The sequence below is a fragment of the Burkholderia sp. BCC1640 genome (assembly GCF_902833125.1).
GTDB classification, from domain to species: Bacteria; Pseudomonadota; Gammaproteobacteria; order Burkholderiales; family Burkholderiaceae; genus Burkholderia; species Burkholderia diffusa.
This window is the reverse complement of the sequence record NZ_CADFEF010000021.1, coordinates 1-111,343: the sequence shown is the minus strand read 5'-3', so window position 1 is coordinate 111,343 and position 111,343 is coordinate 1. Positions and strand designations below refer to the sequence as shown.

The 111,343-nt window shown below is 68.3% G+C and carries 108 protein-coding genes (1 of these 108 cut by a window edge); 53 read left to right on the top strand and 55 right to left on the bottom strand.

From position 1 onward, the window contains the following. A protein-coding gene (locus HWX25_RS22455; RefSeq protein WP_059523896.1) for an Lrp/AsnC family transcriptional regulator crosses the window boundary here: on the top strand, window positions 1-57 show its 3' portion. It extends 438 nt beyond the left edge of the window; only the last 57 of its 495 coding nucleotides appear in the window; its start codon lies beyond the left edge, outside the window; it ends in the stop codon at window positions 55-57. Between the two features lie 48 nt (window positions 58-105). Here the strand turns inward: HWX25_RS22455 and HWX25_RS22450 are convergent, their stop codons facing one another. Beyond that, window positions 106-1,002: an alpha/beta hydrolase gene (locus HWX25_RS22450; protein WP_059523894.1), complete on the bottom strand. Its 897-nt coding sequence runs from the start codon at window positions 1,000-1,002 to the stop codon at window positions 106-108. Between the two features lie 279 nt (window positions 1,003-1,281). On the opposite strand from HWX25_RS22450, the gene HWX25_RS22445 reads away from it, so the two are divergent. Continuing rightward, a complete protein-coding gene (locus HWX25_RS22445) occupies window positions 1,282-2,241 on the top strand; it encodes a nitronate monooxygenase family protein (protein ID WP_175910580.1) in 960 nt (319 codons plus the stop codon). 108 nt (window positions 2,242-2,349) lie between these two features. Here HWX25_RS22445 and HWX25_RS22440 read toward each other — a convergent pair whose 3' ends face one another. The 3 genes from HWX25_RS22440 to HWX25_RS22430 all read right to left on the bottom strand — a co-directional run bounded on the left by HWX25_RS22440 (window position 2,350) and on the right by HWX25_RS22430 (window position 5,418). After that, window positions 2,350-3,312 carry a LysR family transcriptional regulator gene (locus HWX25_RS22440; RefSeq protein ID WP_059523890.1) on the bottom strand — a complete coding sequence of 321 codons (963 nt, stop codon included), beginning with the start codon at window positions 3,310-3,312 and terminating at the stop codon, window positions 2,350-2,352. Between the two features lie 173 nt (window positions 3,313-3,485). Next, window positions 3,486-4,562 carry a porin gene (locus HWX25_RS22435; RefSeq protein WP_059523888.1) on the bottom strand — a complete coding sequence of 359 codons (1,077 nt, stop codon included), beginning with the start codon at window positions 4,560-4,562 and terminating at the stop codon, window positions 3,486-3,488. 346 nt (window positions 4,563-4,908) lie between these two features. Then, a complete protein-coding gene (locus HWX25_RS22430; RefSeq protein WP_175910601.1) occupies window positions 4,909-5,418 on the bottom strand; it encodes a peptide-binding protein in 510 nt (169 codons plus the stop codon). Between the two features lie 346 nt (window positions 5,419-5,764). Here HWX25_RS22430 and HWX25_RS22425 point away from each other — a divergent pair, with 346 nt between their 5' ends. The 6 genes from HWX25_RS22425 (at window position 5,765) to HWX25_RS22400 (ending at window position 12,828) form a co-directional block, all read left to right on the top strand. Further along, the gene (locus HWX25_RS22425; protein WP_175910579.1) at window positions 5,765-6,808 is read left to right on the top strand and encodes a bile acid:sodium symporter family protein; all 1,044 of its coding nucleotides are present in this window, start codon (window positions 5,765-5,767) and stop codon (window positions 6,806-6,808) included. Window positions 6,809-7,132: 324 nt separating this feature from the next. Then, the gene (locus tag HWX25_RS22420; protein ID WP_175910577.1) at window positions 7,133-8,971 is read left to right on the top strand and encodes a phosphodiesterase; all 1,839 of its coding nucleotides are present in this window, start codon (window positions 7,133-7,135) and stop codon (window positions 8,969-8,971) included. Window positions 8,972-9,306: 335 nt separating this feature from the next. After that, complete coding sequence (locus HWX25_RS22415) at window positions 9,307-10,326, top strand: LacI family DNA-binding transcriptional regulator (protein ID WP_059691382.1); 1,020 nt, start codon at window positions 9,307-9,309, stop codon at window positions 10,324-10,326. Continuing rightward, on the top strand, window positions 10,323-11,603 hold the full coding sequence (locus HWX25_RS22410) for an AGE family epimerase/isomerase (protein WP_059691381.1): 1,281 nt from the start codon (window positions 10,323-10,325) through the stop codon (window positions 11,601-11,603). Before HWX25_RS22415 ends, HWX25_RS22410 begins: the two co-directional genes overlap by 4 nt. Next, the gene (locus HWX25_RS22405; RefSeq protein WP_175910575.1) at window positions 11,600-12,508 is read left to right on the top strand and encodes a carbohydrate kinase; all 909 of its coding nucleotides are present in this window, start codon (window positions 11,600-11,602) and stop codon (window positions 12,506-12,508) included. Before HWX25_RS22410 ends, HWX25_RS22405 begins: the two co-directional genes overlap by 4 nt. A gap of 98 nt (window positions 12,509-12,606) precedes the next feature. Further along, window positions 12,607-12,828 carry a hypothetical protein gene (locus HWX25_RS22400; protein ID WP_059523876.1) on the top strand — a complete coding sequence of 74 codons (222 nt, stop codon included), beginning with the start codon at window positions 12,607-12,609 and terminating at the stop codon, window positions 12,826-12,828. Window positions 12,829-12,905: 77 nt separating this feature from the next. Here the strand turns inward: HWX25_RS22400 and HWX25_RS22395 are convergent, their stop codons facing one another. Beyond that, the gene (locus HWX25_RS22395) at window positions 12,906-13,100 is read right to left on the bottom strand and encodes a DUF2905 domain-containing protein (RefSeq protein ID WP_059523874.1); all 195 of its coding nucleotides are present in this window, start codon (window positions 13,098-13,100) and stop codon (window positions 12,906-12,908) included. Window positions 13,101-13,113: 13 nt separating this feature from the next. After that, window positions 13,114-14,304, bottom strand: a complete 1,191-nt coding sequence (locus tag HWX25_RS22390; RefSeq protein WP_175910573.1) for a class I SAM-dependent methyltransferase — start codon at window positions 14,302-14,304, stop codon at window positions 13,114-13,116. 13 nt (window positions 14,305-14,317) lie between these two features. Between HWX25_RS22390 and HWX25_RS22385 the strand changes: the two genes are divergently transcribed. The 9 genes from HWX25_RS22385 to HWX25_RS22345 all read left to right on the top strand — a co-directional run bounded on the left by HWX25_RS22385 (window position 14,318) and on the right by HWX25_RS22345 (window position 21,490). Beyond that, on the top strand, window positions 14,318-15,061 hold the full coding sequence (locus HWX25_RS22385; RefSeq protein ID WP_175910571.1) for an SDR family oxidoreductase: 744 nt from the start codon (window positions 14,318-14,320) through the stop codon (window positions 15,059-15,061). A gap of 78 nt (window positions 15,062-15,139) precedes the next feature. After that, window positions 15,140-15,544 carry a dihydroneopterin aldolase gene (locus HWX25_RS22380; RefSeq protein WP_059450683.1) on the top strand — a complete coding sequence of 135 codons (405 nt, stop codon included), beginning with the start codon at window positions 15,140-15,142 and terminating at the stop codon, window positions 15,542-15,544. Next, a complete protein-coding gene (gene ttcA / locus HWX25_RS22375; protein WP_175910569.1) occupies window positions 15,541-16,536 on the top strand; it encodes a tRNA 2-thiocytidine(32) synthetase TtcA in 996 nt (331 codons plus the stop codon). The genes HWX25_RS22380 and ttcA overlap by 4 nt, the downstream gene beginning before the upstream one ends. Before the next feature lie 134 nt (window positions 16,537-16,670). Continuing rightward, entirely contained in the window at window positions 16,671-18,032 is a 1,362-nt protein-coding gene (gene glmU / locus HWX25_RS22370; RefSeq protein ID WP_175910567.1) for a bifunctional UDP-N-acetylglucosamine diphosphorylase/glucosamine-1-phosphate N-acetyltransferase GlmU, read from the top strand. A gap of 54 nt (window positions 18,033-18,086) precedes the next feature. Beyond that, a complete protein-coding gene (glmS, locus tag HWX25_RS22365) occupies window positions 18,087-19,904 on the top strand; it encodes a glutamine--fructose-6-phosphate transaminase (isomerizing) (RefSeq protein WP_059819891.1) in 1,818 nt (605 codons plus the stop codon). A 130-nt stretch (window positions 19,905-20,034) separates the two neighbouring features. Then, window positions 20,035-20,400, top strand: coding sequence for a type II toxin-antitoxin system RelE/ParE family toxin (locus HWX25_RS22360; protein ID WP_175910565.1), 366 nt, complete (start codon window positions 20,035-20,037; stop codon window positions 20,398-20,400). Further along, window positions 20,393-20,713 carry a DNA-binding transcriptional regulator gene (locus HWX25_RS22355; RefSeq protein WP_175910563.1) on the top strand — a complete coding sequence of 107 codons (321 nt, stop codon included), beginning with the start codon at window positions 20,393-20,395 and terminating at the stop codon, window positions 20,711-20,713. Before HWX25_RS22360 ends, HWX25_RS22355 begins: the two co-directional genes overlap by 8 nt. Before the next feature lie 88 nt (window positions 20,714-20,801). After that, window positions 20,802-21,272 (top strand): hypothetical protein, encoded by a 471-nt coding sequence (locus tag HWX25_RS22350; protein ID WP_175910561.1) that lies wholly within the window; start codon window positions 20,802-20,804, stop codon window positions 21,270-21,272. Beyond that, window positions 21,272-21,490: a hypothetical protein gene (locus tag HWX25_RS22345; protein ID WP_059450688.1), complete on the top strand. Its 219-nt coding sequence runs from the start codon at window positions 21,272-21,274 to the stop codon at window positions 21,488-21,490. Before HWX25_RS22350 ends, HWX25_RS22345 begins: the two co-directional genes overlap by 1 nt. 89 nt (window positions 21,491-21,579) lie before the next feature. On the opposite strand, the gene HWX25_RS22340 is transcribed toward HWX25_RS22345, so the two are convergent. Next, window positions 21,580-22,416: an FTR1 family protein gene (locus tag HWX25_RS22340; protein ID WP_059523855.1), complete on the bottom strand. Its 837-nt coding sequence runs from the start codon at window positions 22,414-22,416 to the stop codon at window positions 21,580-21,582. A gap of 12 nt (window positions 22,417-22,428) precedes the next feature. Then, window positions 22,429-22,761: a cupredoxin domain-containing protein gene (locus HWX25_RS22335; protein ID WP_059819894.1), complete on the bottom strand. Its 333-nt coding sequence runs from the start codon at window positions 22,759-22,761 to the stop codon at window positions 22,429-22,431. 333 nt (window positions 22,762-23,094) lie between these two features. On the opposite strand from HWX25_RS22335, the gene HWX25_RS22325 reads away from it, so the two are divergent. Continuing rightward, window positions 23,095-23,295, top strand: coding sequence for a heavy-metal-associated domain-containing protein (locus tag HWX25_RS22325; RefSeq protein ID WP_006754615.1), 201 nt, complete (start codon window positions 23,095-23,097; stop codon window positions 23,293-23,295). 50 nt (window positions 23,296-23,345) lie between these two features. On the opposite strand, the gene HWX25_RS22320 is transcribed toward HWX25_RS22325, so the two are convergent. Together HWX25_RS22320 and HWX25_RS22315 are read right to left on the bottom strand one after the other, a co-directional pair. After that, a complete protein-coding gene (locus HWX25_RS22320) occupies window positions 23,346-24,836 on the bottom strand; it encodes an aldehyde dehydrogenase (RefSeq protein WP_175910559.1) in 1,491 nt (496 codons plus the stop codon). A gap of 85 nt (window positions 24,837-24,921) precedes the next feature. Continuing rightward, a complete protein-coding gene (locus tag HWX25_RS22315; protein WP_014895828.1) occupies window positions 24,922-25,473 on the bottom strand; it encodes a cupin domain-containing protein in 552 nt (183 codons plus the stop codon). Window positions 25,474-25,941: 468 nt separating this feature from the next. Between HWX25_RS22315 and HWX25_RS33500 the strand changes: the two genes are divergently transcribed. The 11 genes from HWX25_RS33500 (at window position 25,942) to HWX25_RS22265 (ending at window position 38,806) form a co-directional block, all read left to right on the top strand. Further along, window positions 25,942-26,124, top strand: a complete 183-nt coding sequence (locus tag HWX25_RS33500; RefSeq protein WP_006402789.1) for a hypothetical protein — start codon at window positions 25,942-25,944, stop codon at window positions 26,122-26,124. Window positions 26,125-26,409: 285 nt separating this feature from the next. Continuing rightward, on the top strand, window positions 26,410-27,195 hold the full coding sequence (locus HWX25_RS22310) for a gamma-glutamyl-gamma-aminobutyrate hydrolase family protein (protein ID WP_175910556.1): 786 nt from the start codon (window positions 26,410-26,412) through the stop codon (window positions 27,193-27,195). Window positions 27,196-27,224: 29 nt separating this feature from the next. Then, window positions 27,225-28,562, top strand: coding sequence for a glutamine synthetase family protein (locus HWX25_RS22305; RefSeq protein WP_059819897.1), 1,338 nt, complete (start codon window positions 27,225-27,227; stop codon window positions 28,560-28,562). Between the two features lie 37 nt (window positions 28,563-28,599). Then, window positions 28,600-30,033: an aspartate aminotransferase family protein gene (locus HWX25_RS22300; protein WP_175910554.1), complete on the top strand. Its 1,434-nt coding sequence runs from the start codon at window positions 28,600-28,602 to the stop codon at window positions 30,031-30,033. A 62-nt stretch (window positions 30,034-30,095) separates the two neighbouring features. Further along, window positions 30,096-31,211, top strand: a complete 1,116-nt coding sequence (locus tag HWX25_RS22295; protein ID WP_059819899.1) for a polyamine ABC transporter substrate-binding protein — start codon at window positions 30,096-30,098, stop codon at window positions 31,209-31,211. Between the two features lie 188 nt (window positions 31,212-31,399). Next, complete coding sequence (gene potA / locus HWX25_RS22290) at window positions 31,400-32,554, top strand: polyamine ABC transporter ATP-binding protein (protein ID WP_175910552.1); 1,155 nt, start codon at window positions 31,400-31,402, stop codon at window positions 32,552-32,554. Window positions 32,555-32,564: 10 nt separating this feature from the next. After that, on the top strand, window positions 32,565-33,551 hold the full coding sequence (locus HWX25_RS22285; RefSeq protein ID WP_175910599.1) for an ABC transporter permease subunit: 987 nt from the start codon (window positions 32,565-32,567) through the stop codon (window positions 33,549-33,551). Then, window positions 33,548-34,387 carry an ABC transporter permease subunit gene (locus tag HWX25_RS22280; RefSeq protein WP_059819900.1) on the top strand — a complete coding sequence of 280 codons (840 nt, stop codon included), beginning with the start codon at window positions 33,548-33,550 and terminating at the stop codon, window positions 34,385-34,387. The genes HWX25_RS22285 and HWX25_RS22280 overlap by 4 nt, the downstream gene beginning before the upstream one ends. A 100-nt stretch (window positions 34,388-34,487) precedes the next feature. Further along, the gene (locus HWX25_RS22275; RefSeq protein WP_059819901.1) at window positions 34,488-36,062 is read left to right on the top strand and encodes a DUF3138 family protein; all 1,575 of its coding nucleotides are present in this window, start codon (window positions 34,488-34,490) and stop codon (window positions 36,060-36,062) included. A gap of 112 nt (window positions 36,063-36,174) precedes the next feature. Continuing rightward, window positions 36,175-37,479, top strand: coding sequence for an FAD-binding oxidoreductase (locus HWX25_RS22270; RefSeq protein WP_175910550.1), 1,305 nt, complete (start codon window positions 36,175-36,177; stop codon window positions 37,477-37,479). Between the two features lie 25 nt (window positions 37,480-37,504). After that, window positions 37,505-38,806, top strand: a complete 1,302-nt coding sequence (locus HWX25_RS22265) for an FAD-binding oxidoreductase (protein ID WP_175910548.1) — start codon at window positions 37,505-37,507, stop codon at window positions 38,804-38,806. 123 nt (window positions 38,807-38,929) lie between these two features. Here HWX25_RS22265 and HWX25_RS22260 read toward each other — a convergent pair whose 3' ends face one another. The 9 genes from HWX25_RS22260 to HWX25_RS22220 all read right to left on the bottom strand — a co-directional run bounded on the left by HWX25_RS22260 (window position 38,930) and on the right by HWX25_RS22220 (window position 46,867). Further along, window positions 38,930-39,595, bottom strand: a complete 666-nt coding sequence (locus HWX25_RS22260; RefSeq protein ID WP_059535116.1) for a DUF799 domain-containing protein — start codon at window positions 39,593-39,595, stop codon at window positions 38,930-38,932. A gap of 10 nt (window positions 39,596-39,605) precedes the next feature. Continuing rightward, window positions 39,606-40,034, bottom strand: coding sequence for a DUF4810 domain-containing protein (locus HWX25_RS22255; RefSeq protein WP_175910546.1), 429 nt, complete (start codon window positions 40,032-40,034; stop codon window positions 39,606-39,608). Window positions 40,035-40,116: 82 nt separating this feature from the next. After that, complete coding sequence (locus HWX25_RS22250) at window positions 40,117-40,788, bottom strand: CsgG/HfaB family protein (protein WP_185500359.1); 672 nt, start codon at window positions 40,786-40,788, stop codon at window positions 40,117-40,119. 447 nt (window positions 40,789-41,235) lie between these two features. Beyond that, the gene (gor, locus tag HWX25_RS22245; RefSeq protein WP_175910544.1) at window positions 41,236-42,591 is read right to left on the bottom strand and encodes a glutathione-disulfide reductase; all 1,356 of its coding nucleotides are present in this window, start codon (window positions 42,589-42,591) and stop codon (window positions 41,236-41,238) included. Window positions 42,592-42,835: 244 nt separating this feature from the next. Beyond that, window positions 42,836-43,060: a hypothetical protein gene (locus HWX25_RS22240; protein WP_014895816.1), complete on the bottom strand. Its 225-nt coding sequence runs from the start codon at window positions 43,058-43,060 to the stop codon at window positions 42,836-42,838. A 372-nt stretch (window positions 43,061-43,432) separates the two neighbouring features. Beyond that, a complete protein-coding gene (locus tag HWX25_RS22235) occupies window positions 43,433-44,554 on the bottom strand; it encodes a porin (RefSeq protein ID WP_059535109.1) in 1,122 nt (373 codons plus the stop codon). Between the two features lie 363 nt (window positions 44,555-44,917). Beyond that, window positions 44,918-45,670, bottom strand: coding sequence for a YoaK family protein (locus HWX25_RS22230; protein ID WP_059535108.1), 753 nt, complete (start codon window positions 45,668-45,670; stop codon window positions 44,918-44,920). A gap of 58 nt (window positions 45,671-45,728) precedes the next feature. Then, window positions 45,729-46,256 (bottom strand): chromate transporter, encoded by a 528-nt coding sequence (locus HWX25_RS22225; RefSeq protein ID WP_059535107.1) that lies wholly within the window; start codon window positions 46,254-46,256, stop codon window positions 45,729-45,731. After that, window positions 46,253-46,867: a chromate transporter gene (locus tag HWX25_RS22220; protein ID WP_059819906.1), complete on the bottom strand. Its 615-nt coding sequence runs from the start codon at window positions 46,865-46,867 to the stop codon at window positions 46,253-46,255. Before HWX25_RS22220 ends, HWX25_RS22225 begins: the two co-directional genes overlap by 4 nt. A 96-nt stretch (window positions 46,868-46,963) precedes the next feature. On the opposite strand from HWX25_RS22220, the gene HWX25_RS22215 reads away from it, so the two are divergent. Further along, window positions 46,964-47,848, top strand: a complete 885-nt coding sequence (locus HWX25_RS22215; protein ID WP_059535104.1) for a transcriptional regulator GcvA — start codon at window positions 46,964-46,966, stop codon at window positions 47,846-47,848. A 40-nt stretch (window positions 47,849-47,888) separates the two neighbouring features. On the opposite strand, the gene HWX25_RS22210 is transcribed toward HWX25_RS22215, so the two are convergent. From HWX25_RS22210 to flgB, 13 genes are all read right to left on the bottom strand, one after another. Next, on the bottom strand, window positions 47,889-49,196 hold the full coding sequence (locus tag HWX25_RS22210) for a solute carrier family 23 protein (RefSeq protein ID WP_175910542.1): 1,308 nt from the start codon (window positions 49,194-49,196) through the stop codon (window positions 47,889-47,891). A gap of 246 nt (window positions 49,197-49,442) precedes the next feature. Continuing rightward, entirely contained in the window at window positions 49,443-50,681 is a 1,239-nt protein-coding gene (flgL, locus tag HWX25_RS22205; RefSeq protein WP_175910540.1) for a flagellar hook-associated protein FlgL, read from the bottom strand. 23 nt (window positions 50,682-50,704) lie between these two features. Beyond that, window positions 50,705-52,687 carry a flagellar hook-associated protein FlgK gene (gene flgK / locus HWX25_RS22200; protein ID WP_175910538.1) on the bottom strand — a complete coding sequence of 661 codons (1,983 nt, stop codon included), beginning with the start codon at window positions 52,685-52,687 and terminating at the stop codon, window positions 50,705-50,707. A gap of 194 nt (window positions 52,688-52,881) precedes the next feature. After that, window positions 52,882-53,637: a flagellar brake protein gene (locus HWX25_RS22195; RefSeq protein ID WP_059535097.1), complete on the bottom strand. Its 756-nt coding sequence runs from the start codon at window positions 53,635-53,637 to the stop codon at window positions 52,882-52,884. Window positions 53,638-53,874: 237 nt separating this feature from the next. Further along, window positions 53,875-54,873 (bottom strand): flagellar assembly peptidoglycan hydrolase FlgJ, encoded by a 999-nt coding sequence (gene flgJ / locus HWX25_RS22190; protein ID WP_059535095.1) that lies wholly within the window; start codon window positions 54,871-54,873, stop codon window positions 53,875-53,877. Further along, on the bottom strand, window positions 54,874-56,070 hold the full coding sequence (locus HWX25_RS22185) for a flagellar basal body P-ring protein FlgI (RefSeq protein ID WP_244138788.1): 1,197 nt from the start codon (window positions 56,068-56,070) through the stop codon (window positions 54,874-54,876). Window positions 56,071-56,075: 5 nt separating this feature from the next. Next, window positions 56,076-56,765, bottom strand: coding sequence for a flagellar basal body L-ring protein FlgH (gene flgH, locus HWX25_RS22180; protein WP_175910536.1), 690 nt, complete (start codon window positions 56,763-56,765; stop codon window positions 56,076-56,078). A gap of 21 nt (window positions 56,766-56,786) precedes the next feature. Continuing rightward, complete coding sequence (gene flgG, locus HWX25_RS22175) at window positions 56,787-57,575, bottom strand: flagellar basal-body rod protein FlgG (protein ID WP_014895799.1); 789 nt, start codon at window positions 57,573-57,575, stop codon at window positions 56,787-56,789. 35 nt (window positions 57,576-57,610) lie between these two features. Further along, a complete protein-coding gene (flgF, locus tag HWX25_RS22170) occupies window positions 57,611-58,369 on the bottom strand; it encodes a flagellar basal-body rod protein FlgF (RefSeq protein WP_059691964.1) in 759 nt (252 codons plus the stop codon). Window positions 58,370-58,389: 20 nt separating this feature from the next. After that, window positions 58,390-59,631, bottom strand: a complete 1,242-nt coding sequence (flgE, locus tag HWX25_RS22165) for a flagellar hook protein FlgE (protein WP_175910534.1) — start codon at window positions 59,629-59,631, stop codon at window positions 58,390-58,392. A gap of 28 nt (window positions 59,632-59,659) precedes the next feature. Then, the gene (locus HWX25_RS22160) at window positions 59,660-60,406 is read right to left on the bottom strand and encodes a flagellar hook assembly protein FlgD (RefSeq protein ID WP_059535087.1); all 747 of its coding nucleotides are present in this window, start codon (window positions 60,404-60,406) and stop codon (window positions 59,660-59,662) included. Between the two features lie 67 nt (window positions 60,407-60,473). Continuing rightward, on the bottom strand, window positions 60,474-60,899 hold the full coding sequence (flgC, locus tag HWX25_RS22155) for a flagellar basal body rod protein FlgC (RefSeq protein WP_059535085.1): 426 nt from the start codon (window positions 60,897-60,899) through the stop codon (window positions 60,474-60,476). Between the two features lie 35 nt (window positions 60,900-60,934). After that, entirely contained in the window at window positions 60,935-61,423 is a 489-nt protein-coding gene (flgB, locus tag HWX25_RS22150) for a flagellar basal body rod protein FlgB (RefSeq protein WP_059448497.1), read from the bottom strand. A gap of 206 nt (window positions 61,424-61,629) precedes the next feature. Here flgB and flgA point away from each other — a divergent pair, with 206 nt between their 5' ends. The 4 genes from flgA to HWX25_RS22130 all read left to right on the top strand — a co-directional run bounded on the left by flgA (window position 61,630) and on the right by HWX25_RS22130 (window position 65,377). Further along, the gene (flgA, locus tag HWX25_RS22145) at window positions 61,630-62,880 is read left to right on the top strand and encodes a flagellar basal body P-ring formation chaperone FlgA (protein ID WP_175910532.1); all 1,251 of its coding nucleotides are present in this window, start codon (window positions 61,630-61,632) and stop codon (window positions 62,878-62,880) included. Window positions 62,881-62,998: 118 nt separating this feature from the next. After that, window positions 62,999-63,331, top strand: coding sequence for a flagellar biosynthesis anti-sigma factor FlgM (gene flgM, locus HWX25_RS22140; protein WP_059448495.1), 333 nt, complete (start codon window positions 62,999-63,001; stop codon window positions 63,329-63,331). 85 nt (window positions 63,332-63,416) lie between these two features. Beyond that, complete coding sequence (locus HWX25_RS22135; RefSeq protein ID WP_006762551.1) at window positions 63,417-63,857, top strand: flagellar protein FlgN; 441 nt, start codon at window positions 63,417-63,419, stop codon at window positions 63,855-63,857. A 173-nt stretch (window positions 63,858-64,030) separates the two neighbouring features. Then, window positions 64,031-65,377: an SGNH/GDSL hydrolase family protein gene (locus tag HWX25_RS22130; protein ID WP_175910530.1), complete on the top strand. Its 1,347-nt coding sequence runs from the start codon at window positions 64,031-64,033 to the stop codon at window positions 65,375-65,377. Between the two features lie 83 nt (window positions 65,378-65,460). On the opposite strand, the gene HWX25_RS22125 is transcribed toward HWX25_RS22130, so the two are convergent. Continuing rightward, window positions 65,461-67,311, bottom strand: coding sequence for a M24 family metallopeptidase (locus HWX25_RS22125; protein ID WP_175910528.1), 1,851 nt, complete (start codon window positions 67,309-67,311; stop codon window positions 65,461-65,463). Window positions 67,312-67,703: 392 nt separating this feature from the next. Here HWX25_RS22125 and HWX25_RS22120 point away from each other — a divergent pair, with 392 nt between their 5' ends. After that, window positions 67,704-68,522: an XRE family transcriptional regulator gene (locus tag HWX25_RS22120; protein WP_175910526.1), complete on the top strand. Its 819-nt coding sequence runs from the start codon at window positions 67,704-67,706 to the stop codon at window positions 68,520-68,522. A gap of 48 nt (window positions 68,523-68,570) precedes the next feature. Here the strand turns inward: HWX25_RS22120 and HWX25_RS22115 are convergent, their stop codons facing one another. The 4 genes from HWX25_RS22115 to HWX25_RS22100 all read right to left on the bottom strand — a co-directional run bounded on the left by HWX25_RS22115 (window position 68,571) and on the right by HWX25_RS22100 (window position 73,580). Next, complete coding sequence (locus tag HWX25_RS22115) at window positions 68,571-69,812, bottom strand: multifunctional CCA addition/repair protein (protein WP_059535071.1); 1,242 nt, start codon at window positions 69,810-69,812, stop codon at window positions 68,571-68,573. Beyond that, window positions 69,809-70,456 carry a glutathione S-transferase family protein gene (locus tag HWX25_RS22110; RefSeq protein ID WP_059535069.1) on the bottom strand — a complete coding sequence of 216 codons (648 nt, stop codon included), beginning with the start codon at window positions 70,454-70,456 and terminating at the stop codon, window positions 69,809-69,811. The genes HWX25_RS22115 and HWX25_RS22110 overlap by 4 nt, the downstream gene beginning before the upstream one ends. Before the next feature lie 54 nt (window positions 70,457-70,510). Continuing rightward, window positions 70,511-71,470, bottom strand: coding sequence for a complex I NDUFA9 subunit family protein (locus HWX25_RS22105; protein WP_059819916.1), 960 nt, complete (start codon window positions 71,468-71,470; stop codon window positions 70,511-70,513). 157 nt (window positions 71,471-71,627) lie between these two features. After that, window positions 71,628-73,580, bottom strand: coding sequence for a lytic transglycosylase domain-containing protein (locus HWX25_RS22100; RefSeq protein ID WP_175910524.1), 1,953 nt, complete (start codon window positions 73,578-73,580; stop codon window positions 71,628-71,630). An 8-nt stretch (window positions 73,581-73,588) separates the two neighbouring features. Here HWX25_RS22100 and HWX25_RS22095 point away from each other — a divergent pair, with 8 nt between their 5' ends. Beyond that, window positions 73,589-74,197: a 5-formyltetrahydrofolate cyclo-ligase gene (locus HWX25_RS22095; RefSeq protein WP_059819918.1), complete on the top strand. Its 609-nt coding sequence runs from the start codon at window positions 73,589-73,591 to the stop codon at window positions 74,195-74,197. A gap of 68 nt (window positions 74,198-74,265) precedes the next feature. On the opposite strand, the gene HWX25_RS22090 is transcribed toward HWX25_RS22095, so the two are convergent. After that, the gene (locus HWX25_RS22090; protein ID WP_059535061.1) at window positions 74,266-74,778 is read right to left on the bottom strand and encodes a winged helix DNA-binding protein; all 513 of its coding nucleotides are present in this window, start codon (window positions 74,776-74,778) and stop codon (window positions 74,266-74,268) included. A 148-nt stretch (window positions 74,779-74,926) separates the two neighbouring features. On the opposite strand from HWX25_RS22090, the gene pxpB reads away from it, so the two are divergent. From pxpB to pxpA, 3 genes are read left to right on the top strand one after another with little or no spacing between them, the layout of a single operon-like run. Then, window positions 74,927-75,583: a 5-oxoprolinase subunit PxpB gene (gene pxpB, locus HWX25_RS22085; protein WP_059535059.1), complete on the top strand. Its 657-nt coding sequence runs from the start codon at window positions 74,927-74,929 to the stop codon at window positions 75,581-75,583. Beyond that, complete coding sequence (locus HWX25_RS22080; protein WP_175910522.1) at window positions 75,580-76,647, top strand: biotin-dependent carboxyltransferase family protein; 1,068 nt, start codon at window positions 75,580-75,582, stop codon at window positions 76,645-76,647. The genes pxpB and HWX25_RS22080 overlap by 4 nt, the downstream gene beginning before the upstream one ends. 55 nt (window positions 76,648-76,702) lie before the next feature. After that, on the top strand, window positions 76,703-77,467 hold the full coding sequence (gene pxpA, locus HWX25_RS22075; RefSeq protein ID WP_059535055.1) for a 5-oxoprolinase subunit PxpA: 765 nt from the start codon (window positions 76,703-76,705) through the stop codon (window positions 77,465-77,467). A 559-nt stretch (window positions 77,468-78,026) separates the two neighbouring features. Here the strand turns inward: pxpA and HWX25_RS22070 are convergent. From HWX25_RS22070 to HWX25_RS22025, 10 genes are all read right to left on the bottom strand, one after another. Further along, a complete protein-coding gene (locus HWX25_RS22070; RefSeq protein WP_175910520.1) occupies window positions 78,027-79,172 on the bottom strand; it encodes a TraB/GumN family protein in 1,146 nt (381 codons plus the stop codon). Next, the gene (locus tag HWX25_RS22065) at window positions 79,165-80,181 is read right to left on the bottom strand and encodes a peptide ABC transporter ATP-binding protein (protein WP_059819921.1); all 1,017 of its coding nucleotides are present in this window, start codon (window positions 80,179-80,181) and stop codon (window positions 79,165-79,167) included. Before HWX25_RS22065 ends, HWX25_RS22070 begins: the two co-directional genes overlap by 8 nt. Next, complete coding sequence (locus HWX25_RS22060) at window positions 80,178-81,176, bottom strand: ABC transporter ATP-binding protein (RefSeq protein WP_059535050.1); 999 nt, start codon at window positions 81,174-81,176, stop codon at window positions 80,178-80,180. The genes HWX25_RS22065 and HWX25_RS22060 overlap by 4 nt, the downstream gene beginning before the upstream one ends. A gap of 1 nt (window position 81,177) precedes the next feature. Further along, window positions 81,178-82,095, bottom strand: coding sequence for an ABC transporter permease subunit (locus tag HWX25_RS22055; RefSeq protein ID WP_175910518.1), 918 nt, complete (start codon window positions 82,093-82,095; stop codon window positions 81,178-81,180). A gap of 4 nt (window positions 82,096-82,099) precedes the next feature. Continuing rightward, window positions 82,100-83,110, bottom strand: coding sequence for an ABC transporter permease subunit (locus tag HWX25_RS22050; RefSeq protein ID WP_059691952.1), 1,011 nt, complete (start codon window positions 83,108-83,110; stop codon window positions 82,100-82,102). A 118-nt stretch (window positions 83,111-83,228) separates the two neighbouring features. Beyond that, the gene (locus tag HWX25_RS22045) at window positions 83,229-84,857 is read right to left on the bottom strand and encodes an ABC transporter substrate-binding protein (protein ID WP_059535044.1); all 1,629 of its coding nucleotides are present in this window, start codon (window positions 84,855-84,857) and stop codon (window positions 83,229-83,231) included. 311 nt (window positions 84,858-85,168) lie between these two features. After that, entirely contained in the window at window positions 85,169-86,476 is a 1,308-nt protein-coding gene (locus HWX25_RS22040; RefSeq protein WP_059703177.1) for an MFS transporter, read from the bottom strand. 188 nt (window positions 86,477-86,664) lie between these two features. Next, complete coding sequence (locus HWX25_RS22035; RefSeq protein ID WP_059535040.1) at window positions 86,665-86,976, bottom strand: high-potential iron-sulfur protein; 312 nt, start codon at window positions 86,974-86,976, stop codon at window positions 86,665-86,667. A 149-nt stretch (window positions 86,977-87,125) separates the two neighbouring features. Continuing rightward, complete coding sequence (locus HWX25_RS22030; RefSeq protein ID WP_059691950.1) at window positions 87,126-88,235, bottom strand: NAD(P)/FAD-dependent oxidoreductase; 1,110 nt, start codon at window positions 88,233-88,235, stop codon at window positions 87,126-87,128. 153 nt (window positions 88,236-88,388) lie between these two features. Beyond that, window positions 88,389-89,369, bottom strand: coding sequence for an AAA family ATPase (locus HWX25_RS22025; RefSeq protein ID WP_057924566.1), 981 nt, complete (start codon window positions 89,367-89,369; stop codon window positions 88,389-88,391). A gap of 227 nt (window positions 89,370-89,596) precedes the next feature. Between HWX25_RS22025 and HWX25_RS22020 the strand changes: the two genes are divergently transcribed. The 8 genes from HWX25_RS22020 to HWX25_RS21985 all read left to right on the top strand — a co-directional run bounded on the left by HWX25_RS22020 (window position 89,597) and on the right by HWX25_RS21985 (window position 97,664). After that, on the top strand, window positions 89,597-90,316 hold the full coding sequence (locus HWX25_RS22020; RefSeq protein ID WP_175910516.1) for a nitroreductase: 720 nt from the start codon (window positions 89,597-89,599) through the stop codon (window positions 90,314-90,316). 146 nt (window positions 90,317-90,462) lie between these two features. After that, window positions 90,463-90,951 carry a hypothetical protein gene (locus tag HWX25_RS22015; protein ID WP_175910514.1) on the top strand — a complete coding sequence of 163 codons (489 nt, stop codon included), beginning with the start codon at window positions 90,463-90,465 and terminating at the stop codon, window positions 90,949-90,951. A gap of 5 nt (window positions 90,952-90,956) precedes the next feature. Then, entirely contained in the window at window positions 90,957-91,772 is an 816-nt protein-coding gene (locus HWX25_RS22010; protein ID WP_175910512.1) for an endonuclease/exonuclease/phosphatase family protein, read from the top strand. 300 nt (window positions 91,773-92,072) lie between these two features. Then, window positions 92,073-92,843 (top strand): ferredoxin--NADP reductase, encoded by a 771-nt coding sequence (locus tag HWX25_RS22005; protein WP_059535031.1) that lies wholly within the window; start codon window positions 92,073-92,075, stop codon window positions 92,841-92,843. A 414-nt stretch (window positions 92,844-93,257) separates the two neighbouring features. Further along, window positions 93,258-94,073, top strand: coding sequence for a quorum system sensor histidine kinase RqpS (rqpS, locus tag HWX25_RS22000; RefSeq protein WP_059819926.1), 816 nt, complete (start codon window positions 93,258-93,260; stop codon window positions 94,071-94,073). 7 nt (window positions 94,074-94,080) lie between these two features. Further along, entirely contained in the window at window positions 94,081-94,737 is a 657-nt protein-coding gene (rqpR, locus tag HWX25_RS21995; protein ID WP_059468587.1) for a response regulator transcription factor RqpR, read from the top strand. 198 nt (window positions 94,738-94,935) lie between these two features. Next, window positions 94,936-96,342 carry an amino acid permease gene (locus HWX25_RS21990; RefSeq protein WP_175910510.1) on the top strand — a complete coding sequence of 469 codons (1,407 nt, stop codon included), beginning with the start codon at window positions 94,936-94,938 and terminating at the stop codon, window positions 96,340-96,342. Between the two features lie 296 nt (window positions 96,343-96,638). Continuing rightward, window positions 96,639-97,664: an XdhC family protein gene (locus HWX25_RS21985; RefSeq protein ID WP_059607548.1), complete on the top strand. Its 1,026-nt coding sequence runs from the start codon at window positions 96,639-96,641 to the stop codon at window positions 97,662-97,664. A gap of 63 nt (window positions 97,665-97,727) precedes the next feature. Here HWX25_RS21985 and HWX25_RS21980 read toward each other — a convergent pair whose 3' ends face one another. From HWX25_RS21980 to fliE, 6 genes are all read right to left on the bottom strand, one after another. Continuing rightward, complete coding sequence (locus HWX25_RS21980) at window positions 97,728-98,462, bottom strand: PepSY-associated TM helix domain-containing protein (protein WP_175910508.1); 735 nt, start codon at window positions 98,460-98,462, stop codon at window positions 97,728-97,730. Between the two features lie 266 nt (window positions 98,463-98,728). After that, window positions 98,729-99,049, bottom strand: coding sequence for an EscU/YscU/HrcU family type III secretion system export apparatus switch protein (locus HWX25_RS21975; RefSeq protein ID WP_059535017.1), 321 nt, complete (start codon window positions 99,047-99,049; stop codon window positions 98,729-98,731). Further along, on the bottom strand, window positions 99,046-100,401 hold the full coding sequence (locus HWX25_RS21970; protein WP_175910506.1) for a flagellar hook-length control protein FliK: 1,356 nt from the start codon (window positions 100,399-100,401) through the stop codon (window positions 99,046-99,048). Before HWX25_RS21970 ends, HWX25_RS21975 begins: the two co-directional genes overlap by 4 nt. A 75-nt stretch (window positions 100,402-100,476) precedes the next feature. Next, window positions 100,477-100,809: a flagellar protein FliT gene (locus tag HWX25_RS21965; RefSeq protein WP_175910504.1), complete on the bottom strand. Its 333-nt coding sequence runs from the start codon at window positions 100,807-100,809 to the stop codon at window positions 100,477-100,479. Then, window positions 100,806-101,240: a flagellar export chaperone FliS gene (gene fliS, locus HWX25_RS21960; RefSeq protein ID WP_059819931.1), complete on the bottom strand. Its 435-nt coding sequence runs from the start codon at window positions 101,238-101,240 to the stop codon at window positions 100,806-100,808. The genes HWX25_RS21965 and fliS overlap by 4 nt, the downstream gene beginning before the upstream one ends. Window positions 101,241-101,415: 175 nt before the next feature. Further along, entirely contained in the window at window positions 101,416-101,760 is a 345-nt protein-coding gene (fliE, locus tag HWX25_RS21955; RefSeq protein WP_059448462.1) for a flagellar hook-basal body complex protein FliE, read from the bottom strand. A 250-nt stretch (window positions 101,761-102,010) separates the two neighbouring features. On the opposite strand from fliE, the gene fliF reads away from it, so the two are divergent. From fliF to HWX25_RS21925, 6 genes are read left to right on the top strand one after another with little or no spacing between them, the layout of a single operon-like run. Further along, window positions 102,011-103,774, top strand: coding sequence for a flagellar basal-body MS-ring/collar protein FliF (gene fliF, locus HWX25_RS21950; RefSeq protein ID WP_059819932.1), 1,764 nt, complete (start codon window positions 102,011-102,013; stop codon window positions 103,772-103,774). After that, on the top strand, window positions 103,764-104,759 hold the full coding sequence (fliG, locus tag HWX25_RS21945) for a flagellar motor switch protein FliG (protein ID WP_059535009.1): 996 nt from the start codon (window positions 103,764-103,766) through the stop codon (window positions 104,757-104,759). The genes fliF and fliG overlap by 11 nt, the downstream gene beginning before the upstream one ends. Further along, entirely contained in the window at window positions 104,752-105,435 is a 684-nt protein-coding gene (fliH, locus tag HWX25_RS21940; protein ID WP_059819933.1) for a flagellar assembly protein FliH, read from the top strand. The genes fliG and fliH overlap by 8 nt, the downstream gene beginning before the upstream one ends. Beyond that, entirely contained in the window at window positions 105,429-106,970 is a 1,542-nt protein-coding gene (fliI, locus tag HWX25_RS21935) for a flagellar protein export ATPase FliI (protein WP_175910502.1), read from the top strand. Before fliH ends, fliI begins: the two co-directional genes overlap by 7 nt. 5 nt (window positions 106,971-106,975) lie before the next feature. Next, the gene (fliJ, locus tag HWX25_RS21930; protein WP_059607431.1) at window positions 106,976-107,434 is read left to right on the top strand and encodes a flagellar export protein FliJ; all 459 of its coding nucleotides are present in this window, start codon (window positions 106,976-106,978) and stop codon (window positions 107,432-107,434) included. A gap of 31 nt (window positions 107,435-107,465) precedes the next feature. After that, window positions 107,466-108,830 (top strand): flagellar hook-length control protein FliK, encoded by a 1,365-nt coding sequence (locus tag HWX25_RS21925; RefSeq protein ID WP_175910500.1) that lies wholly within the window; start codon window positions 107,466-107,468, stop codon window positions 108,828-108,830. Window positions 108,831-108,863: 33 nt separating this feature from the next. Here HWX25_RS21925 and HWX25_RS21920 read toward each other — a convergent pair whose 3' ends face one another. After that, complete coding sequence (locus HWX25_RS21920) at window positions 108,864-110,507, bottom strand: GMC family oxidoreductase N-terminal domain-containing protein (protein WP_175910497.1); 1,644 nt, start codon at window positions 110,505-110,507, stop codon at window positions 108,864-108,866. Between the last annotated feature and the right edge of the window lie 836 nt (window positions 110,508-111,343).

Genomic DNA, 111,343 nt, shown 5'->3' with positions numbered 1-111,343 from the left:
CCGGTGCCGCGCCGCCTGCCGCCGCTCGTCGACGACGATGCCGCCACGCGCCGCTGATCGTCACCACGCGGCAAGCACCGCGCTGGCCGCGGCGGGTGGCGTCGCTCACGCGGCCGCGTCGCGCGCCTCGAAGAACGCCAGCAGCTCGTCGATCAGTGCGACGGGCGCCTCCTCCGGAATGTAGTGCCCGCAATCGAGCGCGCGGCCGCTGACGTCGCGCGCGACGCGCCGCCATTCGTCGAGCGGATCGAAGCAGCGCCCGACGATCCCGTTTTCGCCCCACAGCACGCGCAGCGGGCACGCGACCTTGTTGCCGCGCTCAAGATCCGCGCGGTCGTGCTCGAGATCGATCGTCGCCGACGCGCGGTAGTCCTCGCACATCGCATGCACTGCGCCCGGCTGCGCGAGCGCGGCGCGATACGCGGCGAGCGCCTCCGGCGCGAACGGCGCGAGCCCGGCGGACCGGTTGCCCATCACGCGCTCGATGTACGCATCGGTGCGGCCTTCGATCAGCGTTTCGGGCAGCGGCGCCGGCTGGATCAGGAAGAACCAGTGGAAATACGCGGTCGCGAACGCGCGGTCGGTCTGTTCGTACATCGCGAGCGTCGGCGCGATGTCGAGCAGCATCATCCGTTCGACGGCCGCCGGATGATCGAGCGCGAGCCGGTGCGCGACGCGCGCGCCGCGATCGTGCGCGCAGACGTGGAATTGCTCGAAACCGAAATGCCGCATCACGGCGACCTGGTCGGCCGCCATCGCGCGTTTCGAATACGGCGCATGCCGCGCGTCGCTCGGCGGCTTGCCCGACGCGCCGTAGCCGCGCAGGTCGGTCGCGATCACCGTGAAGTGATTCGCCAGCGTCGCGGCGACGCGATGCCAGATCATGTGGGTTTGCGGATGGCCGTGCAGCAACAGAAGCGGCGGCCCCGCGCCTCCTTTGACACCGAAGATGTCGGTGTCCTGCACCGTCACGCGAAACGGTGCAAACGCCTCAAACGACATGGTTTGTTTCTCATTGGTTTGTTATGGCGGGTATTGTAGGAGCGCCCGGCCGACTGCTGCGCGCGGCAGATGCCCGAATGCGTAGAAAGAGAACACTCACTCGATTGTCGCCATGCCGCGCCGTTTGCTAAGCTCGCGTAGAATCGCACGACCGTTCGTATTAATATGAGCGCATCGCGGCACCGCTACACTCGAAGCACCGTTCGACCGCCAAGCATTGATGCCGGCATCGGCGCGACAGCACCGCATCCGGCCGCCCCTCGAGACTGGAGACATCACATGGCATTGCCCGCCGTCCTGCAGAACCTGACGCTGCCCGTCATCGCGTCGCCGATGTTCATCGTCAGCTACCCCGAACTCGTGCTCGCACAGTGCAAGGCGGGTATCGTCGGATCATTTCCCGCGCTCAACGCCCGTCCGGCCGAACTGCTCGACGAGTGGCTCACGCAGATCCAGTCCGAGCTCGCCGACCACAAGGCGAAGCACCCGGATGCGGTGATCGGCCCGATCGCGGTCAACCAGATCGTCCACCAGTCGAACGTACGGCTCGAGCACGACGTGCGCGTGTGCGTCGACCACAAGGTGCCGATCTTCATCACGAGCCTGCGCGCGCCGGCGCGCGAGATCGTCGACGCCGTGCACAGTTATGGCGGCATCGTGCTGCACGACGTGATCAACCTGCGCCACGCGCAGAAGGCGCTCGAAGCCGGCGTCGACGGGCTGATCCTCGTCGCGGCCGGCGCCGGCGGCCACGCGGGCACGACGTCGCCGTTCGCGCTCGTCGGCGAAGTGCGCAAGATGTTCGACGGACCGATCGTGCTGTCGGGCTCGATCGCGAACGGCGGCTCGATCCTCGCCGCGCAGGCGATGGGCGCCGACCTCGCGTACATGGGCACGCGCTTCATCGCGACGCAGGAAGCGCACGCGGTCGAGGACTACAAGCACGCGATCGTCAACGCGAAATCGTCCGACATCATCTACACGAACCTCTTCACCGGCGTGCACGGCAACTACATTCGCGAGAGCATCGAGAAGGCCGGCCTCGATCCGGACGCGCTGCCGGAATCGGACAAGTCGAAGATGAATTTCGGCGGCGACAAGGCGAAGGCGTGGAAGGACATCTGGGGTGCCGGCCAGGGCGTCGGCCTGATGGACGACCTGCCGAGCGTCGGCGCGCTCGTCGAGCGGCTGAAGCGCGAGTACGACGACGCGAAGGCACGGCTCGGCATCGCACGCTGACGCGGGCGGCGGATTGCGCCGCCGCCGCCGCGCATGACGTCGGGCAAAAACAAAAAAGCGCGAACCGCAACGGCTCGCGCTTTTTTCATGTCCGCCCGCAGACGGCGGTCAGCCTGCGCGCTTGATCCGCGTGATCGGCAGCACGCGCAGGCGCGCCTCGATCGACGGGCACAGCGACTGCCCTTCGAAGCGTGCGGCGAGGAAGTCGACGAACGAGCGCACCTTCGCGGACACGTGGCGGCGGCTCGCATACACCGCGTAGATCGGCGCCTCGTGCGGCGGCACCGAGTCGAGCAGCACCGGCACGAGACGGCCGGATTCGATGTCGTCGCCGATCACTTCGGTGCCGAGCAGCGCGATGCCCGCGCCGGCGAGCACCGCCGCGCGCAGCCCCTCGAGATGGTTCACGATCAGGTTGCCGTTCAGGTTCACGCGCGACGCGGCGGCCGCGTCGATCACCAGCGAATCGAGCATCGTCGAATTCGAATCGCGGCGCAGGTAATTGTGATGCGCGAGATCGGCAATCGTCTGAGGCGTGCCGTGCTTCTCCAGATACTCGGGTGACGCGACCAGCAGGATGTGTGCGGTGGCGATCTGCCGCGCGACCAGCGACGACGATTTCAGCCCGTTCGGCGCCGCGCGCACCGCGACGTCGTAGCCTTCCTCGATCAGGTCGACCACGCGATCGGACAGCGTCATGTCGACGGTCACGTCCGGGAACCGGCCCGCATAATCGGTGACGGCCTGCATCACGTGCCGCAATCCGAACGCGGACAGCGACGTCACGCGCAGGCGGCCCTGCGGCACGACGCTCGCGGCGCCGACCGCCTGTCCGGCTTCGTCGAGTTCCGACAGCGCCTGCACGAGGCGCTCATAGTATTCGCGTCCCGCCTCGGTCGGCGCGACACGTCGTGTCGTGCGATGCAGCAGCCGCGCGCCGAGCTGCTGCTCGAGATGCATCACGTGCTTGCTCGCCATCGCGGCCGACATCTGCATGCGCTCGGCCGCGCCGACGAAGCTGCCCACTTCGACGACGTAGCGAAACACATTCATGCTGACGAGGGTATCCATCGAACTAGCTCGCAATTCCTGGTAATCATGCAATTACGAGATAGGGTAACAAAGGCAAGGAAACAAGAAGGTCAACAAAGGCAAAACGGCGCCGCGGGAAGCGGCGCCGTTTCGGGGGCGGAAGACCGGCAGGCGGGACGCGCGCTGCCTGTGTGTGTCCGGCGAACGAATCGTCAGAACTTCGCGCGAATGCCCGCGCCGAACGTGTTGCCGCTCGACAGGCCGCTGATGTGGTCGTTCATGTAGGCAGCGTAGACGTCCGTGCGCTTGGACAGCGGATAGTCGTAGCCGACGGCCCAGGTCTGGCGCGTCTGGTCGAGGCCGCCGCCGTCGCGCGAGTATGCATACGACGCCATCGCGTTGCCGACGCCGAGCGGCACCGACACGCCGCCCTGCGCGGTGTTCACGTGCCAGCTGCCGGCAACCTGGTCGTTCTTCGTATACATGTACTGCCCGAACAGCTTCACGTACTTCAGGTCGTAGGTCGCGCCGACCAGCCCGATGCCCTGGCTCTTCATGCCGGTCACAAGCGAGCTCAGGTCCTGCGGGCCGTTGTTGAAGTTCACGTACTGGTAGACGGCGGTCGCGGCAAACGGGCCGTTCGCGTAGTTGAACTGCGCGCTCCACTTCTTCGAGCGGTTGTCGCCGGCCGTGTTGCCGAGCGCGTACATCGCCGCGAAATTCAGGCCACCGAACGAAGGCGACGTGTAGGACAGCGCGTTGTTCCAGCCCGAATCGCCGACCGCGCCCTGGTCGCTCGGATAGGTCGGGAACGTGCCGAGGCCGAGGAACACGTGGTACACCATCGGCGAGAAGGTGTACGAGTCGTAGAACGGGTTGAACAGGATCGTCGACAGGAACAGGTGCGTCGTCAGGCGGCCTGCCGTCACCGTGCCGTACGGCGAGCTGACGCCGACGTATGCGTTGCGCGCGAAGAACGTGTCGCCCTGGAAGCGGCCGAACTGGCCGTTCTGCGCACGGAAGAAGCTTTCCAGCGTGAAGATCGCCTTGTAGCCGTTGCCGAGATCCTCTGCGCCGTGCAGGCCCCAGTACGACGTCGACATCCCGCCGCCCGACACGTTCCATGCGCGATCGCCGCCCGGGAACTTGGTTGCGCCGACCCATTCATCGACCTGACCGTAGAGCGAGACGCTCGACTGCGCGTGGACGGGTGCGGTTGCGGCCACGCAGGCGGCCGCGGCGATCAGCTTGACGGACGTGCGCGACGCACGGCGAGCGAATGCTTTCATGGGATCTCCAGGTTTTGTCGAATGTCGATAAGTGGCGCGAGCGTTGTTTTTTGGAGCCGATTGCTTGCGTCGTTCGGGGCGCAGCCATCTTTACGGATCGTGCGTCCGGTCAAAATTGCGCACACTTATTGCGGGTATAGCAGCGGCATTAACTTCGCGGAATCGGCACATGGCTAGGCGCGCCGCAGCGGCCGCGCGCGGAGCGGGCACGCGACGGGACGGCCACGGGGCGCGCGCGTGCCGGGCGCGAAAGATAGCGCAATGCGGCGGGAAAATCAGCGGAAATATGCGCACGACTGTGGCGAATTCGCATCACCGCCGGCGGGGAGACGAACGCGCGGGGCGCTCAGTTTCGGTAGAACGGGGAGAAAAACGGCGAGTGCGAAGGTTCTTCCTGCGCGCGGGGGGGCGGCATCGGACGGCCGCCGCGCTCCTCGTTGTAGCGCGCGACATCGGCGCGGATCGAGCCGGCGCGCAGCGGCACGTTGCCGCCGCCCTGCGGGCGCGGCATCTGGCGGGAGTCGGCGCTGATCGGACGATACGGGCTTTGCGCGGCGTAATGGCCGTAGGACGGCGTCGGCCGCAGCCCCCAGCGGGAACCGTAACCGCTCACGCCGCCGGCCCGCGCGCCGCCCGGCGGCAGCGCCCGGCGCCATACCGGCGCGTTGCCGGCCGGCTGGCCGAAAGCGCGCATGTCGCCGCCACCGAAACCGCGACCGAAGCCGTGACTGAAGCCGTGACCGCCGCCGAACGCCTGACCGCCGTGCGGCGGTTGCGCGAGCGCGAGCGGCATCAGCAGTGCGCCGAGCACGCCTGCCACCCATCGTCCGACCTTCAGTTTCACCCGTTCCGTCATCATTCAGTGCCTGTTACCGCTCGCCGCCGGTCATTTCCGGCCGACGCAAGCCTTTCAGCAGTAATTTATGAGCGGCCCGAAACGGTGTCGAGCCAAAAAGTGTTAGGTCGCGGGCATCGGTGTAACACCATGTTACTGCTAGGTTTTTTCACTTCAGGGCGCAATCGCGGCAGAACATTCTTCTGCCGTTTTGCGCATCGGCCGCCCCTCTCTGGCGCGCGCCGCCCTATGCCGTCGATTCATCAATCGATTCACACAATGAATTTGTGTATTGAATAACCAACCGGGACAATATCGGCTTCGCGCGCGCGACATGCGCGCCTGCCGTTTCCGAATCGAGTTCCCGATGGCCCGTCCCCGTTTTCTTCCCGACAACTTCACGCTCGCGCTGGTCGGCACCGTCGTGCTCGCGAGCCTGCTGCCGTGCCGCGGTCCGGCCGCCCACGCGTTCAACTGGGCGACCAACATCGCGGTCGGCCTGCTGTTCTTCCTGCACGGCGCGAAGCTGTCGCGCGAAGCCGTCGTCGCGGGCGCGACCCACTGGCGGCTGCATGCGGTCGTGCTGCTCAGCACGTTCGCGCTGTTCCCGCTGCTCGGCCTCGCGCTGAAACCCGTGCTGCAGCCGCTCGTCACGCCGGCGCTCTACGCCGGCGTGCTGTTTCTGTGCACGCTGCCGTCGACGGTCCAGTCGTCGATCGCGTTCACCTCGATCGCGAAGGGCAACGTGCCGGCCGCCGTGTGCGCGGCATCCGCGTCGAGCCTGCTCGGAATCTTCGTGACGCCGGCGCTCGTCGGGCTGATGATCACGTCGCAGTCGGCCGCGGCCGCGTCGCCGTGGAGCACCGTCGGGAGCATCGTGATGCAGTTGCTCGTGCCGTTCGTCGCCGGCCAGCTGCTGCGGCCCGTGATCGGCGGCTGGATCGAACGCAATCGCGGCGTGCTGCGCTTCGTCGACCAGGGCTCGATCCTGCTCGTCGTCTACGTCGCGTTCAGCGAGGCCGTGAACCAGGGGCTCTCGCACCAGATGCCGGCGCGCGCGCTCGGCGGCCTGCTGGTCGTCAACGTCGTGCTGCTCGCGATCGCGCTGGTGCTGACCACTTTCGTCAGCAAGCGGCTCGGCTTCAACCGCGCCGACCAGATCACGATCATCTTCTGCGGCTCGAAGAAGAGCCTCGCGGCCGGGGTGCCGATGGCGAAGGTGATCTTCTCCGCGCAGGCGGTCGGCGCGATCGTGCTGCCGCTGATGCTGTTCCACCAGATCCAGCTGATGGCGTGCGCGGCACTCGCGCAGCGCTGGGGGGCGCGCGACATGCGCGGCGAGCGTGACGGCGACGAGGGTGCGGCCGGTGCCGGACGCGAACGCGGCGCGCTGAGCGCGGGCAAACGCTGACGCGGCAGGTTGCGCGGCCGGCATGGCTGGCCGCGCGGGTGGATTCGCGTCTTTCTCGTTACGCTTCCCGCTTCCCGCTTCCCGCTTCCCGCTTCCCGCTTCCCGCTTCCCGCTTCCCGCTTCCCACTTCCCGCTTCCCGCTTCCCGCTTCCCACTTCCCACTTCCCGCTTCGTCCGCTTTCTCCGCCTCACCGCACCGCCGCACCACCGCCCCCACGCGACGCATGCACCATCGACGCGCATCGCGTCACGAAATCTTCATTCAATTCTCCGCGCGCGCTGCCGTTAAAGTCGGGCGTCCCGTCGCCTCGGCCGCCCTCGCCCATGTCCGCGCCTCATCCCGACCCGTCCGCCGTCTCCACCACGCGCCTGATCGCGGAGCGTGCGCTCGCGGCCGTGTTCCAGCCGATCGTCGACCTCGGGTCGGGCACGGTCGTCGGCTACGAAGGCCTGATCCGCGGCCCGCGCGGCACCGACCTCGAGACGCCGGCCGCGCTGTTCGCGCAGGCCGCCCGCGACGGCGCGACCGTCGCGCTCGAACAGGCGGCCGCCCTCACCTGCCTCGACGCGTTCGCCGCGCTCGGCTGCGACGGCAAGCTGTTCCTCAACTTCAGCGCGAACACGATCCTGCAACTCGCGCGCGAACGCGCGCGCGCGCGGCAACTGCTCGGCCGCGCGCGGGTCGGCGCGGAGCGCATCGTGATCGAGCTGACCGAGCAGACCGCGATGCCGGACGTCGCGCACATCGGGCCGGCGGTCGCATCGCTGCGCGACGCCGGCATCCAGTTCGCGCTCGACGACTACGGCACCGCGAACGCGAGCATGAACCTGTGGCTGCGCCTGCACCCGGACGTCGTGAAGATCGATCGCTTCTTCATCCACGACATCGCGCGCGATCCGCTCAAGTTCGAGGCGGTCCGGGCGATGCAGCACTTCGCGCACGCGAGCGGCGCGAAGCTGATCGCGGAAGGGATCGAGAACGAGTGCGACCTGATCGTCGTGCGGGACATGGGCATCTGCTGCGTGCAGGGCTTCCTGCTCGGCCGGCCGGATGCGCGACCGTCGCGGGTCGTCGCGCCGGCCGCGCGCGACGCGATCCGCGCACCGCACATCGCGGTGTTCCCCGGTGCGACCCGCGCCGTGCGGCCCGCAAGCACGATCGCGGCGAAGATGCTCGTCCCGGCGCCGGCGCTGCCGCGCGACGCGACCAGCAACGACGTGCTCGACCTGTTCAACCGGATGCCCGGCCTGCACGCGGTCGCGCTCGTCGAACGCGGGCAGCCGGTCGCGCTCGTGAACCGGCGCGGCTTCATCGACCGCTTCACGCTGCCTTACCACCGCGAGGTGTTCGGAAAGAAGCCGTGCCTGCAGTTCGCGAACGACGCGCCGCTGATGATCGACAACGCGACGACGGTCGAGCAGCTCGCGATGCTGCTCGCGAGCCACGACCAGCGCTACCTCGCGGACGGCTTCGTGATCACCGAGCACGGCCGCTACGTCGGGCTCGGCACCGGCGAGAGCCTCGTGCGCGCGGTGACCGAGATGCGCATCGAGGCCGCGCGCTATGCGAATCCGCTGACCTTCCTGCCCGGCAACATCCCGATCAGCGCGCACATCGAGCGCCTGCTGGCGCGCGACGCCGGCTTCCACGCGTGCTACGTCGACCTGAACCAGTTCAAGCCGTTCAACGACCAGTACGGCTACTGGCAGGGCGACGAAGTGCTGAAGTTCGCGGCGACGGTGCTGGCCGGCGTGTGCGATCCGCAGCGCGACTTTCTCGGGCACGTCGGCGGCGACGATTTCCTCGTGCTGTTCCAGCGCGACGACTGGCACGCGCGGGCGGCCGACGCGATCGCGCGCTTCAACGACGGCGCGCAGCGTTTCTACACGCAGGCCGACCGGCTGGCGGGCGGGCTGCGCGGCGAGGACCGCCACGGCAACCCCGCATTCTTCGGTTTCGTCACGATGGCGATCGGCGCGGTCGGCGTGCCGGCCGGTGCGAACGGCGCGATGCGCTACGGCAGCGACGAGATCGCGTCGGTCGCGGCGCTCGCGAAGCGGCGCGCGAAACAGCAGCCGGGCGGGCTCGCGGTCGTCGATCTCGATGCAGGCCGCGCGGCGCTGCGCGATCGCGGCGGGCCACCGCACGCGGCGGCGGGCTGAACCGGCGGGCGGTTGCCGGATGCAAGCGCGCTGCCGGCCGGCAAGGACGGCGACGACGGTGCCTCGCGCGCGCCCGATTGCCGGCAACGGCCTGCCGTCCGCCTCCGCCCCTCGCGGACCGGGCCTCCGAACGCGTGCGCCCCTCCGGCACCGCCCCTTTCCGTGCGATCACCTTGCCTTTTCCGCGTTTTGTTTAGTATTTTTAGTAACGTCGTTTTCGCAGATTAGCGCGTAAAAACCCGTTATTTCCGGGTATTCCCCGGTTATCCGGCCCGAATTTGGCTCGGCGTTTTACTATACAATCGCCGTCACCCTAAACAAACCGGACCCGAACGATGGGCACCACCATTCGCGACGTAGCGCGGGCGGCAGAGGTCTCGATCGGCACCGTCTCCCGCGCGCTGAAAAACCAGCCGGGCCTGTCGGAAGCCACGCGGGCGCGCATCGTCGAGATCGCGCAGCAGCTCGGCTACGACCCGGCCCAGTTGCGCCCGCGCATCCGCCGGCTCACCTTCCTGCTGCACCGCCAGCACAACCGCTTTCCCGCCAGCCCGTTCTTCTCGCACGTGCTGCACGGCGTCGAGGACGCGTGCCGCGAGCGCGGGATCGTGCCGACGCTGCTCACGGTCGGCCCCAACGACGACGTGCTGCGCCAGATGCGCCCGCATGCGCCCGACGCGATCGCGGTGGCCGGCTTCATCGAGCCCGAGACGATCGAGGCGCTCGCCGCGACCGGCCGGCCGCTCGTGCTGATCGACCTGTGGGCGCCCGGCCTGCGCTCGGTGAACATCGACAACGCGACGGGCGCGGCGCTCGCGATGCGCCACCTGCTCGCCATCGGCCGCTCGCGGATCGCGTTCATCGGCGGCTCGGCCGCGCACTTCAGCATCGCGCAGCGCGCGATCGGCTATCGCCGCGCGTTCTTCGAGGCCGGGCGGCTGTTCGATCCCGCGTACGAAGTGACGATCGACGCCGGGCTCGACCCCGACACCGGCGCCGCGCGCGCGATGCAGCAACTGCTCGACGCGCCCGGCCCGCGCCCGGACGCCGTGTTCGCGTACAACGACGCCGCCGCGCTGGCCGCGCAGCGCGTGTGCATCGCGCGCGGCGTGCGGATTCCGGAAGACATCGCGATCGTCGGCTTCGACGACATCCCGGCCGCCGCGCACGCGAATCCGCCGCTCACGACGCTCGCCGTCGACAAGGAAGCGCTCGGCCGCCGCGGCGTCGAACTGCTGCTCGCCGAATCGCCCGAGCGCACCGAGATCTCCCTGCCCGTCGAACTGATCGTACGGGCCAGCAGCCAGCCCGCCGGCTCACCGGCACTCGATACCGCCACGGTCACCGAATCATGAACATGCCCCCGGTCCAATCCCGCACGGCCGCGCCGGCCGCCCACGCGCAAGCGGCACCGTTCGTCGCGAGCTTCCGCGATCCGTCGTTCCTGCTGTCGCACATCGAGGACACGCTGCGCTTCTACGCGCAGAACGCGTTCGACCCGACGGGCGGCTTCTACCATTACTTCCGCGACGACGGCAGCATCTACAACCGCACGTCGCGGCACCTGGTCAGCAGTTGCCGGTTCGTCTTCAACTACGCGATGGCGTACCGGCATTTCGGCGATCCGCGCCACCTCGACTACGCCCGCCACGGGCTGCGCTTCCTGCGCGACGCGCACTGGGACGAAGCGCTGCAGGGCTACGACTGGGAACTCGACTGGCGCGACGGCACGAAACGCGCGACGCTCGACGGCACGCGCCACTGCTACGGGCTCGCGTTCGTGCTGCTGGCCGCCGCGCACGCGACGATGGCCGGCATCGACGAAGCGCGCGCGCTGATCGCGTCGACCTACGAGCTCGCCGAGCACCGCTTCTGGGACGCGGCCGCCGGCCTCTACGCGGACGACGCGACGCCGAACTGGAACGTGTCGTCGTACCGCGGCCAGAACGCGAACATGCACATGACGGAAGCGCTGCTCGCGGCATACGAGGCGACCGGCCATCTCACCTATCTCGATCGCGCGGAAAAACTCGCGACCCACATCACGCAGCGCCAGGCTTCGCTGTCGGGCGGCCTCGTGTGGGAGCACTACCATGCGGACTGGTCGGTCGACTGGGACTACAACAAGGAAGACAGCTCGAACATCTTCCGTCCGTGGGGCTTCCAGCCCGGGCACCAGACCGAATGGGCGAAGCTGCTGCTGATCCTGGAGCGGCACCGCCCGCTCGACTGGCTCGTGCCGCGCGCGGCCGAGCTGTTCGATGCGGCGCTCACGCATGCGTGGGACGCCGATCACGGCGGCCTCTGCTACGGCTTCGGCCCCGACTTCACGATCTGCGACCACAACAAGTATTTCTGGGTGCAGGCGGAAACCTTCGCGGCGGCCGCGATGCTCGGCGCGCGCACCGGCAGCGAGCGCTTCTGGGACTGGTACGACGAGATCTGGCGCTACAGCTGGGCGCATTTCGTCGATCACCGCTACGGCGCGTGGTACCGGATCCTCACCTGCGACAACCGCAAGTACAGCGACGAGAAAAGCCCGGCCGGCAAGACCGACTATCACACGATGGGCGCATGCTACGACGTGCTCGCGACCCTCGCGCGCGCGGCGCGCAGCGAGCCGACGCAATGAGCGGCGGCACCTTTCCGGCCTTCGTGTCGGCGGGCGACATCCTGACCGACATGGTGCGCGCGGGCGACGCGCAGTGGACCTCGGTGCCGGGCGGCGCCGGCTGGAACGTCGCGCGCGCGGTCGCGCGGCTCGGCGTGCCGAGCGCGCTCGCGGGCGCGATCGGCGAAGACTGCTTCTCCGACGTGCTGTGGCGCACCAGCGAGGCGGCCGGGCTCGACCTGCGCTTCCTGCAGCGCGTGCCGCGTGCGCCGCTGCTCGCGATCGTCCATGAGACGCGGCCGCCCGCGTACTTCTTCATCGGCGAAGCGAGCGCGGATCTCGCGTTCGACCCGGCGCGGCTGCCGGCCGGCTGGGCCGCACACGTGAAGTGGGCGCACTTCGGTTGCATCAGCCTCGTGCGCGAACCGCTCGCGGGCACGCTCGTCGCGCTCGCGGCGGAGCTGCACGCGCGCGGCGTGAAGATCAGCTTCGATCCGAACTACCGGAACCTGATGACGGCCGCGTACCGGCCGACGCTCGAGAAGATGGCCGCGCTCGCCGACCTGATCAAGGTGTCCGACGAGGATCTGCGCCACCTGTTCGGCGGCGACGGCCCGGATGAGGTCGCCGCGGTGCGCGCGCTGAATCCGCGCGCGGCGGTGCTCGTCACGCGCGGGGCGCAGCCGGCGACGCTTTACGCGGACGGCGACGTGCTCGAAGCCAGTCCGCCGCGCGTCGAGGTGGTCGATACCGTCGGCGCGGGCGACGCGTCGATCGGCGGCATGCTGTTCAGCCTGATGGCCGCGCCGCAGCGGTCGTGGCGCGAGCATCTCGCGTTCGCGCTCGCGGCGGGCGCCGCCGCGTGCCGGCATACGGGCGCGCATGCGCCGACGCTCGACGAGGTCGTCGCGCTGCTCGAACGGTGACGGGACGATGACGGCGCGCTGATCGGTCGCCGATTAGCGGCGCTGTACATGCTGCGCCGCAGTGCTACGATGAAGTGTCCTATTGCGGGAGAGGCACGATGGACACGAACACGTTCACGAAAGGCATCTACACGGCCAAGGCGCACACGCAGCACGCCGCCAACGGACAGTTCCAGGGTTACGTGATCCTCGCCCGGGACGACGGCGACGAGACGGAAAACATGCGTTACGACGTCCACACGACGAGTCCGAGCGAGGAAGAGGCGTTCAACGAAGCGAAGGCGCTCGCGCACCGGATCCTCGGCGAAATCGAGCTGTGACGCGCGGACCGTGACGCGCCGAACCCTCACACGCGCGCCGCGGCGCGGTCACGGCGCGCCGCCGCATTCGGCGCGGCTCAGAGCAGCCGCGCCACCATCGACACCAGCATCGTCAGCACCAGCGTCGACATGAACGGGAACGGGTAGCGCCGCCCGCCGAGCGTCAGCGTGACGTCGCCCGGCATCCGCCCGATGCCGACCTTGCCGAGCCACGGCCAGCAGCGCGTCAGGATCATCACCGCGACGAACGACGCCATCAGCCAGCGCAGCATCCCGAACTCCCCGTCAGAGCGCGTGCGAGCGGTCGCCGCGCGCGAATGCGTCGAGCGTGCCGTCGATCCCGCGCGAGAACGCGATCACCTTGAACAGCTCGCCCATCTCGGCTTCCGAGATCAGCTTCTGCACCGCGTTCGCGGCCGGCAGGAACTGGTGGATGTCGGACGGATCGATCGCGGCCAGCGCGTCGGTGATGCCCGCGTTCAACAGGAAACGCGCCTGCGACGTGTAGCCGAGGAGGTCCGCGCCGGTCGCGACGCCCGCGTCGTAGATGCCGGTGAATTCGACGTGCGCGGTGATGTCCTGCAGCCCCGGGTACAGAAACGCGTCGTCATGCGCGTGGTGGCGGTAGTGGCACATCAGCGTGCCGCGGTCGCGCTGCGGATGGTAGTACTCGTGCGCGGGGAACCCGTAGTCGACCAGCAGCACCGCGCCGCGCCCGAGCATCGTGCATACGGTACGCGTGAACGCCAGCGCGGCTTCGTGCGTCTCGGTCACGTAGCCGTCGTCGACGTCGAGCGTCGCGAGCACCGGCGGCAGGCCGGCCGCACCGGCGGGCCGGTCGTCGAACACGAACGCGTGCCGCGCGTCGAGCGCGACGCCGCGCTCGAGCCACGCGCCGCCCGCCTTCGCGAAGAGGCGCACCGGCATCGCATCGAGCACCTCGTTGCCGACCACGACACCGTCGAAGCGCTCGGGCAGCGCGTCGAGCCAGCGCACCTTCCCGGCGAGCGCCGGCGCGACCGCCGCGATCGTGTCGCGCTGCCGTTCGCGCAGTTCGCCGGACAAGTCGACGATCAGGTATTCGTCGAGTTCGACGCCGAGCGCATCGAGCGCATCGAGCAGCCCGGCCGCGAGCTTGCCCGTGCCCGCGCCGAACTCCATCACGCGGCGCGTGCCGCTTGCCGCCAGCGCTTGCCCGACGGGATTCGCGAGCGTCTGCGCGAACAGCGGCGACAGCTCGGGGGCCGTCACGAAGTCGCTGCCGTCGTCGGCGCGGCGGCCGAACTTGCGCGCGCCGCCGCTGTAATAGCCGAGGCCTGGCGCATACAGCGCGCGCTCCATGAAGCGGTCGAACGGCAGCCAGCCGCCGGCCGCCGCGATCTCGTCGCGCAGTTGCGCGGCAAGGGTTTCGGACTGCGCGAGCGCGTCAGGGCCGGGAGCAGGTAAACTAGCGGGTTCGTGAGCTTTCGGGTTCATCCCGGCATTGTAAATGACCGTTTCAGCCGATACGTCGACCCCGCGCATCGCGCTCGTCGCCGGCGCGCTGGGCAGCGCGGCCGACGCCGCGTCGCTCGGTCGTGCGCTCGCGACCGGATTCGCGCAGCGCGGCTGGGACGTCGCGCTGCAGCGCAGCCCCGGCGCGCCGCGCGCGGCCGCCGACGCGCTCGTCGCCGAAGTCGCCGCCCACGGCCGCCGTGCAGCCGTGCTCGACGCCGATCTGGCCCTGGAAACCGAGGCAGCCGCGCTCGTCGCCGCGTGCGGCGCGGCGCTCGGCCGGCCCACCTGCGCGGTGTTCGTGAGTGCCTGCGCCGGAACCGACGACGCGCACACCGTGGACGGCGCATCGCTCGCCGCTGCGCTCGCGCGCAACGTGACGGCGCCGCTCGCGCTGGCCCGGGCGCTTGCCGACGCGACGCCCGACGCCGCGCGCGACGACGAATCGCTGCGCGCGTGCGCGATCCACGTGCTGGATCAGGCCCTGTTTCACCCGGCGCCGGCGCAGCTGTCGCATGCGCTGATGCAGGCCGCGCTGAACCGCGCGACCGCCGCGCTGGCGCTGGCCCTCGCGCCGAAAGTGCGCGTCGCGGCGCTCGTGCGCGGCCATGCGCCGCACGCGAACGACATCGCGGCGGCGGCCTGCTATCTCGCGAGCGCGCCCGGCGTCACGGGCGCGACGCTGACCGTCGACGGCGGCGAGCACCTGGTGCCGCACGCCGCCGGCCCGAATGAATGAACTGCGCGGATCGCGCGGCCTGATCGCCGCCGCCCGCGCCGCTTTGCGTGCGCGCACGCCAATTTGACTGGGACGACCATGTTTTCCGCTCTCCTGCACCCCCGCCTCGCGGACTGCCGCAGGCTCTACCTGCGCGACTACGAGGTGCACATCAACATCGGGGCCTTCGAACACGAGAAGCGCGGCGAGCAGCGCGTCGTCATCAACGTCGACCTGTTCGTGCCGCTCGCGCTGTCCACCCCCGTCGACGACCGGCTGCATGAAGTCGTCGACTACGACCTGATGAAGCAGAGCGTCGCGCAGTGCGTGGCGCGCGGCCACATCCACCTGCAGGAAACGCTGTGCGACGCGATCGCCGCGAACCTGCTGGCGCACGACGCCGTGCGCGCGGTACGCGTCTGTACCGAGAAACCGGACGCCTATCCGGACTGCGACGCCGTCGGCGTCGAAGTCTTTCGCATCAAGGACGAGGAGCGCGCATGAACGCCCCCCACATGAACGACACGGCGGCCGATGGCGCCGCCATCGAAGCCACCGCCGCCGACACCGGCCGCCGCGCGCTGACGCGCCGCGAGCAGAAGGAAGCGTACGAGAACAACAAGCTGTTCAAGCGGATCGTGCGCCAGGTCGGCCAGGCGATCGGCGACTACAACATGATCGAGCAGGGCGACAAGGTGATGGTGTGCCTGTCGGGCGGCAAGGACAGCTACGCAATGCTCGACGTGCTGCTGCGCCTGCGCGAGCGCGCGCCGATCGACTTCGACATCGTCGCGGTCAACCTCGACCAGAAGCAGCCGGGCTTCCCCGAGCACGTGCTGCCCGAGTACCTGACGCAGGTCGGCGTGCCGTTCCACATCGAGAACCAGGACACCTACAGCATCGTCAAGCGGCTCGTGCCCGAAGGCAAGACGACCTGCTCGCTGTGCTCGCGGCTGCGCCGCGGGATCCTGTACCGCGTGGCCGGCGAGCTTGGCGCGACCAAGATCGCGCTCGGCCACCACCGCGACGACATCCTGCAGACGCTGCTGCTCAACATGTTCTACGGCGGCAAGCTGAAGGGAATGCCGCCGAAGCTGCAGTCGGACGACGGCAGGAACGTCGTGATCCGCCCGCTCGCGTACGTGAAGGAAACCGATCTCGAGAAATTCGCCGAGTTGCGCGAATTCCCGATCATCCCGTGCAACCTGTGCGGCAGCCAGCCGAACCTGAAGCGCGCGGAAATGAAGGCGCTGATCCGCGAATGGGACAAGCGCTTCCCGGGCCGCGTCGACAACATGTTCAGCGCGCTCGCGAACGTCGTGCCGTCGCACCTGATGGATACGACCCAGTTCCCGTTCGCGTCGCTGCGCGCGACCGGCGAGGCCGATCCGCAGGGCGACATCGCGTTCGACGAAGAGCCGTGCGCGTCCGGCGACGAGACCGCCGCGCCGGGCTCGGCGAAACCGATCTCGATCGTCCAGTTCGACGACCTGTAAGCAGGGCCTGAACATCCGCCGGAACCGGGGCCGCGGCCTCGTTCCGGCGCTGTCGCCCCGCCGCGACAGGCCCGGAACGACGGGGGCCGCATGCTAAAATGGACGGCTTCGAACTCCTCTGACAAGCTGGCGCCATGAATATCGTGATTTTGGCGGCAGGCACCGGCAAGCGCATGCGTTCCGCGCTGCCGAAAGTGCTCCATCCCCTGGCCGGCAGGCCGCTCCTCTCCCACGTCATCGCCACCGCGCGCACGCTGCAGCCGTCGCGGCTCGTCGTCGTCGTCGGTCACGGCGCCGAGCAGGTCCAGGCCGCTGTCGCCGCGCCCGATGTCCAGTTCGCGGTGCAGGCCGAGCAGCTCGGCACCGGCCACGCGGTACGCCAGGCGCTGCCGCTGCTCGATCCCGCGCAGCCGACGCTGGTGCTGTACGGCGACGTGCCGCTCACCCGCGCGTCGACGCTGCGGCGTCTCGTCGACGCCGCGCGCGACGGCCGCTACGGAATTCTGACCGTCACGCTCGACGACCCGACCGGCTACGGCCGCATCGTGCGCGACGCGTCCGGTTTCGTCACGCGCATCGTCGAGCAGAAGGACGCGTCGCCCGAGCAGTTGAGGATCGCCGAGATCAACACCGGCATCATCGTCACGCCCACGGCGCAGCTGTCGATGTGGCTCGGCGCGCTGAAGAACGAGAACGCGCAGGGCGAGTACTACCTGACCGACGTCGTCGAGCTCGCGATCGAGGCCGGCTTCGAGATCGTCACGGCGCAGCCCGACGAGGAATGGGAAACGCTCGGCGTGAACAGCAAGGCGCAGCTCGCGGAGCTCGAGCGCATCCATCAGCGCAACGTCGCCGATGCGCTGCTCGTCGACGGCGTCACGCTCGCCGATCCGGCGCGGCTCGATGTGCGCGGCACGCTGCGCTGCGGCCGCGACGTGTCGATCGACGTGAACTGCGTGTTCGAAGGCAACGTGACGCTCGCCGACAACGTGACGATCGGCGCGAACTGCGTGATCCGCAACGCGTCGATCGGCGCGGGCACGCGCATCGACGCGTTCACGCACATCGACGGCGCCGAGCTCGGCGCAAACACCGTGATCGGCCCGTACGCGCGGCTGCGTCCGGGCGCGCAGCTCGCCGACGAAGCGCACGTCGGCAACTTCGTCGAGGTGAAGAACGCGGTGATCGGCCACGGCTCGAAGGCGAACCACCTCACCTACATCGGCGACGCCGACATCGGCGCGCGCGTGAACATCGGCGCGGGCACGATCACCTGCAACTACGACGGCGCGAACAAGTTCCGCACCGTGATCGAGGACGACGTGTTCGTCGGCTCCGACACGCAGCTCGTCGCGCCGGTGCGCGTCGGCCGCGGCGTGACGATCGCGGCCGGCACGACGATCTGGAAGGACGTCGCCGAAGGCGTCCTCGCATTGAACGAGAAGACGCAGACCGCGAAGAGCGGCTACGTCCGCCCGGTCAAGAAGAAGAGCTGAACCTTTAGCGGGCGCCCGGACGGCGCCCGCGTCGACTTACAGGATTGACCATTCATGTGCGGCATTGTCGGCGCAGTTGCGCAGCGTAATATCGTTCCGGTGCTGATCGAAGGATTGCGGCGCCTCGAATACCGTGGCTACGATTCGTGCGGCGTCGCCGTGCTCGAGCCGGGCGCGCCGAAGCGCGCGCGCAGCGTCGCGCGCGTCGCCGATCTCGACGCGCAGGTGCAGGAATCGCATCTCGAAGGCACGACCGGCGTCGCGCACACGCGCTGGGCGACGCACGGCGCGCCCGTCACGCACAACGCACACCCGATCTTCTCGTCGAACGCGCTCGCGCTCGTGCACAACGGCATCATCGAGAACTTCGAGACGCTGCGCGAAGCGCTGCGCGCGAAGGGCTACGAGTTCGTGTCGCAGACCGACACCGAAGTCATCGCGCACCTCGTGCACAGCCTGTATCGCGGCGACCTGTTCGCGGCCGTGCGCGAAGCCGTGCAGCAGCTGCACGGCGCGTATGCGATCGCGGTGACGCACAAGGACCAGCCGCACACCGTCGTCGGTGCGCGCCAGGGTTCGCCGCTCGTCGTCGGCCACGGCGACGGCGAGAACTTCCTCGCATCCGACGCACTGGCGCTGGCCGGCAGCACCGACCGCTTCACGTTCCTCGAGGAAGGCGACGTGTGCGAACTGTCGCTCGACGGCGTGAAGATCGTCGACCGCCACGGCGCGCTCGCGCAGCGCGAGATCCGCGTCGTCAGCGCATACGGCGGCGCGGTCGAGCTGGGCCCGTACCGCCACTTCATGCAGAAGGAAATCTTCGAGCAGCCGCGCGCGATCGGCGACACGGTGCCGCAAACCGAAGCGTTCGACGCGACGCTGTTCGGTGAGGCGGCCCCCGCCGCGTTCGCGAACATCGACAGCCTTTTGATCCTCGCGTGCGGCACGAGCTACTACTCGGGCCTCACCGCGAAGTACTGGCTCGAATCGATCGCGAAGATCCCGACCCAGGTCGAGATCGCGAGCGAATACCGCTATCGCGAGTCGGTGCCGAACCCGCGCCAGCTCGTGCTGGTGATTTCGCAGTCGGGCGAGACGGCCGACACGCTCGCCGCGCTCAAGCACGCGCAGTCGCTCGGCCACACGCATACGCTCGCGGTGTGCAACGTCGCGACGAGCGCGATGGTGCGCCTCACCGAGATGCAGTTCCTGACGCACGCGGGCACCGAGATCGGCGTCGCGTCGACCAAGGCGTTCACGACGCAGCTCGTCGCGCTGTTCGTGCTGGCCGCGACGCTCGGCAAGCTGCGCGGGCACGTCGACGCCGCGCAGGAAGCGCAATTCCTGAAGGAGCTGCGCCACCTGCCGGCCGCGCTGAACAGCGTGCTCGCGCTCGAGCCGCAGATCATCGCGTGGTCGGACGAATTCGCACGCAAGGAAAACGCGCTGTTCCTCGGCCGCGGGCTGCATTACCCGATCGCGCTCGAAGGCGCGCTGAAGCTGAAGGAAATCTCGTACATCCATGCCGAGGCGTATCCGGCCGGTGAGCTGAAGCACGGGCCGCTCGCGCTCGTCACCGAAGCGATGCCGGTCGTGACGGTCGCGCCGAACGACACGCTGCTTGAGAAGCTGAAGTCGAACATGCAGGAAGTGCGCGCACGCGGCGGCGAGCTGTACGTGTTCGCGGATGCCGACACGCAGATCGTCAACGACGACGGCCTGCACGTGATCCGGATGCCGGAACACTACGGGCAGCTGTCGCCGATCCTGCACGTCGTGCCGCTGCAGCTGCTCGCGTATCACACCGCATGCGCGCGCGGCACCGACGTCGACAAGCCGCGCAACCTCGCGAAATCGGTGACGGTGGAATGACGCGTGCCTCCCGCGAGGGAGGCCAGTGGCCCGTCGGGGCTGAGTATCCGCGTGAAGCAGGCCATTCGGCCAAGTCGAAATATATACCACTTGGTGGTATATAATCCTGTGCTAACTTGACTGGCTCGACATGTCTGCTTCCGTACGACGCGTGTTCAAGACGAAGTGGTTTCACAAGGCAGCAGGAAAAGCGGGAATCGCCGATGGCGAACTGTGCCGCGCAGTGCGACAGCTGGCGCGGGGCCAGGGCGTCGAACTTGGAGGCAACGTCTGGAAGAAGCGTCTGGACGGGAATCGTCAGCGCGGCATCGTGCTGGGCAAGGTCGGGCATACGTGGGTGTTCGTGTTCCTGTTCGCCAAGTGCGACCGTGACAACATCGACGCTCACGAACTGCGCGCCTTCAAAAAGCTCGCAGCGGATGTCGGTCGACGCACCGACGTCGACATCGCGACACTGGTCGCACTGAACGAGTGGGTGGAGATTTGCAATGGCTAAGAGCCGATTCAAGAGCGACGCGACGGAGGCGGTCCACAGCGCTGCGTCGGGTCTCTATCGCGCACGGCAGATCGACAAGACGACAATGCGCGAATACGACGTCCTTTGCATCGAAGCGGCGCCGAAGTTCGATCCGGAAGCGATCGCACGCATCCGTAAGTCGGTCAATGTCAGCCAGAGCGTGTTCGCGCTCTACCTGAACACGACGACGTCGACGATTCGCCAATGGGAACAGGGCGACAAGCGGCCGAGCGGTATCGCCGCGCGCATGTTGCAGATCGTCGAGAAACACGGGCTCGAGGTATTTTCGTGAAACGTGCTCCCCGAGCACGGATGAGCGGCCGCCTTCTCACCGGGCACCGCAACGCGACGCGAGCCGCACGCAAGATGACGGAGAGACCATGGTAAGACTGTTTGGATGCGGATTGCTGGCGCTGAGCTTCGCGTCGACGGGCTGGGCGGCCGAGCACTACGTCGAAGTCTGGAACCCGCCCGAGGCACGGTTGCCGGCGGCGCGCACGCCGGACGCCCGTACGCCGGCAGCGCGCCCGGGTGCCGACGCGCACGCGGGCGGCAAGACCGTGGAAAAGCACGCGAGCGTGCAGCCGAAGGCTGCGGTCAAGCTGCACAAGCGCCGCGTCGCACAAGCCGTGAAAACCGTGCCACATCGACCGACCGCCGCGACGGTCGAAACACCGGCCGCACCGCGCCCGGTCGCGCAGCCCGCGCCGGGCCGGCTCACGGTGATGCAGCCGGCCATGCCCGATACGCCGCACGCACTCAAGTTCTCGGACATCCCGCGGCAATACACGCCGGACGGCAATGTGCTGCGTGTCGGCACGGGCAGCCGTTCCGCGGAGGTGACGCGATAATGGAAGCGCAGACCTATCACGGCTACCAGATCTGGGGCCATTCGATCCTGCAGCAGGACGAAATCCTGCAGCCCGAACGCTTCGCGGCGAGCGGCACGATCACGCAGAACAATCGGCTCGTCGAAGCGTCGGGCGTGCTCGGCGTGTTCGACACCGAAGACGAAGCGCGCGAAGCGGGGCTCGAATGGGCCCGCGCATGGATCGACAACCATCGCTGAACGCGCCGCGCGGCTGCGCGCGCGCCATCATCAACGCAAGAAAAAAGGGGCGTCCATGACGCCCCTTTCTGCATTCGGCCCCGGCCCGCTCACGCAACGGGCCGCGGCGGCGGCACCACCGTCCGGGGCCGGCCGACGAGCCGCGCCAGCACGACGATCGCGACCAGCGTAACGACGTACGCCGCGATCTGGATTCCCGCCGGACGCGCGGTATAGCCGATCAGCGTATGCAGCGCCTTGCCGACGATGCTCGATTCCTTGAGCAGCCACGAGGTATCCCAGACCGCATCGCCCCACGACGGCACGAGGCCGGCGGCGAGCAGGAAGCCGACGCACTGGCTCGCCATCCCCGCCGCGAGCAGCACGATCAGCGCGTTGGTGACGGAGAACAGGCGCTTGAGCGGAATCTGCAGCAGGCCCGCATACATCGCGTAGCCGAGCCCGGCGCCACCCAGCACGCCGAGCAGCCCGCCGACGATCATCTGCGGCGTCTGTCCCGGATCGCCCGCCGCGATGCCGTACAGGAACAGCACGGCCTCGGAGCCCTCGCGCAGCACCGCGACACCGACGACGATCGCGAGCCCCGTCAGCGGCCGGCTGCCGGCCGCGACGGCCCGGCCGACCTCGCCCATGTGCAGCGCCATCTCGCGGCCGTGGCGGCTCATCCAGATGCAGTGCCACGCCAGCATCAGCGTCGCGACGAACATCACGCCGGCGTTGAAGACTTCCTGCCCCATGCCGGAGGCCCATTGCGAAATCACGTCGGCGAACGCGGCGATCAGGCCGGCGCCGATCACGCCGCCGACGAGCCCGCCGCCGACCCACCAGCCGCGCCTCGGCACGCCCTTCGTCGCGGCCATCACGATCGAAACCACCAGCGCGGCCTCGAGCACTTCACGAAAGACGATCAGGGCGGTAGACAGCATGGCGATATCCGCTTATTTGACGGTCAGGTGCGTTTTCGACTGCGCTTCGTGATACTCGTCGTGGAACTCGTAGGTGCCGGCCTTCAGCGGCCCGATCAGGATCTCGATCGACTTGCCGGCCGGCACGACCTTCTCTGCCTTGAAATCGTCGCTTTCGAATTCCGCGGGCGTCGCGTCGAGGTTCTTCACGACGAACTTCACCTTCTTGCCGGCCGGAATCGTCACGCCGTCGGGCGAAAACTTGTGGTCCTTCAGGGTCAGGTTGACGACGTCGTCGGCAGCGAATGCGGACGTTGCCGATGCGCCCAGCAGGGCCAGTGCGAAACCGAAAGCGAAGCGATTCATACGGGTAACGAAATGAAATATCGAGGGGAACCGATAGTAAGATCGATTCGCATTTCCCTCTTCAAGTACCCTTACTGGTGGCATGGACATCGTGCATCACCGACATGACATGCACCTTGTCGCGCAAGGCTCCGCCAGATTTCGCCGACAATACCCGAGCGTCAATCGGGAAAAATTCGGACTGACGCACGCGGGCGGATTGCGATTCGTCTGACTTCAGTTTTACAAATTACTTATGCGGCGCCGAACGCATCGCAGGGGCTTGACCTTCCCACCATGGCAAGCTTCATGCTGCTCATGTTTCTCAATCGCCCATCCACCCAGGAGAACACGATGGAATTCGAAGTCCAGGACATGACCTGCGGCGGCTGTGCCAATGCCATCACGCGCGCCGTGACGGCAGCGGACCCCGCCGCGAAGCTCGACATCGACGTGGCCGCGAAGACGGTCAAGGTCGAGTCGGCACAAGGCGCCGAACGCGTGCAGTCGATCATCGAAGCCGCGGGCTTCCACCCGGCACTGCGCTCGGCCTGACGCGCGCGGGCGCGGCGCCCGTCGGCACCGCGCCCCGCACACCGGCCGCGTCAGCGCAGCCGGATCAGCGTCGACTTCAGCTCGGTGTATTTCTCGAGCGCGTGCAGCGACTTGTCGCGGCCATTACCCGACTGCTTGTAGCCGCCGAACGGGAAGTTCATGTCGCCGCCTTCGTCGTAGCAGTTCACCCACACCGTGCCCGCCCGCAGCCGGCGCGACACGTCGTGCGCGGTCGTGAGATTGGACGTCCACACCGCCGCCGCCAGGCCGTACTCGGTATCGTTCGCGATCCGCACGGCCTCGTCGACATCGTCGAACACGATCACCGACAGCACCGGGCCGAAGATCTCCTCGCGCGCGATCTTCGCGTCGGGCTTCACCTCGAACACCGTCGGCTCCACGTAGAAGCCGCCCGTGTCCTCCTTCACGCGCGCACCGCCCGTGACGAGCGTGCCCTCCTTGCGCCCGGCATCGATGTAGCCGAGCACGCGTTCGAGCTGGATCCCGTCGACGATCGCGCCCATCGATACCGACGGATCGAGCGGGTTGCCCGGCACGTACGCGCGCGCGGCCGCGACCAGCTTCTCGATGAACGCGTCCTTGATGTCGCGATGCACGAGCAGGCGCGAGCCGGCCGTGCACATCTCGCCCATGTTGTAGAAGATCGCGCCGGCCGCGGCCTGCGCGGCGCGGTCGAGGTCCGGACAATCCGGCAGCACGATGTTCGGCGACTTGCCGCCGAGTTCGAGCCACGCGCGCTTCAGGTTCGACTGCGCGGCGTACTGCATGATCAGCTTGCCGACCGCGGTGGAGCCGGTGAACGCGATGCAGTCGACATCGCGATGCAGCGCGAGCAGCTTGCCCGGCTCGCCCGCGCCCGGCACGACGTTGAACACGCCGGCCGGGATGCCGGCTTCGTATGCGAGCTGCGCGACGCGGATCGCGGTCAGCGGCGATTTCTCCGACGGCTTCAGCACGACGCTGTTACCGGCCGCGAGCGCCGGGCCGAACTTCCATGCAGCCATCAGGATCGGGAAGTTCCACGGCACGACGGCCGCCACCACGCCGACCGGCTCGCGCGTGACGAGACCGACGAGATGATGGTCGGCCGGCGCGACTTCGCCGCCGACCTTGTCGATCGCTTCGGCGAACCACTCGACGCAATACGCGGCGCCCGGCACGTCGACCGTCGTGGTGTCGCCGATCGGCTTGCCCGCATCGAGCGTCTCGAGCAGCGACAGTTCGTCGAGATGCTCGCGCATCAGCGCGGCCCACCGCAGCAGCACGGCCTTGCGCGCGCGCGGGTTCAGTCCGGCCCATACGCCGGCGTCGAACGCGCGGCGCGCGGCCGCGACGGCGGCGTTCACGTCGGCCTCGCCGCAATCGGCCACCTTCGCGAGCACGCGGCCGTCGATCGGGCTCACGCAGTCGAACGTCCTGCCGCCGTGCGCGTCGCGCGACGCGCCGTCGATGAATGCGCGCCCGTCGATCGTGAGCGACGCCGCCTTGTCCTGCCAGTCAGCCAAAGTCAACTTGTTCATCAGGATGCCTCAATTGTCGTGGCATTCGCGCTGCGGCACGCCGCGCAACGGCAACACTGCCGGCGGCGAATGCGGTGATGCGCGGTCAGAAGGTGGCCGGCGAATTCGCCGACACGACCTCGCAGAGCTGTTCCGCGCTGGGATTGCGAAAACGGTGCGGCAAACGGCTTTCGAAGTAGTAGCCGTCTCCGGGGTCGAGCAGCCACGTCGCGCCGTCGACGGTGAGCTCGAGCCGGCCCGACACGACCACGCCGCCCTCGTGCCCCGCGTGCACGAGCATCTCGGGCCCCGTGTCGGCGAGCGGCTGGTAGATCTCGCGCATGATGCACATGTTGCGGTCCTTCACGCCCGCGCCGACGAGATGAAACGCGAGCGCGTCGTTGCCGAGGTTCGGCATCTCGTCTCGGCGCGATACGACCGAGCGCGATTCGACGAGTTCGAACGTGAAGAACTCCGCGAGACTCATCGGAATGCATTCGAGCAGTTTCTTCAGCGAGCCGACCGACGGGCTCACGCGCCCCTGTTCGATCAGCGAGATCGTGCCGTTGGTCACGCCGGCCCGCTTCGCGAGTTCGCGCTGCGACAGGCCATGCTTGTTGCGCACGAAACGCAGGCGCTCGGCGACTTCGGTGGACATCGATTCGGTTTCGGACACGATAGGAGTGCGGTGAAAAAGTGAAACGATGCGTTGAACGGCATTACGCAGCCGTTGAATATTCTAATCACTTTATGCCGCGCATCAGCGGGGAAAACCCTGAAAGGCGTTCGAAATAATGAACACCCCGCGAATCATTCCATTTGCGAATCTTTTGTTCGGAGTGCCTCGGGAAAGCCCTGACATGAGACCGTCAAAAAACATTTGACGCCGTTTTTGGCTCGTATATGCTGGCTCTCAGGTCAGCGTCATTGGCCATTCATCGGCACCGAAAAACGTTACTGCAACGTAAAAATTGATGCCTTTCGATGTAAATGACGCAGGCCCGACACCTCGATTATTTTAAACGCCTCGCGCGCCGAAACGATCAGGTGTTCAATACTTTCAACAAACCAGTCGAGTGTAATCGTGAGAGTCCGTGGCCCTCTGGTGAGGTGGGATCGAGGCGATGTGCGAAGTTTGCGCAGCGCTGCTCCCGCTTCCGATGGCAGTTGCGGCTGGCATAGTCCTCGCCTGCTGCATCTGTCGATCTACACCATCCTGTCCCGTCGTTCCGTTCGCCGTCACAACGCCGTTTCCGCACGCGCGTTCGTGGCCGTCGATACCGACGAAGTCGCGTCGCTGCTGCCATAGCGCCTCTCCTCCTTTTCTCGTCGTTCGTTTCAATTGCCTGCTCGTTAGCCGCGCCGTCCGCGCGGTGACGGAACGCGTTCGCGCATCCATTGCCGCGTCGCGCAGCACAACGAAACGAACGACGGCCTGACCGTCGCGCGCAGCGCGGATCGCCATGCGAACCCGTTGCGCCCATTCACCAGCGGCCTTGCGCATTTCGCCAGGCTGCGGGGTCGTGTCGCGCCTGCATTTCACGATTTTCCCGCGCAACGCACGTCATGGCCCTACGGACAACTGATTGACGTCATGGAAAGGAAACCCCTCGTCGGCATCACCGCCGACCTCACGCAAATCGGCGCACATGCGTCGCACACGGTCGGCGACAAGTACGTCGCGGCGATCGTCGACGGCGCGCACGCGCTCGCGATGGTGCTGCCCGCGCTCGGCGATCGCCAGTCGACCGACGACGTGCTCGCCACGGTCGACGGCCTGTTGTTTACCGGCAGCTATTCGAACGTCGAGCCGCACCTGTACGGCGGCGAGCCGAGCGCGCCCGGCACGAAGCACGATCCCGCACGCGACGCGACGACGCTGCCGCTGCTGCGCGCGGCGATCGTCGCGGGCGTGCCCGTGCTGGCCGTGTGCCGCGGCTTCCAGGAGCTGAACGTCGTCTGCGGCGGCACGCTGCATCAGCGCGTGCACGAAGTGCCCGGCTTCGCCGATCACCGCGAGGACGACGACGCGCCGATGGACACGCAATACGGCCCCGCGCACGTCGTGCGCCTGACGCCCGGCGGCGTGCTGCATACGCTCGCCGGCGGCCGCGACGACGTGCACGTGAACTCGCTGCACAAGCAGGGCATCGCGCAGCTCGGTTCCGGCCTCGCCGTCGAAGCCGTCGCGCCGGACGGCCTGATCGAGGCCGTCAGCGTCGTCGATGCACCGGCCTTCGCCCTCGCCGTGCAATGGCACCCGGAATGGCGGCATGCGCACGACCCGCTGTCGAGCGCGATCTTCCGCGCCTTCGGCGACGCCTGCCGCGCGCACCGCAACGCCCGCACGCGCGCCGCGGCCGCCGCCGCGCTCGCTTGAGCGCGCCGACCCACATAACGAGAACAGACATGCAAGACATCGAAGACTTTCTGAAGCAACACCGGATCACCGAGATCGAAGCGATCATTCCCGACATGGCCGGCATCGCGCGCGGCAAGATCACGCCGCGCAACAAGTTCACTTCCGGCGAATCGATGCGGCTGCCGCAGGCCGTGATGGTGCAGACCGTCACCGGCGAGTATCCGGAAGACGGCTCGCTGACCGGCGTGACCGATCCCGACATGGTGTGCGTGCCCGACACGTCGACCATTCGCCTGATCCCGTGGGCCGTCGATCCGACCGCGCAGGTGATCCACGACTGCGTGCACTTCGACGGCTCGCCGGTCGAGATCTCGCCGCGCTACGTGCTGCGCCGCGTGCTCGACCTCTACAAGGCGAAGGGCTGGAAGCCGGTCGTCGCGCCGGAGCTCGAGTTCTACCTGGTCGACATGAACAAGGACCCGGACCTGCCGCTGCGTCCGCCGGTCGGCCGCACGGGCCGCCCCGAAACGGGCCGCCAGTCGTATTCGATCGAGGCGGTCAACGAGTTCGATCCGCTGTTCGAGGACATCTACGAATACTGCGAAGCGCAGAACCTCGACATCGACACGCTGATCCACGAAGTCGGCGCCGCGCAGATGGAGATCAACTTCATGCACGGCGACGCGCTGTCGCTCGCCGACCAGGTGTTCCTGTTCAAGCGCACGGTGCGCGAGGCCGCGCTGCGTCACAACATGTACGCAACGTTCATGGCGAAGCCGATGGAAAACGAGCCGGGTTCGGCGATGCACGTGCATCAGAGCATCGTCGACGAGGAAACGGGCCGGAACCTGTTCACGTCGCCGGAAACCGGCGGCGCGACGTCGATGTTCTACAACTACCTCGCGGGGCTGCAGAAATACACGCCCGCGCTGATGCCGATCTTCGCGCCGTACATCAACTCGTACCGCCGGCTGTCGCGCTTCATGGCCGCGCCGATCAACGTGCAATGGGGCTACGACAACCGCACGGTCGGCTTCCGCATCCCGCACTCGGGCCCGGCCGCGCGCCGCATCGAGAACCGGATTCCGGGCGTCGACTGCAACCCGTATCTCGCGCTCGCGGCGACGCTCGCGGCCGGCTATCTCGGCATGACGCAGCGGCTGGAGCCGACCGAACCGCTCGTCAGCGACGGCTACGAACTGCCGTACCAACTGCCGCGCAACCTCGAGGAAGGGCTCACGCTGATGGCCGCGTGCGAGCCGCTCGGCGAGATTCTCGGCCACAAGTTCCTGAAGGCGTATTTCGCGCTGAAGGAAACCGAATACGAAGCGTTCTTCCGCGTGATCAGCTCGTGGGAACGCCGCCATCTGCTGCTGCACGTCTGAGCGTGCACACGACCGAATACGGAATCACGGAGGAAACATGACTTACCGCAACGAATCTGCCTGGATCCAGCCGGCCGCGCCGGCCACCGCACCGCGCACGACGCAGGCGCGCTCGACCGCCGAATACCGCGCGCTCGACGCCGCGCACCACATCCACCCGTTCTCCGACATGGGCGCGCTCAACCGCGCGGGCAGCCGCGTGATCGTGAAGGCCGACGGCGTCTACCTGTGGGACTCGGACGGCAACAAGGTCATCGACGGCATGGCCGGCCTCTGGTGCGTGAACGTCGGCTACGGCCGCAAGGAACTCGCCGACGCCGCGTATCGCCAGCTCCAGGAACTGCCGTTCTACAACACGTTCTTCAAGACCACGCACCCGCCGGTGATCGAACTGTCGGCGATGCTCGCCGAAGTTACGCCCGCGGGCTTCAACCACTTCTTCTATTGCAACAGCGGCTCGGAAGGCAACGACACCGTGCTGCGCCTCGTGCACCAGTACTGGCGTGTGCAGGGCAAGCCGCAGAAGAAGGTCGTGATCTCGCGCAAGAACGGCTACCACGGCTCGACGATCGCGGGTGGCACGCTCGGCGGGATGGGCTACATGCACGAGCAGATGCCGTCGAAGGTCGAGAACATCGTGCACATCGACCAGCCGTATTTCTTCGGCGAAGCCGCGACTGGCGAAACGCCCGAAGCATTCGGTCTGGCCCGCGCGCAGCAGCTCGAGGCGAAGATCCTCGAACTCGGCGCGGAGAACGTCGCCGCGTTCATCGGCGAGCCGTTCCAGGGGGCGGGCGGCGTGATCTTCCCGCCGTCGACGTACTGGCCGGAAATCCAGCGGATCTGCCGCAAGTACGACATCCTGCTCGTCGCCGACGAAGTGATCGGCGGCTTCGGCCGCACCGGCGAATGGTTCGCGCATCAGCACTTCGGCTTCGAGCCGGACCTGATCACGATGGCCAAGGGCCTGACGTCGGGTTACGTGCCGATGGGCGCGGTGGGCATCCACGAACGCATCGCGCGCCCGATCATCGACAACGGTGAATTCAATCACGGCCTCACGTACTCGGGTCACCCGGTCGCGGCCGCGGTGGCGGTCGCGAACCTGAAGCTGCTGCGCGACGAAGGGATCGTCGAGCGCGTGAAGCACGACACCGGCCCGTACTTCCAGGCGCTGATGCGCGAAACCTTCGCGCGTCATCCGATCGTCGGCGAAGTGCACGGCCACGGGATGGTCGCGAGCCTGCAGCTCGCCGAGTCGCCGGCCGAACGCCGCCGCTTCGCGAACGGCGGCGACGTCGGCACGATCTGCCGCGACTTCTGCTTCAACGGAAACCTGATCATGCGAGCGACCGGCGACCGGATGCTGCTGTCGCCGCCGCTCGTGATCTCGCGTCAGGAAATCGATGAACTCGTATCGAAGGCGAAGAAGGCCGTCGATGCGACCGCCCAGCAACTGGGCCTTTCGTAACGACTTTGCCTACAGGCGTGCGGCGGGCGCCGCACGCCGCCATAACCCAGGGGAATTCCACCATGCGTGCCTGCTTTCTTCGCCAAGCCTGTTCCGTCGCGGCCCTTGCCGCCGCGGCCGCGTTCACGTCGGTCGCCAGCCCGTCGGCGCGTGCCGACGAGCTGAACGTCTACAACTGGTCCGACTACATCGCACCCGACACGATCCCGAATTTCCAGAAGCAGACGGGCATCCACGTCAAGTACGACAACTACGACAGCGACGACACGCTGCAGGCGAAGCTGCTGGCGGGCAGTTCGGGCTACGACATCGTCGTGCCGACCTCGAACTACATGGCCAAGCAGATCCAGGCCGGTGTGTACCAGAAGCTCGACAAGTCGAAGATCCCGAACCTCGCGAACCTCGACCCGCTGCTGATGAAGATGATCTCGGATGCCGACCCGGGCAACCAGTACGGCGTCCCCTGGGCCTACGGCACGGACGGCATCGGCTACAACGCGCAGGCGGTGAAGAAGGCGCTCGGCGACAAGGCGCCCGTCGACAGCTGGGCGCTGGTGTTCGACCCGGCCAACATGGAAAAGCTGAAAAGCTGCGGCGTGTCGTTCCTCGACCAGGCCGTCGACGTGTTCGCCGCGACGCTGCAATACATGGGCAAGGATCCGAACAGCAAGAACCCCGGCGACTATCAGGCTGCCTTCGAAGTCCTGAAGAAAGTCCGCCCGTACATCACCCAGTTCAACTCGTCCGGCTACATCAACGACCTCGCGAACAACGACGTGTGCGTCGCACTCGGCTGGTCGGGCGACATCGGCATCGCGCACCGCCGCTCGTCGGAGGCGAAGCGCTCGTACGACATCAAGTTCGCGAATCCGAAGGAGGGCGGCTTGCTATGGTTCGACGTGATGGTGATCCCGAAGGATGCGCCGCACCCCGAGGCCGCGCTCAAGTGGATCAACTACGTGTCCGACGCGAAGGTCAACGCCGCGATCACCAACACGGTGTTCTACCCGACCGCGAACAAGGCCGCGCACCAGTTCGTGACGCCGGCCGTCGCGCAGGATCCGACCGTCTATCCGCCCGAAGACGTGCTGAAGAAGATGGTGCTGATGAAGCCGATGCCGGCCGACATCCTGCGCCTCGAGAACCGTCTGTGGGCGCAACTGAAAACCGGCCACTGATCGCCATGCATCACGGCGGCGCAGGCATCGCTCCACGCCTGCACGCCTGAGATACGCGGACAGCCGTCCGCCCGCGCGCGCCGCGCGCACTGTTCCATCCGGCATGAGCCGTTGTCCGCGAGTCGCGTTGCGCGCCTCGCGCGGGGACGCTCACGCCCGCAATCCGTGAAGAACGAATGGTGACTCCCATGCAATCGATACCCTCTTCCGCTGCTGCACGACAGACTCAACCGGCCGCCACGGCCCGTACCAGGAACGACGCCTTCGTGCGCATCGAAAACGTCGTGAAGAAGTTCGGCGACAGCACGGCCGTCGACAACGTCAACCTGACGATCGCGAAGAACGAATTGTTCGCACTGCTCGGCAGCTCGGGCTGCGGCAAGTCGACGCTCTTGCGCATGCTCGCCGGGCTGGAAACGGCCACCTCCGGCAAGATCTTCGTCGACGGCGAGGACCTCGCGTCGCTGCCGCCGTACCGCCGGCCGGTGAACATGATGTTCCAGTCGTACGCGCTGTTTCCGCACATGTCGGTCGAGTCGAACGTCGCGTTCGGACTGAAGCAGGAAGGCACGCCGAAGAACGAAATCAAGGAACGCGTGGCCGACGCGCTCGCGCTCGTGCAGATGAGCAAGTACGCGAAGCGCAAGCCGCATCAACTGTCGGGCGGCCAACAGCAGCGCGTCGCGCTCGCCCGCTCGCTGGTGAAGCGCCCGAAGCTGCTGCTGCTCGACGAGCCGATGTCCGCGCTCGACAAGAAGATCCGCCAGAAGACCCAGCTCGAACTCGTGAACATCATCGAGAAGGTCGACGTGACCTGCGTGATGGTCACGCACGACCAGGAAGAAGCGATGACGATGGCGAGCCGCCTCGCGGTGATGAGCGAAGGCAAGATCGTGCAGATCGGCACGCCGGGCGAAGTGTACGAATACCCGAACAGCCGCTTCTCGGCCGAGTTCATCGGCTCGACGAACCTGTTCGAAGGGCGCGTGGTCGAGGACGAACCCGATCACATCTTCGTCGAGAGCGACGACCTCGAGGCACGCATGTACGTGAGCCACGGCGTGACGGGCCCGCTCGGCATGCCGGTCGGCATCTCGGTGCGTCCGGAACGCGTGCACGTGTCCCGCGAAAAACCCGGCTCGCATCACAACTGGGCGCGCGGTGTGGTGACCGACATCGCGTACATGGGTGCGTACTCGCTGTATCACGTGCGTCTGCCGAGCGGCAAGACGGTCGTGTCGAACCTGTCGAGCTCGCACCTGATGCACGACAGCGCGCCGGCGTGGAACGACGACGTGTTCGTGTCGTGGTCGCCGGCCAGCGGCGTCGTGCTGACGCAGTGAGGGCGACATGATGAGAACTTCCGCCTCCACGCCGTCCGCGCCGGTCCAGACCGGCGCCACCGCTGCCACACATGCCGCCATACGCCGCAGCCGCTTCGCCGCGCTGTCGCGCTTCCTGCCGTCGGGCCGCGGCATCGCGATCGGCGTGCCGTTCCTGTGGCTCACGATCTTCTTCGCGCTGCCGTTCGTGCTGGTGTTCAAGATCAGCTTCGCCGACCAGGTGATGGGCATCCCGCCGTACACGTCGCTGGTCGAGATCAAGGACGGCGTCGTGCACTTCGCGCTGCAGCTGTCGCACTACGCGTTCCTGCTGCAGGACGACCTGTACATCGCGACCTACCTCAGCTCGCTGAAGATGGCCGCCGTGTCGACGGTGCTGTGTCTGCTGATCGGTTACCCGATGGCGTACTACATCGCGCGCTCGGAACCGGGCCGGCGCAACGTGCTGATGATGGCCGTGATGCTGCCGTTCTGGACGTCGTTCCTGATTCGCGTGTACGCATGGATCGGCATCCTGAAGGATGACGGTCTCCTGAACCACACGCTGATCGCACTGGGCATCATCCACACGCCGCTGCGCCTCTACCACAGCGACGCGGGCGTCTACATCGGGATGGTCTATTCGTACCTGCCGTTCATGGTGATGCCGCTGTATGCGCACCTCGTGAAGATGGATCTCACGCTGCTCGAGGCCGCGTACGACCTGGGCGCCAAGCCGTGGGTCGCGTTCACGCGCATCACGCTGCCGCTGTCGAAGAACGGGATCATCGCCGGCAGCCTGCTGGTGTTCATTCCGGCGGTCGGCGAATACGTGATTCCGGAACTGCTCGGCGGCGCCGACACGCTGATGATCGGCCGCGTGATGTGGGACGAATTCTTCAACAACATGGACTGGCCGATGGCGTCCGCGGTGACGGTCGCGATGGTGCTGCTGTTGCTGGTGCCGATGGCGCTGTTCCAGTACTACCAGGTCAAGGAACTGGAGGAAGCGAAATGATCAAGCCGAGCAAACCGCTGTCGACGGGCGTTCTCGCCTTCGGCTTCCTGTTCCTGTACATCCCGATCATCAGCCTGGTCGTGTACTCGTTCAACGAGTCGAAGCTGGTGACGGTGTGGTCGGGCTTCTCGCTGAAGTGGTACGCGGCGCTGTGGCAGGACGACGAGCTGCTCACGGCCGCGTGGCTGTCGCTGAAGATCGGCCTGTTGACGGCCACCGCGTCGGTCGCGATCGGCACGTGGGCGGGCTTCGTGCTCGCGCGCTTCGGCCGTTTCAAGGGCTTCACGCTGTACACGGGGATGATCAACGCGCCGCTGGTGATTCCGGAGGTGATCCAGGGGATCTCGCTGCTGCTGCTGTTCGTGGCGCTGGAGCAGATGTTCGGCTGGCCGAAGGGTCGCGGGATGGTGACGATCTGGATCGGCCACGTGATGCTGTGCGTGTCGTACGTGGCGATCATCGTGCAGTCGCGCGTCAAGGAGATGAACAAGTCGCTGGAGGAAGCCGCGCTCGATCTGGGCGCGACGCCGCTGAAGGTGTTCTTCGTGGTGACGCTGCCGCTGATCTCGCAGGCGCTGCTGTCCGGCTGGCTGCTGTCGTTCACGCTGTCGATCGACGATCTGGTGCTGTCGGCGTTCCTGTCGGGGCCGGGCTCGACGACGCTGCCGCTGGTGGTGTTCTCGCGCGTGCGACTCGGGCTGAACCCGGAGATGAACGCGCTGGCGACGCTGTTCATCACGGCGGTGACGATCGGCGTGATCGTCGTGAACCAGATGATGATCGCGCGCGAACGGCGCCGGGTGGCCGACTTGAAGGCGGCGTTCGCGGCGGCCTGACTTCCCTCTTCCTTTCCATCGATAACAAGACCCGCGCGCCGCACGATGCGGCGCGCGAACCGATCACACATTGACAGGCCCACGACAAGGAGAATCCGCAATGAAGAAGAAACTGATCTGCCTGCTGGTGGCCGGCGCGTTGCCGGGCATCGCGCTGGCCGACTCGACCTCCGCCGAAATCAAGGCACTGCAGGCGCAGGTCGCCGCGCTGCAGAAACAGATGAAGGCCATGCAGGCGCAGCTCGCCGCGAAGCCGGGCGGCGCATCTGTCGCGCAGGCCGGCGCGACGGCCTCGGCCAAGCCGGCAATGGTGGCCGCCGATCCGTCCTCGCCGGACTACGGCCGTGCCCAGGCCACGCTGACCAACGACGAAGTCAGCGAGATGAAGCAGCAGATCGCGAACCAGCAGCTGAAGGTCGACTCGCTGACGGACGCGGCCAACACCGGGCCGCTCGCGGGCCTGTCGGTCACCGGCTACATCGACCCGACCTACATCTACAACCGCGCGGCCGGCACGTCGTCGTTCCTGTTCGCGAACCACGAGAACGCGTACAACTACTTCAACAGCACGTTCGGCGATCTCTACCTCGACATCAAGAAGACCTTCGGCGTCGGCCCGATGGCGCCGTCGGCGGAGATCACGCTGATGCCGAACCGCGGCAACGGCATCACGCTGCTGCAGAACTCGCGCGGCTCGATCACCGACAACCTGCTGAACACGGCGGTCGTCAACGTGCCGATCACCGCGTCGACGACGCTCGTCGCCGGTTTGATCCCGAGCTTCGGCGGCTACGAGGTGCAGCAGTCGAACCAGATGCTCACGCTCACGCACAACCTGCTGTACGATTTCTCGGATCCGGGCAGCTACGTCGGCGTCGGCGCGAACTACACGAAGGGCAACTGGGCGTGGAAGTTCTTCCTCGGCAACGAGCAGTACCGCACGTACGGCTCGGTCACGCAGACGGGCACCAATGCGCTCGGCGACCCGATCAGCACGAGCAACAAGGTGCCGACCTTCACCGCGCGCGCGGACTACACGTGGTCGAGCGCGCTCGATATCGGCGGATCGTTCAACATCGGGCGGCAGACGCTGGCGAGCGCGATCGACGATCAGGGCGTCGTGCACTACGGCCCGGGCGGCGCGGCGCCGAGCGCCTATGGTTCGTTCTTCTTCGGCGAACTCGACGCGACCTACACGCTCGCCGATGTTCAGTACAACGCCGAAATCGACTACGGCCGGCAGCAGCACGCGGCGTTCAACGGCGGGCTCGCGCAGTGGTACGGTCTGTCGCTGCTCGCGCACCGCAAGTTCAACGCGCCGGTGGTCGGCCGCATGGGCGTGACGCTGCGCTACGACCTGCTCGCCAACACGAAGAACGGCGGCGGCGGTGGCGGCATCGCGCTGAACGGCAACGGGATGGATCCGAACAACGGCTTCGGCGTCGACGCGGACTGCCTCGCGATGTCGAAGGCCGGCGGCGGCCTGGGCTTCGAGTGCAAGGGCGCGATCCGTCAGGACGTCGCGCTCGACCTGCTGTTCTATCCGACCCAGCAGATCACCGTGAAGGTCGAATACCGGCACGACTGGGCGAACAACAAGGTGTTCCTGCGCAACGACGGTTCGTACGGCAAGTCCAACGACCTGCTCGCGACGCAGTTCATCTATTCGTTCTGATGCGTGCCACGCGGGACGCCGTGCCGCGTGCATGGCGTCCCGCATCGTTTCACCCGGCCGGATCGCGGTGCGTCGCGCACCGGCGCCGGCCGTCCTCGAGGGAGTCGGTTTGATGACGCAGTCTTTCACCGCCCGCGCCGACGCGCTCGCGCGCGACTCGTACTACGAAGCGACCGCCGCGCGCCCCGCGGTCGACGATCCCGTGTTGGAAGACGCGATCGACGTCGACGTGTGCGTGATCGGCGCGGGCTTCGCGGGCCTGTCGACGGCGCTCGATTGCCGCGCGCGCGGGCTGTCGGTCGCCGTGATCGATGCGCACCGGCCCGGCTGGGGCGCGTCGGGCCGCAACGGCGGCCAGGCAATCACGGGCTTCGCGAAAGACGAGGTGATCGAGCGGCAGCTCGGCGCCGCCGGCGCGCGTGCCGCGTGGTCGCTGTCGCTCGACGGCGTCGCGCTGATCGCCGAGCGCATCGCGCGCCACGGCATCGACTGCGACTTCACGCGCGGCTACCTGACGGTCGCGACGAAGCCGCGCCGCATCGACGATCTGCGCGCGTGGATGGATGCCGCGACGTCGCGCTGGGGCCATCCGTCGCTGTCGTGGCTCGACACCGGTGCGATCCGTGCGCGCATCGCATCGTCCCGCTATCTGGCGGGCGTCTACGATCCGCTGTCGGGTCACCTGCATCCGCTCAAGTATTGCCTCGGCCTCGCCGACGCCGCGCGCCGCGAAGGCGTCGCGCTCCATGCGCACACGCCCGCGCTCGACGTCGTGCGCGGCGCGCGGCCGGTCGTGCGCACGCCGTCGGGCGAAGTGCGCTGCCGCTTCGTCGTGTCGTGCTGCAACGCGGGCCCCGGCGGCATCCTGCCCGCCGCCACCGCCGCGCGCATCGCGCCGATCGCGTCGTACATCATCGCGACCGAACCGCTCGGCCGCGCGCGCGCCGACGCGCTGATCGCGCAGCGCGAAGCCGTGTGCGACAACAACTTCTTCCTCGACTATTTCCGGCTGTCCGCGGACCATCGCATGCTGTTCGGCGGCCGCGCGAACTCCGCGGGCGCGTCGCCCGACACGCTCGCCGAAACGATCCGTCAGCGCATGGTCGGCGTGTTCCCGCAGCTCGCCGACGTGCGCGTCGACCACGCGTGGGGCGGCTTCGTCGATGTCACGCGCAACCGCGCGCCGGACTTCGGCGCGCTCGATCCGAACTTCTTCTACGTCCAGGGCTTCAGCGGGCACGGCGTCGCGCTGACCGGCATCGCCGGACGCACAATCGCCGGCGCGATCGCGGGCGACCCCCGCGCGTTCGACCTGTTCGCGCAGCTGCGCCACCGGCGCTTTCCCGGCGGCGACGCGTGGCGACAGCCCGCGCTCGAACTCGGGATTCTGTATCACCGCGTGCGCGAGCTGTTCTGAGTCCCCTTCATTCGCTTTCCTGATCATGCAGACATTCGCCAACCAGCCGCACGTCGCGTCGTACTACGCGGCGACCGCCAACGATACGACCCGCCATGCGCCGCTCGCCGGCACGACCGACGCCGACGTGTGCGTGATCGGTGCGGGCCTCTCCGGTTTGTCCGCCGCGCTCAACCTCGCCGAGCGCGGTCATTCGGTGACCGTGCTCGAAGCGTCGCGGGTCGGATGGGCCGCGAGCGGGCGCAACGGCGGCCAGCTGATCGGCGGCTTCGCATGCGACATCGACACGTTCGGCAACTTCATGCCGGAAGGCGACGTGAAGCGGATCTGGGACATGGGGCTCGAAACGCTGTCGCTCGTGAAGTCGCGCATCGCGCGGCACGACATCGACTGCTCGCTCGTGCCCGGCTATCTGACCGCCGCGAACACCGAACGCGACGCCGATGCGCTGAAGCGCTGGCGCGACGAGGCCGCGAAACGCTTCGGCTACGACCGCTTCCATTTCGTCGAAGCGGACGAGCTAGGCGACTACGTGCAGTCGGCGCGCTATCGCGGCGGCCTGTACGATCCCGACAGCGGCCACCTGCATCCGCTGAACTACACGCTCGGGCTCGCGCGTGCGGCGACGGACGCCGGCGTGCGGATCCACGAGGACAGTTGCGTGACGCGCGTGCGCGACGTGTCGGGCGGGCACGTCGTCGAAACCGGCCAGGGGCAGGTGCGCGCGCGCTTCGTCGTGCTCGCGTGCAATACGTACGTCGGCACGCTCGCGCCCGCGCTGTCGAAGAAGATCATGCCGGTCGGCACCTACGTGATCGCCACCGAGCCGCTCGGCGAAGCGCGCGCCGCCGCGCTGATGCCCGCGCGCGCGGCGATCTGCGACAGCCGCTTCGTGCTCGACTATTTCCGGCCGGCGCCCGACACGCGGCTCGTGTGGGGCGGCAAGGTCAGCTATTCGACACGGGAGCCGCGCGATCTCGCGGCGGCGATGCGCGCGGACATGCTGAAGACGTTCCCGCAGCTCGCGGACGTCAAGGTCGACTACGCATGGGGCGGCTTCGTCGACATCACGATGAACCGCGCGCCGCACTTCGGGCGCGTCGCGCCGACGATGTATTTCGCGCAGGGCTTCTCGGGGCACGGCGTGAACACGACCGCGCTCGCGGGCAAGCTGATCGCCGAGGCGATCGACGGCCAGGCGAGCCGCTTCGACCTGTTCGGCAAGATCCGGCATCGCGACTTCCCCGGTGGCGCGACGCTGCGCACGCCGGCGCTGGTGCTCGCGATGAGCTGGTACCGGCTGCTCGACGCATTCGGTATGCATTGAGCGGGCCGCATCGGAGCGAAACGAAAAACGGCCGCGCAACACGCGCGGCCGTGCAATCGAATCGCATGACATCGGTGCGTCGGGCACGTAACGTCCCCGCGCGCCGCGTACGACATGCGCCGATCAGTCCGTTCCGAACTTCGGCGAATGCGGACCGTACAGCAGCCCGTTGGGCGGACCGGCCGACAGCAGCCGCGTGCTGGTGAACGCGGCGACGTCATGGCTCTGGTCCATCAGCGTATTCGCGATCTGCTTGACCGCCGCCACCACCAGCATGCCGATCAGGCCGCCGCCGCCGTTGTTGCCGCCTTCGTCGCTGCTCGCGCTCGCCCGGCCCTGCCACAGCACGTCGCCGGTACGCAGGTCGACGAGCTTCGCCGAGGCCGACACGACCGTTGCGCTCGCAAGGATCCGGTAGACGGTGCCGTACTGCGACACCTTCGAATACAGCGCGGCATCCGCACCGAAGATCTCGCGCAGCTTCGCGGGCGGCGTCTGCTGGATCTCGGCCGCATTGGTGAGGCCGTTCTGCTTGAACGTCTCGTCCATCACGGCGACCGGCACCACGTAATAGCCGGATTCGGCGAGCGGCAGCGTCATCTGCGACAGCATCCCGTAGGTCGCCGCCACGTCGGACGTTTCGTTGATGGGCGGCAGGACGAGGATCGAGCGCGGCTGGCTCTTCTTGAACGCCGTGTAGTCGGGTCGTTTCACCGGCTGCGCGCACGCGCTCAGCAGCGCGACGATCGACAGCACGGACATCAGCTTGAATGAGAGTGTCTTGAACATGGCGGGCGCGTTACTGTTTGGCGGTGGTCGAGGCGGTGTCCTTCTGGCCGGCGATCGCCTGGGCGGCCGGCTTCTGAACCGCTGCCTTCGACGCGTCGGTCTTTTTCTTCATCAGAAAATCCATGAAGGTCGACGATTCCGGGAACGACTGTTTCTCGGCCTGCAGTTCCTGCTCGGCCTGCTGCTCGTTGCCGACGCTCGCGTACAGCATCCCCAGATGCGCATGGAAGCCCGGCGGCGGCATCTTGCCCTTCGCGCGAATCTCCTGCAGCGCCTTTTCGAGCGCGTCGATCTGCTCCTGCGGCGACTTCTGCCCCTTGAAATATTCGTACACCTGCGGCTGATAGCCGTTCCACTGATAAAGCGGCGGCGTGGAGCTCGCGCAGCCGGCGAGCAGCAAGGCGGCGGCCGTTGCCGGCAGCCAGTTACCCCGTTTCATGGTCTGTTCTCTTTTGATGTCGTTGTCGATCGGTCCAGCGCGGCGCCGGCCCCGGCGCGCGCTGCTGCAATGGCTGCGACGCTTATTGCGGCGCCTTCAGCGTGCCGGCGTCGACCTGGTCGACGAGATGATTCACGGCTTCCTGGATCGCAAGGTCCAGCACCTTGCCGTTGAGCGTCGAGTCGTAACCGGCCGTGCCGCCGAAGCCGATCACTTCCCGGTTCGACAGGCTGAACTCGCCCGCGCCCTGGCTCGACGCGACGACTTCCGACGTCGTCGTGTCGACGATGTTCAGGTTGACCTTCGCATACGCGACCTGCGTCTTGCCGCGGCCGAGGATGCCGAACAGCTGGTGATCGCCGACGTCCTTGCGGCCGAACTCGGTCACGTCGCCGGTCACGACGTAGTTCGCGCCCTTCACGGCCTGCGCCTTCTTCATGAAGCCGGCTTCCTGCTTGATCTCGTCGAGGTTCTCGCGATCGAGCACGTTGAAGCGGCGGCTCTGCTGCAGGCGCGTGACGAGGATCGTCTTCGCCTGTCCGCCGAGGCGGTCGATGCCGTCCGAGAAGATGCCGCGCATGTAGCTCGAGCGGTTGTCGAACTTGCCGACCGCGATCGCGACGGGCTTGCCCGCATACGGCTTCTGCGCGCTGCTCACGGCCGGCACGTCGAGCGTGCGCGACGATTCGGTCGCGCAGCCGGACAGCGCCGCGACGAGCGCCGCCGCCACGAGAACGGTGCGTCGTGTCTGAATGTTCACTGCTGGTCTCCTTGCGTGAAAAGATTGCCCGGAACGGGCGTGCCGGCTCGTTGACGAGCCGGCGGTCGATGCGGTGATCGAAACGGTTGGGGCACGCATCGGCGTGCGCGACTTCATCGCCCGGATGGCGATGGAGATGGCGGCATGCGAAGGGAAGGTGCGCGCAACGGACGTGCTGCGGCAAGATGCGAACGCGCGGCGCATGGATCGACCACCCCGCTTGCGCCGGCTACCCCGTGATTCTGTCTACTGCGCTGTTGATCGCGCATGATCGGCCCCGAATATGATTTTGGCCGATGATACCAAGCCTGATTATCGAGACGGCATTTCCCTGGAAGAATTGACGTTCTTTACGAATCGTCGCGGATCCGTTGCGCGTCACACGCCGGCCGAGCGCGCGCGACGCCCGCGCCGGCCCGCAAGCCGGCGCGCCGATTGCGGTCAGTCGGCCACTTTCTGTCGCATCGTCACGAATTCCTCGGCCGCGGTCGGGTGAATGCCGATCGTGTCGTCGAACTGCGCCTTCGTCGCGCCCGCGCGGATCGCGATCGCGATGCCCTGGATGATCTCGCCCGCATCGCGGCCGACCATGTGCGCGCCGATCACGCGCTGGCTGTCGCGCGCGACCACGAGCTTCATCAGCGTGCGCTCGTCGCGGCCGGACAGCGTGTGGCGCAGCGCCTTGAACGACGTTCGGTAGATGTCGACCTCGTCGTGCAGGCGACGCGCATCGGCCTCGGTCAGGCCGACCGTCGCGATCTCGGGCTGGCTGAACACGGCCGACGGCACGTAATCGTGATCGACCGCGACGCGCGTGCCGCCGAACAGCGTCCGCGCGAGCAGGCCGCCGTCGCGGGTCGCCACCGGCGTGAGCTGCGGCCGCGACGTCACGTCGCCGATCGCGTGGATCGACGGCACCGACGTCGCCGAATACGCATCGACGGCGATCGCGCCGCGCGCGTCGAGCATGACGCCCGCCCGTTCGAGCCCGAGCCCGTCGACGTTCGGCACGCGGCCGGTCGCGTAGAGCACCGCGTCGTACGGGCCGTGCTGCGCGTCGCCGACACGCACGGAGAGCGTGCCGTCGTCCGCGCGCGCGATCGATTCGACCACGGCGCGCGCATGGATCGCGACGCCTTGCTTGGTCATTTCGTCGGTCAGGAATTGACGCATGTCGTCGTCGAAGCCGCGCAGGATCTTCTCGCCGCGATAGAAGAGATCGACCTGGCTGCCGACGCCGTTGAAGATGCCCGCGAACTCGACCGCGATATAGCCGCCGCCGACCACCGCGATGCGGGCGGGCAGCGTCGCGAGCGACAGCGCCTCGCGCGACGTGATCGCATGCTCGATGCCGGGCCGCGGCGGCAGCGCCGGGCGCGAACCGGTCGCAATCGCGATGTGGCGCGCGCGGATCGTACGATCGCCGATCGCGACCGTATGCGCGTCGACGAGGGTCGCGCGCCCCGCGTGCATCGCGACGCCGGATTGCTGCAGCAGGTTGATGTAGATGTCACTGAGCCGGTTGATCTCGCGATCCTTCGCGGCGATCAGCGCGGGCCAGTCGAGCGTGCCGGCGCCGAAGGTCCAGCCAAAGCCCTTCGCGTCCTCGAGCTCGTGCGGATAGTGCGATGCGTAGACGAGCAGCTTCTTCGGAATGCAGCCGCGCAGCACGCAGGTGCCGCCGATCTGCTCTTCTTCCGCTATGCCGACGCGCGCGCCGTATGACGCCGACATCCGGGCGAGCCTCACGCCGCCGGAGCCGGCCCCGATGACGAACAGGTCGTAGTCGAAATCCATCGCAAGCCCTCATCGCAGTTCGGATGACGGCACGATAACAAGATTCGGGAATTCGTGTGGAACGTGGCGCCGCAGGACGTCCGCCATATAAAAAACGGCGAGAGACGTCGCCTCTCGCCGGTCAAACCAGCTGCCGGGTGTGCCATGCGTCACCGATCGACCACATGCCCGGCCTGCCGGCCGCGCGGCACCGGTCCGTCCGGGCGCGCGAACAGCGCACCCGCGGCAGGACCGGCCGCCATGCTCAGGCCTGCGACGTGTCGCTGCCGTCCGTCGCCTGCGTATCGTCCGCCTGCTGGGGCTGCTCTTCCTTCTTCTCGAGCATGCCTTCGATCGCCTCGGCGCCCTTGAAGCCGGCGACGGCCGCCGCCGCCTTGGTCAGCAGGCCCGCATCCGGATCGACCTTCTCGGCCGCCTCGACGGCTGCCACGGCGCCAGCGATTTCACCCACGGTGTTCAGGATACCCATCGTCATCCCCTTTCAAGAAAATCGTGAGCGCATCGTCCCACGAAAAAAACCGGCAGACCGTGTTTGTCATCACCGGATACACAAGTTACGCACCAGGCCGGCCGCACGCGAAACGCGCGCCGGAACCACGCCCGCGCGTGCGTCGCGGCACGCGGCGGGCCCTGCACGCAGCGTAGCGGAATCGCTTCGCGCGCACTGTCAAAGTATGTTCTGGAATGCCGACGGAATCCTTACGGGCGGGCCGTTCCCGATGGAGCGATCGCTGAATGGTCGTCCGCGCGCATGAAGGGCGCGTGACGAAAAAAAGAGGCTCCCGCAGGAGCCTCTTCGATGCGCGCCGAGCGTGAGCCGGCGCGTGCGTTCCGATTTTCGTCAGAAGATATTGCGCAGGCCGATCGCGATGCCGGTCTGGTTGCTGCGACCCGGCAGTTCGACGTTCGCCGCGCCGTTCGTCTTGTTGAAGTCGATGGTGCCGTAGACTTCAGTGCGCTTGCTGAGCGCGTATTCGGCGATGCCGACGATCGCGTAGCGGTTGCCGCTCGCGAGCGTGCCGTTCGTGGTCATCGCGTTGCGCATGTGGTCGTAGTAGAACGCGCCGGTCAGCGTCAGCGGCGTGCTGACCTGCCAGCTCACGCCCGCGAACGGACCATCGTCGATCCGGCCCGTGCCCTTCGCGACCGGAATCGACTGCTGCGCGAGCAGGCTGTCGACGAATCCGGTGTCGTCCTTCGAGCGCAGGTAGCCCGCATAGACCTTCGCCTTGCTGAACGCGTACACGACGTTCGCGTGGTAGATCGTCTGCTTGCGTGCGGAGTTGTCGCTGTTCTGCTGCGCGCCGGCGGCGATGCTGAGCGGGCCCATCACGTACGACAGCGACACGCCCCATGCATTGCCCTTGCCGAGCGAGCCCGGGATCTGGCCCGAGAAGCCGCCCGCGCCGGTCGATTCGTAGTTCGTGCCCGTCGAGTACATCGCCTTCGCGGTCAGGCCCGCGAACGTGCCCGTGTACTTGATCTGGTTGTCCGCATACAGGCCGCCGCCGAGTGCGACCGGCAGCCATGCATTTTCGAAGTAGTTGCCGACCGTCAGTGGATCGTAGGTGTCCGACAGCAGGTCGAACAGCGGCGTCTTCTGGCGGCCGAGGGTCACCGTGCCGTACGGGCTGTCCAGACCGACGTATGCCGCACGGTTGAACAGGCGGCCGCTGTCGGCGAATGCGCCGTTCTGCAGGTTCACGCCGCTTTCGAGCTTGAACAGGGCCTTCAGGCCGCCGCCGAGGTCTTCCGTGCCGTAGATGCCGAAGCGGCTGTTGGTGATCGCGCCGTTGGTCATCGACAGCAGGCCGTCGTTCTTGGCGTTTGCGTTGGTCAGATAGCGAACGCTGACGTCGGCGACGCCCCAGAGCGTGACCGAGCTTTGTGCTGCTGCGTACTGGCTGGCGAAGGCCAGTGCCGCGCCCCCTGCGATGGCTGCGAGTCGGGTGGTCTGCTTCATGAGCTTTCCTATTTGTAGGTGTCTCCATTCATGGCCGGCCGCGTGCGCAGCCGGGTGGCGATCGCGCACGTTCATGGCGCGCGCGATGTGGGCTGAATCATAAGACCAGTGCGCGCCCTGAAAGAAATTGAAATGCGCGGTAACGCGCGATTGTCGCCCTGGAACAACAACGGTCCCGCACCAGGCTTGCCTCGCTCGTAACGGACGCGGGGTGCGGCGATGGCGAAACGAGGGCGGATGCCGTAAGGATCGGCCGGGGCAGCCGGCTGGCGTTCGGGTCGTGTCGCGGGCCGGTGACGCGATGCACCGGTGATTCGGTCGCGCGGCGCACCGGCAGGCCGCATGGTGGCGGCCCTGCACACGTCAGGCAGGCTGCGACGTCCCGCCGTCGGGGTTGGCGCCGCTGCTGCCGTTGCCGGCCGCCGCATCGCCACGATCACTCCCACCGCCCGCCCGCCGCGCCCGCCGCACGATCTCCGCGAACGCGCCCGCCAGCAGCAGCACCGCGCCCCACAGCGCGACGTCCGGCACGAGCCGCGTCGCGAAGCCGCCGACCACCGCGCCGGCCAGGAAGCAGAAGCTGATCGTCGCAAGCAGCGCCGAGTCGTGCAACGCGCCCGCGTCGTAGCGCGGAATCAGCCCGACGAACAGCTTCTGCGCGGCGCGCCGCAGGTTGCCGGTCGTCATCACCGACGTGTACGACAGTTCCTCGAGATGGGTGAACGACAGCGTCTGCAGCGTCGCAACGAATGAGATGCCGGGAATTAGCCACGCGCTCGATGCGCCGACGAGCCCGCTCGCGGCAATGCCGAGAAACGCGATCTCGACGATCAGGCTCGCGAACGCGGTGTGACGCATCCAGCCGCGCCGCGCGGCGAGACCGAGCAGGTGCGCGACGAATACCGCGACCACGAAGCCGCCGAGCGGCGGCACGTGATGCAGCGCGGCCGCCCATTCGCCGGCCGACAGATTGATACCGAGCAGCGCGACGTTGCCGGTCATCGTGTTCGCGAACACGTGGCCGTGACCGACGTACGTGTACGCGTCGAGGTAGCCGCCGGACAGCGTGAGCAACGCGGCGACAGTGAGATTGCGGCTGGCGCCGTCGAGATCCATCGATCCTCCCGTGAATATTCGCGCCAGTATGCGGGACGGGAGACAGCTTGTCCTTCGCTCACTGGCCGATGCCGGTGAGCCCGATCAGCGCGCCGGCCGCGAGCAGCCATAGCGGATGGATGCGCGTGCGCCACGCGAGCACCGCGCATGCGGCGGTGATGCCCCACTGGATCGCGGTGCGGTTCGACGCTTCCGAGATCAGCACCGCGCTGGCCGCGACGAGCCCGGCCGTGACCGGCATCAGCCCCTGCTGCACGTAGCGGCGCCACGGCCGGTCGCGAAAGCGCTCCCACGCGTGCAGCGCCAGCACCGTGACGAGCGACGACGGCCCGAACTTCGCGATCGACGCGACCAGCAGCCCGGCCCAGCCGGCCACGTGCCAGCCGACCAGCGACACGATCATCATGTTCGGCCCCGGCGCGGCCTGCGCGAGCGCGAACAGCGCGGTGAATTCGTGCGCGCTCATCCAGTGGTGCACGTCGACAACTTGCCGCTGCATCTCCGGCAGGATCGTGTTGCCGCCGCCGAATGCGAGCAGCGAAAGCTGGCTGAAGATCGTCGCGATCGCGATCAGCGTGTCGTTCATGACCGGCCTCCGTCGCGCGCGGCGGCGTGCTGCGGTGCCGGCGTATCGCGCCGCCGCGACGCGAGCCAGATGCTCAGGGGCGTCAGCACCAGCATCGTGGTCAGGAGCGGAATGCGCAGCACCGCGATCGCGACGAACGCGAGCGCCGCGATGCCGGCCGCGGTGCGCGGCGCGTGCAGCAGCGGTTTCACGACCTTCACGGCCATCGCGACGAGCAGGCCCGCGGCCGCGGCGGCAAGCCCGCCGAACAGGTGCTGCACGCGCGGATCGCCCTGCGTCTTCGCATACAGCACGCCGAGCGCGACGACCACGAGCGTCGGGCCCGCGATCAGCCCGAGAATGCCGGCGAACGCGCCCGCGACGCCGCGAAAGCGCATGCCGACGGCGACCGACAGGTTGATCACGTTGCCGCCCGGCAGGAACTGGCACAGCCCGAGCAGATCGGTGAATTCGTCGGCGGTGAGCCATTTGCGCTCGTCGACGATCGTGCGCCGCGCGAACGGCAGCGCGCCGCCGAACGACATCAGGCCGAGCGACAGGAAGCCGGTGAACAGCTCGGCGAGGCCGATCCGGCGCGGGGATGCGGCGGGCGGCGGAGAAACGGATTGCATGGGGGTCCTCATCAAACGGTGTCCCGAGATTACCGCCGTTCCGCACCCCGGCAAAACGATTTTATCGACGCGCCCTTGTGATCTAGAATCACAAGCATGGCACGCGACCTCCCGCCCTTTTCCGCGCTTCGGGCCTTTGAAGCAGCGGCACGACACGAAAGCTTCAGCGCCGCCGGCGACGAACTGCATGTGACTCACGGTGCCATCAGCCGGCAGATCGCCGGGTTCGAGGCGTGGCTCGGCAAGCCGGTGTTCCACCGCTACGGCAAGCGCGTGAAGCTCACCGACGAAGGCCGCCGCTATCTGGATACCGTCCGTGCCGCGTTCGACAGCATCGCGCTCGCCACCGAGCAGCTGCGCAACACCGGTGCCGCGCGCGTGCTGCGCATCAATGCGCTGCCGACCTTCGCGATGAAATGGCTGCTGCCGCGCCTGTCGCGGTTCCAGCGCGACGTGCCGAACGTCGAGCTGAAGCTGTCCACGTCGAACGCGCCGCTCGACATGCTCGACGGTTTCGACGTCGCGATCCGCCGCGGCCCCGGCCCCTGGCCGAACTGCACGAGCGGCCACTTCCTCGACGAAAGCGTGATTCCGGTTTGCAGCCCCGCGCTGCTCAAGCGCGCGCCGATCGCCCGAGCGGACGATCTCGCGCGGCACGTGCTGCTGCATTCGGACACGCGGCCGGAAGGTTGGCGCGACTGGTTCGCGGCGGCCGGCGTGACGATGAAGGGGCGCAAGCGGCAGTCGTTCGATCACTTCTACCTGGCGCTGCAGGCGGCCGTCGACGGGCTGGGCGTCGCGCTCGGCCCGCTGCCGCTGATCGACGACGAGCTCGCCAGCGGCCGCCTCGTGATGCCGCTGCCCGGGCCGCGCATCGCGACGCGCAGCTACTGGTGGATCGCGCCGGGCGCGCCGGCCGGCGATGCGCTCGTCGCGCAGTTCTGCGCGTGGCTGCAGGCGCAGTCGAATATCGGCGCGTAATTACGTGCCGGCGGGCGGCGTTGCACCGCCCGCTGCCGGGTCAGACCACCGGGCCCGGTTCCTTTTCCTTGCGCAGGATCGCGTACAGGATGATCGCGCCGAACGTCGCCGTGCCGATCCCGCCAAGCCCGAAGCCGCCGAACTTCAGCGAGAAGTCGCCGGCGCCGAGCACCAGCGTGACGGCCGCGACGATCAGGTTGCGGTTGTCGGAGAAGTCGACCTTGTTGACGACCCAGATCCGCGCGCCCGTTACCGCGATCAGCCCGAACACGACGATCGACACGCCGCCGAGCACCGGGCCCGGAATCGTCTGGATCACCGCGCCGAACTTCGGCGAGAAGCCCAGCCCGATCGCGATCAGCGCGGCGATCGCGAACACCAGCGTCGAATAGATCCGCGTGACGGCCATCACGCCGATGTTCTCCGCGTAGGTGGTCACGCCCGTGCCGCCGACGCTGCCCGACACGATCGTCGCGAGCCCGTCGCCGATGAACGCGCGACCGACGTAGCGGTCGAGGTTGGTGCCCGTCATCGCGCTCACCGCCTTGATGTGGCCGAGGTTCTCCGCGACCAGGATCACCGCGATCGGCGCGAGCATCAGCATCGCGTGCGGATCGAAGACCGGCGCACGGAAGCTCGGCACGCCGAACCACGCGGCATGCGCGACGATCGAGAAATCGACCGGCTTGCCGAGGCCCATCCCGTTGGTCGCGATCGCATAGATCACGTACGCGATCACCAGCCCGACGAGGATCAGCAGGCGCTGCATCATCCCGCGCGCGAACACCGCGACGCCGCCGACGCACAGCACCGTGACGAGCGCCATCACCGAGTCGAAGGTCGATGCCGACACGCCCTTGACCGCGATCGGCGCCAGGTTCAGCCCGATCACCGCGACCACCGCGCCGGTGACGACGGGCGGCATCAGCGTCTCGATCCAGCGCGTGCCGATCGCCTGCACCAGCGCGCCGAGCGCGACGTACACGACGCCGCACGCGACGATCCCACCGAGCGCGACGGGGATGTTCGGGTTCGGGCCGCTGCCGCCGTAGCCCGTCACCGCGATCACGAGGCCGATGAACGCGAAGCTCGAACCGAGGTAGCTCGGCACGCGGCCGCCGACCAGCACGAAGAACAGCAGCGTGCCGATGCCCGACATGAAGATGCACAGGTTCGGGTCGAAGCCCATCAGCAGCGGCGCGAGCACGGTCGAGCCGAACATCGCGACGACGTGCTGCACGCCCATCGCGACCATCTGCGGCCACGCGAGGCGTTCGTCGGGGCCGACCACGCGCGAGGCGGCGCCGGTCGGTTGCACCCGCCAGCGCGGGAAGTAGGTATCGGACATGGGGAAAAGGGCTCCTGTCGAACGCCGGCTGCGGACGGTGCGCCGGTCTGGAATCTGGCGCGAGTTTACGGAGCGGAAATGGGGCTGGCAAGCGCGAACCGCCGGCGCGGCGGTGGCGCGGTGCGGCGGTCGTGCCCGCCGGGCGGGGTGCCGGTCGGCACGATCGGCCGATGAAGGCCGACGGCGGCCGGCCTGAGCCCGCCGCGATGTAAGCGGGCGCTCACATCGCGGCGGATGTCGTGGGGATCACGGATTGATGTACTGGAACAGCGACATGTTCTGCAGCTGCGCATACGCCTTCTGCGCGCCGCTCAACGCGTTCTGCACCTGCAGGTACTGGCTGATGGTCGTCACCATGTTGGTGCTGGTCAGGTCCGACAGGTTGCTGGTCGTCTGCAGCGCCGCGGTCTGGTTGACGGCCTGCATCGCCTTGACTTCCTGCTCGCGGCCGCCGACCGACGCCAGCACCGTCGTGACGTTGCGCATCGAGTTGTTGATCTTCGTCGCGGCCGTGCCCATCGTGTTCGACAGCGCGGCGCTCGCCGTCTGGTTGCCGGTGACGGGCGTCTTCAACGCCGTGATCATCGAATCGAGCGTCGAGAACACGTCGACCCCGCTTGCCTGCGGCGCGGGCGTGACTGAAAAGGTGTCATTGACCGCCGGCGTGCCCGACACGGCCACCTTCATCCCGCTGCCGAGCGCGATCGCGGTGCCCGACGTGTAGGCCTGCGCGGGCGTGGTCGTCGGCGGCGACGCCGTATTGTCGGTCACCGTGTAGGTCGGTGCGGCCGCCGTGCCGCCGAAGGTGATCGTGAACTGATGGCCGTTCGTCGCGGCCGCCGGGTCCGTCACCGTGACGTTGCCGATGGTGGCCGTACCCGTGTTGCTCGCGCCGGCCGCCTGGACCGGCGAGCTGCCCAGCGCCTGCACCGACATGAACACCGCGAGGCCCGAGTCGCCCTGCGGCACGCTGCGCGAATCGTCGATCTGTACCGTGCGCGTGCCCGTATCGCCGACGTAGCTGATGCCGCCGGCCGCGTTCTTCGTGAACGGCGCCGCCGCATTCTTGAAGCCGGCGAACAGGTAGTTGCCCGCGCCGTCGGTCGCGTTCGCGAGCGACATCAACTGGTCGCGATAGCCCTCGAGCTGCGTCGCGAGCGCCGCGCGGTCGCTGTCGGCGAGCGAACCGTCGCCGGCGCGCACGATCACCGACTGGATGCTGCCGAGCACGGTGCCGACGTTCTGCAGCGTCTGGTCCTCGGCCTGCAGCGACGCGAGCGCCGTGCTCTGGTTCGCCGCGTACTGCGACAGCGTGGCCGACGTCATCGACAACTGCACGGCCTGCGCCGCGCCCACCGGGTTGTCGGCCGGCGTCGTGAGGCTCACGCCGCTCGAGATCTGCTGGTAGAGCTGCGCGAGCTGGGCCTGCTGATCGTTCATCTGGCCAACGTTCAGCTGGTAGAACTGGGTCGTGGAAATCCGCATCGTTTCTATCCTCTCGAATCCGCTCAGCTGAACAGGCCCAGCACGGTCTGGAACAGCGAAGCCGCCGTCTGGATCACTTTCGCGTTCGCCTGGTAGAGCTGCTGGTACTGCATCAGGTTCGCGGCTTCCTCGTTCTGGTTCACGCCCGACACCGACTGCTGCGCGGACGTGATCTGGCCGACCAGCGCCGTCTGTGCGGTGCTCGACGACTTGAGCTGGCTCGCGGCGTTGCCGATGTTGTTCACGTAGTTCGCATAGGCGCCCGTGAGCGTCGTCGTGCCGCCGCCGAGCGTCTTCGCGTTGACGAGCTTCGACAGCGCGAGCGCGTTGCTGCCGTCGCTCGTGCCGCCCGCGTACGGTCCGATCGTGAACGAATCGCCGTCCGACGGCGTGCCCGACAGCGTGATGGTCACGCCGTTCATCGCCCCGGCGGCCGCCCCCGACATCGTCATCGCCGCACCGGTCGACGGGTCGTACGGCACGGGGTCGGTCGGACTGGCGATCGTCACCGACGTCGGCGGCGTGCCCGGGATCGTCACCGTGGTGCCGACCGGGAAGCCCGACAGCGACTTCGTCGCCGCGTCGTAGGTCAGCTTGGTCGACGGCACCTGGTAGCCTGCGCTCACCCCGCTCAGCGCGATCTTGCCGGTGCCGATGTTGGTGCTCGACGCCGACGTGATGGCCGGCGACGCGGCCGCGATCGCCGAGCCGCTCGTCGTCGCGAGGCCGAAACCGGTCAGCGCGCCGCGCGTCGGCAGCACGGTGAACTGGTCGCCGGCATTCATCGCGCCGGACGAGAACGAGAAGTTCAGCCCGCCGAGCGAAAGCGGCATCGGCCCCGCCTTCTGGTCGACCACCGCGCCGCTCGCGCGGTCGGTCAGCGTGTAGTTCGTGCCGTCGTACGACAGCGTGTAGTCGCTCGTCGTCGGCTGCGACGCATTGGCGAACGAGACGGACAGCGATGCGTTGCCAGTGTTGCCCTGATTCGAATAGACGGCCGGGGCCGCCACCGTGAACAGGTCGCCACCCGGCTTGCCGGACAGATCGATGCCCAGCGCGTTCTGCCCGTTGACCTGCGCGGCGAAGCTGGCCGCGACCGCGCCGAGTTGCGCCTGCGCGGGGTTGAGCGTCTGGCTGCGGAACGCGAGCAGGCCACCGAGCGTGCCGCCCGACAGCGATGCATCCGGCAGCGCCTGGTTCGGGCCTGGCGGGTTCGCGCCGGCGATCCCCTGCGACACGACGGTCAGCTCGCTCGGATCGGACGGCGACGTGACGGCCGCGAGCTGATAGCTCTTGTCGGCGAGGACGAGCGGCTGGCCGCCCGCGAGGAACACGCTGTAGCCGCTGTCGTTGCGCACCACCTGCACGCCTGCGAGGCTCGACAGGTTCGACACCGCGAGGTCGCGCTGGTCCATCAGCTGGTTCGGCGGCTGCCCCTGGCTGCTCGCCGCCGAGATTTGCTGGTTCAGCTTCGCGATCTGCGCGGTGTACGTGTTGATCTGCGACACCGTGCTGGTGAGCTGTGTATTCACGCTCTGGCGCAGCGCGTCGTACTGCTGGCCGGCCGCGTTGAGCTGGTTCGCGAGAATCTGCGCGTTGCTGATCGCGGTCTGCCGCACCGACGGATCGGCAGCGCTGTTCGCCACATTCTGCAAGCCGGTGAAATAGCCGGTGATCGCGGTCGAGATCCCGGCCGTCGGGCTGCCGACGTAATTGTTCAGCTGCGCGACGAGCGAATACCACGTCGACAGCGCGCCGCCCTGCGACTGCGCGCTGTTCAGCTGGTCGCTCAGGTACTGGCTGTACTGCCGCTGCACCGTGACGGTGTTCACGCCCTGCGGCATGTAGCCGCTCGACGTGTACTGGCCGCTCGCCTCGGCATAGACCGGGCGTTCGACCGAATAGCCGGGCGTGGCGGCGTTGCTGATGTTCTGACCGGTCGTCGTGAGGCCCCAGAGCGCGGCATTGAGGCCGCTGACGCCGAGGTTCATGAGTGTGTTGGACATGCGCGATCCTGATGAGCCGGCCGCGCTGCGGCCGCCGGGTTGCGTGACTCCCGGTATAACGGCCGCGGATCGGAAAAATTGAGGGAAAAATGCGCGTGCGACGCGCGCGTGCGCGTCGTCTGTCGAGCCGCCGGGCGGACGCCGCCGGCGCCGGTGCGAAAGCGGCCCCGGGCGGGGCCGCGAGAGGGATTACGTCAGGCCCGCGCGAGCGAGCGGCGCTTCATCTCGAGCTGCGTGATCAGGCGCTGCAGCGTGTTCTCCGCGCTGCCCGGCAGCGACATGAAGCGAAAACCGAGCTGGAAGCGCCGCGAACCGTTCGGCATCTGCGTCGAACGCTGCGACACGAGCCGCAGGTCGAGCGACAGCTTGCCGTGGCCGGTCAGCTCGAGCTCGACCTCCGGCAGCAGCGTGCCGACCTCGAGCGCCTCGACGCGCTCGTCGGCCGTGCGCAGCCCGACGCCGCCGAGCGACAGGTTATGCACCTCGAACACGAAGCTCTCGCCGTCCGGCAGCTTGCCGCGGCACAGGAACGGATCGACGATCGGCGCATCGACGCGGAAATACTCGCGGCGCTGGATGCACATCAGCACGTCGGGAAAATCGGCGACGAACGCGGGCAGCCCCTCGTAGCGCGTCTCGCGCGGCGTGCTCGTGGTGAATTCGACGCGCACGCCTTCGGGCGCCGCCGCGAACGTGCAATGCGACGCGCCGAGGATGCCGGCGTTCTGCTCGGACAGCGCGCCCCAGTCGAACGTGAACGTGCGCGCGCCGACGTCGACCTCGAGCAGGCGCGTGACGAGCTGGCCGCCCGGGTACTGGACGGTCAGGAAGTCGCCGCGGTTCACGAGGTTGCGCAGCTGCACGCCGATCTCCAGCGGATTGCGGCGGGCGTAGTCGGGCCCGGAATGGCCCGCATCCAGGCTCGGATCGGTCGACGTTTCGATATTCATGGCTAGCCGGTTTTCTTTTTCATGGGCGCCCGGGCGACCGGTGCGCAGTAAAACCGGGCCAGAACAAGGGCCCGGTTGCAGGTCTCACACACTTAGCGGCAGTGCTCACCGAAAGTTTAGATCGAATTGGCGGTTTTTTTCGCGCAAACGTTGAAACCGCGCGCGGCGGGGTGCCGGGCGCGGTCCGTAAGACTGCAAGCATGGGCGGCAGGCGGGGCCGTTGCGGCCCCTGCCCCGTCAGCCGATCTGCTGCATGATCGAGATCAGCTTCTTCGCGTAGTTCGGGTCGGTCGCATAGCCGGCCTTCTGCAGCCCGTGCGCGAAGCCCTCGACGCTGCGGCTCGCGCTCAGCACGCCCGCGTAGCGCGGGTTGTTCTTCAGCAGGTTCGCATAATCGGTCATCGCGTGCTCGTACGAATCGTACGCGCGGAACTTCGCGACGACGCGGCGCGGCGCGCCGTTCACGTATTCGGTCGTCAGCGCCGACACCGTGCGGCCCGTCCAGCCCTTGTTCGCCTTGATGCCGAACACGTTGTAGCTCGTCGAGCCGTCGCTCGCGCGGATCTCGCGCTTGCCCCAGCCCGATTCGAGCGCGGCCTGGCCCACGATGAAGCGCGCCGGGATGCCGGTGGTCGCGCTCGCCGCCTGCGCCGGGGCGGCGAGCCGGTCGACGAACGCGTCGGCGTCCTGGGCGCCGCTCGCGCCCTTCAGCGGCGGCGTCAGCGCGCTGCCGGCCGTGTAGCCGCGCGCGCCGGCGAGCCCGCCGTTGTTCGCCGCGTTCGCGTAGGCCCGCGCCATCGCGTTCATCGCGGCGAGGCTGCCTTCGTTGCCCGACGTGCCCGAGCCGGCCGCACCCAGGCCCACCGCGCCGAGCCCGGCCGCGCCGGCGTCGGCCGCCGTGTCGCCGCCCGTGCCTTGCCCCGCGTTGCGCAGCAGCTGCTTCATCAGCGCGTCGGCCACGCCGATCCCGCGCTTCGACATCTGCTGCGCGAGCTGCTGGTCGAGCATTGACGTGTACATCTTCGACGTGTGCGAATCGAGCAGCCCGCCGTCGGGCGACGCGTCGCGCATGCTCTTGAGCATCATCTGCGTGAACATCGCGTCGAACTGGCCCGCGACCGCCTTCGCGCCGGCCTGCGGCGACTGCTTCGCCTGCGCGCGCAGCGCGTCGAAGCCCTGCACGTCGAGGGCGAAGCGCTGCGTCAGGTCGTTTGCGTTCGGGAGAGTAGCTGCCATTTAGATGATCTCCAGATCGGCGCGCAGCGCGCCGGCCGCCTTCATCGCCTGCAGGATCGACATCAGGTCCGCGGGCGTCGCGCCGAGCGTGTTCAGCGCCTTCACGACGTCGGCGAGGTTCGCGCCGGCCGTCACCATCTTCAGCGCGCCGCTGTCCTGCTTCAGCTGGATCTGCGATTGCTGCGCGACCACCGTCTGCCCGTTCGAGAACGGCCCCGGCTGCGACACCACGGGCTGCGTGTTGACGACCACCGACAGGTTGCCGTGCGCGACCGCGCAGCTTTGCAGCGTGACCATCTGGTTCATCACGATCGAGCCGGTGCGCGCGTTCAGGATCACCTTCGCGGCGGCCTTGTCCGGGCTCACGTCGAGGTTCTGCAGGCGCGCCATGAACGCGACCTGCTCCGCTGAATCCGCCGGCGCGGCGAGCTGGATCGTGCGGCCGTCGAGCGCCGTCGCGGTGCCCGGGCCGAAGCTCGAATTGACCGCGGACACGATCCGCTGCGCGGTGCCGTAGTCCATGTCGTTCAGCTGCAGCTGCAGCACGCCGTTCATCTGCGCGATCGCGTTCGGCACCGAGCGCTCGACGATCGCGCCGCCGACGATCCGGCCGGCCGCGAGCTGGTTCACCTGCACGCGGCTGCCGTTCGCGCTCGCCCCCGCGCCGCCGACCGCCATGTTGCCCTGCGCGAGCGCGTACACCTGGCCGTCCGCGCCCTTCAGCGGCGTGAGCAGCAGCGTGCCGCCGCGCAGGCTCTTCGCGTTGCCGAGCGACGAGACCGTCACGTCGAGCGCCTCGCCCGGCCGCGCGAACGGCGGCAGCGTCGCGGTGACCATCACGGCCGCGACGTTCTTCAGCTGCATGTTGTTCAGCGACGACGTGCCGCCGTTCGCCGAGCCGTTGTTGATCGAGATGCCGAGGTTCGCGAGCATGTTCGCGAGCGTCTGCGTCGTGAACGGCGTCTGCATCGTCTGGTCGCCCGTGCCGTCGAGACCGACGACGAGGCCATAGCCGATCAGCGGGTTGTCGCGCACGCCCTGGATCTGCGCGAGGTCCTTCAGGCGCTCCGCGTGCGCGGGTGCCGCGCCGAGCGCGCATGCCGCCAGCACGAACGCGGCGGCGAGCCGCGCGACGGCAGGCACGCGCGACATACGGGACGCGCGCGACGAGAAGCGGTGGAAAAGTGGCTGCTGCATCGTCGTCACCACGGTGCGATGTTGAGGAAGAAGCGCTGCAGCCAGCCCATCGTCTCGGCTTCGTTGATGTAGCCCTTCGCCGAGTATTCGATCCGCGCGTCGGCCACCTGCGTCGAGTAGACCGAGTTCGCGCCCGAGATCGTGTTCGGGTTGACGACCCCGGAGAAGCGCACGAACTCGTTGCCCTGGTTGATCAGCATCTGCTTCTCGCCGCTGACGACGAGATTGCCGTTCGGCAGCACGTTGGTGACGGTCACCGTGATCGTGCCGTTGAACGTGTTCGCCGCGCTGGCGCCGCCGGTCGCCGCGAACTTGTTGTTGCCGGCCGCCGACAGGTTCGCCTTCGCGAACAGCCCGCCGAGGAAGGCGGCCGTCGGCACGCTGAAGCTGGTGTCGCCCGCGCGGTTGGTGTTCGCGCCCGACGACTTGGTCGCGTTGATGTTCTCCGCGATCACGATCGTCAGGATGTCGCCGACGTTGCGCGGCCGCTGATCCTCGAACAGCGGCCGGCCGGCGTAGCCCGGGTTGTAGATCGAGCCGGGCGCCTGCATCGCCATCGGCGCCGGCGGCTGCGCCGTCATCGGCTGCTGGATGATCGGGTCGCGCGGAATCTGCGCGCAACCGGCGAGCGCGGCCACCGCGACCGCGCACGCGGCGCGGACGGAGGCTGACGGGAGGAGGCGAACCTGCTTCATGGCGACGACGGGACTTTCCGGTTAGCTCTTCATCTGCGTGACGGTCTGCAGCATCTGGTCGGACGTCGTCACGGCCTTGCTGTTGATCTCGTACGCGCGCTGCGTCTGAATCATGTTGACGAGCTCCTGCACGACGTTCACGTTCGACGCCTCGACATAGCCCTGGTTGAGCACGCCCGCGCCGTTCAGGCCCGGCTGCGACACGTTCGGCGCACCCGACGACGTGGTCTCGGCGAACAGGTTCTCGCCCTTCGCCTCGAGGCCGGCCGGGTTGATGAAGGTCGCGATCTGCAGCGAGCCGATCTGCACCGCGTTGCTCGAGCCCGGCTGCGTGACCGACACGACGCCGTCCTTGCCGATCGTCAGCGACTGCGCGTTCTGCGGCACGGTGATCGCCGGCAGGATCTGGTAGCCGCTCGACGTGACGAGCTGGCCCTGCGCGTTGGTCTGGAATGAGCCGTCGCGCGTGTATGCGTTCGTGCCGTCCGGCATCAGCACCTGGAAGAAGCCCGCGCCGTTGATCGCGACGTCCTTCGAGTTGCCGGTCTGCGTGAGGCCGCCCTGCGTGTACAGGCGCTCGGTCGCGACCTGCTGCACGCCGGTGCCGAGCTGCAGGCCCGACGGCAGTTCGGTCTGCTGCGTCGAGTTCGCGCCCGGCTGGCGGATGGTCTGGTACAGCAGATCCTCGAACACCGCGCGCGACGCCTTGAAGCCGTTGGTGCTGGTGTTCGCGAGGTTGTTCGAGATCACGTCCATCTGCGCCTGCTGCGCATTCATGCCGGTGGCGGCGATGTAGAGCGATCGGTTCATGTTGAATCTTCTCCTGGTAGCGAGGGCCGTGCCGCTCAGCTGAAGTTGAGCAGCTGGTTCGCCGACTGCTCGTTCTGGTCGGCCGTCTGGATCAGCTTGGACTGCAGCTGGAACGCCCGTGCGTTGTCGATCATCGCGACCATCGCGGTCACCGGGTTCACGTTGCTGCCTTCGAGCGAATTCGGCGTGACGACCACGTTCGGATCGGTGTCGGCCGGATTGCCGTCGGCGGTGCGGAACAGCCCGTCGTTGCCGCGCGTGAGCGTGGCGGGGTCCGGGTTCACGAGCTTCATCTGGTCGACGATCGCGACCGCCGTCGGCGGATCGCCCGGCATCAGCGCCGACACCGTGCCGTCCTTGCCGATCGTCACTTCCGCGTTCGGCGGCACCGAGATCGGGCCGCCGTTGCCGATCACCGGCAGGTTGCTCGCGTTGACGAGCTGGCCGTTTTCATCGACGTGCAGGTTGCCGGCACGCGTGTAGGCCTCGCTGCCGTCGGCGGCCTGCACCGACAGCCAGCCGGCGCCCTGCACGGCGACGTCGAGCGGGTTGCCGGTGCGCGTGATCGGACCCGGTGCGTAATCCGCGCCGGGCGTCGACGCGAGCACATAGGTGCGCGTCGTCGTCGGGTCGATGTTGCTGCCGTCGCCGAAATTCATCGGCACCGCGCGATAGGTCGCGAGCTGCGCGCGAAAGCCCGTCGTCGACGCGTTCGCGAGGTTGTTCGCGACGATCGCCTGCTGGTCGAGCGACTGCGACGCGCCCGTCATCGCCGTGTAGATCAGTCGGTCCATGGCTGCCGGTTATCCGCGCATTACAGGTTGATGAGCGTCTGGTCGACGGTCTGCTGCGTCTTGATCGTCTGCGCGTTCGCCTGGTAGTTGCGCTGCGCGGTGATCAGGTTGACGAGCTGCGACGTGAGGTCGACGTTCGAGTTCTCGAGCGCGCTGCCCTGCAGCGAACCGTGGTTCGTGCTGCCCGGCGACGAAATCTGCGGCACGCCCGACGCGGACGACTCGGCGTACTGGTTGCCGCCGAGGTTGACGAGCCCGTTCGGGTTGTTGAAGTTCGCGAGCACGATCTGGCCGAGCACCGACGTCTGGCCGTTCGAGTAGTTGCCGGTCAGCTTGCCGTCGGCGCCGATCGAGAAAGTCGTCAGCGTGCCGCTCGCATAGCCGTCCTGCGCGAGGTTGTTCACGCCGTCCTTGCCGCCGTACTGCGTGGTGCCGGTCAGGTCGAGCGTGAGCTGCTGCGGCGTCGCCGAGCCGTCGGTGTTCGGGACGGTGAACTGGAACTGGCCGAGCGATGCGGTCGGCGTGGCCGGCGTGCCCGTCGTCGTGCTCTGGATCGCGCCGGACGAGTTGAACGTGACCGTGCCGAGGTCCGTCGTGGCGCCGCCCTGCACGCCCGCGTAGGCTTCCCACGTGCCGGCCGCCGACTTCACGAAATACATGTTGACCGCCTGCGAGCCACCGAGCGAGTCGTACACCTGGATCGACGTCGAGTAGTTGTACGTCGTGGTGTCGGTCGCGCTGAACGGCGTCTTGGTCGGCACCGTGTCCTGCGAGTTCAGGTTGAACTGGCCGGTGATCTTGGTCGTCGCGGTCGGCGCGATGTTGCTGGTCGGCGCCTGCAGCGGCACGGTCTGCGCGGTGTTGATCACGCCGCCCGTGTTGGCCGCGTAACCCATCAGGTTACGGCCTTGCGAATCGACGATGAAGCCGTTCTTGTCGCGCTGGAACGTGCCGTCGCGCGAGTACGTCGTCACGCCGTTGTTCGACATCTGGAAGAAGCCGTTGCCGTTGATCGCGACGTCGAGCGACGAGTTCGTCGTGTTGATCGTGCCCTGGCCGAATTGCTGCTGCACCGAGGCGAGCGTCGTACCGATCCCGATTTGCGTGTTGACCGACGTCGCGACCGAGTTCGCGTACATGTCGGAGAACTGCGCGGTGCTCGACTTGAAGCCGACCGTGTTCGCGTTCGCGATGTTGTTGCCGATCACGTCGAGCGCGTTCGATGCGCCGGCGAGGCCGCTCAGACCCTGTTGATAACCCATTTCGGTCTCCGTTTTCGAGAAATCTGGATCAGTTGGTGGTGGTCGTGCCGCCGGACGACGACGACGCGGTGTTCGGGAAGATCGACGCGACCTGGGTCAAGCCCACCGTCGTGCCGTTCGACAGCACGAGCCCCGCCGTGCCGTCGGCCTGCTTGATCACGCTCTGCACCTGCGCGGCCGCGAGCACGGTCGGCGCATACGTCTTGCCATCCGAGCCCGTGTATTGCGCGCTCACGGTGTACTTGCCGTCCGGCAGCGCGTTGCCGGCCGCATCGGTCGGCGTCCAGTTGAACGGCACCGTACCGGCCGACTGCTTGCCTGCGTTGATCGTGTTGACGACGACGCCCGAGCTGTTCTTCACGGTGATCGTCAGGTTCGACACGTCGTTCGCGAGCGACACGCCGAACGGCGACGCCGCGCCGCTCTTCACCGCGACGCCGTTGCCCGGCGCGAGCACGTTCGTGCCGATCAGCAGCGCGGCCTGCGTCTGCTGGCCGGCCGCAAGCTGCGTCGACAGCGACGTGAGCGACGTGTTCAACTGCGCGATGCCGCTCACCGTGTTGATCTGCGCGAGCTGCGACGTCATCTGCGAGCTGTCGACCGGGCTCGTCGGATCCTGGTTCTGCAGCTGCGTGACGAGCAGCTTCAGGAACGTCGCCTGCAGGTCGCTCGCCGACGTGCCGTTCGTCGACACGTTGTTGGTGTTCATCGTGTCGGTCGGCAGGGTCGACACGTTGGTGCCGTTGCTGCCGATCGTCGTGCTGGTGGAAGTCATCCTGGGTGGCCTTGTGTCGGAACTGTCGGGTCTGGGTCTCGGTGGGGAAGGACGCCCGGCGCGCGGCTTACGTGCCGATCGTCAGCGTCTTGAGCATCAGCGTCTTCGCGGTGTTCAGCGTCTCGACGTTGGCCTGGTACGAGCGCGACGCCGAGATCATGTTCACCATCTCCTGCACCGGATCGACGTTCGGCATCTGCACATAGCCGTTCGCGTCGGCGGCCGGGTTCGCCGGGTCGTAGGTCGACTTCATCGGCGACGGATCGTCGACCACCCTGGTCACGCGCACGCCGCCGACGCCCTGGCCGGACGCGGTGCGCGCGCCGCCGATCGGGTCGGTCGCGAACACGACCTGCTTGGCCTTGTACGGCTTGCCGTCGGGGCCGGTCGCGCTGTCGGCGTTCGCGAGGTTCGACGCGGTGACGTTCAGGCGCTGCGATTGCGCGGACAGCGCCGAACCGGCGACGCCGAAGATGTTCATCAACGAGGGCATGGGGGCTCCTTGTTCGGGACGGAAGCGGCGCGCGCTTACGAGTTCGTCGAGATCGCGGCGATCATCGCCTTGATCTGCTGGGTCATCACGGTCATCCCGGTTTCGTAGTGCAGCGCGTTGTTCGCGAACTGCACACGCTCGACGTCGAGATCGACCGTGTTGCCGTCGAGCGACGGCTGCAGCGGCATCCGGTATTGCGCGCGACCGTAGTCGTCGGCCGGGCCGCCCGTCGGAATCAGCTTCGCGGTGCCGGCCATGTGGCCGGGCGCCGTCGACACCATCGTCATCCCGCTCGTCACGCCGGCCGGCTGCGCCATCGGCAGCTGCGCGGCGTTGCTCGGCGCGAGGCCGCCGCCGGTCTGCTTCAGCGAGCGCGCGAGGGTCGACGCGAAGTCGACGTCGCGGGCCTGGTAGCCGGGCGTGTCGGCGTTCGCGATGTTCGACGACAGCAGTTCCTGCCGATAGGCGCGCACGTCGAGCGCCTGTCGGCCGAACGCGAATTCGGCATCGAGTTTGTCCAGCATGTGTGCGTCTCTCCGTATGAAGCGCTGCACGCCCCCTTGCGCCGGATGGCGACCCAAGGGGCTTTTTTCCATGACAGCGATGGTAGGCGTCGGGCGCAACCGGCAATCGGACGAATAACGCGGCAAAGGCCCCCTCTATTCATCGTTTGCGCGACGGCCGGGCTCCCTAGAATGCGAATCGGATCAACGGCTTCGAGGACACGGCGATGACAGGCGCACTTCGCGGAAACGACGAACGCGGCACGCGCATGGCGCGTGCGTTCGCGCTCGCCGCGGCGCTGTGGCTCGCGGTGCCGCTTGCGCACGCGGACGACGGGATGATCGTGATTCCCGGACGCGGCGAGACGGCCGAAACCGCGCTCGCGCATGCGAACGCGGCGAGCGGCGGGCAGTTCGGCGGGAATGCGGGCACGGCTTCGGGTACGGGCATGGCGATGGCGGGCGGCGCCGTTGGCGCGGGTGGTGGCGCCGGCGTAACCGGCGCGGCCTCGGCCGGCTCTGCGGCGCTGCCGGCCGGCTCGATGGTCGTGACGAGCGTCCCGCCGCCGGCCGCCGTGCCGGCACCCGCGCCGCGCCCCGTCTACGCCGCCGCGCGCATGAACGCCGGCGATGGCGCACGGCGCGCCGCCGATCCGGGTGCCGTCGCGACCGTCGTCGCCGGTATGGCCGAGCCCGCATCGAATCCCGCGAATTCCGCGAATTCCGCGCGACCGGCCATCGCCGCGCGCATGGCCGCGGCCCGGGCCGCTTCAGCCGCGCCGGCGCCGCGCGCGCCGGCCGCTGCCGCCAACCCGGCCCAGGCCACCGCCGCGTCTCAGCCGGCCACGCCGGCCGGCCAGCAGGACCCCGACACGATCCGGCGCACGGCCCTCGCGTTCCTGCAGCAGCAGGTCGCGGGCCTGCCGGGCAAGACCACCGCGACGGTCGCGACCGCATTTCCGCGCGGGCTCGCCGCGTGCACGACGCTCGAGCCGTTCCTGCCGACCGGCGCGCGCCTGTGGGGCCGCACGACGGTCGGCGTACGCTGCGCCGGCGAGCGGCCGTGGACCGTTTATCTGCAGGCGAAGGTCGCCGTGCAGGCCACTTATTACGTCGCCGCGCGGCAGATCACGCCGGGCGAGCCGCTCACCGCGGCCGACCTCGTCGCGCGCGACGGCGACCTGACGGTGCTGCCGCTGGCGGTGATCACCGATCCCGCGCAGGCGGTCGGCGCGACCGCGCTGGCCCGGATCTCGGCCGGGCTGCCGCTGCGCCAGGACATGCTGAAGAGCGCCGCGTCGGTGTCGGCCGGCCAGACGGTGCGGGTCGTCGCGGCCGGGCCCGGCTTCACGATCTCGGCCGACGGCAGCGCGCTCGCGAATGCGGCGCCGGGCCAGTCGGTGCGGGTCAGGATGGCGGCGGGCCAGATCGTCACGGCGATCGTCAAGGACGCCGGGACCGTGGAAATTCCGCTATAGGGACGGATCGCGCCGCAAGATTGCAAAGAATTGTTTATTCGGAGAATGTCGGGCTCACGATGCTAAAGTTCGGGCCGACCCGGCCGTTATCTGGGTCATACCGTACAGGAAACCCATCGTGAAGATCGATTCCACTCCGAACCCGAGCCCACTCGCGTCGACCGGCAACGGCGCGACCCGCGCGCAATCCGGCGCGGCTTCGTCGTCGTCCGCGCAGGCGGCCGACGCAGGATCGACCGGCGGCGACACGACCGTGAACCTGTCGGGTCTGTCCGGCCAGCTGCGTTCGCTGTCGGCCTCCGGCAGCGCCGACATCGACACGGCCCTCGTCCAGTCGATCAAGGACGCGCTGAACAACGGCACGTTGACGATCGACGTGAACAAGATCGCCGACGGCGTACTGAATACCGCCCGCGACCTGCTGCAACAGCAGCGCTCGCAGGGCAACTGAGCCGGCCCGGGGCCCGTCACGCCCGGACCGGTCCCCTGGTTTGCCGGCATGCGGACACGCGTGCCGGCGCGACGAGCATGACGCGATGAGAGAAGAGCTGCTGGCCACGGTCAACGACGAACACGCGACGGTCGAAGCGTTCGCGTCCCTGCTCGCCTACGAGGAAAAGGCACTGACGACGCCGGAGCCGCTCGACATGCTGCCCGGCATCGTCGAGAAGAAAAGCGCGTTGATCGACCGGCTCGCGCAGCTCGAGCGCACGCGCGACACGCAGTTGTCCGCGCTCGGCTTTCCGGCCGGCAAGAAAGGGATGGACCAGGCCGCCGAGCGCGATGCCCGCCTCGCCGGCCGCTGGCAATTGCTGCTGCAGGCCGCCGAACGCGCGCGCCAGGCCAATGCGACCAACGGGATGCTGATCCGGATCCGGATGGACTACAACGAGCGCGCGCTTGCGGTGCTGCGCTCGGCGCCCGCGCCGGCCGGCGTCTATGGCCCGGACGGGCGTGTGTCGGCGCTGATGCGTTGATGCCCTGCGGCGGCCTGCGTCCCGTTCCGCCCTCAACACGCCTCGCCGCTTCACCCGCTTCACCCTGAATTCCGCTTCGACAGACCGGGCTCCAGTCCGGCACATGCGTCCCCCCGATACGCGGCAGCGCAGCCGCGCTGCCTGATCCGAAAACAACCGATCGGAGGGCATCGATGCATCATCATTCCCGTCTTGAATCCGCGCGCCGCGCGGCCGCCATCGCCACGCTCGGCGCCACGCTGGCGTGCACCGCGTCGCTCGCGCCGGCCGCCCCGGCCCCGCTGCCGACGCCGACCGGCGACATGACGCTGTCGCCGGCCGGCCCGCTCGCTACGCCGGCGTCGGCACCGCCGGGCGCAGCGCCGCGCGCCGCGTCGCGCGGCAGCGACACCTACACCTACCTGCGCTGCTGGTACCGGATCAGCGACGATCCGCTCAAGCCCGAGGCGACCTACGAATGGGCGCGCGATCCGGCGGGCGGCGACTGGTATCGGGTTCCCGGGTACTGGTGGGCGGACGGCATCACGCAGTGGAAAAACATGTTCTACAGCACGACGGCGCAGGAGACGCTCGCCGACGTCTGCCGCAAGACGCTCGCCGCGCGCGGCATCCGCGCGAACCTGACGCAGGCGGTCGCGGCGAACAACGCGCTGTCGTTCAACTACACGGTCTGGACCATCGACGCCGCGCAGCAGGACGCGCGGGTCAACAAGCTGATCGTGTTCGGCGACAGCCTGTCCGACACCCAGAACATGTTCAACGCGAGCCAGTGGAAGCTGCCGAACGGCACGAGCTGGCACGCCGGACGCTTCAGCAACGGGCCGGTGTGGGCCGAATACGTCGCGAACGCGCTGCGGCTGCCGTTCTACAACTGGGCGATCGGCGGTGCGGCGACCGACCAGCACCTCGTCGTGCCGGGCCTCGTGCAGCAGATCGACTCCTGGCGCGAATACATGGATCGCGCGCCGGACTACCGGCCCGCCAATACGCTGTTCGCGGTGTTCGCGGGCGGCAACGATCTCGTGAACTACGGCCGCACGCCCGAGCAGGCGGCGAACGCGGTGCGGGACAGTCTCGAGCGGCTCGCCGCGGCCGGCGCGACGCGCATCCTGCTCGTCACGCTGCCGGACGTGTCGCGCGCGCCGGTGTTCGCGACGCGCACCGACGCCGCCAGCGTCGCCGCGCAGGTCAGCGACTACAACAGACGGCTCGCCGACGCCGCCGCCGCCGTGCGCGCCCGCTACGGCGCGACGCTGCGTCTAGAGGTGTTCGACGCGTACGCGCCGTTCAACGATCTGCTGAGCCACCCCGCGCAATACGGCTTCGACGATGCAAAGCGGTCGTGCCTCGACATCCCGAAGCCGTCGTCGTTCACCTACCTGGCCGCGCAGACGCCGCGCACGGACTGCCGCGACCCGGCGCGCTTCGTGTTCTGGGACACGTTGCACCCGACGACGCGCACGCACGCGTGGCTCGCCGAGCGAATCACGCCGTTCGTGCGGGCGCGGTTGCTGGATTGAAATGGATCCGGGTCCAGCGCCGGTGATCCGTCATCGATGACCGGCGGACAGCGGGCGGCCGACGCCGCCCGCGCCGGCACCGCTTACAGCAACGGGCAGGCCGTCACCTGCGTGCCGCGTTCCACGCAAAGCCGTTCGTAGTCGCGCAGGTACGCGCGCTCGTCGTCGTTCAGCAATTCGACGTCGATCAGGTCCCAGTCGTAGCCGACCGTGACGATGTTCTCGAACGCCACGGTGTCCGACGCGTCGTCGTCCGCGCGCACGATCACGATGTTCTCGATCCGCACGCCGCCCTTGCCCGGCACGTAGATGCCCGGCTCGACCGAAATCACCGCGTTCGGCACCAGCCCGTACTTCGCGCCCGGCGCGAACCGCACACCGCCCTCGTGCACGTGGATCCCGACGCCATGCCCGGTGCCGTGGCCGAAATCGTAGCCGTGGTCGCGGCACACCTGGCGCACCGTCGCATCGACGTCGCCGCCCGTCGCGGTCTTCGGGAAGCGCGTGACGAGCCCCTTGATGCATGCCTTCAGCGCGACCGTGTAGATCTCGCGCTGCCACGGCTGCGCGACCGTCTCCGGCCGCGTGCGACGCAGCACGACGCGCGTGCAGTCCGTCGCGAAACCGGCGTCGTAGTACGCGCCGCTGTCGAGCAGCACGAGCTCGCCTTCGGTCAGCTCGACGTCGGCGCTCGCCGCCGTGTAGTGCGCGAACGCGCTGTTCGCGCCGTTCGCCGCGATCGACGGGAACGTCAGCGCGACCGCCGAGCGGGCGCCGTACGCGTCGTTGATCGTGCGGGCCAGGTCGTACTCGGTATGGCGCCGCCCCGGTTCGCCGGCCTTCGCCCAGCGCATCGTTTCGGCGATCGCCGCCGAACTGCGCGCGAACGCGTCGCGGAACCGGTCGAGTACCGCCGGCGTCTTGCCGGCCCGCAGCGCCTCCACCGGGTTGAAATCGGCGTGGCGCGCGTGCGGCCACACGCGGCGCACCGACTCGACGAGCGCGCAGTTGACCGATTCGAAGCCGTAGCACACGTGCTCGACCGCGAATTGCGCGAGGAAGCGCTCGAGTTCGGCGAAGTCGCGCCGGATCACGTGCAGCGCCGGATACGACGCCAGTTCGACCGGGCAGCGGTCGCAGCCTTCCGGCAGGAACAGCGCGACCTGCTCGCCGACCGCGAACAGGAAGCCCAGATGCGATGACGCATTCGGGATGTGATAGCCGCGGCTGTTCAGCAGGTACGCGAGATCGTCGGACGCGCACGTGAAGAACGCGGTCTTGCCGGGCGCCGCACCGGTGTGCGCGGCGAGCCGCCGGTTCAGCGCGTCGAGGTTCTGCGCGACGCTCGCGCCGGTCATCGCGTCCGGCAGCTCGAAGATCGGCCGCTCGACCACCCAGCCCGGCAGCGCGATCGCGCGGTCGATCTCGCGCTCGACGAGGCTCGTCCAGTCGAGCGACGCCGCCAGCGTGCGCTCGACCAGCCGGTCGCGCTGCGCGAAGCTGATCCGCAGCGCGTCGTAGCCGACCCGCGCGAGCCGGCTCGCGTGTGCGAGCAGCCAGTCGGCCAGCGCCTGCCAGATCGTCACGTTCATCCCGAGCTTTTCGATGCGCACGCGCGCCGGGTCGCACTGCTGTTCGGCCTGCAGGTGATAGCGGCCGTCGACGAACAGCACGAACGGCGGCACGCCGAGCGCCTGCGCGGTCGCCGCGCTCAGGAAGATCCCGCAGCCGGCCGAGCCGTCGAAGCCCGACAACGCGTAGCGCGGGTTGTTGCTGCGCGGCAGGTATTCGGTGATGTACTCGTCCTGCGACGTGACCACGACCGCGTCGAGCCTGGCGGCGTCGAGCAGTCGCGACAGACCGGCCTGCGTGTCGGCGACGGACGCGTCGTACGAGGGAAGGCCGGAGAAGCTGTATTTCAGTCGATCGATCATCGGATACCCGCTATTGATTGTTGTCGTCCGCCGGCGGCGTCACGTGCCGGCGCGTGCCTGGCGCGCCGCGGCGCCGTTCCATCGACGGATTTTCGGGGAAATTTTTGTCTCACTTAACTTTGTTTGATGCGAGCGACAGAATCTAGAGCACGCTGAAAACGAGGTCAAGCCAAAATTTTCGTAGGGCTAAAATTACCGGCACCGCGCGCGACGGCGGTGCGGCCCCCCGCGGCCCTGCCTGGCGCGAGGCGGCCGGGCGCCGGCGTGCGCGGTACAATGCGCCGGCATCGTCGTCCCGACGGCCGTGCTTCGTGCGATTCGCGGAATGCCGCATCCCGGCGACGGCACCGCCCCTCCGCTCGCCTTGCGACTCGTTGCCACGAAAGAGATTCATGGATTCAGACATCATGCGTATCGGCCAGCGCATTCGCCGCCTGCGCCGGGAAGCGAAGAAAACGCTGCTGGAAGTCGCGACCGAAGCGAACCTGTCGGTCGGGTTCCTGTCGCAGGTCGAGCGCCACCTCACCGGCATTTCGCTCTCGTCGCTCGTCAACGTCGCGAAGGCGCTGAACGTGCCGCTCGGCACGCTGATCGACCAGCCGCGCCAGGCGCAGCCCGACTCGCACGCGGGGCGCCGCGAACCGTACGCGGTCGATGCCGCATCGCAGTGGTACGAGCGGCTGTCCACCACCTTCGACGGCAGTCAGATCAACGCGCTCAAGGTCCGGATGATGGAGGGCTACCGTTCGGAATGGGTCGCGCACGGCGGCGACGAGTTCGTCTATGTGCTGACCGGCCGGCTCTGCTACACGATCGGCAAGAAGGATTACCCGCTGTCTGCCGGCGACTCGCTTCACTTCGACGCGCGGAAGCGCCACCGCGTCGCGAACGTGGGCGACGGGCCCGCCGAAATGATCGCGGTCGGCACGCTGCCGCTCTTCGACGACAACGGTGCCGAGCTGGGATCCGAGGCGATGAAGATCAGACTGCTCGCACGCGATGCCGGCGCGGCGCCGGGCGAACCGCGCGTGAGCCGCCGCAAACCCGCACCGAAGCGAGAGCGCGATGCGGATTCGATCGCGGCCGCGCCCGCCGACATGCCCGCCCGCGCGACGGCCACGCCGGCGGCCGGGAAGCCGCGCGCGGCCGCCGGCAAACGTCCTGCCGCCGCCACCCCGACCCGGCGCGCCGCCGCCCGCACGAAGAAATGACGGCTGGCCGCCGGGCGGCGCACCACGCCACCCGGCGCTTCCGCAGCACTATTCCCCGATCGCCAGCGCCTGCTTGACGGCCTCGATGCGCGCGCGATGCACGGCGTCCTTGATCTGCATCGCGTCGTTGCCGACGCCGCGCGCGATCGCGCCCGCGTCGACGCTGCGCGCCGCCACCAGCGCCACGCGCAGCCGCTCGGCCTGCGGATACGGCTGCGTGTCGAGCCCGAGCCGGCCGCGCGCATCCGATTCGCACGCCTGCAGCATCTCGGCGAAGCGCGCGGGCTTGCGCAGCGCGTCGCTGCGCTCGAAGAGCCGCACCAGCGCGGCCGCGCCCATTTCCATCACGCGATGCAGGTTGCCGTGCTCGCGCGCGACCACCAGCGCGAGATCGCGGCACTCGTTCGGCACGCGCAGCCGCTCGCACAGCGGCTTGATGAGATCGACGCTGCGGCCTTCGTGGCCGACATGGCGCGGCAGCACGTCGGCGGGCGTCGTCGCCTTGCCGAGATCGTGCGTAAGCGCCGCGAAGCGCACCGGCAGCGAGTATCCCTGCTTCGCCGCGTAGTCGACGACCATCATCACGTGCACGCCCGTGTCGACTTCCGGGTGGTAGTCCGCGCGCTGCGGCACGCCCCACAGCGCGTCGACCTCGGGCAGGATGCGCGCGAGCGCGCCGCACTCGCGCAACACCGCGAACATCCGCGACGGCTTCGCCTCCATCAGCCCGCGCGCGATCTCCTGCCACACGCGCTCGGGCACCAGCGCGTCCGCTTCGCCCGCGTCGACCATCCGCCGCATCAGCGCGAGCGTGTCGTCCGCGACCGTGAAATCCGCGAAGCGCGCGGCAAAGCGCGCGATCCGCAGGATCCGCACCGGATCCTCGACGAACGCGTCGCCCACGTGCCGGAACACACGTGCACGCAGGTCGGCCTGTCCGTCAAACGGATCGATCACCGGGCCGATCAGCGCGCCCTCCGGGCTCACTTCACGCGCCATCGCGTTGATCGTCAGGTCGCGCCGCGCGAGATCCTCGTCGAGCGTCACGTCCGGCGCGTAGTAGAACTGGAAGCCGTGATAGCCGGCCGCCGTCTTGCGTTCGGTGCGCGCGAGCGCGTATTCCTCCTGCGTGTCCGGATGCAGGAACACGGGGAAATCCTTGCCGACCGGCCGGAAGCCCTGCGCGGCCATCTGCTCGGGCGTCGCGCCCACCACCACGTAGTCGCGGTCCTGCACCGGCACGCCGAGCAATTCGTCGCGGATCGCTCCGCCAACTGCGTAGATGTTCATGGCGTCGGTTCGTATTCGGCGATCACGTTGGTTTCGCGGCGCGCGGCATCGATCCAGCGCTGCACCGCCGGCAGCGCCGTCACGCGCGCGGCATACCCGGCCGCCTCCGGCGACAACGCCGGCGCATACGTGTTGAAACGCATCACGACGGGCGCATACATCGCATCGGCGATCCCGAATTCACCGAACAGGAACGGTCCGCCCGATGCCTCGATGCACGCGCTCCACAGCGCGTCGATGCGCGCGACGTCGGCGAGCGCATCGGGCGTCGCGCCGCGTCCCGGCATCGACGCGCGCACGTTCATCCCCATCTGCGTGCGCAGCGCGGCGAAACCCGAGTGCATCTCCGCCGAGATGCAGCGCGCATGCACGCGATCGAGCGGATCGGCTGGCCACATCGGGAACTGCGGATAGCGCTCGGCGAGCGTCTCGGCGATCGCGAGCGAATCCCAGATCGCGACGCCGTGGTCGTCGATCAGGCACGGCACCTTGCCGGTCGGCGAATACTCGCGGATGCGCGCGGCCGTGTCGTCGCGGCGCAGCTCGATTGCGATCTCGTCGAACGGGATGCCGAAATGCGCGAGCAGCAGCCACGGCCGCATCGACCACGACGAGTAATTCTTGTCTCCAATGACGAGTTTCATGGCGGGGTTCCGAAAAGCGCGAAAGTGAATGACGGAAGCGACGGCCCGCGACGCCTAGCGGCGCGAGCGGAACCAGTCGAAGCGGGAGCGCCGCGCGGCATGGCCGAGATACGCGGGCGCGATGCTCTCGAGACTCGCGGGCGAGATCCCGAGTTCGGGCGCGAGCGGCCCGGACAGCACGTTCGGCACCGACATCGACGCGAGATTGTCGCGCGTGATCACCGGCTCGCCGGGCAGGCATTCGAATACGCTCGCCTGCAGCCGTGCGAGCGCGTCGGGCAGGCGCACGATGCGTGCCTGCCGGCCGACCAGCGTGCCGCAATAACGCACCAGTTGCTCGAGCGTGTAGACGGTGGGACCACCGAGTTCGTAAGTCTTGCCGTGCGCGGCCGCGAGATCGAGCGTGTTGACGAACGCGCGCACGACGTCGCCGACGAACACCGGCTGGAAGCGCGCATCGGGCATCGCGAGCGGCAGCACCGGCAGCGTGCGCTGCAGGTTCGCGAACGTGTTCAGGAACGCGTCGCCGGGGCCGAACACGACCGACGGGCGGAAGATCGTGAGCGCGAGCGAGTCGGTCGCCGCGACCGCATGCAGCGCGGCCTCGCCGTCGCCCTTCGAGCGCTGGTACATGCTCGGGCCGTGCGAATCGGCGCCGAGCGCGCTCATGTGCAGCACGCGCCGCACGCCGACTTCGACGCACGCGGCGGCCAGCGCGGCCGGCAGCGCGACGTGCGCGCGCTCGAACCCGGGCCCGTACGGCGTGCCGCGGCCGCCGTGCAGCACGCCGACGAGGTTGACGGCCGCATGCGCGCCGGCGACGAACCGCGCCAGCGTGCGCGGATCGAACGCGTCGAGCTCGACGATCTCGACCGGCAGCATCTGCAGGTGGCGTGCATGCTCGCGCCGCCGCGTGCCGATCCGTACCTGCTTGCCGGCGTCGATCAGCGCATTGACGAGCCGGCTGCCGATGAAGCCGGTGCCGCCCAGCAGCGCGACGGTCTGGCGATCCATGTTCGAGACCTCCAAGGAGCTGTTCACGCTCATAACGGGCTTGCGCTGGCCGCCAGCCCCGCAAATGACTTTTCCAGTCAGGGAAACGAGCCCGGTATCAGCGTGAACAGCCCCTTGAACACTGCCGCGTCTCGCGCGGCAGTGTGAAGATTGCGGATCAGGGCGAGATCATGCCCAGGCGTTTCTTCAACGACTGCGGTTTGCCCTCGAAGAGCGCCGCGTAGTAGACGGTATTCGACAGCACGTTCTTCACGTAGTCGCGCGTCTCGTTGAACGGAATCGTCTCCGCGAAGATCGCGCCTTCGACCGGCTGCGTCAACACCTGGCGCCACTGGCGCGGCCGGCCCGGGCCCGCGTTGTAGCCGGCCGTCGCCAGCACCGGCGAGCTGTCGAAGTTGTTGTAGATGTCCGACAGGTACCAGGTGCCGAGCTGGATGTTCGTATTGATGTCGTGCATCTGCGCACGCGTGATCGTGCCCATCCCGAGCTTCTTCGCGACGAGCTGCGCGGTGGCCGGCATCAGCTGCATCAGCCCGCCCGCGCCGACCGACGAACGCGCGTTCGTGATGAAGCGCGATTCCTGGCGGATCAGCCCGTACGCCCATTCGATGTCGAGGCCGGTCGACTGCGCGTAGCGCTCGACGATGTCGCGATACGGCGACGGGTAGCGCAGCGTGAAGTCGTGCTCGGCCTTCGTGCGGTCGGCCGTGTTGACCGTGCGGTCGAGCAGGTCGATGCGCTTGCCGTATTCGGCGGCCGCGAGCAGCTGGCGATCGGTCATCCCGCGCAGCGGCCAGTTCCATTCGCGGTTGCCTTCGAGACGCAGGTTCAGCCCGTAGAAGCGTTGCGCGAGCGCGAAGCCCGGGATCTTGCTCATCGCGTCGACGTCGGCATCGCTCACCTTCGTGCGCGGCGGGACCGACGTGCGCTGGCCGAGCTCCTCGCCGGCGAGCTGCCCGTAGAAGTTGAACTGGCCCGCGACCTGCTCGAATTCCTGGTTCGCCTGCAGCGTGTCGCCGCTCTGCTTGAGCGCGCGTGCATGCCAGTAGATCCACGCCGGATCGCTGCGCAGCGACGGCGGCATCTGTTCGATCGACCAGCGCACCATCGGCCAGTTGCCGACGAGCAACGCGGCGCGCGTGCGCCATTCGTAACCCGGGTTCGACAGCGGCGCGTTCGCGGATTTCGCATACCAGACCGATGCGAGCGCCGAGCGCTTGATCGCCCCCTGGTAGCCGATCGCGCCCCATGCGATCGCCTGCTCCTGCTTCGTCAGCGAGCCGGCGATGGACGTCAGCATCCCGGCCGCGGCGTCCGGGTCGTTGCGCGCCATGCGGCCGAGCGCGATCAGCGCGAGCTGATGCGATACCGCGTCGGGGCCGACGCCGCGCGCGAGGTACAGCGGCGGCGCGCTGGTCGCCTGATCGAAGCCGACCGGCCGCGCGCCGAGCGCGTCGACGATCTTCCCGCCGAGCGTCGTGTAGTTCTGCTCGTAAGCGAGGCGTGCCTGCTGCCACACGTCGTCGCTCGTGAACTGCTGGTTGACGGTGAGCGCCGCAATCAGGTCGACACAGGCGTCGCCGTAGTATTTCGGCTCGACGAGCAGCGCGCGCGCCGCCTCGGCGACGTTCTCGCCGCGCGCCGCGCGCGATTCGAGCGCGTAGCACTTGACCTGCGTGTCGTCGTCGAGCACGAAGCGCTTGTACTGCTCGTCGAAGCCGCGCCAGTCGTGGCGCGCGCCGAGCACGAGCAGGTAGTCGTTGCGCAGGCGGTCGGCGATCGCCTGGCCGTCGTAGCGCTGCAGGAACGACTGCACGGGCGCGTCGGGGGCGTCGACGCGTGCGCGGCCCGTCGAATCGAACAGTTGCGGCTTGATCTGGAAATACTCGACGTAGGACGGGACCGGATAGTTCGGAATCATCGCCGCGAGTTGCGCGGCCTTCGCGGCGTCGTTGCGGCGCGCGGCTTCGCGCAGCTGCACGAAGATCTGGTCGTCCCCGGCGAGCGTGTCGTCGTTCGGTGCGGCGCACGCGGCCGTGCCCGCGACGAGCGCGGCGGCCGAAAGCGCGAGCGCGACCGCGCGATATACTCGGAAAAGGCTGTTCGACATCGTTTTGAATGGAGCACGAAGTGAGCGAAAGCATAGCATGCAACCCTGTGCCGAACCCGAAGGTTGCACTGCGCAAAACGCTGTCCGGCGCGCGTCGCGACGCCGCGTCGCAGCCCGCCGCGAACGCCGCGCTCGACGCGCGGCTGCGCCTGTTGCTCGAGCGGCTCGCGCCGCGCACGGTCGGCTTCTACTGGCCGCTGCCGGGCGAATTCGACGCGCGCGACGCGGTGCTCGCGTGGTCTGCGGCAGGCCCGGGGCGCCGCGCCGCGCTGCCGGTGATCGGCGAGAAGCACACGCCGCTCGCGTTCCATGCGTGGGATGCGCACACGCCGATGCGCGAAGGGCATCACCGGATTCCGGAGCCGGCGTCGGGGGCCGTCGTCGTGCCCGATCTGTTGCTGATTCCGTGTGTGGGATTCGATCTGCAGCGCTACCGGCTCGGCTATGGCGGCGGCTATTACGACCGCACGCTCGCGGTGTGGCCGGGCGAGACGCTGCCGGTGACGGTCGGCATCGCGTATGAAGCGTGCCGCGTGGAGGCGCTGCCGGCCGAAGCGCACGATCTCGCGATGCGCTGGATCGTGACCGACGGCGCGCTTTACCCGGCCGCCGGATGACGGGGCGCGCGACGCGAAGTCTGCGGCATGCCGCGCGTCACCGCGTCGACCGTCCCGTCCGCAATCGTTTACAGCGACGCCGCCGCGCGCGCGGCCGTGTCGTAGAGGCCCGATGCGTGGCGCAGCAGCTGCGCCGCGTCGCCGATCTGCTCGTTGGTGAGACCGCTGTCCTTCAGCGTCTCGATCAGGCAATGCTCGCGCACCTCCCGATACTTCATGCACAGCTCGCGGCCCGCGTCGGTCGCGAAGAAGAACACTTCCTTGCCGCTCTTCTCGCTCTTCACATAGCCGCGCGCGATCAGTTTTTTCAGCGCATAGGTCGCGACGTGCGTATCCTCGATATTGAGCACGAAGCAGATGTCGGCGAGCTTCTTCTTGCGTTCGCGATGGCTGACGTGATGCAGCAGCGACACCTCGACCGCCGTCATGTCCTTCGCGCCCGCGGCCGACATGCAGCGCACCATCCAGCGATTGAACGCATTGCCGGCCATGATGAGCCCGTATTCGAGTTCCGACAGCTCCGCGCTCGAATCGGAAACGAGGTGTTCGGATGACACGATCTTGGTCGCAGGACGCTTCATGGAAAGGCGGCGCAAGCCGGATGACAGGGTGTGCCGAGTGTACGCCAGAAGCCCGGACATACGGGCTAGGCGAAAACGCTTATTGGGAAGTTGTCGATATTTTATTGACAATGTGCGCTAACATTGCCGTCCAAACCGTGCCAGTCCGATGACGCAACCCCGCATTTATCCGCTCGGCGACGCCGCCCTCGTCTGCGAGGTGCCGCCGCCCGCCACGCTCGATTGCCAGCGCCGCGTCTGGGCCGTCGCCGAGGTCGCGCGCGCGTGGCCCGACGTGATCGACGTCGTGCCGGGCATGAACAACCTGACGATCGTGTTCGACGCGCTCGCCGCGACGGCCGAGTCGCTCACGCCCGCGCTGCGCGACGCGTGGGAAACCGCCGACGTCGAGCATGCGGACGGCCGGGAAATCGACATCCCGGTCGAATACGGCGGTGCGGCCGGCCCCGATCTGGCAGCCGTCGCCGCGCACACCGGGCTGCCGGCCGACGAAGTCGTCGCGCGCCATGCGGCCGGCGAATACGTCGTGTTCTTCGTCGGCTTCCAGCCGGGCTTCGCCTATCTCGGCGGCCTCGATGCGTCGCTGCACACGCCGCGCCGCGCGGCGCCGCGCCTGGAAGTGCCGGCCGGCTCGGTCGGCATCGGCGGGGCGCAGACGGGCATCTATCCGGCCACGTCGCCCGGCGGCTGGCAGCTGATCGGCCGCACGTCGCACGTGCTGTTCGACCCGGCGCGGCCGCAGCCGGCGCTGCTGCTGCCCGGCGACCGCGTGCGCTTCACCATTGCCGGAGTCGACGCGACATGACCCAGAACACCGCACCGGGCACGATCGAGGTGGTCCGCGCCGGCCCGTTGTCGACCGTGCAGGATCTCGGCCGCCGCGGCATGCGCCATCTCGGCATCGCGCAGGGCGGCGCGCTCGACGGCCTCGCGCTCGAAGTCGGCAACCGGCTGGTCGGCAATCGCCCCGACGCGGCAGCCGTCGAAATCACAATCGGCCCGGCCGCGTTCCGCTTCACGCGCGCGACGCGCATCGCGATCACCGGCACCGAATTCGGCGCGACGCTCGACGGCAAGCCCGTGTATTCCTGGTGGAGCCTCCCGGTCGAGGCCGGGCAAACGCTCGTGCTGCCGGCCGCGAAACGCGGGATGCGCGGCTATCTGTGCATCGCCGGCGGCATCGACGTGCTGCCGATGCTCGGCTCGCGCAGCACCGATCTCGCATCGCGCTTCGGCGGCCTCGGCGGCCGCGCGCTGCGCGACGGCGATCGGCTTCCGGTCGGTGTGCCGCCGGCCGGCGCCGGCTGCCTCGCGGCCGATGCGCCCGAATTCGGCGTGAAGGCGCCCGCGTGGTGCGCGTTCGTGCGCGTCGACGAACCGCCGCGCCGCCACCGGCCCGCGCATGCGCCGTGGGCGATGCCCGTGCGCGTGCTGCCGGGCCCCGACTACGCGTCGTTCGCGGCCGATTCGCAGCAGGCGTTCTGGGACGAGGAATGGCTCGTCACCGCGAACAGCAACCGGATGGGCTATCGCCTCGCCGGCGCCGAGCTGGTGCGCGAGCGGCCGGTCGAGCTGCTGTCGCACGCGGTGCTGCCCGGCACGATCCAGGTGCCGCCGAACGGCCAGCCGATCGTGCTGATGCACGACGCGCAGACCACCGGCGGCTATCCGAAGATCGGCACGGTGATCCGCGCGGATCTCTGGAAACTCGCACAGGCGCGGCTCAACCTGCCGATCCGCTTCGTGCGCACGACACCCGACGCCGCGCGCGCCGCCCTGACCGCAGAACGTGCCTATCTGCGTCAGATCGACGTCGCGATCGAGATGCGCGAGGAGACCCGCCGCCGCGCGCAATCGCGCGCGGCGTGACAATGGCGGAAGCAGGACGAAGGACGCGCCACGCCATCAGTGGACGAGGAACATCATGGAAATCGATCTGAATGCCGATCTCGGCGAAGGATGCGGATCGGACGAGGCGCTGCTCGACCTCGTCACGTCGGCGAACATCGCGTGCGGCTGGCATGCAGGCGGCGCCAATGCGATGCGCGACTGCGTGCGCTGGGCCGTGCAGAAAGGTGTGTCGATCGGCGCGCACCCGAGCTTTCACGATCCGGAGAATTTCGGCCGCAAGGAAATGCAGCTACCGGCCGGCGACATCTATGCCGGCGTGCTGTACCAGCTCGGCGCGCTATCGGCGATCGCGCAGGCCGAGGGCGGCCGCATCGCGCACGTGAAGCCGCACGGCGCGCTGTACAACCAGGCCGCGCGCGACCCGATGATCGCCGACGCGGTGGTGTCCGCGATCCACGACTTCGATCCGTCGCTTGCCGTGTTCGGGCTCGCGAACAGCGTGTTCGTCGCGGCCGCGCGCCACGCGGGGCTCGCCGCCGTGGAGGAAGTGTTCGCCGATCGCGGCTACCGCGCGGACGGCTCGCTCGTGCCGCGCAGCCAGCCCGGCGCGCTGATCGATGACGAGGACGCGGTGCTCGCGCGCACGCTCGACATGGTGCGCGATCGGCGGGTGCAGTCGGTGAGCGGCGAGTGGGTGCCGCTCAATGCGCAGACCGTCTGCCTGCACGGCGACGGCCCGCATGCGCTCGCGTTCGCGAAGCGGATCCGCGCGGCGCTCGAAGCGGCCGGCATCGATGTCGTCGCCCCGGGCGCGCTGGAAGCCGACGAAGGCGCCTGACCGGCGCGCAAGCCGCGCGGCCGCCCGACGAAAACCGCCGCACCAAAGAAAAAAAGCGCCCTCGTGGCGCTTTTCTGTTGGCGCAATCGCCGCGGACTTCGCCGTCTGTCGATTCGCCCCCCGAAACCGTCTGTCGACGGTGACCGGAAAGATGCTCCGGATTAAAAAACGTCCGCCGCCGCCCGATTGCTGCTTCCCCCGGTCGGACGACGGAACGTCGCTTATCCGCAAGTCTGTCGCATGCATTTGTTGTCCCGACGATGTTTGGCCCCGCCGTGCATGCAGACACTCCGCGGCCGGCACGATCATCACGTGCCGGCTACGCTAACCCCGCGCTTTGTTTTCTGCTACCCCGTAGAACTTTTTCTATTCTTTTCAATTTTTCAACTTGTGGGATGAAGAATAGAGATCGGCAGAACCGGATGTCAATCGTTTTAAACGCTATTTCCTAAGGATTCAAGGGTTTTCCTTATCGAATCGCGCGGCCGCACAGGCGCCTCGCAGCGCGTGCGTATCGTCGATCAAACAGGGGAGGATCGGTGCGCGGCGGCCGGCGCGATCAGTTCGCGTCGACCTGATACCCTTGCTGGCGCAACAATTCGAGCACGCCGCGCGGGCCGCCCAGATGCAGCGCGCCGATGGCGACGAATACCGGCCGGTTCGGCGCGGCGATTGCCGTCATCCGTGCAACGAAGCGCCGGTTGCGCTCGTACAGGATCTTGTTGTCGATCGACGCCGACAGCGCCTTCGAACGGGCCAGCCGCTCGCTCTTCGCGACCGCCCACGCGGAGATCGCATCGGCGTCGCCAATTTGCCACAGCCGGTGCAGCGCCTTGATGTCGTCGGCGTTCTGCGCCGGCGTCTGCACCATGTCCTGCGCGAGCATCTCGCGCTGCTCGGCGAGCGTCAGCCCGGTGAACGCGCGCATCTGCTCGGCGAGCGTCTCGAGCCCGATCACGCGGCCACCCTTCTTCTTCAGGAAGACGTTCTGCAGTTGCGCCTCGGTGCCGTATTCCGTCTGCAGGCCGGCCGCCAGCGAGTCGTAGGTTTCGACGACCAGCGCCGCGAGCCACGGCCGCATCCGACGGATCTCCGCGAGCGCGGCCGGATTGCCGCGCAGGCGCCCCGCGAGGCGCTGCCACAGCGGCTCGGGCAACAGGCGCTGCAGGCACGGGTAGCGGCACACGCCGTACTTCGACACGTCGTCCTGCGATTCGAGCAGATCGTCCGGCGACAACTCGAGCGCGAGCGTCGGCGACGCCGCGAGCGCCCCGAGGATGCGCGGCCGGAACGGCTGAGCGGGCGGATAGTCGGACGGGTCGCCCGTGTGCAGCGTGCCGAGCACGTACAGCGTGACCTTGCCCCGGGTGGCGACATAGAACGGCATGCGCGCGGGCTGCACGCGCACCGTGCCGCGCGCGACCGTGCCGTTCGACACGGACGGCGCGTGGAAGCCCGGCAGGCTCATGCCGGGCGGCGGAACCTGCGACGGACGGATCGGCGAACTCGCCGGCGCGCGCCCTTCGGCGCGCGCCGACTCGACGGGAACGACGAGGCTGGCCGCCACGCACGCGCCGGCCAGCGCCGCGCCCGTGACCGTGCGCACGCTCCAGCGCCGTGCGTTGCGGCACGCGCGCATCACGCGCGCGCTGCCGGCCCCCGAACGGCGCACGCCGGACGCGCGCGCCGCCAAACCATCAGGCATTCGCCTCCCCCACCTCCTCGGCGCGATGGCAGGCCACGCGGCGTCCGTCGACGTCGCGCAGCTGCGGTTCCTCGACACGGCAACGCTCGACCGCGTACGGGCAGCGCTGGTGAAACGCGCAGCCCGACGGCGGATTGAGCGGCGACGGCAGCTCGCCCTGCAGCTTGATCTGCACGCGGCGGTCTTCCTCGAAGATCGCCGGCGTCGCCGACATCAGCGCGCGCGTGTACGGATGGCGCGGCCGCGCGTAGATCGTCGCCTTGTCGCCGAGCTCGGCGACGCTGCCGAAGTACATCACCATCACGTCGTCGGCGACGTGCTCGACCACCGACAGGTTGTGCGAGATGAACACGTAGCTCGTCTTGAACTGCTCCTGCAGATCCATGAACAGGTTCAGGATCTGCGCCTGGATCGACACGTCGAGCGCGGACACCGGCTCGTCGGCGACGACGATGCGCGGATCGAGGATCATCGCGCGCGCGATCGCGACCCGCTGGCGCTGGCCGCCCGAGAACATGTGCGGATAGCGCTTCGCGTGCTCGGGCCGCAGGCCGACCGTGCGCATGATCTGCGCGATGCGCGCCGCGCGCTCGGCGGCCGTCAGGTTCGCATTGATCTCGAGCGGTTCGGAGAGCGTCTGCTCGACCGTCTTGCGCGGGTTCAGCGACGCGAACGGATTCTGGAACACCATCTGCACGCGGCGCCGCAGGTCGGCGACCGTCTCGCGGCTCGCGCCGGCCACGTCCTTGCCGTCGATCGTCAGGTGACCCGAGGTGGGCGTCTCGATCATCGTGAGCTGGCGCGCGAGCGTCGATTTCCCGCAGCCCGATTCGCCGACGACGGCGAGCGTCTTGCCGCGCTTGAGCGTGAACGACACGCCGTTCAGCGCCTTCACCGTGCCCTGCCCGAACATCCCGCGCTTGACCGTGTAGTGCTTCGCGAGCTGGTCGGCGACCAGCACCGCTTCCTCGTCGTGCGGCACGCGAGGCGTTTCTTGGACAGCATTCATCGTGCGCCTCCTGTCAGGTCGAGGTTGGAAACATTGAGCGGCTTGATGCAACGCGCACGCATCGCATCGTTGGCCGGCACCAGCGTATCGAGCGCCGGACGCGCCTTGCGGCAATCGTCGACGACGTACTTGCAACGCGGCGCGAACAGGCACCCGGACGGGCGATCATCGCGGCCGGGCACCATGCCCGGCAATGCGGCAAGGCGACGCGCCCCCTGATTGTGCTCGGGAATCGCCGCGAGCAGCGCTTCGGTGTACGGATGATGCGGCGCACGGAAGATGTCCGGCACGCGATTGGTCTCGATGACCTCGCCCGCATACATTACCGCGACACGCTGCGCGACCTCCGACACCACGGCCAGGTCGTGCGAGATCAGCACGAGCGCCATCCCGCGCTCCTTCTGCAGCTTCACGAGCAGATCCATGATCTGCGCCTGGATCGTCACGTCGAGCGCGGTGGTCGGCTCGTCGGCGATCAGCAGCTTCGGGTTGCACGCGACCGCCATCGCGATCATCACGCGCTGGTTCATCCCGCCCGACATCTGGTGCGGGAACGCCGTGATGCGGTTCTTCGCGTCGGGAATGCCGACCTGATCGAGCAGTTCGAGCGCGCGCCGGTGCAGCGCGTCGCCGCGCAGGCCTTCGTGCAGCTTCAGCACCTCCTTGATCTGGTAGCCGACCGTGTAGCTCGGATTCAGGCTCGTCAGCGCGTCCTGGAACACCATCGCGATGTCCTTGCCGACGATCTTGCGGCGCGCCTTCGGCGACGCCTTCAGCAGGTCCACGCCGTTGAACGTGACCTCGTCGGCCGTCACCTTGCCGGGCGCGTCGATCAGGCCCATCAGCGCCATCATCGTCACGCTCTTGCCCGAGCCCGATTCGCCGACGACGCCCACCACCTCGCCCGGCGCGATCGACAGGTTGATCCGGTCGACAGCGGGCAGGCCGTTGAAGTTCACCGCGAGATTGCGGATGGTCAGAAGATTCTGGGTCATGTCAGGCCATCCGCTTCAGTTTGGGATCGAGCGCGTCGCGCAGCCCGTCGCCGAGCAGGTTGATCGCGAGCACCGAAATCAGGATCGACAGGCCGGGCATCGTCACGATCCACCATGCGTTGTCGATGTAGTCGCGCGCGGACGCGAGCATCGCGCCCCACTCCGCGGTCGGCGGCTGCACGCCGAGGCCGAGGAAGCCGAGCGCGGCCGCGTCGAGGATGGCCGACGAAAAGCCGAGCGTCGCCTGCACGATCAGCGGCGCCGTGCAGTTCGGCAGCACCTGGGAGAACATCAGGCGCAGCGTGCCGGCACCGGCCACGCGCGACGCCGTCACGTACTCCTTCTGCAGTTCGCCGAGCGCCGACGCACGCGTGAGACGCACGTAGGCCGGCAGCGCGACGATCGCGATCGCGAACATCGTGTTGGTGAGGCCCGGGCCGATGATCGCGACGACCGCGACCGCGAGCAGCAGCGACGGCAGCGCGAGCAGCACGTCCATGATGCGCATCACCGGCGTGTCGGCCCATTTCTGGAAGAACGCGGCGACCAGCCCGAGCACGATGCCCGGGATCAGCGCGAGCACGACCGACACGAAGCCGATCCAGAACGACATGCGCGCGCCGAACATCAGGCGCGAAAGGATGTCGCGGCCCGCTTCGTCGGTGCCGAGGATGAATTGCCAGTTGCCGCCCGCGAGCCATGCGGGCGGGATCTTCACGTAGTCGCGGTATTGCTCGACCGGGCTGTGCGGCGCGATCAGCGGCGCGAGGAGCGCGATCAGGATCAGCGCCAGCACGACGATGCCGGCGCCGACGGCGCCGCGGTTGCGCGAGAAGTTGGCCCAGAACTCGCGCAGCGCGAGCGCACGGCCGCCGGCCGGCGCGGATTCGCTCGGCAGGGTGTTTTGCAGATTGCTCATGGAATTACCTCGTGTGGCGGATGCGCGGATTCAGCACGCCGTACAGCAGGTCGACGACCAGGTTCACGACGATCACGAGCGTCGCGATCAGCAGGATGCCGCCCTGGACGACCGGATAGTCGCGGCGGCCGATCGCATCGATCAGCCACTTGCCGACACCGGGCCACGAAAAGAGCGTCTCGGTCAGCACGGCGCCCGCGAGCAGCGTGCCGATCTGCAGGCCGATCACCGTGACGACGGGAATCAGCGCATTGCGCAGCGCATGCACGACGACCACGCGCGCGGGCGACAGCCCCTTCGCACGGGCGGTGCGGATGTAGTCCTCGCGCAGCACTTCGAGCATCGACGAGCGCGTCATCCGCGCGATCACCGCGAGCGGGATCGTGCCGAGCACGATCGCGGGCAGGATCAGGTGGCTGACCGCCGACTTGAACGAGCCTTCGTCCGGCGCGAGCAGCGCGTCGATCAGCATGAAGCCGGTCGGATGCGGGAAGTCGTATTCGACCGCGATGCGCCCGGACACGGGCGTCCAGCCGAGGTACGACGAAAACACCATGATGAGGATCAGCCCCCACCAGAAGATCGGCATCGAATAGCCGGTGAGCGCGGTGCCCATCACGCCGTGATCGACGACCGAGCCGCGCCGCAGCGCGGCGATCACGCCGGCCGGCAGCCCGACGGCGAGCGCGAACACGAGCGCGCATAGCGACAGCTCGACGGTCGCTGGGAAGCGCGCGAAGAATTCGCCCGCGACGCTGGTGTTGGTGATGATCGACGTGCCAAGGTCGCCATGCAGCGCCCGGCCGATGTAGTGGACGTACTGCAGGGGCAGCGGCTGGTCGAGCCCGAGGCGTTTCATTGCCTCCGCATGCATCGCGGGATCGACGCCGCGCTCGCCCATCATCACTTCGATGGGGTCGCCCGGTATCAGGTGAATCAGCGCAAACGCCAGGATGGTGATGCCGATGAAGGTCGGGATCACCATCCCCACGCGGCGCAACACGAATGTGAACATGATGCGACTCGTATTTTCTTGTGGGAAATGTGCGACCGGCGACGAGGGGCTTTTGGCCCCTCGCCGCCGGATGATTTCAAGCCGGTCTTCTCAATGACGACAGCTTAGGCCAGGTCGGTTACTTCACGCTGACACCGTCGAAACGCGCATAGCCGAGCGGCTCGATGCGCATGTCGACCACGTTCTTGCGCACCGGCTGGTAGACCGTCGAGTTCGCGATCGGCGAGAACGGCAGTTGCTGCGCGAAGATCTGCTGGGCCTGCATGTAGATCTTCGTGCGCGCGTCCTGGCCGGTCGTCGTGCGACCCTTCTGGATCAGCTCGTCGAACGGCTTGTAGCACCAGTGCGAGAAGTTGTTGCCCTTGATCGCCTCGCAGCCGAGCAGCGTGCCGAGCCAGTTGTCGGGGTCGCCGTTGTCGCCCGTCCAGCCGATCAGCATCGTGTCCTGCTCGCCCGTGTGTGCGCGCTTGATGTACTCGCCCCACTCGTACGTGACGATCTTCGCCTTCACGCCGATCTTCGCCCAGTCGGCCTGGATCATCTCGGCCATCAGGCGGGCGTTCGGGTTGTACGCGCGCTGCACCGGCATCGCCCACAGCGTGATGTCGAAACCGTTCGGATAGCCGGCCTTCGCGAGCAGCGCCTTCGCCTTCGCGGTGTCGTTCGGCGCCATCTTCAGGTTCTTGTCGTACGACCATTGGGTCGGCGGCATCGGTGCGCTGGCGGCCTGGCCCGCGCCCTGATAGACGGATTCGAGGATCGCCTTCTTGTTGATCGCCATGTCGAGCGCCTGACGCACTTCGAGCTTGTCGACCGGCTTGTGCTCGACGTTGTACGCGAGGTAGCCGAGGTTGAAGCCCGGCTGCGACGGCATGTCGATGCCCGAGTCGGCCTTCAGCGTCGCGATGTCGGCCGGACGCGGATAGCTCATCACCTGGCATTCGTTGCGCTTGATCTTCTGCACGCGCACGCCCGGGTCGGGTGTGATCGAGAAGATCAGCTTCGACAGCTTCACAGCGCCCTTCTTCCAGTAATCAGGATTCCCGTCGAAACGGATCGTCGCGTCCTTCGTGTAGCTGCGGAAGATGAACGGGCCCGTGCCGACCGGCTTCTGGTTGATGTCGGCGGCCTTGCCTGCCTTCATCAGCTGATCGCCGTATTCGGCCGACAGGATCGACGCGAATTCCATCGCCATGTTCTGGATGAACGGCGCGTTCGGCTCGGCCAACGTGAACTTTACGGTGTACGGATCGACCTTCTCGACCTTCGTGATCAGCTTGTCGAGGCCCATGTCGGTGAAGTACGGGAACGACACCGGGTAGGCCTTGCGGAACGCCTGGTTCGGATCGAGCATGCGCTCGAACGAGAACACGACGTCGTCCGCGTTGAATTCACGCGTCGGCTTGAAGAAGTCGGTCGTGTGGAATTTCACGCCATGGCGCAGGTGGAACGTGTACACCTTGCCGTCGGACGAGACGTCCCACTTCTCGGCGAGGCCCGGCTCGACCTTGGTGCCGCCGCGCTCGAATTCGACGAGGCGGTTGTAGACGGTGAACGTGGCGGCGGTGAAATCGACGCCAGTCGTGAATTGCGCGGAATCGAAACCCGCCGGGCTGCCTTCTGAGCAGTAGACGAGCGTTTTGTTCGGGATCTGTGCGAATGCAGAACCCGCGACGCCGAGCGATGCCGCTGCCACGCCTGCAATGGCGGTAACACGCAGGGTGTGCAACAGACGGTTGTATTCCATGTTTCCTCCAGGTCTCCAGATCGGAACCGGTCCCCCTGGGGCCGGGTACGCGGATATTACTTGAGCTAGCGATTTTGCAACAAGCTGGAGAAAAAACTCTTCTAGACGCATTTACGCGGGTTTTTGCGGATGTCTCGCGCACGCAAAAAGTGCGTCTGCGCGCGCTAGCGGCGAATTCGTTCATCCCGCGCGTGTTTCCTTCGACAACTAAACAATTCGTCCGCGGGCGCGAACGATCGCCGCGCCGATTTCGGGGCCAAAGCCCGCATCGTTGCGGATTTCGAAATGATGGTCGCGCTGCAATGCGGCCGTCAGGCCGGGGCGTCGAGATCCGCGCTGCGCGCGGGCACGAACGCGACCGCGACGATCGACAGCGCGAGCCCCGCCATCACGTAATAGGTCGGCGCGAGCGGCGTGCCCGTCACCTTGATCAGCCACGTGACGATGAACTGCCCGAAACCGCCGAACAGCATCACCGCGACGTTGTACGCGATCGACAGCCCCGTCGAGCGCACGTTGGCCGGGAACAGCTCGGCGATCATCGCGCCGAACGGCCCGTAGTAGCCGGCGAGCGTCACCGACAGCACGGCCTGCACCGCGATCAGCCGCCCGATGCTCGGCGCCGCGTCGAGCCACGCGAACAACGGATACATCAACGCGAGCGTCAGCACGAGCGACCAAAGCGACAGCCCCTTGCGGCCGATGCGGTCCGACCACGCGCCCGCGACCGGCGACAGCACCATCAGCAGCAGGTTGCCGACAATCACCGCGTAGAACGATTCCGCATACGGCAGCTTCAGCTGCTTCACCGCGAAGGTCGGCAGATAGCTGATCAGCACGTAGATCGTCACCGTCAGCGCGATCACCGAGCCGAGCCCGCACAGCACCTCGCGCGGATGGCGCGTGAACACTTCGCCGAGCGTCGCGCGACGTGCGCTTTGCTGCGCATGCAGGAATGCTTCGGAATCGGCGAGATGACGGCGGATGTAGAAGCCGATCGGGCCGATCATGAGCCCGAGGATGAACGGCACGCGCCAGCCCCAGCTGCGCAGCGCGTCGTGTGACAGCCCGCGCGTGACGGCCGCGCCGACGAGCGCGCCGATCAGCAGCGCGGCCGCCTGGCTCGCCATCTGCCAGCTGCCGTAGAAACCGCGTTTCGAGAACGGCGCGGCTTCGATCAGGAGCGCGGTCGCGCTGCCGAATTCGCCGCCCGCCGAGAAACCCTGCAGCAGGCGGCCGAGCACGATCAGGATCGGGCCGCCGATGCCGATCGCCGCATAGGGCGGTGCGATCGCGAGCAGGAAGATGCCGGCCGTCATCAGCAGGATCACGAGCGACAGCGCGGCCTTGCGGCCCGCGCGGTCGGCGTACAGGCCGAACACGATGCCGCCGATCGGACGCATGAAGAACGCGACGCCGAACGTCGCGGTGGTCAGCAGCAGCGACGAGTATTCGCTGGTCGTCGGAAAGAACAGTTCGGCGATCACGACGGTCATGAAGCCGAACACCGTGAAGTCGTACCACTCGAGCGCGTTGCCGATCACGGCCGCCGCGACGGCCCGCCGGTTCAGCGCACGCTCGGGCCGGACCGTTTTCGTTGAATTCGCAATCGTCGCCATGCGTGCCTCGTCCTCGTGAATTCGCCATCGGGTGGCGCGGCGCACGGGGGGCCGCGGCGCGCTGGTTTGCAGCGAGTGTAGAAAGCGACGGAACCGTTTTCAAGCATAAAAAACGCCCGCCATCGTCCGATGGCGGGCGTTTTGCGGTTTTCGCCACATTGCGGCATCGCACGATGCCGCCGCGGACGTCAGCCCATCTTCGTGAATGCGCTGCACCAGCCCTTCGCCGATACCTGCTTGCCGGGGAATGCGCCGCACGGGCCCGAGGCCGAGCCCTTCTTGCCCTGATACAGCATGCAGGCCGCGCAATCCTGGCCTGCTGCGTATTTCGGATACTTCGTCTTGTCGACCTTCGTGGCATCGGCCTTGTAGCCGAGCGCCACCGCGGCCGGATCCGTTTCCGACAGCATCGGCGCGTCGGCCAGCGCTTCGCGCGACAGCGCCAGCGCGGACACGGCACCAATGCTCGTAATCAGGAAACTCCGACGGGATGTTTTCATGGGGGACTCGCTCCAACGTTATCGGTTTGAAAGCCGTTCTGGCGACGGCCGTTCGACAGAATAACGCTCAAGCGAATGAATGTGCGCGCCGAAATGCCGGAAATAAGGGATTTCACACGGCCGGCCCGCACGAATGCGGGCCGCGTGCGTCACGCATGTGACGTCATGTCGCCGACGCGCTGCGCGAGCGCGAGCGACGCGGTCAGCCCCGGCGACTCGATGCCGAACAGGTTCACGAGCCCGCGCACGCCGTGCTGCGCCGCGCCCTGCACGATGAAGTCGGCCGGCGGCTCGCCGGGCCCCGCGAGCTTCGGCCGGATTCCCGCGTAGGCCGGCTGCAGCGCGTCGTCGGGTAGCCCCGGCCAGTACGTGCGGATCGACGCGTAGAACGCCGGTGCGCGCGCCGGATCGACTTCGTAGCGCAACGCATCGACCCACTCGACGTCCGGGCCGAAACGCGCCTGTCCGGCCAGGTCGAGCGTCAGGTGCACGCCGAGCCCCGCGCGGTCGGGCATCGGATAGACGAGGTGCGAGAACGGCGCGCGCCCGGACAGGCTGAAATAGTTGCCGCGCGCGAGATAGAGCGGCGGCACCCAGCGCGGATCGAGCCCGCGCGTGCGGCGCGCGAGCGCCTGCGCGCCGAGGCCCGCGCTGTTGATCACGCACGCGGCCTCGATTTCGGTCGGCGCGTCGCCGCCGGTACGCACCACGAAGCGGCCGCCGCGCAGCACGTCGATCGACTCGACCGGGGATTTCAGCGCGCACATCGCGCCGTCGCGCTCGGCGTCGCCGAGCAGCGCGAGCATCAACTGGTGACTGTCGACGATACCGGTGCTCGGCGAGAACAGTGCCTCCGCGCATTCGAGCGCGGGCTCGAGCGTCTGCGCCTCGGCACGCGTGAGCGGCATCAGGTCGAGCACGCCGTTTTCCGCCGCGCGCGCGGCGATCGCCTTCAACTGCTTCACCTGCGCGGCGCTCGTCGCGACGAGCAGCTTGCCGACGCGCCGGTGCGGCACGTGACGGGTCTCGCAGAACTCGTACAACAGGTCGCGCCCGTGCACGCACGACATCGCTTTCAGCGAACCGCGCGGGTAGTAAAGCCCCGCGTGAATCACCTCGCTGTTGCGCGAGCTCGTGCCCGTGCCGATCGCGTCGGCCGCCTCGAGCACGACGGTTTCGCGCCCGCGCGCGGCCAGTTCCCGCGCAATCGCAAGACCGACGACACCCGCGCCGATCACCACACAATCCATCTGCTCCATGACGTTTCGCGTTGCTTACGCATCAAGGGGAGAGAAGGGAATTGTACGTCCCGCTTCGTACGCTTGCCGGACGTATCCGTATCGGCCCGTACGCGTCGCGCGGCGCGGCTGGGCGCGACGCGTACAGGTCGCGGCGAAGCGCGCGCCGCCGGCTCAGAATCCGATCGGCCGGCGCTTCGCCGCGCCCTCGTCGGCGCGGATGTCGGACGGTGCGATCACGTCGCGGCCGTCGAGCCGCGCGGCGCCGAACGCATGCAGCAGCGCACGGCGCATCGTGCGCGGCGGCGTCGCGGCCAGCACGTCGAGTGCGTCGTCGTCGAGCGTGTCGGGGAAGCGCCGCCCCCACGCGTGCGACGTGCGGATCTCGTCGTAGATCGTCTGCGCGATCCGGCGCGCGCCGGCCGCGTCCGGCGGCGCGATCTCGTACACGTTCATCCGGTTCAGCAGCGGCTCCGGAATCGCCTGCGCATCGTTCGCGGTCGCGACCCAGATCACGTTGCCCGCATCGATCGGCACTTCGGCGAATTCGTCGACGAACGCGCGCGCGGTATCGTGTTCGAGCAACGCGTACAGCGCGCCGAGCGGATCGTATTGCGCGTCGCTGCCGGCCTTGTCGATCTCGTCGACCGCGATCACCGGGTTCGCATAGCTGCCGTTGACGAGCGCATCGAACACCTTGCCGGGCTTCGCGTTCTTCCATTGCGACGACGCGCCCGACAGGATCCAGCCAGCAGTCAACGAACTCATCGGCACGTAGTGATACGCGGTGCCGAGCAACTGCGCGAGCGCCTTCGCGAAATGCGTCTTGCCGATACCGGGCGGCCCGAGCAGCAGGATCGGCATGAGTTCGAGCCGGTCGTCCGTCTCGAGGCATAGCGCGACCTGCTTGCGCACGTCGTCGAGCGGCTCGGTGAAATTGGGCAGCGCGTCGCCGAGTTCGTCGAACGACGGCATCCGGTTCGGCTTCACGCAAAAGCGCAGATTGCCGGTCTTGAGCATGCGCTCGTAGGTGGCGCGCAGTGCGTCGCTCGCGCTCTCGTTCAGGTCGTTCAACGCGGTCTCGACCTGCTCGAGGTCGTACACCGTGCTGAAGGACGCCACCGCCAGTTCCTGTTTCACCATCGCCGTCGTCATACCAACCTCGCTACCGCTACCGTCACACGACCATCAGACCCTTACGATTTCAGTGTAGCGATCCCGCATCGGCGTGCAAGCAAGCAGCCGTCCCGGTCTGCTGCTAACACTGCGCGCGCGCTGCAGCGCAGCGCCGCGCGGCGTATGATCGAACGTTCACCGGCCGCCGCGCCGGCCTCGCCACGGTGCCCGCGCGGCGCCGTGCGCTTCGTCTTGAAGGTATGCCGATGTCCATCCCCGCTGCCGTCCCGCGCGTCGACACCGATGCGATCCACGCCGTCGACGCCGCGCTCAAGTCGCGCCGCGCGATTCGCGCGTTCCTGCCGACACCCGTGCCGCGCGACACGCTCGAGGCGATCCTCGAAGCCGCGAGCCGCGCGCCGTCTGGCACCAACATCCAGCCGTGGCGCGTGTACGTCGCAACCGGCGCGACCCGCGACGCACTCGCCGCGGCGCTCACCGCCGCGTACGACGATCCGGCGCGCGACGAGAAATACGTCGCCGAGTACGACTACTATCCGCGCGAATGGGTGTCGCCGTATATCGACCGGCGCCGCAAGGTCGGCTGGGACCTGTACGGTCTGTTGAACATCGGCCGCGACGAAAAGGCCCGCATGCACGCGCAGCACGCGCGCAACTTCCGCTTCTTCGATGCGCCCGTCGCACTGTTCTTCACGCTCGACCGCGTGATGACGCACGGTGCATGGCTCGACTGCGGCATGTTCCTGCAGGGCGTGATGACGGCCGCGCGCGCACGGGGCCTCGACACCTGCCCGCAGGCCGCGTTCGTGCCGTTCCACCGGATCGTCGCCGAGCATCTCGGCATGCCGGCCAACGAGCAGCTCGTCTGCGGAATGTCGCTCGGCCATGCCGACCCGGACGCGATCGAGAACCGCCTCGTCACCGAGCGCGCGAGCGTCGCCGAATTCGCGCGCTTTTTCGCTTGAAAACGCGTGACGCGTACCTACCTTTTGATCAGGACCGGATCGTGCTGCGAACCTGCGGCGATGCGTCCTGTCACACCACCGTCCAAATCGATCGGGCGTAAGATGTGCGTCCGTTCCCCGCTACCCCGCGTTTCCGGAGAAGTTTCATGCTGAAACACGGCCTGGCCGTCCTGCTCGCGAGCGCCGCGCTCGCGGCCCATGCGCAGAGCCCCGCCCCAGCCGTCGTCGCGTGGGAGATCCAGGTGGTGCGCGACGGTCAGACGATCGACACGTTCCAGCAGCGCACCACCGTGGGTCAATCCCGTACCGACACCCATCGCTATCCGTCCGCCGTGCCCGTCGGCTGCGGCAATGCCGCGCGCGTCGTGCCGACCGAGCGCTCGCGCTCGGTGACGGTCGCGCCGCTCACCGTCGACGACGCCGCGCACACGGTATCGCTCGCGCTCGACGTGCAGGAAACCCTCGACGACGAAAACGCGACGCGCAGCGATCCGTGCCTGCCCGCGTCGCCGCGGCAGATCGTCGCGAGCCATCCGGGGCTGTCGGTCGGCGGCGATGCATGGACCGACTGGACGCTCGTCGAGCAGCGCCCGCATCTCGTCTACCGCGTGCGCGCGCACGTCGCGAGGGACTGAGCGCCATGTCCGCCGACGCCCTGTCCTTGCCGTTCGCCGAACCGCACGCCGCGCCCGACGAAATCACCGCGGTCAGCTGGAACCTGCACAAGGGCCGCTCGCCGCTCGGCTTCACCGCATGGAACGCGATGCGCAACTGGATGCAGTCGACGCACGCCGACGTGTATTTCCTGCAGGAGGCGATGGCGCGCCGCATGCCGCGCCCGATGCTCGCCGCCGGCTTCGGCGCGCCGATGGACGACGCGGTCGACGACGTGTGGCATTGCCAGGCCACCGAGATCGCGCAGGCACTCGACTGGCAGATCGCGCTCGGACCGAACGTGTTCAAGCCGTCGTGGCGGCACGGCAACGCGATCCTGTCGCCGCATCCGCTCGACCTCGGCGGCCGCTGGGACATCTCCGCGCACCGCTTCGAGCGGCGCGGGCTGCTGGTCGCGCGCGCGACGCTCGCGGGCGCACGGCCCGTCACGCTGCTGTGCGCGCACCTCGCGCTCACGCGCGCGGCGCGGCTGCGTCAGATGCACTGGATCGCGCACTGGATCGTGCGCAACGCGGGCGACGACCCGCTCGTGCTCGCCGGCGACTTCAACGACTGGCGCAATGATTCGGTCGCGCTGTTCGGCGAGATCGGGCTGTCCGAGGTCGCCACGCTGCTCGGCCAGTCGGGCCGCACGTTCCCCGCGTTCTCCCCGGCGCTCGCGCTCGACAAGATGTTCGTGCGCGGGCTGACGCCGCTCGAATGGCAGGCGCCGTCCGGCGAAACCGCGTGGCTGTCGGATCACCTGCCGTATATCGCGCGGCTGCGCCTCGATCCGCAGTGACGCGGTAGCGCGGCGCGCTGTGCCCCGCACCACGCTCGTCGCGCTGTGCGCGAAGCTCGCGGCCGGTCGATGAAAGCCGGTTGCAAGATTTCGTTGCGCCAAATCCGCGCGGCCGCGCGGGTCAAGCCCGCATCTGCTCCAAGCAGGGTAAAATAACGAGTTCCTCAATCGTCTGTCATCGAGAAGGCGCGTGTCCGACGCGCCGGCCGGCCGATCCGCGATCGGACCGACGCACTCGGTTTTTTTGCCCGTTTTTGGGCCCGTTACACGCGTCCGCTACGCGCGTCCGTTTTCAAAGCCATGAGCAAATACGACACCGCCACCGTCCAATCCGTCCATCACTGGACCGACACGCTTTTCAGCTTCACCTGCACCCGTGAGCCGAGCCTGCGCTTCAACAACGGCGAATTCACGATGGTCGGCCTCGAGGTCGACGGCAAGCCGCTCGCGCGTGCCTACTCGATCGTCAGCCCGAACTACGAAGAGCACCTCGAATTCTTCAGCATCAAGGTCCAGAACGGCCCGCTGACGTCGCGCCTGCAGCACCTGAAGGTGGGCGACTCGGTGCTGATCGGCAAGAAGCCGACCGGCACGCTCGTCGCCGACAACCTGCTGCCGGGCAAGACGCTGTGGATGCTGTCGACCGGCACGGGCCTCGCACCGTTCATGTCGATCATCCGCGATCCGGACATCTACGAACGCTTCGACAAGGTCATCCTGACGCACACCTGCCGCCTGAAGGGCGAGCTGGCGTACATGGACTACATCAAGCACGACCTGCCGGGCCACGAGTACCTCGGCGACATCATCAAGGAAAAGCTCGTCTACTACCCGACGGTCACGCGCGAGGCGTTCGACAACGAGGGCCGGATCACTGACCTGATCGCGACGGGCAAGCTGTTCACGGACCTCGGCGTGCCGGCGTTCTCGCCGGAAAACGACCGCGTGATGCTGTGCGGCAGCACCGCGATGCTGAAGGACACGACGGACCTGCTGAAGCAAGCCGGCCTGGTCGAAGGCAAGAACAGCGCGCCGGGTCACTACGTGATCGAACGCGCATTCGTGGACTGATCGAACCCCGAATTTGTGCCACATCAAGAACCGGAGCAAAAGCTCCGGTTTTTTTTCGTCCCCACTTGGCGAATTCGTAACAAGCCACGATCATTTCATGTCAAATCGTTACATTTGGATACGGGCGATCCGTGTGCTTTCGCGTCAGTGTTTTTCCTACAACAGCTTCGCTCGGATTATTCACATTTACCCTTAAATGTCCGCCCAGCATGACGTTTTCCAAATTTTTGAGATATTATTCGCCCGCGTGGCCGCCGATCGGGCGACCATTGGAGGGTCGGACTCAAACGTTACAAGATGTAACTTTTGTTACCTCGGCACGGGGCGATTCTCTGGCGGCGGCCGTCATCGAAACGGCAGCCGATCCACGCAGCCAGCCGGTGTCTGAACCGCTTTCTGACAGCAGGGAGAGTCATGGATACGTCGCTCAACGCGCCCACGGGCGCTCATGCCCCGTTCCCGTCGCAGCCGCTCGTGCACGGCTGCGACGCGGCCGCGCCCGTGGCCGAAGCCCTGCCCCAACGCGACACGTCCGCCGCACGGATCGCGGCGCTGTCCCTCCAGTTGATGGTTGCCGACGAGGCGGCCCGCCGCCATCTCGCCGGCGAGCTGCATGACGGACTCGGCGCCGAACTCACCGCCGCACGTTTCGCGCTCGCAAACGTTCAAACGTGGCTGCCGGCCAATGCGCCGGACGGCTGCCTGCGCGCGCTCGAGCTGGCGCAGCAGGCGCTCGACTCCGCCACCGACGCCAACCGCCGGCTGATCGACGAGCGCGACACGCCGGCACTCGACGGCGGCGTCGTCGGCGCCCTGTCGGCGTGGGTCGACAGCCACACGGCCCGCACCGGCCTGCGCACGAGCTTCGTCTGCGCGGCCGACGCACGGCTCACGCAACTCGGCGGCGCCGGCGCGCTCGCGATCTTCCGCGTCGCGCAGGAAGCGCTGTCGAACGTCGCGAAGCATGCGCGCGCGACGTCCGTCGACGTGCAGATCGACACCGACGACTCGCATATGTCCCTGATCGTCACCGACGATGGGACCGGTTTCGCGCGTAGCCGGCGCACCGGCTACGGCCTCGCCGGGATGCGCGCACGCTGCGAGGCGTTCGGCGGCAGCTTCGACGCGAGCGCACCGGAAGCGGGCCGCGGCACGCGCGTCACCGCGCGCTTCGCGTGGGACTCGCTGTTCGCGGTGCCGGCGGCCGCGCGCCGCGCGTCGCTTTCGTGAGGCCGTCATGAGCCTGAACATCCTGCTCGTCGACGATCACGCGATCGTCCGTCAAGGGATCCGCCACTTGCTGATCGACCGCGGCATCGCGCGTAACGTGACCGAGGCCGAGACCGGCAGCGATGCGGTGGCGGCCGTCGACCGCGAGGCCTTCGACGTGATCCTGCTCGACATCTCGTTGCCGGACACGAATGGCATCGAGGTGCTCAAGCGCATCAAGCGCAAGCTGCCGGGCGCGCCGGTGCTGATGTTCTCGATGTACCGCGAGGACCAGTACGCGGTGCGCGCGCTGAAGGCCGGCGCGGCCGGCTACCTGTCGAAGACGGTGAATGCCGCGCAGATGATCGGCGCGATCCAGCAGGTCGCGGCCGGCCGCAAGTACGTGAGCCCGGCGATGGCCGAGGCGCTCGCCGAATACGTGTCGTTCGAGAACGAACCGCTGCCGCACGAGAAGCTGTCCGACCGCGAATACCAGACGCTCTGCATGCTCGCATCGGGCAAGCGCCTCACCGACATCGCGAACACGCTGTCTCTGTCGGTGAAGACGGTCAGCGTGTACCGGTCGCGGCTGCTCGAGAAGATGCGGCTGTCGAACAATGCGGAACTGACGTTCTACGTGATGAGCAACCGGCTCGTCGACATGGCGCCCGCGTCGGGCGCCTGATTCTTCGTCCTCGCTGCACCCGGCCGGCTCCACGCCGGCCCCGGCGCGCCGAACGCCGCACACAAGCACTTGTTTTATCGGACGATTCCCGAGCGCAGCGCTGCGCCGCAGCGGGTCTTCCACGCCAAATCGGCTAAAATTACGGGTTTTCACTCACTCGGTGCCGCCGCGCTCGCGCGCGCTGGAAACTCATCCGCAATGTCCTTCTTCCGCAAGAAAAACGTCGATCGCATGATCGCCGGCGCGCACGGCGCCGGGCTCAAGAAAGCGCTCGGCGCCATCGACCTCACCTTCCTCGGCATCGGCGCGATCATCGGCACCGGCATCTTCGTGCTGACCGGCACGGGCGCCGTGCAGGCCGGCCCCGCGCTGATGCTGTCGTTCGTGATCGCCGCGATCGCGTGCGGCCTCGCGGCGCTGTCGTACGCCGAATTCGCGTCGACGATTCCGGTCGCGGGCTCGATCTACACGTACTCGTACGCGACGCTCGGCGAGCTCGTCGCCTGGATCATCGGCTGGGACCTGATGCTCGAATATGGCCTCGCGGCGTCGGCCGTGTCGGTCGGCTGGTCGGGCTACCTGCAATCGCTGCTGCAGGGCTTCGGGCTCACGCTGCCGACCGTGCTGACGGCCGCGCCCGGCGCGATCCCGGGTGTCGTCACGTGGTTCAACCTGCCGGCGTTCCTCGTGATGCTGGTGATCACGACGCTGCTGTCGATCGGCATCCGCGAGTCGACTCGCATCAACAACGTCATGGTGTTCATCAAGGTGTCGGTCGTGCTGCTCGTGATCGCGGTCGGCGTCTTCCACGTCACGCCCGCGAACTGGAAGCCGTTCATGCCGCACGGCTGGAACGGCGTGTTCGGCGCAGCGGCCGTGATGTTCTTCGCGTTCATCGGCTTCGACGCCGTATCGTCGGCGGCCGAGGAAGTGAAGAATCCGAAACGCGACCTGCCGATCGGCATCATCGCGTCGCTCGCGGTCTGCGCGGTGCTGTACGTGACGGTCGCGGCGGTCGCGACCGGCATCGTGCCGTCGGCGCAGTACGCGAACGTGTCGCATCCGATCTCGTATGCGCTGCAGATCGCCGGCGAGAAGTGGGTCGCGGGCTTCATCGATCTCGGCGCGGTGCTCGGCATGCTGACCGTGATCCTCGTGATGAGCTACGGCCAGACGCGGATCATCTTCGCGATGTCGCGCGACGGCCTGCTGCCGGCGGCGCTGTCGCGCGTGCATCCGCGCTATGCGACGCCGTTCCTGACGACCTGGCTCGTCGGCCTGTTCTTCGGGCTGATCGCCGCGCTCGTGCCGCTCAACGTGCTCGCCGAGCTGATCAACATCGGCACGCTCGCCGCGTTCTCGATGGTGTCGATCGCGGTGCTGGTGCTGCGCCGCACGCACCCGGAACTGCCGCGCGCGTTCCGCTGCCCGGGCGTGCCGGTGGTGCCGATCCTCGCGGTCGGCGCATGCCTGTTCCTGATGCTGAACCTGCAGCCCGTCACGTGGGCCGCGTTCGGCATCTGGCTCGTGATCGGCCTCGTGATCTACTTCCTGTATTCGCGGCATCACTCGAAGCTCGCGCACGGTCAGCACGACGCACATTGACCGCCGTCGCTGCGCGCGCACGCCGCGCGCAGCGGCACGACGCCACGCCGGGCCGTCACCGGCCCCGTGCGCGCCTCATCCCCGCCGGAGCCGGCCCGGCCATCGGCGCCGCCGCGCCCCGCACGCACGCCCCGCACGCGCGCGATCGCTGCCCGATCGTCGCGATTTCTTGCCCGATCGTCCGGATTTGCCCACACGATTTGCACGCTGCCAGCGCGCGCGCGCCGAGCGGTTCATAATCCGGCCATCGAACGACGGCCCGGCCCGGCGGGCCGTCCGGCAACAGGAACAGGATGATGGAAAGCGTCGATCTCGATGTACTGAAATCCAGCGCGCGCTGGCTCGACGAAGGGCGCCGCGTGCTGCTCGTCACGGTCGTGAAGACGTGGGGCTCATCGCCCCGCCCCGAAGGCGCGATGCTCGCGGTGCGCGAGGACGGCCTGGTGGTCGGCTCCGTGTCCGGCGGCTGCATCGAGGACGACCTGATCGCCCGCGTGCACGCAAGCGGCATCGCGGCCGATGCACGCCCGGAAGCCGTCAAGTACGGCGTGACGGCCGAGGAAGCGCACCGCTTCGGGCTACCCTGCGGCGGCACGATCCAGCTCGTGCTGGAGCCGCTCACGCCCGACAGCGGGATCGCCGCGCTGTGCGCGGAAGTCGAGGCCGGCCGCCTCGTCACGCGCACGATGACGCTCGCGACCGGCCGCGCGTCGCTGTCGCCCGCGCAGGCGACCGACGGGCTCGCGTTCGACGGCGACCGGCTCGTGACGATCCACGGGCCGCGCTACCGGATGCTCGTGATCGGCGCGGGACAGTTGTCGCGCTATCTGTGCCAGATCGCGGTCGGGCTCGATTACCAGGTGACGGTCTGCGATCCGCGCGAGGAGTACACGGATGCGTGGGACGTGACGGGCACGCGCGTCGTGCACACGATGCCCGACGACACGGTGCTCGACATGAAGCTCGACGCGCGTTCGGCCGTGATCGCGCTCACGCACGACCCGAAGCTCGACGATCTCGCGCTGATGGAGGCGCTGAAGACGCCCGCGTTCTACGTGGGCGCGCTCGGCTCGCGACGCAACAACGCGGCCCGGCGCGAGCGGCTGCTCGAATTCGACCTGAGCGAGGCGGAACTGGCGCGGCTGCACGGGCCGGCCGGCATCTACATCGGCAGCCGCACGCCGCCGGAAATCGCGATCTCGATCCTCGCCGAGATCACGGCCGCGAAGAACAACGTGTCGCTGCCGACGATCCTGCAGGTCGAAGGCGCGAAGGCCGCCCGCGAGATCGCGGCAAACAGCGGCGCGACCTGCGGCCTCTGAGGCCGGACGCCTCCGCGGCGCATGGCTGTGCCGGCAGGAAACCGGCGCGCGTCGAGGGTGACGTCAGGCGAGACCCGCGGCGAGCGCCGCGGCGACGGAGCCGACCACCAATACGACGCCGACCGTGCGCCGCTTGTTCAGCTCCGTCCACAGCAGCACGCCCGTCAGCGACAACAGGATCAGCGAACCCGCGATCGTGTCCATCAGCAGCACCCAGCCGAGATTCATGCCGACGCCGCGATGCAGGTTGTTCAGCGTCGTCAGGAACGTATTGCCGGTGCGCTTCACCGATACGTAGCCGTTGCCGACCCAGTATTCGGCCTGGAGGTTCTGGTGCGGACCGAACAGGCCCATCTGCCAGTGCTCCGGCTGCATCACGCGCTTGTCGCCCCAGGCGACCGGCTGCGCGGGCTCCTTGCGCACGCGGCCCGGCCGGCCGTCGAAGTGCAGTTCGTGCTGCAGCCACTTCGTCATCGCGGCCGGCGACTTCGGCGCCGGGTCCGGCAATGCGATCTGCATCTGCTCGACCTGCGGCTCGCCGGTCGGGATCTTCAGCGGCGGCGCACGGTGGTTGAGCAGCACGCCCGTCACGCCGAACAGCAGCCCGAGCACCGCGCCCCAGAGCCCGACCCAGCCATGCACCTTGCGCAGCCATTTGATGAAGGTCGCGCGCCGCGAGCGCTGGCGGCGCGCCGCCAGTTCGGCGTCGCTCAGGGGCCGTGCGGCCGGATGCAGCACGGTGACGCCCGCGATGGGCCTGCCCGCCTGCGGCGGGGCGATCGTTTCGGGCGCGTTCACGCGAGAGTGTCCATTCGTTCAAAGCAACGGGCGGCGCACGGAAAACATGCGCCGCCCGGTTAACATGAAAATGAGAATGGATATCATTACACAAATGGTGCGTCCGCTCAATCCGCCGGCGCACGCCGGGCCGACAAGACAATCCGGCGATAACCGACGAAGCGCGCAAATTGCACGCCGATCCAGGTCGATAAAAGAGAAATGCCGGTGAAATGATCGCGAAAGTCCGGGACGGCATTTCGCAAGAAAAACGGCGCGGCGAACGCTCAGCGGCGCAGCGGCGGTAGCGGAAAATGCGGGGCGGCGTCGCCCGGCCCGGGCTCGGTTCGATCGAGCGCGTACAGCCATGCCAGCAAATCGGCGACGGCCTGGTAAAGCTGCGGCGGAATCCGGTCGTCGAGATCGACCTGCATCAGCAGCGATACCATCTCCGGCGCGGTATGCACGTACAGCCCGGCATCCCGCGCACGGGCGACGATCATCTCGGCGAGCAAGCCGTACCCCTTCGCGACCACGCGCGGCGCGGTATCGCCTCCCTTCGGATCGTAGACGAGCGCGGCCGCGCGCTTGCGGGACGTCATGCTCATCGCGGCACCTCGTCGTCGGCGCCCGGCGTGCCGCCGGCCGCGCTGCGCGCATATGCGGCGGCGGCCGCCTGCGCGACGAGCGGGTCGAAGCCGTCCGGTTCGTCGCCGACCGCACGAATCGACAGTCCGCCGAGCTGCAGCCCCGATCCCTCGAACCGCTGCCGTAGCGCGGCCTCGTTCCGCGTGAGCCGGTCGGCGCCAGCCGAATTCGCACGCAGTCGCGCGACGAGCTGCGCGCCGTTCAGCACCAGCTCCGCGTCGACCGTGCCGAGCGACGGCAACGTGAGCGTCAGCCGCGTGCGCCATGCGATCCCGTCGCCTGCGTCGTCGCCGCCGCGCGACGCGTGGCCGCCCGGATCGTCGGGCTCGATCGTCCAGTCGAGCCGCGCGCCGGGCCATGCCTCACCTGCCCAGCGGAACTGATCGGTCGCGAGCGCATCGAGCTGCTGCCGGACGATCGGCACGGCGGCAGGATGCACGGCAGCCGGCGTCTGCGTCTGCGGATCGGCCGACGCGGCGGCCAGTTCGGCGCGCGCGGGCGTCCAGCGCGTGTCCGGGCGATCGCCGAGCGGGGCGGTCGTCGCGGCCGTGGCCGACGCCGCACCTTGCCGAGCGGCGGCAGCCGCGTTCTGTGCAAGCTCGCGCGGCACCGCACCGCCCGACGCGGGCGCGCCCGGCTGCGCGGCGGTTCGCGCTGGCGTTGGCAGCGGCAGGCGCTGCGCGAGCAGTTCGTCGAGCACGTCGGGCGCGTCGTGCTGCGCGGCATCCGGGGCGGGCTGCACCGGCGCGGTCGTGAGCCGCGCCTGCGGTTCGCGCATCAGCGCGGCGAGCGGGCGCTGGCCGGCCAGCCACTGCGCGAGATGGGATTCGTAAAAGAGGCCGCTTTCGCTGACGGCCTGCGCGAGCGCCGCACGCAGCGCCGCGGCGGGCGGCGCGGCCGCCGCAGCGCGCGCGGCCGCGACGTCGGACGCGGGCGTTGCGGTGGAAGGCGCGGCGGCGGACGCAGCCGGACCGGCGGTCGGCTGCCCGTCCGGCGGCACGGCCGCCGCCGTGCTCAGCAACACGGCGGGATCGGCCAGCAGCGGCGTGCGCCCGGCGATCACGGGCGTCGCGACGCCGCCCGAGCGCGAAATCGCGTCGAGCACGAGCGCGACATCGGACAATGCGGTCTGCGCGGATGCCGGCGGCGGCGCCGGCGGGGCCCCGGCCGAAGACGGCGACGACGCGCCGGCGCCCGGCGTGCCGACCTGCGCGGTCGCGCCGCCGCCTGCGGGCGCGATCACGGGGCCGGTCAGCAGGCTGTCGAGGCGACTCGCCAGCAGGGCGGCCGCAACGGAGTCGATACCGGTCATGATCGGAGCCTGCTCACCTCAGCGACATCGTTGCGAAGCCGGGCATGCGGCAACCGCCGCCCCGGCAAACGGGCACTACCCGCGAGCGCGGTAGAGATCGGTCAATACCTGGGTCGAGCGCCGCGCCTCGAACAGCGCGGACAGCCGTGCGACGTCCGGGCTCGCGAGGTCGCGGATCGCGGCGTCGTCGGCGAGGATGCGGCGAATCAGCTCCAGCTTGCGGCCGAGGTCCGCCTGGTCGAGCGCGACGCCCGGATGGGCCTCCTTCAGCCCGTCGACGAGACGCAGGAATTCGGCCTGCAACTCCGGCAGCGCGCTCCACTGCGCGCCGCGCGCCGCGGACAGCATGCGGCCCGACACGGCCGCAAGCGCCTCGTAGCGAGCGAAGTATTCGGCCTTGAGATTCATCGTGCCGCGCCCGCCGCCTGTTGCGCGGCCATGCGCGCGACTTCCGGAGCGATGCCCGTCCACGCTTCCTCGAGCGTCGCGAGCAACCCGTCGACCTCGACCAGCATCGCGTCGCTGGCATGCATGTTGGCTTCCAGCAGGCGCCGGCCGATATACGTATACAGCGCGTCGAGGCGCCCGGCGATCTGGCCGCCCGCGTCGCGGTTCAGCGACGCCTGCAGGCCGCTCTCGACGATCCCGATCGCCTTGCCGATCGCTTCGCCGCGTGCGGGCACGTTGCCCTGCTGCAGGTGCATGCGCGCGAGCGCGATGGCCTGGCGCGCGCCCTGGTACAGCATCGCGATCAGCCGGTGCGGGGAGGCGCCCATCACCCCCGTCTCGACGCCGACACGCGCGTACGCATTGGCTCCAGCGTGTCCTGGGGAAAACATGCGCTTCTCCTTGTGATGCGTTGGCTATGCGGTAGCCGCCGCCGTGCAATGCATGACGCGGCCTTGTTCCAGAGTTATCGGAAGGGAATTGAAAAGCTTTAGGCGCACGGCCCGTCGCCGGTCGGCCGCCCGCGGATGCCCGTCGGCGCCTGGCCGTCCCCGGTTGCCGGTCGCGTCACACGGACATCTGCATGATGTCGTTGTACGCGCTCACGAGCTTGTTGCGGACCTGAAGCCCGAACTGGAAACCGATGTTGGCCTTCTGCATGTCGACCATCACGTCGTTCAGCGACACGTTCGCCGCGCCGACCTCGAACGCCTGCGCCTCGCCGAGCGCGTGCTTCTGGTCGCCGCTGATCTTGTCGAGCGACGCCTTCATCGCGCTCGCGAACGTACCGGCCGTCGCCGCGCCCGAACCGGCGAGCGCCGCCGTCGGGCTCGCGACGCCGCCGCTCGCCTGCGCGGCCATCGCCTGCATCTGTTGCAACACCGAACCGATTCCGCTGACGTTGGCAGCCATGCTGTCCCCAGACATATGAGAGAAGAGACCCGGACGCACCGGGCGGTCCGGCGGCGCCGCACGATGCGCACCATGCCGGATCGCGAAAAAGGATAGCAGCGCGGCGCGCGCCAAAGCCGCGAAAGTACGGGGGAAACCCCGCTCTTTTCGGTCGATCGGAGTCGGGCCCCGGTCCCGATAATCGCATCGTGTCATTGTCCGTCCGCTCGTCCGAGCGGCTCAGTCGTCCCGCTCCGGAGAAATTCCACGCATGGATTCGCAGGCCAACTCGCTGATCAACCCCGACGCCCGCACGGGCCTCGCCAGCCCGGTGCCAGGCGCCACCGCGGCCGCCGCGTTGCCGGGAGCAGGCGGCGCCGGCGCGGACTTCGGGTTCGGCGGCTTCGCGGAACGCATCCCCGGCATCACGCGGATGAAGGGCAACCCGAAACTGCCGTTCGTGATCGCCGTTGCGCTCGCCATCGCCGCGATCACCGCGCTCGTGCTGTGGAGCCGCACGCCCGACTATCGCGTGCTGTACAGCAACCTGTCGGACCGCGACGGCGGCGCGATCATTACCGCGCTCCAGCAGGCAAACGTTCCCTACAAGTTCGCCGACGCCGGCGGCGCGATCCTCGTGCCGTCGAACCAGGTGCACGAAACGCGCCTGAAGCTCGCCGCGATGGGCCTGCCCAAGGGCGGCTCGGTCGGCTTCGAGCTGATGGACAACCAGAAATTCGGCATCAGCCAGTTCGCCGAGCAGGTGAACTACCAGCGCGCGCTCGAAGGCGAGCTGCAACGCACGATCGAGTCGATCAACGCCGTGAAGACGGCGCGCGTGCATCTCGCGATCCCGAAGCCGTCGGTGTTCGTGCGCGACAAGGAAGCGCCGAGCGCGTCGGTGTTCGTCGATCTCTACCCGGGCCGCGTGCTCGACGAGGGCCAGGTGCAGGCGATCACGCGGATGGTGTCGTCCGGCGTGCCCGACATGCCGGCCAAGAACGTCACGATCGTCGACCAGGACGGCAACCTGCTGACCCAGACCGCATCGGCCACCGGCCTCGACGCGAGCCAGCTCAAGTACGTACAGCAGGTCGAGCACAACACGCAGAAGCGCATCGACGCGATCCTCGCGCCGATCTTCGGCACCGGCAACGCGCGCTCGCAAGTCAGCGCGGACATCGATTTCTCGAAGCTCGAGCAGACCTCGGAAAGCTACGGCCCGAACGGCTCGCCGCAGCAGACCGCGATCCGCAGCCAGCAGACCAGCAGCGCGACCGAACTCGCGCAGGGCGGCGCGTCGGGCGTGCCGGGTGCGCTGTCCAACACGCCGCCGCAGCCGGCCTCCGCGCCGATCGTCGCCGGCAACGGCCAGAACGGGCCGCAGTCGACGCCCGTCAGCGACCGCAAGGACCAGACGACCAACTACGAGCTCGACAAGACGATCCGCCACGTCGAGCAGCCGATGGGCAACGTGAAGCGGCTGTCGGTGGCCGTCGTCGTCAACTACCAGCCGGTCGCCGACGCGAAGGGCCACGTGACGATGCAGCCGCTGCCGCCCGCGAAGCTCGCGCAGATCGAGCAGCTCGTGAAGGACGCGATGGGCTACGACGAGAAGCGCGGCGACTCGGTGAACGTCGTGAACAGCGCGTTCTCGACCGTCAACGATCCGTACGCCGACCTGCCGTGGTGGCGCCAGCCGGACATGATCGCGATGGCGAAGGAAGCCGCGAAGTGGCTCGGCATCGCGGCGGCCGCGGCGGCGCTCTATTTCATGTTCGTACGCCCGGCGATGCGCCGCGCGTTCCCGCCGCCCGAGCCGGCCGCGCCGGCCCTCGCGGCGCCGGAGGATCCGGTCGCGCTCGACGGCCTGCCCGCGCTGGAACAGCCGGACGAGCCCGATCCGCTGCTGCTCGGCTTCGAGAACGAAAAGAACCGCTACGAACGCAACCTCGACTACGCGCGCACGATCGCCCGCCAGGATCCGAAGATCGTCGCCACCGTCGTGAAGAACTGGGTGTCCGATGAACGCTGAAGGCCTGACCAAGAGCGCGCTGCTGCTGATGTCGATCGGCGAGGAAGAGGCCGCTGAAGTATTCAAGTTCCTCGCGCCGCGCGAGGTGCAGAAGATCGGCGCCGCGATGGCCGCGCTGAAGAACGTCACGCGCGAGCAGGTCGAGGACGTGCTGCACGAATTCGCGAAGGAAGCCGAGCAGCACACCGCGCTGTCGCTCGATTCGAGCGAGTACATCCGCTCGGTGCTGACCAAGGCGCTCGGCGAGGACAAGGCCGGCGTGCTGATCGACCGGATCCTGCAGGGCAGCGACACGAGCGGCATCGAGGGCCTGAAGTGGATGGACTCGGCCGCCGTCGCGGAACTGATCAAGAACGAGCATCCGCAGATCATCGCGACGATCCTCGTGCACCTCGACCGCGACCAGGCGTCCGAGATCGCGTCGTGCTTCACCGAGCGCCTGCGCAACGACGTGCTGCTGCGGATCGCGACGCTCGACGGCATCCAGCCGGCCGCGCTGCGCGAGCTCGACGACGTGCTGACGGGCCTGCTGTCCGGCAGCGACAACCTGAAGCGCAGCCCGATGGGCGGCATCCGCACCGCGGCCGAGATCCTGAACTTCATGACGAGCAATCATGAGGAAGGCGTGCTCGAAAGCGTGCGCCAGTACGACGCCGACCTCGCGCAGAAGATCGTCGACCAGATGTTCGTGTTCGAGAACCTGCTCGACCTCGAGGATCGCGCGATCCAGATGGTGCTGAAGGAAGTCGAGTCGGAAACGCTGATCATCGCGCTGAAGGGCGCGCCGCCCGCGCTGCGCCAGAAATTCCTCGCGAACATGTCGCAACGCGCGGCCGAACTGCTCGCCGAGGATCTCGACGCGCGCGGCCCGGTGCGCGTGTCCGAAGTCGAGACGCAGCAGCGCCGCATCCTGCAGATCGTGCGCAACCTCGCCGAAAGCGGTCAGATCGTGATCGGCGGCAAGGCGGAAGACGCCTATGTCTGATTCCGCGCGCGACCGCGCCGGCACCCTCACCGCGTACCAGCGGTGGGAGATGGCGTCGTTCGATCCGCCGCCGCCCCCGCCGCCGCCCGACGACGCGGCTGCGGCCGCCGCCGCGCTCGCCGAGGAACTGCAGCGCGTGCGCGATGCCGCGCATGCCGAAGGCCATGCGGCCGGTCACGTCGAAGGCCAGGCACTGGGTTACCAGGCCGGTTTCGAGCAGGGCCGCGAGCAGGGTTTCGAGGCCGGCCAGGCCGAAGCCCGCGAACAGGCCGCGCAGCTCGCGGCGCTCGCCGCGTCGTTCCGCGAAGCCGTGTCGAGCGCCGAGCACGACCTCGCGTCCGACCTCGCGCAACTCGCGCTCGACATCGCGCAGCAGGTCGTGCGCCAGCACGTGAAGCACGATCCCGCCGCGCTCGTCGCGGCCGTGCGCGACGTGCTCGCCGCCGAACCGGCGTTGTCCGGCGCGCCGCATCTCGCGGTGAACCCGGCCGACCTGCCCGTCGTCGAGGCTTATCTGCAGGACGATCTCGATACGCTCGGCTGGAACGTGCGCACCGACGCGTCGATCGAGCGCGGCGGCTGCCGCGCGCACGCCGCGACGGGCGAAGTCGACGCGACGCTGCCCACCCGCTGGCAGCGCGTCGCCGCCGCGATCGGCAAGGTGAGCGCATGGTGACGCCCACGCCCGAATCGATCCTGTACGACGGAATGACGCCGCTCGAGCGCGAACTCGCGCTCGCGTCGTTCGGCCCGGAGAGTCCGCACGGCACCGCGCACGGCGCGCCGGCGCACGCAACGGACGCCGCGGCCGACACGCCGCGCGCGCCGCACAATCCGCATCTCGCGCACTGGCGCACGCACCTGAACGGCCTCGCGACCCGCAGCCACCGCGCGCTGCCGCTGCGGCCGTGCGGGCGCCTCACGCGCGCCGCGGGCCTCGTGCTCGAGGCAATCGGCCTGCGCCTGTCGGTCGGTGCCGAATGCACGATCGAATTGCCGCCCGGCAGCACGCTGCCGCATGCGGAAGCGGAAGTCGTCGGGTTCGCCGGCGATCGCCTGTTCCTGATGCCGACCACCGACGTCGCGGGCGTCTTGCCCGGCGCGCGCGTGTGGCCGCGGGAGGCCGCGCCCGTCGCCGATCCGCTCGCGGGCGCGAAACGGCTGCCGGTCGGCTGGGAAATGCTCGGGCGCGTCGTCGACGCGTCGGGCCGCCCGCTCGACGGCCTCGGCCCGCTCGCGTCGAAGGTCGACGCGCCGCTGTCGGCGCCGTCGATCAACCCGCTCGATCGCGAGCCGATCCACCACGTGCTCGATGTCGGCGTGCGCGCGATCAACGCGCTGCTCACCGTCGGCCGCGGGCAGCGGATGGGCCTGTTCGCGGGCTCCGGCGTCGGCAAGTCGGTGCTGCTCGGCACGATGGCGCGCTACACCAGCGCGGAAGTGATCGTGATCGGACTGATCGGCGAACGCGGCCGCGAAGTGAAGGAATTCATCGAACAGATCCTCGGCGAGGACGGGCTCGCGCGCTCCGTCGTCGTCGCGGCGCCGGCCGACGTGTCGCCGCTGCTGCGGATGCAGGGCGCCGCGTACGCGACGTCGCTCGCCGAATATTTCCGCGATCAGGGCAAGCACGTGCTGCTGCTGATGGATTCGCTGACGCGCTACGCGATGGCGCAGCGCGAGATCGCGCTCGCGATCGGCGAGCCGCCCGCGACCAAGGGCTATCCGCCGTCGGTGTTCGCGAAGCTGCCCGCGCTCGTCGAGCGCACCGGCAACGGGCCCGAAGGCGGCGGCTCGATCACCGCGTTCTACACGGTGCTCACCGAAGGCGACGACCAGCAGGACCCGATCGCCGATTCGGCGCGCGCGATCCTCGACGGCCACATCGTGCTGTCGCGCGCGCTCGCCGAAGCCGGCCACTATCCGGCGATCGACATCGAGGCGTCGATCAGCCGCGCGATGACCGCGCTGATCGACGAAACGCATCTCGACCGCGTGCGGCAGTTCAAGCAGATGCTGTCGCGCTACCAGCGCAATCGCGACCTGATCGCGGTCGGCGCCTATGCGCCCGGCCGCGACGCGCAGCTCGACCGCGCGATCGCGCTCTACCCGCGCATCGAATCGTTCCTGCAGCAGGGCTTTCGCGAATGCGCGCCGTTCGCGTCGAGCCTCGGCGCGCTCGATGCGCTGTTCGACGTACACGGAGGCTGACCCCGATGGCACACGGCTTTCCCCTTCAACTGCTGCTCGACCGCGCGCAGGAAGATCTCGACACGGCCGCGAAGCAGCTCGGCACCGCGCAGCGCGACCGCACCGCGGCCGCCGACCAGCTCGATGCGTTGCTGCGCTATCGCGACGAGTATCACGCGCGCTTCGCGCAGTCCGCGCAACACGGGATGCCGGCCGGCAACTGGCGCAACTTCCAGGCGTTCATCGATACGCTCGACGCGGCAATCGTGCAGCAGCGCAACGTGCTGGCCGCGGCCGAAGTCCGCATCGACGAGGCGCGTCCCAACTGGCAACAGAAGAAACGCACCGTCGGTTCATACGAAATCCTGCAGGCGCGCGGCGTCGCGCAGGAAGCCCAGCGTACGGCGAAGCGCGAACAGCGCGACGCCGACGAACACGCCGCGAAGATCCTGCGCATGCGGGCCGACGCGGCCCGTTCGGCGTAACCGCTCACCGCTTTCGAACGAGAGAATCGTCATGCCTCCCCTGCCCCTGCTCGGCGTGCTGCTCGACACCGCCGGCACCGCACTCAAGGCGATCCGCGACGCGGGTTCGTCCGCCTCCGCCAAGTCCGCCGGCAACGATGCCGCAAGCGGGCCGGCCGCCATGCCGTTCGCGCAGACGCTGAAGCAAAGCGTCGTCACGCGGCACGACGCGGCAACCGCCGACAAGCCGGACGCCTCGACGAAACAGGCGTCGTCGACGTCCGCCGCCGGCACGAAGTCCGCCGACCGCGACGACGACCCGTCGACCGAAGACGCCAGCGCGACACTCAATCCCGACGCTGCCGCGCTCGCCGCGGCAGCCGCCGTGCAGGCGCAACTGCAGGCGCGCGCGAACGACGCGGCGCCGGCCAATGCCGATACCGCTGCCACCGCCGCCGCCACGACAGCGACGGCCGTGTCCGGCCAGCCCGACGCCACGGCCGCGCTGACGAATCACGCAAGCAAGGATGCGGCCGCCGAACCTGCCGTGCCGGTGTCGGGTCGCGACACGCTGCAGGCGGCACTCCAGAAGCTGACCGGCGGCGCGGGCGCCATCGCGATGCCCGCGTCGGGCACGGCCGCGACAGCGGCAGCACCCGCGGCGACGACGTCCGCATCGGCCACCGCCGCACAGCCGACGCCGAAAGTCCCGACCTTCGACCGCACGCTCGCCGACGCGAAAGGCGCGCTCGCGACGCAGCAGGCGCCCACGCAGGCCACCGCGCCGGCGCTGCAGGCCGGCGCAACGGCCCAACCCGCTGCGCAGCATGCGTTCGCGGCCGCCGAAGAAACCGCCAGCCCGGCCGTCGACGCGACGGTCGCCGCCGCCGCGACGGCTGCGGCAGCTGCACAGGCGAACCTCCAGGCATCGCCCGCCGCAAGCTCGATCGCCGCGGCCAACGCACACGTGCTGGCGCCGCACGTCGGCACCGCCGACTGGACCGATGCGCTGAGCCAGAAGGTCGTGTTCCTGTCGAACGCGCACCAGCAGAGCGCCGAGCTGACGCTGAACCCGCCGGACCTCGGCCCGCTGCAGGTCGTGCTGCGCGTCGCGGACAACCACGCGCACGCGCTGTTCGTGTCGCAGCACGCGCAGGTGCGCGACGCGGTGGAGGCCGCGCTGCCGAAACTGCGTGAAGCGATGGAAGCGGGCGGGCTCGGCCTGGGCAGCGCGAGCGTCAGCGATGGCGGCTTCGCGTCGCAGCAGCAGAACCCGCAGCAAAGCTTCGCCGGCGGCCGGCCGTCGCCGCGCGCGCGCGCCGGATCGTCAGCCGTCGACGCACCGGTCGACGCCGCGCAATCCGCAGCGGCCGGCGCGACCGTGAGCCGCGCGGGCCTCGTCGATACGTTCGCCTGAGCATCGCGTCGGTCGTGTGCCGGTGCGCGCCGCTCAGCGGCCGTGCGCCGCCGCGGCCGCCTCGTTGCGCGGCACGCCGCCGCCCCGGCGCGTCGCGACGATGAAGTCCGCCGCGCGCTCGCCGATCATCACCGACGGCGCATTCGTGTTGCCGCCGATCAGCGTCGGCATCACCGACGCATCCACCACCCGCAGCCCTTCGACGCCCCGCACGCGCAGTTGCGGATCCACGACCGCGCGCGCATCCGAGCCCATCCGGCAGGTGCCGACCGGGTGATAGATCGTGTCGGCATGCGCGACGATCGTCGCGCGCAACTCGGCTTCGCTTTGATCCGCCCGCGTGTACAGCTCGCGCCCGCCCTGCGACGCGAGCGGCGCCTGCGACAGGATCCGGCGCATCGCCTGCGCGCCGCGCACGAGCAGGTCGAGATCGCGCGTATCGCTGAAGAAGCGCGGATCGATCAGCGGTGCGTCGCGCGTATCGCCGCTCGCCAGCGCGACCGTGCCGCGGCTGAATGGGCGCAGCGCGCACACGTGCAGCGAATAGCCGAAGCCCCAGTGCATCTTGCGGTTGTGATCGTCGACGAGCGCCGTGCAGAAATGCAGCTGCAGGTCCGGACGATCGAGCGACGGGTCGCTCTTGATGAAGCCGCCGGCCTCCGCGACGTTGCTCGTCATCATCCCCGTGCGGCTCGAAAAGTAGCGCGCGAGCGCCGGCGTCATCTTCGCGATCCCGCGCAGGCAGACGCCGACCAGCTCCGACGAATTCACGCGCGTGTTGATGATGAAGTCGATGTGGTCGATCAGGTTGGTGCCGACGTCCGGCGCGTCCTGCACGACGGCGATCCCGTGCCGTCGCAGCTGTTCCGCCGGACCGATCCCCGAGCACATCAGCAGTTGCGGCGAATTGAACGCGCCGGCCGACAGGATCACTTCCGCGCGTGCGCCGAGCGTCTCGACGCGTCCGTCGCGCGACACCACGACACCGACCGCGCGCTTGCCGTCGAAGCCCACGCGCAGCACCGTCGCATCGGTGATCACGTGCAGGTTCGGCCGGTCGCGGTCGTAGATGTACGCACGCGCGACGCTGCAGCGCGAGCCGTCGCGATGCGTGACCTGATAAAAGCCGACGCCTTCCTGCGTCGCGCCGTTGAAGTCGTTGTTGAGCGGATAGCCGGCCGCGTGCGCCGCCTGGATGAATCGTTCGGAGAACGGATTGCGAAAGCGCAGATCGGACACCGTCAGCGGGCCGTCCGCGCCGTGCCATGCATCGGCGCCGCGCGCGTTGCCTTCCGCGCGGCGGAAATACGGCAGCACGTCCTGCCAGCCCCAGCCCGTCGCGCCGAGTTGCGCCCATTCGTCGTAGTCGCCCGGGTGGCCGCGCGTGTAGATCATCGCGTTGATCGCGCTCGAGCCGCCCATTCCGCGCCCGCGCGGCTGATAGCCTCGGCGGCCGCCGAGGCCCGGCTGCGGCACCGTCTCGTAACCGTAATTCGTGCCGAGCTTGAACGGCACGAGCGCCGCGATTCCCACCGGCATGTTGACGAGCAGGTTGCGCTCCGTGTGCGAGCCGGCCTCGATCAACGCGATCGTCGCGTCGGGGCATGCATCGGCGAGGCGGCTGGCGAGGCTCGAACCGCCCGACCCTCCGCCGACGATGATGTAGTCGTATTGCATGTCACGTCTCCTTCGTGTCATGAACGGCGCCCGGCGCGGCCGGCTCCCGCTTGTAATGTTCGGGCATTGTAGGAATGGCCGTCGCGCGCGCGGCACGCCGATTCAAGAGCGATTCCTCTAAACGCCCGCGTGAACTAAATTTAAGATGTATCGATTGATGCGACGCGATGCATCGGCCGCCAGAAGCCGCGCCGTCGCGAAACTGGGGAGACGACGATGCAGCGCGACGTTCTGCAGGCCGCGTGCCGACCGGGTTGTCCGGACGCACCGCGCGCGGCCCGCATTTCATTTCAAACGGATGCCCGGACGGTGACGTGCAACACCGTGCGCGCGGCCGGTCGAAATCGAACGACGCCACGTATCGCCGACCGTTTGGACGGCTCGTCGCATGAGCCGCACGCCCTGCCGATGCGTGCGTCGCCGCGCGCATCGCACTGCCCTGCTTCGGTGCGCCGGCAAGTGCCCGCCGCGCGCGATCGCACACCGGTTGGATATCGCATCCGGCCGTACGCGCTCGCCGTGCAATCCCGTTTTCGGACACGACCACCGTCGCGCGGATGCGACGCTTGCCGCACGCTGCACCCTGTTTTCGCCCGTGCCTCGCATCCGGCCCCATGCCGCGCGACGCGCGCCATCCCGACCCGCCCCGCCACGCTCGCCGAGCGGGCACGTGCGGCCTGACTGCTGGCCGACGTGCCACGCCCAACTGGAGGAGAATGAAATGAACGCGTCCCACCCATGCACGTGAGAGCAAAGAGGGGTGGATCCTCACGGGCCAACGGCATCGATGTGCCCAGGTGGAAAATGCACGCATTTCCCGGCAACCGGAGGATCCA

What these genes read in the sequence shown, in the direction of transcription:
- HWX25_RS22450 (WP_059523894.1), bottom strand. Translation starts at nt 1,002, where the DNA reads ATGTCGTTTGAGGCGTTTGCACCGTTTCGCGTGACGGTGCAGGACACC.
- HWX25_RS22445 (WP_175910580.1), top strand. Translation starts at nt 1,282, where the DNA reads ATGGCATTGCCCGCCGTCCTGCAGAACCTGACGCTGCCCGTCATCGCG.
- HWX25_RS22440 (WP_059523890.1), bottom strand. Translation starts at nt 3,312, where the DNA reads ATGGATACCCTCGTCAGCATGAATGTGTTTCGCTACGTCGTCGAAGTG.
- HWX25_RS22435 (WP_059523888.1), bottom strand. Translation starts at nt 4,562, where the DNA reads ATGAAAGCATTCGCTCGCCGTGCGTCGCGCACGTCCGTCAAGCTGATC.
- HWX25_RS22430 (WP_175910601.1), bottom strand. Translation starts at nt 5,418, where the DNA reads ATGACGGAACGGGTGAAACTGAAGGTCGGACGATGGGTGGCAGGCGTG.
- HWX25_RS22425 (WP_175910579.1), top strand. Translation starts at nt 5,765, where the DNA reads ATGGCCCGTCCCCGTTTTCTTCCCGACAACTTCACGCTCGCGCTGGTC.
- HWX25_RS22420 (WP_175910577.1), top strand. Translation starts at nt 7,133, where the DNA reads ATGTCCGCGCCTCATCCCGACCCGTCCGCCGTCTCCACCACGCGCCTG.
- HWX25_RS22415 (WP_059691382.1), top strand. Translation starts at nt 9,307, where the DNA reads ATGGGCACCACCATTCGCGACGTAGCGCGGGCGGCAGAGGTCTCGATC.
- HWX25_RS22410 (WP_059691381.1), top strand. Translation starts at nt 10,323, where the DNA reads ATGAACATGCCCCCGGTCCAATCCCGCACGGCCGCGCCGGCCGCCCAC.
- HWX25_RS22405 (WP_175910575.1), top strand. Translation starts at nt 11,600, where the DNA reads ATGAGCGGCGGCACCTTTCCGGCCTTCGTGTCGGCGGGCGACATCCTG.
- HWX25_RS22400 (WP_059523876.1), top strand. Translation starts at nt 12,607, where the DNA reads ATGGACACGAACACGTTCACGAAAGGCATCTACACGGCCAAGGCGCAC.
- HWX25_RS22395 (WP_059523874.1), bottom strand. Translation starts at nt 13,100, where the DNA reads ATGCTGCGCTGGCTGATGGCGTCGTTCGTCGCGGTGATGATCCTGACG.
- HWX25_RS22390 (WP_175910573.1), bottom strand. Translation starts at nt 14,304, where the DNA reads ATGAACCCGAAAGCTCACGAACCCGCTAGTTTACCTGCTCCCGGCCCT.
- HWX25_RS22385 (WP_175910571.1), top strand. Translation starts at nt 14,318, where the DNA reads ATGACCGTTTCAGCCGATACGTCGACCCCGCGCATCGCGCTCGTCGCC.
- HWX25_RS22380 (WP_059450683.1), top strand. Translation starts at nt 15,140, where the DNA reads ATGTTTTCCGCTCTCCTGCACCCCCGCCTCGCGGACTGCCGCAGGCTC.
- ttcA (WP_175910569.1), top strand. Translation starts at nt 15,541, where the DNA reads ATGAACGCCCCCCACATGAACGACACGGCGGCCGATGGCGCCGCCATC.
- glmU (WP_175910567.1), top strand. Translation starts at nt 16,671, where the DNA reads ATGAATATCGTGATTTTGGCGGCAGGCACCGGCAAGCGCATGCGTTCC.
- glmS (WP_059819891.1), top strand. Translation starts at nt 18,087, where the DNA reads ATGTGCGGCATTGTCGGCGCAGTTGCGCAGCGTAATATCGTTCCGGTG.
- HWX25_RS22360 (WP_175910565.1), top strand. Translation starts at nt 20,035, where the DNA reads ATGTCTGCTTCCGTACGACGCGTGTTCAAGACGAAGTGGTTTCACAAG.
- HWX25_RS22355 (WP_175910563.1), top strand. Translation starts at nt 20,393, where the DNA reads ATGGCTAAGAGCCGATTCAAGAGCGACGCGACGGAGGCGGTCCACAGC.
- HWX25_RS22350 (WP_175910561.1), top strand. Translation starts at nt 20,802, where the DNA reads ATGGTAAGACTGTTTGGATGCGGATTGCTGGCGCTGAGCTTCGCGTCG.
- HWX25_RS22345 (WP_059450688.1), top strand. Translation starts at nt 21,272, where the DNA reads ATGGAAGCGCAGACCTATCACGGCTACCAGATCTGGGGCCATTCGATC.
- HWX25_RS22340 (WP_059523855.1), bottom strand. Translation starts at nt 22,416, where the DNA reads ATGCTGTCTACCGCCCTGATCGTCTTTCGTGAAGTGCTCGAGGCCGCG.
- HWX25_RS22335 (WP_059819894.1), bottom strand. Translation starts at nt 22,761, where the DNA reads ATGAATCGCTTCGCTTTCGGTTTCGCACTGGCCCTGCTGGGCGCATCG.
- HWX25_RS22325 (WP_006754615.1), top strand. Translation starts at nt 23,095, where the DNA reads ATGGAATTCGAAGTCCAGGACATGACCTGCGGCGGCTGTGCCAATGCC.
- HWX25_RS22320 (WP_175910559.1), bottom strand. Translation starts at nt 24,836, where the DNA reads ATGAACAAGTTGACTTTGGCTGACTGGCAGGACAAGGCGGCGTCGCTC.
- HWX25_RS22315 (WP_014895828.1), bottom strand. Translation starts at nt 25,473, where the DNA reads ATGTCCACCGAAGTCGCCGAGCGCCTGCGTTTCGTGCGCAACAAGCAT.
- HWX25_RS22310 (WP_175910556.1), top strand. Translation starts at nt 26,410, where the DNA reads ATGGAAAGGAAACCCCTCGTCGGCATCACCGCCGACCTCACGCAAATC.
- HWX25_RS22305 (WP_059819897.1), top strand. Translation starts at nt 27,225, where the DNA reads ATGCAAGACATCGAAGACTTTCTGAAGCAACACCGGATCACCGAGATC.
- HWX25_RS22300 (WP_175910554.1), top strand. Translation starts at nt 28,600, where the DNA reads ATGACTTACCGCAACGAATCTGCCTGGATCCAGCCGGCCGCGCCGGCC.
- HWX25_RS22295 (WP_059819899.1), top strand. Translation starts at nt 30,096, where the DNA reads ATGCGTGCCTGCTTTCTTCGCCAAGCCTGTTCCGTCGCGGCCCTTGCC.
- potA (WP_175910552.1), top strand. Translation starts at nt 31,400, where the DNA reads ATGCAATCGATACCCTCTTCCGCTGCTGCACGACAGACTCAACCGGCC.
- HWX25_RS22285 (WP_175910599.1), top strand. Translation starts at nt 32,565, where the DNA reads ATGAGAACTTCCGCCTCCACGCCGTCCGCGCCGGTCCAGACCGGCGCC.
- HWX25_RS22280 (WP_059819900.1), top strand. Translation starts at nt 33,548, where the DNA reads ATGATCAAGCCGAGCAAACCGCTGTCGACGGGCGTTCTCGCCTTCGGC.
- HWX25_RS22275 (WP_059819901.1), top strand. Translation starts at nt 34,488, where the DNA reads ATGAAGAAGAAACTGATCTGCCTGCTGGTGGCCGGCGCGTTGCCGGGC.
- HWX25_RS22270 (WP_175910550.1), top strand. Translation starts at nt 36,175, where the DNA reads ATGACGCAGTCTTTCACCGCCCGCGCCGACGCGCTCGCGCGCGACTCG.
- HWX25_RS22265 (WP_175910548.1), top strand. Translation starts at nt 37,505, where the DNA reads ATGCAGACATTCGCCAACCAGCCGCACGTCGCGTCGTACTACGCGGCG.
- HWX25_RS22260 (WP_059535116.1), bottom strand. Translation starts at nt 39,595, where the DNA reads ATGTTCAAGACACTCTCATTCAAGCTGATGTCCGTGCTGTCGATCGTC.
- HWX25_RS22255 (WP_175910546.1), bottom strand. Translation starts at nt 40,034, where the DNA reads ATGAAACGGGGTAACTGGCTGCCGGCAACGGCCGCCGCCTTGCTGCTC.
- gor (WP_175910544.1), bottom strand. Translation starts at nt 42,591, where the DNA reads ATGGATTTCGACTACGACCTGTTCGTCATCGGGGCCGGCTCCGGCGGC.
- HWX25_RS22240 (WP_014895816.1), bottom strand. Translation starts at nt 43,060, where the DNA reads ATGGGTATCCTGAACACCGTGGGTGAAATCGCTGGCGCCGTGGCAGCC.
- HWX25_RS22235 (WP_059535109.1), bottom strand. Translation starts at nt 44,554, where the DNA reads ATGAAGCAGACCACCCGACTCGCAGCCATCGCAGGGGGCGCGGCACTG.
- HWX25_RS22230 (WP_059535108.1), bottom strand. Translation starts at nt 45,670, where the DNA reads ATGGATCTCGACGGCGCCAGCCGCAATCTCACTGTCGCCGCGTTGCTC.
- HWX25_RS22225 (WP_059535107.1), bottom strand. Translation starts at nt 46,256, where the DNA reads ATGAACGACACGCTGATCGCGATCGCGACGATCTTCAGCCAGCTTTCG.
- HWX25_RS22220 (WP_059819906.1), bottom strand. Translation starts at nt 46,867, where the DNA reads ATGCAATCCGTTTCTCCGCCGCCCGCCGCATCCCCGCGCCGGATCGGC.
- HWX25_RS22215 (WP_059535104.1), top strand. Translation starts at nt 46,964, where the DNA reads ATGGCACGCGACCTCCCGCCCTTTTCCGCGCTTCGGGCCTTTGAAGCA.
- HWX25_RS22210 (WP_175910542.1), bottom strand. Translation starts at nt 49,196, where the DNA reads ATGTCCGATACCTACTTCCCGCGCTGGCGGGTGCAACCGACCGGCGCC.
- flgL (WP_175910540.1), bottom strand. Translation starts at nt 50,681, where the DNA reads ATGCGGATTTCCACGACCCAGTTCTACCAGCTGAACGTTGGCCAGATG.
- flgK (WP_175910538.1), bottom strand. Translation starts at nt 52,687, where the DNA reads ATGTCCAACACACTCATGAACCTCGGCGTCAGCGGCCTCAATGCCGCG.
- HWX25_RS22195 (WP_059535097.1), bottom strand. Translation starts at nt 53,637, where the DNA reads ATGAATATCGAAACGTCGACCGATCCGAGCCTGGATGCGGGCCATTCC.
- flgJ (WP_059535095.1), bottom strand. Translation starts at nt 54,873, where the DNA reads ATGGCAGCTACTCTCCCGAACGCAAACGACCTGACGCAGCGCTTCGCC.
- HWX25_RS22185 (WP_244138788.1), bottom strand. Translation starts at nt 56,070, where the DNA reads ATGCAGCAGCCACTTTTCCACCGCTTCTCGTCGCGCGCGTCCCGTATG.
- flgH (WP_175910536.1), bottom strand. Translation starts at nt 56,765, where the DNA reads ATGAAGCAGGTTCGCCTCCTCCCGTCAGCCTCCGTCCGCGCCGCGTGC.
- flgG (WP_014895799.1), bottom strand. Translation starts at nt 57,575, where the DNA reads ATGAACCGATCGCTCTACATCGCCGCCACCGGCATGAATGCGCAGCAG.
- flgF (WP_059691964.1), bottom strand. Translation starts at nt 58,369, where the DNA reads ATGGACCGACTGATCTACACGGCGATGACGGGCGCGTCGCAGTCGCTC.
- flgE (WP_175910534.1), bottom strand. Translation starts at nt 59,631, where the DNA reads ATGGGTTATCAACAGGGTCTGAGCGGCCTCGCCGGCGCATCGAACGCG.
- HWX25_RS22160 (WP_059535087.1), bottom strand. Translation starts at nt 60,406, where the DNA reads ATGACTTCCACCAGCACGACGATCGGCAGCAACGGCACCAACGTGTCG.
- flgC (WP_059535085.1), bottom strand. Translation starts at nt 60,899, where the DNA reads ATGCCCTCGTTGATGAACATCTTCGGCGTCGCCGGTTCGGCGCTGTCC.
- flgB (WP_059448497.1), bottom strand. Translation starts at nt 61,423, where the DNA reads ATGCTGGACAAACTCGATGCCGAATTCGCGTTCGGCCGACAGGCGCTC.
- flgA (WP_175910532.1), top strand. Translation starts at nt 61,630, where the DNA reads ATGACAGGCGCACTTCGCGGAAACGACGAACGCGGCACGCGCATGGCG.
- HWX25_RS22135 (WP_006762551.1), top strand. Translation starts at nt 63,417, where the DNA reads ATGAGAGAAGAGCTGCTGGCCACGGTCAACGACGAACACGCGACGGTC.
- HWX25_RS22130 (WP_175910530.1), top strand. Translation starts at nt 64,031, where the DNA reads ATGCATCATCATTCCCGTCTTGAATCCGCGCGCCGCGCGGCCGCCATC.
- HWX25_RS22125 (WP_175910528.1), bottom strand. Translation starts at nt 67,311, where the DNA reads ATGATCGATCGACTGAAATACAGCTTCTCCGGCCTTCCCTCGTACGAC.
- HWX25_RS22120 (WP_175910526.1), top strand. Translation starts at nt 67,704, where the DNA reads ATGGATTCAGACATCATGCGTATCGGCCAGCGCATTCGCCGCCTGCGC.
- HWX25_RS22115 (WP_059535071.1), bottom strand. Translation starts at nt 69,812, where the DNA reads ATGAACATCTACGCAGTTGGCGGAGCGATCCGCGACGAATTGCTCGGC.
- HWX25_RS22110 (WP_059535069.1), bottom strand. Translation starts at nt 70,456, where the DNA reads ATGAAACTCGTCATTGGAGACAAGAATTACTCGTCGTGGTCGATGCGG.
- HWX25_RS22105 (WP_059819916.1), bottom strand. Translation starts at nt 71,470, where the DNA reads ATGGATCGCCAGACCGTCGCGCTGCTGGGCGGCACCGGCTTCATCGGC.
- HWX25_RS22100 (WP_175910524.1), bottom strand. Translation starts at nt 73,580, where the DNA reads ATGTCGAACAGCCTTTTCCGAGTATATCGCGCGGTCGCGCTCGCGCTT.
- HWX25_RS22095 (WP_059819918.1), top strand. Translation starts at nt 73,589, where the DNA reads ATGGAGCACGAAGTGAGCGAAAGCATAGCATGCAACCCTGTGCCGAAC.
- HWX25_RS22090 (WP_059535061.1), bottom strand. Translation starts at nt 74,778, where the DNA reads ATGAAGCGTCCTGCGACCAAGATCGTGTCATCCGAACACCTCGTTTCC.
- pxpB (WP_059535059.1), top strand. Translation starts at nt 74,927, where the DNA reads ATGACGCAACCCCGCATTTATCCGCTCGGCGACGCCGCCCTCGTCTGC.
- HWX25_RS22080 (WP_175910522.1), top strand. Translation starts at nt 75,580, where the DNA reads ATGACCCAGAACACCGCACCGGGCACGATCGAGGTGGTCCGCGCCGGC.
- pxpA (WP_059535055.1), top strand. Translation starts at nt 76,703, where the DNA reads ATGGAAATCGATCTGAATGCCGATCTCGGCGAAGGATGCGGATCGGAC.
- HWX25_RS22070 (WP_175910520.1), bottom strand. Translation starts at nt 79,172, where the DNA reads ATGCCTGATGGTTTGGCGGCGCGCGCGTCCGGCGTGCGCCGTTCGGGG.
- HWX25_RS22065 (WP_059819921.1), bottom strand. Translation starts at nt 80,181, where the DNA reads ATGAATGCTGTCCAAGAAACGCCTCGCGTGCCGCACGACGAGGAAGCG.
- HWX25_RS22060 (WP_059535050.1), bottom strand. Translation starts at nt 81,176, where the DNA reads ATGACCCAGAATCTTCTGACCATCCGCAATCTCGCGGTGAACTTCAAC.
- HWX25_RS22055 (WP_175910518.1), bottom strand. Translation starts at nt 82,095, where the DNA reads ATGAGCAATCTGCAAAACACCCTGCCGAGCGAATCCGCGCCGGCCGGC.
- HWX25_RS22050 (WP_059691952.1), bottom strand. Translation starts at nt 83,110, where the DNA reads ATGTTCACATTCGTGTTGCGCCGCGTGGGGATGGTGATCCCGACCTTC.
- HWX25_RS22045 (WP_059535044.1), bottom strand. Translation starts at nt 84,857, where the DNA reads ATGGAATACAACCGTCTGTTGCACACCCTGCGTGTTACCGCCATTGCA.
- HWX25_RS22040 (WP_059703177.1), bottom strand. Translation starts at nt 86,476, where the DNA reads ATGGCGACGATTGCGAATTCAACGAAAACGGTCCGGCCCGAGCGTGCG.
- HWX25_RS22035 (WP_059535040.1), bottom strand. Translation starts at nt 86,976, where the DNA reads ATGAAAACATCCCGTCGGAGTTTCCTGATTACGAGCATTGGTGCCGTG.
- HWX25_RS22030 (WP_059691950.1), bottom strand. Translation starts at nt 88,235, where the DNA reads ATGGAGCAGATGGATTGTGTGGTGATCGGCGCGGGTGTCGTCGGTCTT.
- HWX25_RS22025 (WP_057924566.1), bottom strand. Translation starts at nt 89,369, where the DNA reads ATGACGACGGCGATGGTGAAACAGGAACTGGCGGTGGCGTCCTTCAGC.
- HWX25_RS22020 (WP_175910516.1), top strand. Translation starts at nt 89,597, where the DNA reads ATGTCCATCCCCGCTGCCGTCCCGCGCGTCGACACCGATGCGATCCAC.
- HWX25_RS22015 (WP_175910514.1), top strand. Translation starts at nt 90,463, where the DNA reads ATGCTGAAACACGGCCTGGCCGTCCTGCTCGCGAGCGCCGCGCTCGCG.
- HWX25_RS22010 (WP_175910512.1), top strand. Translation starts at nt 90,957, where the DNA reads ATGTCCGCCGACGCCCTGTCCTTGCCGTTCGCCGAACCGCACGCCGCG.
- HWX25_RS22005 (WP_059535031.1), top strand. Translation starts at nt 92,073, where the DNA reads ATGAGCAAATACGACACCGCCACCGTCCAATCCGTCCATCACTGGACC.
- rqpS (WP_059819926.1), top strand. Translation starts at nt 93,258, where the DNA reads ATGGATACGTCGCTCAACGCGCCCACGGGCGCTCATGCCCCGTTCCCG.
- rqpR (WP_059468587.1), top strand. Translation starts at nt 94,081, where the DNA reads ATGAGCCTGAACATCCTGCTCGTCGACGATCACGCGATCGTCCGTCAA.
- HWX25_RS21990 (WP_175910510.1), top strand. Translation starts at nt 94,936, where the DNA reads ATGTCCTTCTTCCGCAAGAAAAACGTCGATCGCATGATCGCCGGCGCG.
- HWX25_RS21985 (WP_059607548.1), top strand. Translation starts at nt 96,639, where the DNA reads ATGGAAAGCGTCGATCTCGATGTACTGAAATCCAGCGCGCGCTGGCTC.
- HWX25_RS21975 (WP_059535017.1), bottom strand. Translation starts at nt 99,049, where the DNA reads ATGAGCATGACGTCCCGCAAGCGCGCGGCCGCGCTCGTCTACGATCCG.
- HWX25_RS21970 (WP_175910506.1), bottom strand. Translation starts at nt 100,401, where the DNA reads ATGACCGGTATCGACTCCGTTGCGGCCGCCCTGCTGGCGAGTCGCCTC.
- HWX25_RS21965 (WP_175910504.1), bottom strand. Translation starts at nt 100,809, where the DNA reads ATGAATCTCAAGGCCGAATACTTCGCTCGCTACGAGGCGCTTGCGGCC.
- fliS (WP_059819931.1), bottom strand. Translation starts at nt 101,240, where the DNA reads ATGTTTTCCCCAGGACACGCTGGAGCCAATGCGTACGCGCGTGTCGGC.
- fliE (WP_059448462.1), bottom strand. Translation starts at nt 101,760, where the DNA reads ATGGCTGCCAACGTCAGCGGAATCGGTTCGGTGTTGCAACAGATGCAG.
- fliF (WP_059819932.1), top strand. Translation starts at nt 102,011, where the DNA reads ATGGATTCGCAGGCCAACTCGCTGATCAACCCCGACGCCCGCACGGGC.
- fliG (WP_059535009.1), top strand. Translation starts at nt 103,764, where the DNA reads ATGAACGCTGAAGGCCTGACCAAGAGCGCGCTGCTGCTGATGTCGATC.
- fliH (WP_059819933.1), top strand. Translation starts at nt 104,752, where the DNA reads ATGTCTGATTCCGCGCGCGACCGCGCCGGCACCCTCACCGCGTACCAG.
- fliI (WP_175910502.1), top strand. Translation starts at nt 105,429, where the DNA reads ATGGTGACGCCCACGCCCGAATCGATCCTGTACGACGGAATGACGCCG.
- fliJ (WP_059607431.1), top strand. Translation starts at nt 106,976, where the DNA reads ATGGCACACGGCTTTCCCCTTCAACTGCTGCTCGACCGCGCGCAGGAA.
- HWX25_RS21925 (WP_175910500.1), top strand. Translation starts at nt 107,466, where the DNA reads ATGCCTCCCCTGCCCCTGCTCGGCGTGCTGCTCGACACCGCCGGCACC.
- HWX25_RS21920 (WP_175910497.1), bottom strand. Translation starts at nt 110,507, where the DNA reads ATGCAATACGACTACATCATCGTCGGCGGAGGGTCGGGCGGTTCGAGC.